Source organism: Aliivibrio salmonicida LFI1238 (assembly GCF_000196495.1).
Classification (GTDB): domain Bacteria; phylum Pseudomonadota; class Gammaproteobacteria; order Enterobacterales; family Vibrionaceae; genus Aliivibrio; species Aliivibrio salmonicida.
Genome location: NC_011313.1, coordinates 1 through 115,343, shown reverse-complemented (window position 1 = coordinate 115,343; position 115,343 = coordinate 1). Strand labels below are relative to the sequence as shown.

Here is a 115,343-nt window from a genome sequence, read left to right as displayed (position 1 = left end):
AGGGTTACTTGTTGTTGTAATTCTTTTACGTCTTCGACATTAGGTACACCAACGCCAACCTGCGATACAGCTAAAGCTGACAGAGCGGTAGCAAACGATAATATTTGAGCACGTTCCCACTGATTAACATGTCCCCAACACAAACCAGCAACCAACGTATCACCCGCACCAACGGTACTAACAACGTTCATTTTCGGTGGTTGAGAGTAGATCCATGACGCATCAGCTTCTTCATTTTTCCCCAGCCACATCACGCCTTTTGAGCCCAGTGACACGACAACATTCTCAATGCCTTTATCAGCAAGATCTTGAGCCGCTTGTTGACACGCTTCGGGTGTATTTAATTCACGCCCAACAAATTCAGACAATTCTTCATCGTTCGGTTTAATCAACCACGGATGAGCATCTAAACCCGCCGCTAATGCAGCACGACTGCTATCAAACATCACTTTCTTGCCCAGTTGATGCAATTTTTCAATCCATGTTGCACACAACTCCGGAGAAACACCTTGTGGTAAACTCCCTGCAAGCACAAAAAACTCATGCGTTTTTGCTAGCTCAAATAAACGTGATTCAAATTCAGCAATCGCTTGTTCTGATACGTTGACACCAGGGAAATTGATGTCACTCACTCGGCCATCTTGCTCGACAAGTTTCACGTTAATGCGCGTTGCACCATCAACACGAACAAATTGATCGTTTGCGTTCATTTCTTCAAATAATTGACAGAACAGCTCTTCATTATCACGCCCAAGAAAACCGGTAACAGTAACTTCAGCACCTAAATCAGACAGCACTTTTGCCACGTTAACGCCTTTCCCTGCTGCATGAAGTGAGCCTTTACTCACTAAACTTACAGAACCGATAGATAACGCATCTACGCTACCCGTTAAATCCAAAGCAGGGTTTAGTGTGATAGTAACCACTTTGTTTGTTTGAATAGACGTCATTAATTAACCCTCGCCCAAACCAGATTCGATGGCAGCACCAATACCCACTAGTGCTTCTTTTGCATCAACGCCATCCGCCGTAAATTGCAGTTCATGGCCGTGCTTCACACCTAACGCAATCACTTTCATTAAGCTTTTTGCATTTGCTGATTTACCATCCCCATTAAGATTTAATACTGTAATTTTTGATTCGTATTTCTTCGCTTCAGATACAAGCATCGCTCCTGGACGAGCATGCAAGCCGTGTGCATTCTTTATTGTAAATACTGCCGTGTTATCCGCGCTTACTTCTGCAACAATTTCTTCAGAAGAGGTTGCGAACATAGCTAATAACTGCTCAGAATTAGCAGATAATAATTGATCTTGTTTCTGTTCAAACACCATTTTACTAATAATCGATAAAAACGATTTGTGTGAGGCATTACAAGACGCAATAGCAATTAACCCTTTCACCGCTAATCCATTAAACTCACACCCATTAGCAGTCGTCACAATCGACATACCAGAGCGTTTAACGCCTTTGTCAGTACTCACTAACCACAAACCATTACCTAAGTGAGTCGGCTCTTTTGTTACTAACTCTGCAACAAATTGATTTTCAGCATTACCGCTGTTTCTTAATAAACCACCGGCAACCGCACTCATTTGAATCATGTCACTTGCCGGAAAAAGCAATTTAATTAATGACGCATCAAAATCGGCTTCAAACTGAACTTCACCATTAAGCAAAGCAATAATATCGGCTTCGCTTTTCGCTTGTTTCAGTTTTTCTTCAACACCATCTGCCGAAAGCACTTTTGTCAGTTGCTTTAAGATTCCTAAATGTTCATCTGATTTAGCAGCAATACCAATCGCGACATAAACCACATTGCCATCGCCCCAATTAACGCCTTGAGGAAAATGGTGAACAGCAACGCCTGTTTTGTTTACTAGTTCACGGGTATCTGTTGTGCCGTGTGGGATGGCAATACCATTACCCAAAAACGTTGAATTTTGTTGTTCACGGTTTAGCATGCCTTCTACATATTTTTCAGCAACTAATCCTTTCTCTGTTAATTGCTTTGCGATTGCCTTGATGGCTGTTGTTTTATCCGCTGCCGCTTGTTGCAACGTAATGTCATTCTTTGTCAGTGTCAGCATGGGTCTTCGCCTCTCGCTTAATGTATCAAATCAATATGGGTTGCTTTATATTTTGCTGAATCGTTTCAGCAAAACATTAAAAAAAAGTTCAGCAAATATTTCCTATTCAAAAATAAGTCATAAGAATAAAAATAGCGCAAATGTCACGCTTTTCAAATTTGCTGAATCCTTTCAGCTTTTATACTGAAACGATTCAGCATATAATTCAACCCATAAAATGATTGGATCTAAATTTATATGATCCGACCCACAGAATTAAGGATCTTCACCATGACATTAGATCAAATAGCCAAACTTGCTGGAGTTTCTAAAACCACTGCAAGCTATGTCATTAATGGTAAAGCGCAAAAATACCGCATCAGTGAGAAGACGCAGCTCAAAGTAATGGCTGTCGTTGATGAACATAATTATCGCCCAGATCATGCCGCTTCTGCTTTACGTGCCGGCAGAAGTCGCTCATTTGGATTAATTATTCCTGATCTTGAAAACACCAGTTACGCAAAATTAGCAAAGCTATTGGAGTTCAATTCTCGTAAAGCTGGCTATCAAATTTTAATTGGCTGTTCAGATGATGACCCTGAAACGGAAATGAACGTCGCACATGCATTAATCAGTCGTCGTATCGATGCTTTATTTGTAGCCAGTTGTTTAGTGGATGGGAGCGACTACTATTTAAAGATACAAGAACGAGGTACTCCGATCATCGCAATTGACCGTTCATTAGATGATGAGCACTTTTGTTGCGTGATCAGTGAAGATTTTGATGCGGCGTATGAATTAACTCAGTCAGTAATTAACGAGAACGTAAAATCAATTGGTTTAATTGGTGCTTTACCTGACCTAAATATTTCTCGCCAACGTCATTCTGGTTTTGATGCCAAAGTAACAGAAAAAGGACTCTCAAGTATCACCGGTTATGGTGAGCACTTTAATAGCGAATCGGGAAAAGCTATTTTTGAACAATGGATAAAAGAAGACACTGTGCCAGATGCAATCATCACGACGTCTTATATCCTACTTGAAAGTATTTTGGATGTACTGATTGAAAAGCCAGAGTTGATGGGAACAGTAAAACTTGGCACCTTTGGTGATAATCGCTTATTAGACTTCTTACCCATTAAGATTAACTCTCTACCACAACAATTCGAACTGATTGCTGATAGTGCCTTAGCGTTAGGGTTGAATGCTTCAGCAAAACGCTATCAAGCAGGGATTGAGTTAATCCCTAGGAAGATTGTTATTCGCTAGTAATGAACTGGCTGTTACGGCCAGTTTTAACTCTTTTGTCATGCCAAAAAATGAACCAAAACACCGAAAATCATGTCTTACAAAAATAGTACCTCATCTAAAATGAACGGATATAAAAGAAAGCACTTAACATAAAACACAACCAGTTTAACCACATAAACAAATCAAAAGTAACTTTTTTATTTCGCCTTCTATGCCTAATAAATGGATACACAATACAAAAATAAGAAAACAAGCCTCCGGCACCAATACTTACCATAGATATACGGTGCTTTTTTTTAAACAACTCAGGATCTTTCGCCAAATCGTTTACTAGTTGACTTATATTTTTTTTATCACCTAGACTATAAACTACAAGATGATAAAAATAGATTAAAATCCAAGTGAAAAATATTAATCCCATTATTGGTTTTAGCTCTAACATCTACTTATCCATTAAAATTTGACTTTATATTAAAATTATTAAATATCGACTTATTTATATAATCTTCAATATCATTTGGAATATCTTTATCAATACTACTTTCTATTTTTTCAAAAAATAGATCTAATTCGAAAAATTCATAGGCTTCTTCTAACATATCTTTACCAGCGCCAGCTCCAAAAATACCAAGACCTAGCGCACTACCACCAACGACAATCGGAGCTGAAGAAGCACCAATGAGTGTAAGAACTTCCCATAATGAATAATTAAATCATGAAATAACCCATTAATATGGAATCACAAATGTCCTAATGACCAAATAAATCAATCCAGTAAAGCTCAAATTTAAGCTTAAAATACATATCGCGTATGTATTACCAAGAAGTATTTTAACCTTTTTCCGCCATGTAATTATTTCAACATTTGATAATGAACATAGAAACATTAATATAGGGTGCATAAACCATATAGAAGGAAACATAGAGCCTATAAGCCAGTTATGTGCAACATTCCTCATTGAATTAATGGTTCTTTCTCTAAATACAAGAGGAGCACAATCTGCCACTTGATTAATTAATTTTTCTTTTATTTTCCTATTTTTAACACTTATATAAACAGTTAAAAATATAGATAAAAACATACATACTGTAAATGTAAAAATAGCACTAATTAAAGTAATAAAATCAATAGTATCAATCAAATAATCTATCGTATAAATCAAAACTCACCTCCTCAACAGCACTTCCAAACTCATTAGATATGTCTCCGCCATAAATCCCCCAAACAAACCCTGCACCACCAACTAATAATACAGAAAGCCCCCCTGTAGCTGGTGATAGAATAAGTCCTATACCATACATTCCATACCAGCATTGAGATCCATCGAACTAACATTTAAGGTAAGGAATTTGAATGTTGCTGAGTTAGCATTGGCCCGTCTAAAAAAGCCAATTTCACCATCGCTGTTTTTTTAAAAGGTATCGAAAATATAATTATCGGGGATTTTATAACTGTTTTAGCCCTATTTCATGAGTTTTAGATACACTTATCCTACAAACCTTATTATGCTGCCCTCAATTCTGACTGAACTATCGCATGGGTGACTAAATCATTGACCGAATTTCCGACTCGGAAATTCGTAAACACCAGACGACTTTCACATAAAATACATTCGTACGGATCTACTTTTACATATCCTTTTAACATTGCGGCATACCCTGGCATTTTCGGCTCAGCTTCTATTGTCATACCTAAAGCTGCATAAACTCTAGGCAGAGCTTCTCCACGACGACGCATTGATAAAAAACCGTAGTATCGGATCATCTTGAAATGTTTATCAGGATAGTGCTCTACTATCCGTCTTATCATCTCTTCTGGTGATAATGTTAGGCTGTCTGTTGTTCCTGTTCGATGGTCTAAATAATTAAACGTTATCATTCCGCCTTTGGCGTAATGACTTAAACGTGACGCTGAAATTGGGGGCCGTTTTAAATACCGACCAAGATAGTTCATCGTCGGTTTTACATTATTTGTCTTTTTAGCAAAATGAAGCTTCCAACGACGATTATATTGACTGCTTAAAAAGCGTGACCAATCCGTTTTATTACGGATATAGGGGCATTCTTCGCTTGATAAATCAAGCTCATAATAAGCCTTACCCAATAAACTGACGATAGCCGCTCTCCAACAAGGCTCTGTCGTTTTCATTTGGAAGTAAATGGGTTTCCATAAACCGGTACGTTCACAAATTCCCCCACGAGTGACCGATAAATGTAAGTGCGTATTCCAATTCAGTTTTCGACCGTAAGTATGAAGAGCACAAAAGATACCGACATCTATTCCTTTATCTTTTGCCCATCCCAGCAGAATGTTTGCAGCACATTTGAATAATTTATTTAACAGCCAACGGTTATGACGAAAGATAGGCCATAGCGTGTTTGGAAGGGTAAAGGTGATGTGTTGATATTCGCATTCAGGGAAGACATGTTGTTGCTTTTGTATCCATCGCTCTGTGGCTTTCATGCCACAGCTACTGCACGCTCGAGATTTACAGGTTTGGTGAATATATTTGATATGGGTACAGTCAGGGTTGCAACAATGATATTCGCGAGAGCCAAAAGCCGCTGTCCCACAGGACAGCATCTTTGTGACATTTTCAATCACGACCGATCTTAGGTTAGCTTTGTTATTATGAAGAAATTTAAGCCAGTTATTTTGACTATTAAATAATTGTTTCAGGGGTTTATATGCGTGCATGGCGATAGGATAAACGATTTATTGGCAACAATGGAAGAGGTTGAGTCCTTTTGATTTGCGCCGTAGGCGCCTATTGTTCATCATGCTAATACTCAAGAGTATATTTCGACTATTCCAGAAATATAGAGATTTTAAATATGTTTACAATTACACAAGACATGGTGATGGACACCCTAAATATGTTCGCTTTCTTAGCGGCAGAATTAACCGTACTGTTCCTATTAATTAGCTACCTTGTTGGCGTCTTACAGGAATACATTCCACCTGCAAAGATCCAACGTATTCTAAGTGGGAAAAATGGCCGAGGCTATATTGTTGCTGGCTTATTAGGAGCGATTACTCCATTCTGCTCATGCTCAACCATTCCTTTCTTGAAAGGTCTATTACGAGCGAAAGCCGGTTTTGGTACAATGATGGTCTTTTTGTTTGCAAGTCCGCTACTAAACCCAATTATTATTGGTCTGTTTGCGGTGACATTCGGACTTAAAGTCACCCTGTTCTACTTTGCGATTGCGATGGGCGTTTCAATCATTGCGGGCTACGCATTAGAAAAACTGGGCTTTGAAAAATACGTAAAAGAAACTGCATACATTACACCAGAGCCAAAAAGTTGCGGTTCAACCTGTGGCAGCGCGAAAAAAGCGCCGCAAAGCAAATGGGTCAAAATTTGGCACAGCACATGGACTGATTTTAAGAAAGTATTGCCTTACTTGATTGGTGGTATCGCACTTGGCTCTATGATCTACGGCTTTATGCCAACGGAATTCGTTGCTCGTATCGCAAGTGAAAATAACCCATTTGCAATCCCAGTCGCGGCAGTCATTGGTATTCCACTTTATATTCGTGCTGAAGCGGTAATTCCACTAAGTGCTGCACTTGCTGCAAAAGGCATGAGTTTAGGCGCAGTAATGGCATTAATCATTGGTAGTGCTGGCGCAAGTTTAACCGAAGTGATTTTACTTAAATCTATCTTCAAAAACCAAATGATTATCGCATTCTTAGTTGTCATTTTAGGTATGGCGGTAAGTGCTGGTTACTTATACCAATTCATATTCTAAACAAAAAATAGCGGCTAAGGTTCGCCCTAGCCGCTATTTTCATTTCTAATAAAACCGATTTACACAATATATCCCGTGCTAGAACAGTAAGCGTGCGGGGAACTACACCTAACAAATAAAATTCATTATGCGTATCTTACGATCTTTCATTTAACGAGAACGTAATTATGCAAAAAGATAAAAAGAGAACACCAGAGCAATGGCACGCTCTATTTGAATCTCAGCAATCTAGCAAGCTTAGTGCCGCTGAATTTTGTCGTAACCATAATATTCTGCCAAAGACATTTAGTGCACGTAAAGCACGATGGAAACAAAAGATTAACGCTTCTACTTTCTTGAAAGTAGAAGCGTTAACATCAACTATCATCGCCACTCCATAATTACCAGATATTCAACTTTCTATCGGAAAATTGCGATTAACATTGCCAGCTAATACTGAACCTCACTGGATAGGACTCTTATTAAAAGGGTATCAATCATGAATGTATTTACTGATGTTTCCACCATTTATCTTCATCGTGATTTTGTCGATTTTCGCAAGGCCATTAATGGCCTTGTCGTGATTGTTGAGCAAGAAATGCAACTATCACCGTTTAGTGATGCTCTATTTATATTTTGCAATAAGCCTCGTGATAAACTCAAAATATTGTATTGGGATAAAACAGGATTCGCTTTATGGTACAAGCGATTAGATGAAGACCGCTTCAAATGGCCACGAAATATAAATAACGATACGTTAGCATTATCAGAGCAGCAACTGACACTGCTATTACAAGGTTTTGATATCTTAGGACATCAACCGGTACATTATCAAACAACCCTTTAAATAGTTGATTCTCAGTCAAGAATAGGAGGCAACCGATTGATTACCTGTATTATCGTTATATAGTCATCTACATGACTGATAAAATAAAACCACTTCCTGATACCATTGACGAGCTGAAAGCACTTGTGCTTCAGCTTGAAAATAAATATAACCGTCTTCTAGAGCAATTTCGGCTGGCTCAACATCAGCGCTTTGGTAAAAGCAGTGAATCTGACTCGACTCAATTTGATTTATTCAATGAAACAGAAGAAGAAATCATCATTGAAAATGATGACACACAAACGATTACCTACACTCGTCAAAAGCCAAAACGCCAACGCTTACCTGAAGACTTACCGCGTACTGTTATTATCCACGACATAAAAGATAAAACTTGTAAGTGTTGCGGTCTAGAGATGCATGCGATGGGTAAAGACATCAGTGAAAAGTTGGAATTTGTACCAGCTAAAGTGGAAGTTATTCAACATGTTCGTCCTAAATATGCTTGCCGAAATTGTGAAAAAAACAATACTTCAGTAGACATTAAACAAGCCCCAATGCCAGCGTCACCAATCCCTAAAGGGATTGCGACCGCAAGTTTACTTGCTCAAATTATTACGGCTAAATTTCAATACAGTCTTCCACTTTATCGTCAAGAAACGTTATTTCAGCAATGGGGTATCATTATTGGACGGCGAACGATGGCGGATTGGTTAATAAAATGCTCGGTACTATTTACCCCTCTTAATAACGAGTTACATCGTATTTTGCTTGAACAACCCACTCTGCATTGTGATGAAACAACGGTAAATGTGTTGGATGTTGAAAAAGCAAAATGTTATATGTGGGTCTACTGCTCTGGCTATGATTCTCCAGGCTCTGGTGTTTTGCCTGGAATTGTACTTTATGATTATCAATCTAGCAGGCATGGCTACCATCCAGTTAACTTTTTAAAAGGTTATAACGGGTATTTACATACCGATGGTTACCAAGGTTATGAACAAACTGAAGCGATTTTAGTTGGCTGTTGGGCACACGCACGTCGACGATTTATTGAGGCTCAACGTGTTCAAGTAAAAGGGAAAACAGGGAGTGCAGATTGGGTATTGAGTAAAATCCAAAAGCTATACCGGATCGAATCGTTATTAAAAGAGGCTTCCCCTGAAGCCAAGTATGTTGCTAGGCAGACAGAAGCCCGCGATTTACTTAAAGAGCTCCGTGATTGGCTTGATAGCGCAGTTAGTCGAGTATCACCTAAAACAAAATTAGGTGAGGCGATTAGCTATACATTAAATCAATGGGATAAATTAGTTCGTTATATTGATGATGGATTGTTATCTATTGATAACAATCGAGCAGAGCGAGCGGTTAAACCGTTTGTTATCGGCCGGAAAAACTGGTTATTTTCGGGTTCAACGGCTGGTGCAGATTCAAGTGCAATGCTTTACAGCATTGTAGAAACAGCAAAGGCAAACGGATTAATCCCTTACGATTATATTAGGTATTGTCTAGATCGTTTATGTGTTGGATCGCCAGATATCGATTCACTTTTACCTTGGAATGTAAAAGACAAGGTGTAGTTCCCCGCACGCTTACCGAGAGTCTCTACGTTGCTAGGTTTCCAGTCATTGATTATGTTTAGAGCTTGAGAAACATCCATAAAAAAATCCAAGTGCATAAAATACACTTGGATTTTGACATCTAAAAAGGATCGGTCAACCGATCATATTTACCTTAAATGATCGGCATTAGATCATAAGATCGGCTTTTTTCATTTTATAACCTGTTGGTTTGGGGATGTTAGTGGCTAATTAAAGCTCGCCAACGGTTGCCCAAACGGCAGCTAATACGTCTTGACCAAAGGCAACGCTTCGCTCTGGAGACCAGCCATACAGCTCATCAGCGTGGCTAATATGATCTTTAAATGGCATTTCAACAGTATAAGAAAGACATTTGAATTGTTCGCCTACCCAGTTAGAGCCAACCGTTAAGTTTGCTGTACCCGGAGCGTCTTTATCGTAGCCAATGTCATCTTGGAATTCTGGCGTGATAACCAGTAATGCTTGCTTGAATGTGGTTTCTAGTTTCGCAATGCGTTCATTGTAAGAAGGAATGCCTTCACCACCGGCAACGAAGTTGTATGGAATCGCTTCATCGCCGTGAATGTCTAAGAACATATCAACGCCCGTCGCTAACATACGTTCGCGAACTAAGAATACTTCAGGTGATCTTTCCATTGACGGCGTTTGCCATTCACGGTTTAAGTTCACGCCAATGCCGTTAGTGCGTAGGTGTCCACGGATACTGCCATCTGGGTTCATGTTAGGAACGATGTGGAATACTGCAGTATCAAGTAGGGCACGGCCAACGGTGTCAGTTTCATCTAATAAACGAGATAATAGACCTTCAATGAACCATTCTGCCATTGTTTCACCAGGGTGTTGACGGCCGGTGATCCAAATGTTCTTTTTGCCTTCTTCTGGTTCACCAATCGTTAGAATACTGATGTCGTTGTTATCCAACGTAACGCCCAGAGTTTCTAATTGGCAGCTGTGGTGCGTTTGTGCACCGTGCAATAAATCTTGGTGACGATCGTACGAGTAAGGTGCAAAGTACGCGAAGTACATTGAACGGTACTCAGGCATCACGTTAAAGCTTAACGTATCACCATCAAATTCTGTTGGAATGCGGAACCACTCTTCACGATCGTAAGAAGCAACCACATCGTAATCTTGCCAACCTTCTGGATAAGCTGATTTTGCTAGACCTAGAATCTTAAATGAATGCTGTTGTTGAGGCTGGCTTTCTAAGCGAAAATGAAACCACTGAGCGATCTCAGTTTGATTATCGGCAGGAATAGTCAGTTGGATATCATCTGGCGTATTCGCCGCTACTACATGGATATTTCCACTTTCAAAATTGCTGAATATTTTCATATTTATACTACTTCACTTATTGAGGTATTTATCAGATTAGCACTAATTCAATGTCTTGTTTAATACTTTAGCCAAGCGAGTTACGGCTTCAACCAATTCTTTTGGTTTTGCATTGGTGAAGTTTAATCGTAATGCCGCAGGACTGTTTTCTGGATTAGGATAAAACACTGGGCTAGGTACAACCGCAACGCCATTGCCAATTAATGTTTTTGCTAACTCAAACGTGTCGCAATCTGGCAGAGATAGCCAAATAAACATGCCGCCATCTACGGGTTTAAGCTCGCAAGATGACGGAAGTTGTTTTTTGAGTTCAGCAAATAGTACGTCATAACGTTCTTTGTATAACGTTTGAATTCTTTCCATGTGCTGTTCAAATTTTTCATGTTTAAGTAAACCAACAAGCAACGCTTGCATAGGCACGCTTGAGTGTAAATCAGCGCCTTGTTTCACTTTAATCAATGGTTCTAAGTAGCTTATCTTGCCTGTAACCGCACCGATGCGTAAACCCGGTGAAGCAATTTTTGAGAATGAACGTAACACGATAGAATCTTGTGGGCAGAAAGTGGACACCATTGGAAGTACTTCACCAGTAAATCGGAGTTCACGGTAAGGGGCATCTTCAATAAATGCAACCTTGTATTGAATACAAAGCTCAGCCACTTTTTTACGTGTTTCTAATGACCAACAAACCCCAGTTGGATTATGGAAATCAGGTACGGCGTAAAACATTTTTGGCGAATCTTGAATAAAACATTGTTCTAGTTCTTCAAGATTTGGGCCAAAATCCGTTTGAGAAACGGTCGCAATATTCGCTTGAACTAAGCCAAACACTTGCATTGCACCAAGGTAACTAGGTGCTTCCATTACAACAGTATCATTTGGATTTACATAAGCACGAGCGATAAGGTCTAAGCCTTGTTGGGAACCCGTACAAATCATAGGCATGTGTGTGTCTGGTAATTGGTAGGTTTCTGTTAGAAGCGCCAACAGAGGTCCATAACCTGCCGTTGCCCCGTATTGAAAGACTTCTGGCATATCAGACAGACTTTCTAATGTTGGTTTCATCAAATCAATTGGGAACGTCTCTTGATCAGGTAATCCACCTGCAAGTGAGATGACATTCTTGTCAGTGGCTGCGGCTAAGATCTCTCGGATGTAAGAAGATTGGATCTGTTGCAGTGAATAAGCGATTTCCATATGTGTTCCCATAATATTCAATTTATTTTTCTCTCTTGATAGTACAAGGCGTTGCTTAACTATGTTTGTCCGTTTATGCTTATAAATATGTCCATTTATGCTATTTTTAATTAATGAGCCGACAACACATATCCAGAATTAATGATGTCTTGTTTTATATTCATCAAGATATCAGCCAAGAACTTGCCGTAAAAGAGCTTGCGGATGTGGCTGCGTATTCAGAACAGCATTTTCATCGCATCTTTAAACAAGTGGTTGGGGAGTCTATTCATCAGTATATTCGTCGAACACGCATGGAATATGCAGCAAATCAGCTAATGTTTGATACCACTTCTACCGTACTTGATATTGCCAATACGTGTGGTTTCAGTTCACTGTCTTCATTCAGTCGTGCATTTAAAGTCACGTTTGATATGTCTCCGGGAGAATGGCGAAAACACGATTTACAGATATCAGATAAGCCGTATTTAAAAGACCCAGAAATTGCAGCAGGGTACTTGGCGGTTGCTGATCGAGATTTACCACCGCCTAAAATTATTGAAGTCCCCGAGTTATTAGCCGCCTATGTTCGACATGACGGTTATAACCGCTCAATCAGAAACGCGTGGTTAATACTTAAAGCGTGGGCGAATTCAGAGAACCGAGACTTCTCGACACAATTTGGTTTGCATCATTCAAACCCTGCGTGGGTCGATTTAAATAAGTGTCGTTATGTTGCTTGTATTGCGATAGATAAACCGCTGAAATACCGAGGTGTTGTAAACCAAATGGTGATCCCCGGTGGTTTGCATGCGGTGTTTCGTTTGCATGGCGTATATGGGCAATTATTGCCACAGATCAGCACGGTATTAGAGAAGTGGTTGCCAGCGTCAGGCTTTAAACTGAGATCGACACCGGCGTTTGTTCGTTATCATCAAAATCATTTTCTTAATGAAAACGAACAATTTGAATTGGATTTTCATCTGCCTATTAGCTTTTATTGATGGCATCTTTCGGTGTTGATTTTCGGGTTTTAATACTTGAAACCATAATCGAGAGGATCACAAGAATAAGCGCGTATTTTTGGCCGTTTGAGATTGGTTCATGATAAATCCATACTGCTAAAGCAAGATGAAACGTCGGCTCAATATACTGTAATAGGCTGATCTTACTTAATGGTGTTTTTAGTAACGACACACTGAGCAATAAAATGGGAATGAGTTGCAAGGGTGCTGTTCCCATTAATGTTCCCCAATCCATCAAAGTAATATCAGATGAATGAGTAGCGATGTACCACAACGCCAGTGGAGCAAAGACGATATGCTCAAAGAAAATCCCACCAAAGGTGTTCAGTTTGATCAATTTCTTGGTGGCAATGTAACTAGCAAAAAAGAGTGAAATTCCCAAACTCAATAGCGGTAATTGTTTATCTAAAAGAACATAAGCCACAATCGCGAGCACCATTAAAACTAACGCCATTTTTTGAGGTAATTTAATCGTCTCTTTGAAGAACATAAATCCCATAAAAAAGACCAATACTGGCGTAATATAAAACGCCAATGAGGCTGCCATAATGTTATTAATGGTAGTGGCATACACAAAACCTACCCACGATAAATTCATGAATACACCGGCGACTGTAGCCAGCGTGATGTTCTTTTTTGTGCATTGGCTGCGATCAAGCAATGTTGGTTTTATAAATAAGATAATCATCAAAATAGCGGCAGACCAAAAGATTCGATTTGCCAATATTAACGCGGGATCAATGTTGCCTATTTGATGAAAATAGATAGGGACTAAACCCCAAATAACAAAAGCTAACGAACCAAAAAATGTATACATAGCCAACCTTTGTATTAATAAATGAACACAAGCTCAACATTGAGAGATGCGATTCTATTCTGTTATGCAGAACTTTGCTATTAGGTAATGCATCCCATATGATGAAATGGTTAAAGGAATAAAAAAATAAGGGAATAAGGATATGTCGACAAACAAAGCAATACTTTACTACGTGTATGATCCAATGTGTTCGTGGTGTTGGGGTTACAAACCAATATGGGAAAAAATTAAGCAAACGATCTCAAAGGATGTTGATATCGTTTATGTGCTAGGTGGATTAGCGCCTGATTCAGATGAACCTATGCCACAAGAGATGCAAACGCAAATTGCGTCGTATTGGCAAAAAATAGAGAACTATTTAGGCACTACGTTTAATCATGAGTTTTGGGCGCAGAATACGCCTCGTCGTTCAACGTACCCTTCTTGTCGAGCCATTCTTGCCGCTCGTTCTCAAGGTGCTGAGCAGGCAATGCTTGAGTCAATTCAACACGCTTATTACTTAAATGCCAAAAATCCAAGTGATAATGAAGTGCTTATTGAGTGCGCTAGAAACATTGGTTTAAACGTTGCACAGTTTGAATCGGCGTTATTTTCTCCTGAAGTTCATCAAATGTTATTAGATGAGATCGCTTTTTCTCGCTCGATTGGTCGACGTGGTTTTCCGTCTTTGTTTTTAAAACAAGGAGAGGAGCTAACGGATCTTCCTATTGATTATGAAAAGTCAGAAGGAACCGTAGCATTATTAAAAAGTTGTCTATCTTAAAATAAGTAGCTTATTTGATCTCTTAAATGGATAAGTATTCATCATATAGATTTCACTTAAGATATTTTTTGAGGGAGGAGGTAAGCTAAGTAATTGTATTAATAGATTATCTATTTAAAAAGAAAGGCGACAGTATTATACTGCCGTCTTTCTTTTATTCGCTATAGTTCGCTTTATGATATTAAGGTCTACGGGTTACATTTCAAATAAGAAGTAGTAACCATAACCAACCACAAAGGCAGGGACTGCTGAGTAGAAGGTCGCGACCATTGCCGCTTTTGGTGCTAATGCAATGGCTGGGAAAAGTGCATCACCATCATTTGAAATTGCATTTGAAAGCTGTGCAGACATCGGCATTGCACCAGATAGGTAGAGACTCGTGACTAATATTTGAGGACCACAGCCCGGTAATAAACCAATCGCTAAACCAATTAAAGGCATCCACATACCGTAACCTAAGAATACGGTGTGTAAATCGACACCTGAGAAATAGGTAGTCAGTTCAAAAATCAAGAAAGCCACAATCACCCAAGCTGAAACAAAATTAGTGTCTTGCGCTGCTTTTTGAATCGGGTGAGAAGTCACACATTTATTGTCTTCAGAAACTGTTGATTGATAATCGCTGATCTCTTTGGTTAATGACCATAACAACATACTACCAATGGCTAACGCGGCTCCAATCCACTCAATCGTGTGCTCAGGAACATGAAGCAATTGGTTAATATCAACTTGGAAAGAGCCTAACACCGCAACGACAGTTGCAGGAACTAATACCCACTTCCAAAATGCACCTTGCAGATTAATCGCTTTAATTTGTAAGCAAGGAATATCACGTTTAGGTTCTACAATTTCTTTCGCTTCTGGGCGTAAAAAGTCGTCTTTATGCAAGGCGTTTACAATCATGCCAGATACGGCACCCACAACCACACCTAACGCCATCACACCAAATCCGACTTTAGGTTGTGCGGCAATCAATAAGAAAGCTGCATCACCCATGGTAGCCGTTAGAACAGCAACGACTGACCCAAAGCCTACTTTGCCACTAATGTATTGAGTGGTAACAACGATGGCGCCGCCACAGCCCGGTAATGCACCAAGTAAAGAAGAGAAAACAACTTGGTTGGTACGAGATTTATTATATAAGGCCGTAATGCGGTTGGTTTTACCCATGATGTTAGATAGGTAATGATAAATGACCAACGTGAAGGCCACATAGGTAGAAACTGCCCAAAATGCATCAGAAAGAGTAGTGACAGTGATGGTGCGTGTTGTTTCCGCCGCAACTAACGCGAGCAATGTAATAGGCAATAATAGACGCTTGTGTTGCAGTGAAAACTGCGAAAACGAGAACGATTGTGAGAATGAATTAGTAGTCATCATAATTATAAAGCCATCAGTAAATGCGAATGATTATTAGTATATGCAAATGAGAATTATTATCAACTATCATTTTGATAGGAAATACCTATGAATATATTAATTTTATTACTGTTCTTTAAGTAGAAGAAAAAGCTGCATAGTTATTTAATTGCAGAGAATAGTTAATTAAAAGCGAGCAAATGTTAAATAAAAGTTGTGATTGTGCGCTTGTTTGATGAGATTAAATGCTACTGAATGAATTAGATTTGCTAGTATCTTGATCAACAAAACTCAATAGAGTGAATTAGGCGATTACTTTTATTATAGGTAAGCCAAGAAAAAACGCAGAACAATTATGAGGGAATATATGAAAGCAGTTGAAGCGAATTTTGATGGCCTTGTTGGGCCAACGCATAACTACAGTGGTTTATCGGTTGGAAATATTGCCTCTAAAAATAATAAAGCTGGTGCTTCAAATCCAAAACAAGCGGTGAAGCAAGGCTTAGAAAAGATGAAAGCGTTGCATGACATGGGGTTTGTTCAAGGGGTATTAGCACCTCAAGAACGCCCTGATATTGCTACGCTACGTCGTTTGGGTTTTTCTGGGTCAGACGCTAATGTATTGCAACAATCACATCAATATTCTCCTCAGTTACTCGCGGCTTGTAGCTCAGCATCAAGTATGTGGACAGCAAACGCAGCGACAGTATCCCCAAGCTCTGATACGGCGGATGGCAAAGTTCATTTTACGCCCGCAAACCTCATTAATAAATTTCATCGCTCAATTGAAGATGAAGTGACTGGTAATATTCTAAAAGCCACATTCGCAGATGAAAAACACTTCTCACATCACGAAGCCTTGCCACACAGTGATTACTTTGGTGATGAAGGCGCAGCGAACCATACGCGTTTTTGTAATGAGTACGGCGAGCAAGGTGTCGAGTTTTTTGTGTTTGGTAAGAGTGCATTTAATGACCGTTACCCTGCACCTAAAAAATACCCTGCGCGACAAACACTAGAAGCCAGTGAAGCGATAGCAAGAACGCACGGTTTGCGTGATAAATTTACGGTCTTTGCACAACAAAACCCTGACGTTATCGACCAAGGGGTTTTCCATAATGATGTTATTGCTGTCGGTAATAAGAATACGTTATTTTGTCATCAACAAGCATTTTTGAATCAAGAGCAAGTGAAGTCTGATTTAAGTGCTTCTTATGGTTCTGGCTTTAATGTTATTGAGGTTCCGACTGATAAAGTCTCTCTTCAAGATGCCGTAGAAACGTATTTGTTCAATAGCCAATTAGTAACAAAGTCGGATGGTAAAACCTTGATCATTCTTCCACAACATTGTCGTGAGAACCCAAGAGTGTGGGCTTATTTAAACGAGCTTGTGGAGCAAAAACGTGGCATTGATGAGTTACATACCTTTGATTTAAAACAGAGTATGCAAAATGGGGGTGGCCCAGCGTGTCTTCGTTTACGTGTCGTATTGAATGAAGCAGAGCAGCAGGCTGTAAACCAACAGACATTAATGAATGATATGTTATTTTCAACGTTGAATGCGTGGGCAGATAAACACTATCGTGATCGCATTGAAGACAAAGATCTTGCGGATCCTCAATTGCTATTAGAATCTCGTGCCGCACTCGATGAGTTAACTCAGATCATGAAGTTAGGTTCGGTATATCCGTTCCAGAGATAACGTTAGCTAAGTCTTTAAAATACGCCAGTGGCTTCGATTTTTTATGAAATCGAAGCCACTTTTATTGATAGTAATAGAAATTACAGCGATATCTATGTCACTAATGGCGATGGAAACTTGCCTCAATGTTATCTTTTTCATCATGTTGATAAAGAGCAAGTAGCCATGATTTTTGTTCGTTAGTGGTTTTTTTACTGACAATAAAAGCAGAATGTAATTTGGTATTACTGATGATTGCGTATCGGTATTCATGGCTTAACTCTGACGTTAATTTACTCTCTTTATTTATGTTATCGAGCAGAGAGGAGAGTTGAATAATAAGTGCCATTGTATTTTGTTCACTGGCAATTCTATATAAGTAGCCATGATTGGCTTTTTCACAGATCCAATACTCAATATTATCCATTTCTATCTTATGAGGCGTGATAAATAACGCTTCACTGTTGTAGTGCCATTGCTTAATGTTTACTGGAGTATGTTTAAATTCGGGCTGACCTGATGTTGGGTCTACGACGTCGTTAATCAACAAACAAGGTTTACTGTTTTTTGCGGTCGCGCTGTTCCAGTGAATGGGAATAAACAGTGAGTTTTCGCTTATCTCTTCGGTAATGTAGACTCGAGCTTGGATTGCGCTGTTTACATTGTAAATCTTAGCTATATGGTTGTAAGCGTGCGGGGAACTACACCTAACAAATAAAATTCATTATGCGTATCTTACGATCTTTCATTTAACGAGAACGTAATTATGCAAAAAGATAAAAAGAGAACACCAGAGCAATGGCACGCTCTATTTGAATCTCAGCAATCTAGCAAGCTTAGTGCCGCTGAATTTTGTCGTAACCATAATATTCTGCCAAAGACATTTAGTGCACGTAAAGCACGATGGAAACAAAAGATTAACATTGCCAGCTAATACTGAACCTCACTGGATAGGACTCTTATTAAAAGGGTATCAATCATGAATGTATTTACTGATGTTTCCACCATTTATCTTCATCGTGATTTTGTCGATTTTCGCAAGGCCATTAATGGCCTTGTCGTGATTGTTGAGCAAGAAATGCAACTATCACCGTTTAGTGATGCTCTATTTATATTTTGCAATAAGCCTCGTGATAAACTCAAAATATTGTATTGGGATAAAACAGGATTCGCTTTATGGTACAAGCGATTAGATGAAGACCGCTTCAAATGGCCACGAAATATAAATAACGATACGTTAGCATTATCAGAGCAGCAACTGACACTGCTATTACAAGGTTTTGATATCTTAGGACATCAACTGGTACATTATCAAACAACCCTTTAAATAGTTGATTCTCAGTCAAGAATAGGAGGCAACCGATTGATTACCTGTATTATCGTTATATAGTCATCTACATGACTGATAAAATAAAACCACTTCCTGATACCATTGACGAGCTGAAAGCACTTGTGCTTCAGCTTGAAAATAAATATAACCGTCTTCTAGAGCAATTTCGACTGGCTCAACATCAGCGCTTTGGTAAAAGCAGTGAATCTGACTCGACTCAATTTGATTTATTCAATGAAACAGAAGAAGAAATCATCATTGAAAATGATGACACACAAACGATTACCTACACTCGTCAAAAGCCAAAACGCCAACGCTTACCTGAAGACTTACCGCGTACTGTTATTATCCACGACATAAAAGATAAAACTTGTAAGTGTTGCGGTCTAGAGATGCATGCGATGGGTAAAGACATCAGTGAAAAGTTGGAATTTGTACCAGCTAAAGTGGAAGTTATTCAACATGTTCGTCCTAAATATGCTTGCCGAAATTGTGAAAAAAACAATACTTCAGTAGACATTAAACAAGCCCCAATGCCAGCGTCACCAATCCCTAAAGGGATTGCGACCGCAAGTTTACTTGCTCAAATTATTACGGCTAAATTTCAATACAGTCTTCCACTTTATCGTCAAGAAACGTTATTTCAGCAATGGGGTATCATTATTGGACGGCGAACGATGGCGGATTGGTTAATAAAATGCTCGGTACTATTTACCCCTCTTAATAACGAGTTACATCGTATTTTGCTTGAACAACCCACTCTGCATTGTGATGAAACAACGGTAAATGTGTTGGATGTTGAAAAAGCAAAATGTTATATGTGGGTCTACTGCTCTGGCTATGATTCTCCAGGCTCTGGTGTTTTGCCTGGAATTGTACTTTATGATTATCAATCTAGCAGGCATGGCAACCATCCAGTTAACTTTTTAAAAGGTTATAACGGGTATTTACATACCGATGGTTACCAAGGTTATGAACAAACTGAAGCGATTTTAGTTGGCTGTTGGGCACACGCACGTCGACGATTTATTGAGGCTCAACGTGTTCAAGTAAAAGGGAAAACAGGGAGTGCAGATTGGGTATTGAGTAAAATCCAAAAGCTATACCGGATCGAATCGTTATTAAAAGAGGCTTCCCCTGAAGCCAAGTATGTTGCTAGGCAGACAGAAGCCCGCGATTTACTTAAAGAGCTCCGTGATTGGCTTGATAGCGCAGTTAGTCGAGTATCACCTAAAACAAAATTAGGTGAGGCGATTAGCTATACATTAAATCAATGGGATAAATTAGTTCGTTATATTGATGATGGATTGTTATCTATTGATAACAATCGAGCAGAGCGAGCGGTTAAACCGTTTGTTATCGGCCGGAAAAACTGGTTATTTTCGGGTTCAACGGCTGGTGCAGATTCAAGTGCAATGCTTTACAGCATTGTAGAAACAGCAAAGGCAAACGGATTAATCCCTTACGATTATATTAGGTATTGTCTAGATCGTTTATGTGTTGGATCGCCAGATATCGATTCACTTTTACCTTGGAATGTAAAAGACAAGGTGTAGTTCCCCGCACGCTTACGTTGTAGGCAATGATGGCCAAGACAGTATCATTGATATGACACAAACCGCGTATCAAGAGATTGAAGGGGTGGTTGTTAATACCTCGAATACCGAGTTAAAAATAGCGCTAGATAAAATATTGGTTAATGACAGCGCAGGAGAGGCTAATGGTCAGTTTGTATGTTCAGGTGTTGAAACCTTAAATATTGATGGATCTCACTGGCAGCTTACGGGTATACCGCGATGATGGACAGTGGCTTAAAAGACACTTACGAAGCAAGTAATATTGATACCAGTAACTTAAATGGCTATACGTTTGCGAACAGTACCGGAGATGAAGTTACGATATGGAGTGATTGTGATGAAGACCAAATCACCATTGCTGATCCTAACGAAATAGCTTAACGGTTATCTTTAATGATTAGACGATAAATTGTTAACACAAAAAATGCCGAATAGAAATATTCGGCATTTTTATTGATGTTTTTATCTTGCTCGGTTAATCATTAATATTTATTTAGTCATACTATAAAGTAAGCATTAATCACCTAAGCACAGTTTACGGTTTTGCGCTGTAATCGAGGTGTCATTGGCAATGACAAAATGATAATAATTCGAATCCATTTGGTTTTTCTGTAAATACGTTCTGATGTGGCTTAAGGTGCTTTTTGCTTCGTTATAACGGTATAGATAGTCTTTATCACATTGGTTTTCAACACTTAAATCAACTTGGTAAGCATCGAATTTTTTCATTAATTCTTCTACTCGCTCTTCGTCAATCGCCTTTTGATCTGCGGCGGTGACTGTTTTTTCTGGTGGTGGGGTATTTTTTAATTTCTCTAGCTCTACACGCTGTTGTTCAAGCTCATTCTCTTGAGATTGTAAGGCTACTCGCTCTTTGTCTAATTGAGTATTTAGTTTTTTCTTTTCGTTAGCTAAACGTGATTTCAGGTTTTTATTGTAGCTTGATTTATAGCGAGCTAATTTACGTCGCTCGGTCGCCAGTTGTTCTTTAAGCTGATTAATGGTTAAGTTTTTCTCAACTAAGGTTTCACTTGTGATACTTAAATCACGGCGAAGGGTGTCATTCTTTGATTGCAGTTCAATAATGACGTTGTCGTAATCTGTTAATGAGCTTGATAGTAATTGTTCAGCAATGAGGTCATCCGTTAGGCGTTGAATTGTTTCGTTCTTATTATTAATCGATGAGCTTAAAGAAAGTAGGGTCATACCACTAATAAAAAGACAGGCAATAAGGAACATAAGGAAAATTTGCAGTTTCTTGGTGTGTTTGATCATATAAATGTTCTCTACAATGTTTTATTTAGTGTCTATTAAGTTAGGGCGTGCAGTACTTTGTTATCACAATTTGGGCAAAAATAAGAATGTTTATGGATAAGTGCTTGGCAATGTGGACAGGCCAATTTAAGGCGATTCTTACTTAATAAAATAAGGCATAAACCGACAGGGCCAAGAACATAACCAAGTAAAATACCGGCAATGAGGTTGCCTTTTCGATACCCAATAAATGCCGTTAAGGCGAAGAAAAAGAAATAAAAACTGAGCCAAAAAATCATGATATATCCTTATTGTTCACGAAATGCTTTGTAGTAAGAGTTAAATAACGGTGCGGTAAAGTAATCCCAGAGCGTCCGATTTTCTAATAAGATTAAAACATCAGTTGGCATCCCAGGATAAAGTTCGACGTTAGTGAGTTTGGTTATCTCTTCTTGAAGCAATTGAACTTTCACCAAATATCCGCTTTCTTTCTCCCCTTTTTTATTTAGTCTATCCGCCGCGACATAAATGACGGTTCCCGTAATTGGGGGTGTTTTACGGACGTTATACGCATTTAGCCTTACTTTTGCGGTTTGTCCTGTTCTTACTACATCAATGTCTTCGGGCTTAATAATGGCTTGAACGATAAGTTGTTCATTGTTTGGTACGATTTCCATAATAATATCGCCAGGATTAACAACTCCCCCAATACTGTGAATGTTTAAACCAACAATAGTGCCAGTATGCTCACTTCTTACTTTGATGCGTGATCGAACATCTAGAGCCGTTATTAAGGCCTGATTAGTGTCTAACCATTCTTTTTCTAACTGATTTGATTGAGAGGAAAGGGACTGTTTTAATTCAATGTCTTTGGCTTCAAAATCTTGTTTGAGTGAGGTTAACTGACGAGTCGAGACATTAATCTTAGTTTGTAGCTCTTCTCGTTGAGATTCAATACTGGCTTGATGGCGTTGTATTTCAAACATTTTAGTTTGGGAAACGTATCCTTTTTTTACTAGCCCTTTCATCATGTTAATTTCTTTACTTACCAATTGAAGCTGACGTTTTATGGATTTTAATTGGGATTTAGAACCACGAATTTGTTCAGTTAGTTGTTCTTTATTTTGAGTGTATTGGTTAGTTCGAAGCTCATTACGTAATAAAAACTGCTGAAATTGAAGTGTCTGATTATTTAAAATGTTCATGACATCAGCACTGTTTGCTTCGTCATGATATTCCTCTGTCCATGATACGATGTTGTTATCGCTTAACTCGGCTTGAAGTCGCTCAATGGTTGCTTTTAAAGAAATAGATCGTAGCATTAGGCGATAGTAATCAGAATCAGCTTTAGTGTTCGCTAGCTCAATTAATAAGTCGCCTTTCTCTACATGTTGGCCTTCAGTGACATGAATTGCTTTTACCCAGCCACCTTGTAGATGTTGAATTTTTTTACGCTGAGACTCGACGATCAATGAACCGTTTGCGATAGATGCAGAGCTTAGTTGCGCTGTTGTTGCCCACCAAACAAACCCACCTATGGTTAATAAAATAAAGGCAGAGCAGAGAGTAATAATACGAGTGGTACTAAATTGAGTCATAAGTTCATCCTTGCTTACGCTGTTTTAGGAACAGTAACAGAGTTAGGGTTATCAATGGCAGACATCTCTTCTAAAAATAGTTTTGATGGCCCCGCCTTCTGAACTTGTCCTTCTTTTAACGAGATCACCCAATCCATTTGGCGTAAAAAACCAGGGCGGTGGCTTATCATAATTACGGTGATTTTGTTTTCTTTACAGTATTGCAGAACAATAGCCAACGCAATTTCACCTTCGGGATCAAGGTTTGAGTTTGGTTCGTCCAACACAAGAATTGAGGGATTGGAAAAAATAGCTCGAGCTAAGGCGATACGTTGTTTTTGTCCACCAGAGAGTTGAGAACTGCCCCCTTCTTCTAAGTAGGTATCGTAGCCCTGAGGAAGAGAAATAATCAGTTTATGAATACAGGTTAAACGAGCGGCTGCGATGATGTCTTCATCTGTAGCTTCGGTAAATCGACAAATATTTTCAGCAATGGTGCCGGATAATAAACCGACTTGTTGCGGTAAATATCCGATGTGTTGACCAAATTGTTTTTCTGGCCAAAGATGAATCGCGGCACCGTCTATTTTTATTGAACCGACACTCGGCGCATGAATCCCCATTAATAACGACGCTAATGTTGATTTACCTGAACCGGAATTGCCTAAAATAGCGAGTGCATTACCATGACCTAATTTGAAATTGATGTTTTGCAAAACGGGTTCTTTTTTATGTGGCAGTTTTAATCCCACGTTTTGAAAGAGAATGTCACCTTTAGGGTTGGGTAGTGTGGTTTTTGCTGCGTACTCTTCAATAAAAGAGAAGTTTTTAAGGCGCTGATACGCTTTAAATGCACTGAACCATGACTTCCAGCCATTAACGGCTTGTTCGAAAGGAGAAAGTACTCGCCCCATAATGATGGAACTTGCGATTATAGCCCCCGTTCCAATCTCTTGTTGTAATGCCAGTATTACCCCAATCGTTAATATAAGCACTTGTAAAATAGTTCTAAAATAGCGGCTGATGGCGAGTAACTGCCCGATACGAGAATTTACTACCCACTGTAAACCAAGCATCTTATGGTTTTGTTTATTCCAATATTTACCAATGCTTTCTGCCATCCCCATGGCTTTTAGTGTTGATGCATTGCGGAGATAGTCGTTTAATTCTAAGGTGGTTTTTGCCGCGACCTTGTTACTTTCAATGGTTGATTCTTTGGCAGAATGCATCATGACAATGGCTAAAATAATGAAAATAACGCAGCCAGATAAGGTGATTAAACCAATCGCAGGATGGAGCATAAATAGAATACCAAGGAAAAGAGGGATCCACGGCATATCAAAAATAGCAGAGCTAGAAGGGGATAATAAGAAACGTCTTATCTCAGACAGATCTTGTAAACCTTGTTTATTAATATTTTTGGATATGGCTGATTGTCGAATACTTTCAGATAACATGATGGAGCTAATAGAAACATCGAGTTTCAAGCCTGAACGCTGTAACAAAGCAATACGGAAATATTCGATAACGGCTTGTGCTGTTAAAAGAAAAACAGCAATAAATAATAAAGCGTATAGGGTGTCTAAGCTAGAGCTACCAAGCACTCGGTCAAAAAGCTGCAAACTGTAAATGGGTAACGTAAGTACGAGAAAGTTGATTGCACAGCTAAAGAGTAAGGCAAACGATACGTCTCTCTTTGTTTCTGACAGTGATTTTTTCAGCTTATCCTTAAACAAAAGTACACCTCAAATAATGTTATTAATCTAGTGTAAGCAGTATAGGAAAAAGAATGCGCTATTCGTAATGAGAAAAGAAGATTTCTTTATATCAGAATATAGAGGGCGTTATTTGACGATTATTTTTATGAAAATGCCTTGAGTTATCCTATGCTTAGGAGATACACACAAAGGAGGTGTGATGGGGCTATCTAGGGTCTGGATAACGCTAATAGGGATTGTTTTATCCTCATTCACTATATCAGTAACAGCAGAGACAGATTCCCCTAGTTTTTATGGGAAGCGCTCTGTTGCGCCTAATGAAACTCTTTCAGAGCAAGCCGCACCTACTTTTCAGCGGCGTTCTATTGTTATGACCCCGCAGATAGTTGAACCTGAACACCTTGATGAGCGTGCAGTGACTGACGAATCAACTGATTTAACGCCTGCATTTATTCAAGAAGACGAAGGCCCACATAATTTCCCTATTCCTTTGGTTTTGGTTGAATTGACCCGTAATGAAAAATTACTAGCAAAAAAAGCGCAATATTATTTTGATCGTAATTGGAATGAAAATACGGGATTTACCGATTCTGTTCAAGGCTATCACCACGTTACGATGTGGGATGTTGCCAGTGATATCAGTGCTCAGTTCTCACTTGAGGGCTTGGGTTTACAATCAAAAGAGTTCACTCATCGTAAATTAAAAAGGTTATTGACGACGTTGCTAGAAGCGCCTTTGTATCAAGGTAAATTACCTAATCGAGAATACAGCACCAAAACTGGAAAGCCATCAGGACGGTACAGCAATACAAAAAGCAATGGCAATGGATGGTCGGCTTTAGACATTGGCCGCCTGCTGATTTGGTTGCATATCATTAAACAAGAAAAAAAAGAATTAGCCCTGTTGGTAGATAATATCGTAAGTAAGTGGTCACTCGCTTCTTCAGTGCACAATAAAACCTTGTATGGCACTAAATTAAGAAAGCAAAGTGAACATTATCGCCAAGAAGGGCGTTTAGGGTATTTACAATATGCAGCTTCTGGTTTTGCTTTGTTTGGTTTTGATGTGAGTGAAAGTTACCAGAAAACAGACATCGATAAAGTGATTATTGGTGGCATTCCTTTTTATATTGATTCGAGAAACATGCCATTTTCAACGCCAGATCCCTATGTGCTCACTCGTTTAGAGTTGGGGGAACCGACAGCGTGGTGGGATCAGCTTGATACTATTTATACCCTGCATAAAGCAAAGGAAAAACAAACTGAAAGACTGTGGGTGTTTGGGGAAGATGCCATGAACCAAACACCATGGTTTGCTTACAATAATATCTTTTTTTACGGTAAAAGTTGGCTAAGTACTTCAGCGGGAGGAAAGCCAATAGAAGTCTTTCAGGTGTTCAGCAATAAAGTCGCCTTTGGGCTCAGTGTTATTTACGATGACGAATACGCTGAACGCTTAGTTGAAAATGTGATAGCCAATAGCCTGTACTCTCGCTCTGTTCCTACGGGAATATACAGCGATGGCTTGACCAATACGGCGCACAACATTAATACCAATTCAATGATTTTGTCTGCTTTGTTGTACAAGAGGAAGAATAATTCGGCGATGTTACATACCAACACTAAACTTAATAATAAGGCGGTAACGGTACTTGCTGATATTAAGGAAAGTGATGAATAAATACGATGCGTTATTAATTGTCGGATTATCTTCTTTTACTGTGGAGGCGTGTGACGTGGATGAGTGCGAAGTGAGTTATTTTTCTGAATCATTGAAAGAGTTAAACAGTGATTTGTTTGAAAGAGCACATCATTGGAGTAACGGTTTTCCATTTTTGAATCGATGGGAGGCCGGTGCAATTGGTTTTTCTGAAAAAGGAATGAATATTGAGTTGAGTGACGAGCCTCAGAGTAATGAGCAATATAAATATCGTTCAGGGGAGTTACGCAGTCGGCATTTTTATGGTTATGGTTGTTTTTCTATTGAGATGAAGCCTATTTCTTCTCCCGGTATTGTGACGTCTTTTTTCCTTTTCTCGGGTAAACACGATAAATACGAAGGGAGTAACGCCAAGCACAACGAAATTGATATTGAATTTTTAGGTAAAAATACGCATGAAATTCAGTTTAATTTTTGGACGAATAACGATGAATACCTTAGTAAAAACTCGGTGTTAATTCCATTAGAGTTCGATGCCTCTAAAGACTTTCATCAATATGCAATGTTATGGCAACGAGATAGCATTCAGTGGTTTGTGGATGGTGAAATGCGTTATGAAGTACAGCAATCTAAAGACAATCCAATTCCAGACATGGCTGATTCTCGCTTAAAAATCATGGCTAATGTGTGGCCTGTAGATGATGAGTTATCGTCGTGGGCAGGTAAAGTTAATGTGTTGAATCAGCCGTTAAATAGCACTTATCGTAATCTGTCTTTCCAGCCTATAAATGCGTGCGGAACAAAGTAATTCTCCCTTTTGTTCCGCATTATTTTCCTTTTTCTATTTAAATCATCAAATTAAGTCAGCATCACGGGTGCAGCCTGTAGGACTTTATCGGGTGCGCCGTAGAACTTTTGAGAGCCATCTTTTTCAAGTAATAAACACTGATCAGAGGTAGCTACCATTGATTTACTTGTGGTGCTAAAGATAACGGTGCTGTTGGCTAAATATTCACTGAATAATGAGGTGAGATATTTACTGTTTTCATGCTCAGATCCGACAAAAGGTTCATCCATGATAACGACTCTTTTTCTGCAATATCCGATGCCAATCGCTAGAGTGAGTTTGCGTTGTATGCCATCTGGCAATGTCGAAAGAAAATCAGCACTTAATAGGGTCTTTTTTCCTTGAGGAAGATAAGGCAATAAGTCTAAAAAGTTAAGCATTTCATCAATGAAAGCGGGTGGAACATAACCATTGTACATTGTGTAATTGGCGTGAACCGTACCGTGGTATAAATGCATATCAAAAGGAACATAACAAATGCTGTTTCTGAACCGGAAATTATTAAATTGGTTTACGTTATAACCATCAAACAATAAGCGACCTTGAAAGCGAGGTTCAATGCCGCTCAAAATATTCATCAATGTTGTTTTGCCACTGCCTGATGGGGCACAGACAGAGACTTTATTGCCTGATTTAATAGCAAAAGAGAGGTTAGTTAATCCTTTATTTATCCCTTGATAGCGATGAGATAAGCCGTTAATGGACAGTTCACCACTGAACTGATGAATCGGGGGGCTTTTTTCTATACGACTCTTATCATCATCTAAAGACATTAATGCGTTGATTTGTGCGGTTGAGGCTTTGATGGTATCAATTTTTGCTAAGGAGTTATAAATCCCCATGATTGGGGTTAAGGTTTTCCAAACCAAGATAATGATGGCAAGCATGGCGCCGGGGTTCGTGTCTCCCGCCATTACTGCGGTTACAGCGATCACAATGGTTGTAGTGCCAATGACTTGAATAAAACTGCTGCCCAATTGCTGTATTTTTGCATTGGTTACTGAAACATGATGAGAATCTTGTAAACGCTGAGTTAATGCTGAATTAAAACGAGATTTAATGACCGACAGTAGCGGCAACTTTTGAATTGAACTGACATTACTCAATACTTCATTCCATTGATAAGACACCATTGCATTTGCTCTAGAGCTTTTTGATGTGGCTTGCATATAAATATAGCGTGCGTAAATGCAAAACAAGATCATGATAACGATACCAATAATAACGGTTATCGCGGCGCTGCCAGACATAATGAAAATAGCAATTAAGAAAATAAAGATAAAAGGCAAATCAAAATAGCTCAGGCTAGATTCTGCGGTGACAAGCTGACGGAATTGGTCGATATCTTTCAAACGAGCAAGTTGAGAAGACGTTGCCGCATTAGACGTTAATGCATACGGCAGCCATAGTAGTTTTGAGATGACTTGATAAGAAATATAACGGGCTAGCTCTTGGCCTGATGTATTTAAAATGGTCATACGTTGTTTTTTAAATAGATATTCCATTCCCGCTATTACGACCGCTCCAGAAGCAAGCCAATAGAGCGTAGAGGTAGATCCAGCGGTTAAGGCAAAGGTATACACTCCCATAATAAAGAAAGGCTGAAGCGTACCTAATAAACTAATTAAAAGGCTTAATAATGCAAGGCTCTTGAATTCATTGTTGTAGTGATAAAAAACGTGTTTTATCCAATTACGTTTATCTTGTGATTCAGGTGGTGGTTCTCTGAATAGACGCGAATATTTAGAAATCGAACACACTTTAGCTGAGATTTTTCCTTTAGCTTCACTTTCTATGGTGATGTCATTTTCATAGTCATAAAGGTAGAGAATATCGTCATCAAAGTTTAATAAAATATAGTTCTGATCTTGCAAAGAGATAAAACTAGGGCAATCCAATTCTAGAAATTGATCGGCATGAGTAATGTCACTTTCAATGCATTGATAGTCAAGGCGAGTCAGCGTTTTATTAAATGAAAGCGCATGCTCACTGTCAGATAAAAACGCATCAGACAGAATGTCAGGCGTACCTTCCCATTCAAGCGTGACTAAAGTGTAAGCGAGTCCAAGCAGTAATGGGTTTTCAGAATATCGGGTCTGTAAATGCCCATTTTTGAAATGATGAAGACGTTCTTGTATCTCATCAAAAGCAATTAATGTATCCATCTAAGCCACCTCATTAATTGGTGTGTGTTGGATCTTAATGTCGGTGTCTTTAATCTTATTGCTGACAATGACAAACAAATAAGACTGAATGCGCGGACGAAGGCAAGAGAGTAAGTTAAGGCTGAAATCGTCATCAAAAACCAAATCAAAATCGTCAATGAGAATGACTTTTTTATTACTTAATAATGCTCGTACAATTAATAATGCAAAATGTACTTTACGAGAAAAAGGCTTGATACCCGTGGTGGTAATGTCGGTATAAAAACCGAGTTTGAGATCATCAATGTCGCTCTTTATCGATAATGCTTCACACAGGGAATACGCCGCTTTGTGTAATTGAGGTCGAAAGCAGGTGATGTTATCAATAATGGTTCCATCCACAAAAGTGCTGTGTTTATCGACCAATACCACGTTGCTAATGGTCTCTGATTGATAATAGTTATCTGCATTTAATCCATTGATGGATAAGCGGTACTCTTGTGCTAATGGCTTATTGGTAAAGGCTTTTACAATGGACGACTTCCCTGAACCAGAAGGGCCAGAGACGATGGATATTTTTTCTGCCGTAAAATGATAGTCTTTACTGCCGTGATAACTCAATACTCTTGGAGTTGGTTGAGGTGCCGTCGTTCTTTGTTGAGATTCTTCCATTGATAAAATGTCATTCAGACGTTGGATATAACTTTTATTTACACGCCACTGACTAATGGTTCTCATTGTTTGCTGGTATGGGGCAAAATAACGGTTAGTTAATAGAATGATTGCCGCCATGACCCCTTGGCTGATATCCAAATTAATCACCGCCATCGCACTGCTTACCACAGTAAAAGTGACGGCTAATTGTTGAATTAAATTTAGAGTTAGATTGAAGCGAGATTCTTGTTTCTCAAATTCAGTGGTGTGATGTTCACGCTCATTAACCATCGTTTCCATTAAGTTTTCTAAGCGGTATTCCATTGAGCGGCTTTTTATATCTAAAGGATAAGAAATAATCTCAATCACTTTTGAATTGGTAATGCCTTCAATGTCTGATTTTTTCTCCATTAATGCGATTTTTGTTTTGGATAAATGTAAAGAGATCAGTAACAAAAACAAGGAAGACAGAGTTAAAATAACCCCTGCACCAGGGTTAATCAGACTGATCACCAGAAGAGTGATTAAGCAGGTAAAGGCATTGATGGCAGATCGAATAAGATCGCCACTGAAAAAGGATTTTAGCCCGGGAATTGTGGTCAGTCGCTCTAGGTACTCTCCAGTTTCTAATCGTGTAAACAAAGAGAGATTAGAGTGACAAATTGCGTGAAATAATTGATTGGTGATTTTCTTTTCAAAGCGATTCCCAATACGAGATACCATGGCTTCTTCTAGGTTTTTTACTTTGTAATCTAAGAAGATCGCGATCAAGATGATGGCAAAAATGAAATAGAGTGAAGAGCTTGAATTATTCGGCAATATGCGGTCAAAAATAATTAAAATGGAAAAGGGTAAGACTAAGCCGAGCAAGGTTGTTGTTAGGCTTGATGCAAACAAAAAGAAAGCATCAAAGAACCCTAATCTCGGTAAATAATGGAGTTTATTCATCATTTAACTCCTTCTGATGTAAAGCGTTCTAAAATCGAGATGTCAAAGGTGTCACTAATGGGTTCCATTCGATTCGATATCTCTTCAATCGATACTAAATCTACCGCTCCAAATAGAGCGTAGAGCTTGGTCATATTAATGATGTAATCGTATTGATTGGTATGATATTCACGGATGTTGTCGTATAAATCCGATTCTGAATTGAGTAAATCCGTGAGTGTTTTTGTGCCTAATTTAAACGCGCTTTGATTACCTTTATAGACAAGGTAATTGGATTTTATAATGGATTTTAAAATAGCTAACGATTCTACATTGGTATTGATATTGTAGATAAGTTCTTCGAAATTAACTCGATTGTCATTTACTGCTTGATCATATTGAGATGAGAATTGATTGATTTTCGTTTTACTTTTTTGATAATCGTAATAATCAGAGCCTCCGTTAACAATAGGGATGTCGACGGTGAGGGCGTAAGTCGCGTCATCGGTTCTTGAGCTATCAAAATTACTGTCGGTGTATTCATAATTAGCGGATGCAGATAGGGTCGGATAGAAATCAGAACGAGATTGAGTGAGAGATCGTTTCGATTTATCTAAGTTGGATTTTGCAATCGCAATATCATAATTACTGCCAATGAGATTTTTCTCAAGAGTGCTTTTTTCATAATAATCAATTTCAGCGTATTGATTATTGAGTTTCACATCATAAGACGGTCGAATAGGCGCTTGAGTGGTAGATTGCAATTGAACTAACGCGAGATTAATACGTTTACGAATGTCGGCCAATTGCTTATAGGTTGATTCTTTCTGAGCTTGGGTTTCGTAGACGTCTGTTTTAGGTAAATTACCCAATTCATTATTACGACTTATTTGCTTTAATCGTGCTTCTGATGAGCGAAATTGTGCATCGGTCGCTTTTTTCTGAGAGTGATATTTCAGATATGAGAAGTAGTTTTCTACCACCTGAATAATGATGTCGTTTACGATTTTATCGTGTTTTAGTTTGTTGATTTGTAAATCAATGCCACTTTCTTGATAAGAGCGAATTTTCGACATATCTAAGATGGTTTGAGATACCGAAACGCGATAGCCGTAGCTGTTGTATTCATTGTTTGATGGAGTACTTGAATCGACTTCTGAATCATTCCATGTCGTATTTGCATTGGCATTAATCGTAGGGAAAAAAAAGGCACCACTGATACTTTGATCAAACTCTGAAGACTCGACTTCGTATTTAGAGTTTAGGATTTGATAGTTATTTTTGAGTGCTTCATTTATCAAGGCAGATAATTCACTGGCGTGACTCATTGGTTGCCATGCCGCAAATAGGCCGACCAGAAAAAAAGCACGAGAGCGGTTTGTTTTTGTCATTAGCCTACTTTCCTTATGGCCATGTACTTCTTAATGACAGCATAGATCTCTTCGTTTTTGTACGGTTTACTGATGACGTAATCCATTCCTGCATCAATACATTGTTTATGTTCTTTATTACTGGTTAATGCGGTAGCACCGATGATTGTGGTTGGTGGTAAATGGTGCTCTTTTTCGTATTGACGAATTAACGATGTTGCTTCCATGCCACCCATCCCCGGCATAATGCAATCCATAAAGATAATATCGAAGTTATTTTCTTTTACTAAAGCTAAGGCTTTCTCTCCGTCATCAACGCCTTCACTTTGGAACTCGAAGCCGGTTAGAATTTTGTTTAAGATGAATTGTTGTACTTTGTCATCTTCGACAATTAAGAATCGGCTGGTGATCTCTTCTGCTTTTCCTGAGTCACTGTCGAGCGTCGTTAGAATATTATCGATGAAATCAACTGGGGTGAATGGGTGATAGAACACGTAATCAACATGATTGTATACATCATCAATGTCAGATGAATTTGAAACCGATAAGAAGAGTTTAATGTTTCGCTTGGTTAATCGTGCTTTTAAGGTCTTACAGAAGGAATCAAGGGTAATGCCTTTAATTCTATCGGTTAAGAAAATGCCATCGTTGGCGATTAATCGTTTCATTGATTTGAAAATATCATTAGCGGTGTGAGCAATAATCACATTCGCCCCTTGATTGGACAAGGTATTGGCAATGACATCGACTTGAATACCGGAAGCACCACAAAGAAGAATCGTTTTATCTGCTAAGCGATTATTGTGCGTTTGATATTCTGAGGTATTGATATCGAAAGAAACATGCAGTTTTTGAGCATAGCCTAAATCTTGTGTCATGGCGGTGTAGTTATTAATGCCATTCAATAGATGAGTAGACAATTCATCGTTAGTCACGTTTTTCTCTGGTGCTTGCTGCCACGCTAACGCATCAATGGTTTTCATGGTGTCGTAATCGTCTAAGTACAAGTACAGAGTCAAATGTATGGTGAGTTTATCGACACGGTCAGAACTGCTACAGGTTGCATTAAATAAGATCTTTGGTTGGTTAGACGCAGAGATCATATTTGAAACTTGCAGTAGTAATAACCAAAATAAACCAGTTTGGTTACCGTACATTTTTAGTGGGATAGCATTATCAACAAAGCACTCGATATTCTTTGATTGTTGCTTGGCTTTGGTTGATGTTAAGACGATTAATTCACTGATTAAATGGTAGAAGTGAATGGTCTTATTATGACTCATGGCATCAATGTTTGAGAGACGATTAAAGTTATCTGCTAGGTTTTCAAGTGTATTTGTTGCTGACATTATTTCTTTTGCTAATAACGCGCCGCTTTCATCGGCGTCTTTAATTAACAGTTTCACACCACCTTGAATTGTATTTGTGATGCCACGAACCTCATAACCTAATAAATTATACAGTCGTTGATATAAATCGGTTTTTGATTTTTGGTCTTCAAGTTGGTCGTAGCTAGAGAGCAGTTTGGCATAGATGTTTTTTTCAATACTACTGGTAGATATATTGGAAATACGCTCTTTTACTTTATCGTGGTCAATGGTTTTTAAATCATTAGAAATGCTTTTAAATGTGCTTGATATGCGATTCTTTTCGGTATGAGCCGCACGTATTAATTTGGTGTTCAACAAGTAATAAAGAGCAAACACTAAGATCAAACTGCCGTTTAGCATGAGTAAGGTATAAAGATGATTATCTTGTTTCTCTTTGCTTAATCTGGCGTGGTTTAGTAATAAGCTGTCTATGATGGAAGTGCTGTTTGTAAAGGCCACTCCCAGCGATTGTTTGAGTTCATTTAAATCAAAAGTACGATTGTATTTTTTTATATAAAGTTGAATTAGGTCAAACCCCAATATGCCACTGGATGAGGCGAGGGATTTTTCATTGGCAATAAGTGCGTGGAAATTATCAATCTCAGAGGAGAGTTCGCTAGTAAATAATTGCACTTGTGCGGTACTGCAACTTGAATCACTTCGGGTACAGACCTCTAGTGTGGCATTTAATCGGCTGATGCCATTGAGTATCTCTCTTGATTTGTTTACCAACAGTACTTGTACTTTACTCTCATTGTTATCGCTAACAGATAATACTTCACGAAGAGAGTAAGCGCCTTGTGCCAATATTATCCCTAGAGTGATAAAAAAAAGGACATGAATAAGAGGAGTGTTCGGTTGAAGAAGTCGTTTCATTACTCATTACCTTTCATCAAAAGATTCATCTAGTGCGGCCATTACGGGTTTCAATGCGTAATCGATAATTTTTCGGTTACCAGTTTTGATGTCAGCCGTGAATTCCATATAAGGGGAGATATGATATTTAATGCCATTACGCTCTAAATAGTTCTGAGTGATGTCTATTTTGGCGAGGTAATATTCTTCTTCTTTTTCTTCATAAGAACTGCGTGAAATAGAAGAAATACTGCCGGTGATCACGCCATATTTAGCGAAATTATAAGCATCAAATTTCAGTTTTACTTCTTGCCCTTTTTCGATAAACCCAACGTCTTTACGAGGGATTTTGACTTCAGCATGAAGTGTGTTTTTTAATGGGGTAATGTCGGCAATACTGTCACCAGGAGAAATGATGGCGGATAAATAGTTATAGTTAACTTTATCAACAGTGCCGTCAACAGGAGAGAAAACCAATAAACGATCAACTTTATCACTGATGGTTGGTAATTGAGTCAGTTTGATTTTGAGTTGTTTGTTCACTTCAGTCAGCTTGGCGTAATACTCTGTGCTACGTGTTTTTTGTGTGTCATCAAGCAATTTTTCAAGGCGAACTAATTGAAACTCTTCGTTTAAAATTCCTTCGCGTAAATTCTCAATTTCTCTCACCATGTTCATGTGCTGAACTTTCATGTTAAGTACATCGACATAAGAGGCCATTTCTTCATCAAACAGTTGTTGCTTAATTTTAAGCTGCTGCTTGATCAGTCCTAATTGAGAGTTTGATGATTTTACACGGCGTTGCATTGATGCAATTAAACTTTGTTTGTGTTTGATGTCATGCAAGATCAATTCATCGCTAGAGCGATTACGATTACTTTCTTCTTCCCACGACAAAGAATGAGTTTCGACCAGCTCTGGAAAATTAATATAAGCGGTAAAATTAGGTGTGCTGTTACTGATTAGGGCATTGTATTTTTGTTGCTCGATTTGCAATCCAGTGATCTCGTATTGCGTTGAACTTAATTCGGATACACGGTCTTTGGAAGTCAATAAGGCGATTTTTTGGCCTTTAAAAACCAAGTCGCCAGGAGAGACATAAACTTCGTTTAAAATCCCGCCTTCAAGATGTTGTACTTTTTCGACATCAGAATCGAGAAGCGCTTCACCCCGTGTTGAGACAGTAATATCAATAGTGGCTTGAGAAGACCAAACCAACAGAAACAGAGTGAATACGACAATAACGATAAAAATCTTATGAGTAGAGACTTTTTTTTCACCATCTTCCGTATTGTTAAATCGCTCGATATGAGTGTTGTTGATGGATCGTTCTATAATTTTATCTAAATTACTCATGGGATAAATCCATCCTTAATTTTTTACCTATGATGTCCTATCAAGTATGCGTACTTACCGAGAAAGATAACTTTCCATTTGTTCTTTGATTTCATTTAGCCCTTCAATCACAGTATTGATTGTTTCTTTGTTCGGCTGATTACTCGTTTTCGTTGCGGCTTCAATTTCTTTAATAGCCGGAAGAATATCCATCTCACATAAGTTCCCTAATGCGCCAGAAAGGGTATGAGTTGTATGGAAAAGTGTTGGTAAGTCATTGGCTTCATATTGTTCTAATATGGTATTGCCCATTGTTGAATTTTCAGAAAGATAGAGTTCAAACAATTGCTGAGTGATCTCTTTATCTCCGCCAAACATTTCTTCTAACATATCTATATTAATCACAGCCACTAACCTATTAATTCAATACATATTGTTAATATAGGACAGAAGTTTTTATTGTCCACAATAAATATGTCTCTTGGTCTCTTGGTCTTTTTGTCTTTCCTTTCCTATGCTCCTTTGTGAATCTCATACTCTTTATTAGTGTGTTTAAGTCAGTACTAGGTGACAAGGAGCAACATATGGCTATTGGTAATAATAATGACAACGAAGATCTAAATGGTGCAGTTGAGCAAGTAGTAACCGAAGATAGCTCATCTTCTTCAAATAGCCCTACGGGTAATCAAAATAATCAACAATCCACAATGGCGAATACAGTTGCAACAGGGACTGATGCCGTTGCTCCATTAATTGCCGATGATGAATCACAACAGAATGACGAAGATGATTCGAGTGGTTCACCAATAGTAGAAAATTCAGAAGAAAGTAACACTGAAGCCGTTAATGATGATGAAAGTAATGAAGCAAATGATGATACTGGTTCAAATGTGGTTGATGGTGAGTTGGATGAGGATGAATCTACTGACTCTAATGCGCCTAAGGCACCATCTAGTGGCGACACTCAAAATGTAGGAGGCGAGTCTTCAGGTTTGGAACCTGCGTCTCCAAATGCTCAAAATTCTGATTCGCCAGCCCCTAACGGCCGCTCGTCTTCTGTCAGTAGTGGTGCCGAAGGTACTGGTTCTGAAGGCGAGGTATTTAGAGATGGAAGCATCGATACTCATACCTTTGGTGTCAATGTAGAGCCTGAACGATCCGTTTATTCAAATGAATTAGAAAACTCAGACGTCACCACTGATACGATGACGTTTGCGGTTAATGTGTCTCCAGTGAACGATGCGCCAACCGCGGTCGATAAACTATTTACGATGCAAGAAGATGGTGTTATCACGTTTACGGCAGAAGAATTGTTAGCAGGATCTGCGGATATTGATAGTGAAACGCTACACATTGATACCGTGACTTATACCGGTATCAATGGGGTACTGTCTGAAAATATGGATGGCAGTTTTTCTTTTGCGCCAAATGAAAATTTTAATGGTCATGTTGATCTGAGCTTTACGGTTTCAGACAGTGAAGCAACGGTTGAGGCCAATATTGGGCTAACGATTGAAGGGGTTAACGATATCCCTGTTGCGGGAGCGACCTCTTACCAAGTAGATGAAGATCATGTGCTTACATTTAATAATCAACAATTACTTGCTAATTCAAGTGATGTTGAAGGTGATGTAGCGGTTCAATCGGTTGTTTATTCTGGTTTTGAAGGCGAATTGGTTGACCATGAAGATGGGACATACTCATTTACACCAAATGAAAATTACTATGGTGAATTAAACTTTGATGTCGTCATTATTGATGATGAAGGAACGATTGCAAGTACAACGGCAAATATTCAAATCGTGTCTATTAATGACCCTGTTATTGCAGTAGATGACTCAGAATTAGGAGCAAGTGAGTCTCTGATTAGACTTGATTCTGCACCAGAACACGGTACGTTAGAATACTTAAATGATGAATTCGAATGGGTTGAAATGGTGGTGGGGGAAGAATACCCAGCTGACACTGAAGTTCAATTTGTCGCTAATGTAGAAGATGTGCAATCTGCCACTTGTGATATTGAAGTTGGAAGTTTTGATAATAATACCGAGACCACTATTTTTGATGGCACAGCAAGAACCTCTGATTGGGGTGAAGTGAGTGGTAACACTGCGGTATTTACCAAGGAAGGTGTCACGATTACAACCGAAACCACCAACGGTGACTTGTTTGCTTGGAATGGTGCTGGTACAGCAATGGGAGCCGGTATTGGTGATACAAGTGACAATGGATTATCTAATGATGATAAGTTAATTGTCACCATTGAGGGCGAAGATGTAAACCAAATCACATTCCAACTTGATGGTCTTGGTAGCTGGTTCGATGAATCTGATTCTCATGCTACTGAAGTGATGATTACGGCTTATGACGCAGAAGGTAATGTTATCGATTCTCAAGGTGATTACCGAGAATCGGGTGATTTTCAAGACGAATATTCATTTACAACAAACCAACCTGTACATCACTTTGAATTAGGAACCTCAGGCGGAGGAGGAACTTACGTTGTTCAAAATATGACGGTATCTCGTACACTGTCAGAAGAACTTCAACTTGTTACTATTCAACCGGATGGTAGTGAAACCAACAGTGAATTCACGCTTGATTTAAACTACAACACTGCAGGTCAGCCCATTGATGTAACCGAAGAGTTGATCAATGTTGATGGCGATATTACCTCAACACCGATTCAAGTGCTAGAAGACGGTCGATTAATATTGAATGTCAGTGATTTATTAGCCAATGATACCGATGCCGATGGTGATCCTCTTACTATCGTTGATGTGCATACCACGGATAATTCTCATGGTGAAGTGACATTAACTGAAGATGGACAAATACTTTATACGCCAGATCCAAACTATTCAGGAGAGGCCGATTTCCATTATGTCGTAACCGATGGTAATGGTTCGTTTGATTCAGCAACCGTTACTGTCGATGTTATCCCTCAGCAAGATGCGCCAATTACAACGGGTAACCTTGAGCTTACTATTGATGAAGATGGGACAATTACCTTAACTCAAGAAGAATTATTAGCGAATGCTGTCGATGTTGATGGTGATGACTTAACGGCATCGAATCTTTCTGTGGGTGAGAATGCTGACATTGTTGAGAATGAGGATGGCTCATTTACGATTACTCCTGATGAGGATTTTAATGGTCAGTTAGACATTCGTTTTGATGTGAGTGACGGCATTGATGTTGTTGCAGCAGGAATTGATTTAACCGTCGATGCAGTAAATGATTTAACGGTGGTTTCTGGTGATGTATCGGCATCAACGGATGAAGATCATTCGATCACGATTACTCAAGCGCAATTATTAGCAAACGCTGCAGATATTGATGGTGATGCTTTATCTGTATTTGATTTGGTTGCTGAAAATGCAGAAATAGTGTCGCATGATGATGGTTCATTCATTATTACGCCGCACCAAGATTTTAATGGGATGATTAATGTTAATTATGGTATTCATGATGGAACCGATACCGTAGCATCGAATCTACAGTTAACGGTTGATCCTGTAAACGATGCCCCTACATTTACAGAAGCCAATTTTGTTGCTAATGAAGACGGCTCGATTTTAATCACGGCTTCTGAGCTACTGCAAAATGCATCAGATATTGATGGTGATACACTTTCTATTTCTGGAATTTCAGTCCCTGAAGATCAGGGCATGGTTGTTCAAGATGAAAATAGAGATTGGCTATATACCCCAAACCCTGATGCGAGTGGAGAGGTGGCATTAACGGTGAGTGTTTCTGATGGAACCGTCGCTGTTGATTTCGCTTCAACGATCAGCATAACCCCAGATGCCGATGCTCCTACCTTAACGCTTTCACTGGGTAATGCTTCGATTACTGATTTCCCCGCAGAAGATGATGGCAACGTTAATGACATCCTTGCACAGTGGAGCACTGATAATACGTCAGGTCTCATTGAAACAAATCAAGAGTCTGTTTATACCGGCGTTGATGATGGGCGAGGCCGAGTTATTGAACTTGAAGCTCACCCTGGTGATGAGTCGAATATCTATCAAGACTTGGATCTTCAAGCGGGAGAAACGATCTCTTTAACATTTGATTACTCAGCACGAGAGGGTTATGTCGGAGAAGGGTCACAAATTGATGTTTATTTTGATGGTCAACTGATCGACAGTATTACTCAACCCACGGTTGGTTGGAGTACTTATAACTATGAATTAACCGCAACAACAGACAATCCGCGTCTGGAGTTTGATGCTCCAGGAAGTGACAGTTTAGGCGGTGTACTTGATAAGATACAAATCGTAGAAGTACCCGTTGAAGACCAAAATATCGGAATTGATATTAGTGCGGCTCTAACGGATATCGATGGATCTGAAAGCATGCAATCGGTGCTTGTCGAGAATATACCTGAAGGCGCAATGTTGAGTGATGGTGTTAATACCTTTACCGCAACAGCAGATGAAAACTCGGTAGATGTAAACGAATGGGCGCAAAATGATGTGCAGTTTTTACCAGCAGAAAATTTCAGTGGTGAAGTGAATCTTCAAGTGTCTGCTACATCAGTAGAGAATTCAAATGGAGATACAGAGACAACAACGTCACCATTAACATTTACTGTTGAAGCGGTGGCTGATGCACCAGAGCTAGTGATTACCGATGGCGATGGGCAAGTGATTGAAGAAGGAGATGAAATTCGAGATGATGCTAATATCATCGAATTGAATTTGGGTGCCGAGTTGGTAGACCAAGATCTTTCTGAAACGTTAAGTGTGACGGTTGGTGGTGCACCAGAAGGCAGTGTGATTCATTATGATGGAAGTACCATTATTAATGATCAAACCAACGGCTTAACCAGTTATGCAGATACCAATATTACCGTGACTTTCGAAGGTGAAGATGCAGGATTCCAAAACTCTGCAGGTTATTACATTGTAGAAGAAGATGGGTCAATTTCGGGTGTTGAGCTGATTTATGATAATGCTTCACAACAAGGTTCCGGTGGGAATTTGATCCCGGGTAGCTCTTCTTTCTCGTTTGGTATTGAAGAAGGACAAAGCTTTAACTTATTTGTTGTGCCAAATGGGTTTAACCATAATAACTTTAACTCGATGCAAAATGGTCAGTTTGTATTTAGAGATGAAGACGGTTCTCAATCAACAATGAGTTCTGTTGACCCACAATTAATATTTATTAATGAGGATGGCATTGAAACTCTGGTTCGGAGCCAAAATGGGGATACGGTTTATCATGGTGGTAACAGCACTAACTTAAATCAAGATGGCGTTGAACATACTCGAACCACGATGAATGAACAAGGTGAACTGGTTTATGGCATTGAGGATCTTTATGGTGGTGGCGATCGAGATTACGATGATTTTACCTTTACCATAGATTTAGGTGAAGTGAATCAATCCATTTATAGCGGTGAAATCCCAGTGATTGGTGATGATCCTATTGTTATCCCTACCGTGATTTTGGACCAAGTATTAACACTTGAATTACCCGAAGGGTTTAATGATGAATTTGATTTAATCATTGAAGCAACATCAACGGAAGAATCGAACCAAGACAGTGCAACAACAACACAAACAATCCATATTGATGCCATTGAGTATGCACCTGAAGTCACGCCAATAAGCGCAGTAATTGATGAAGACAGTTCAATTACACTAACTCAAGATGAGTTGTTAGCAAATGCGACCGACATTAATGGTGATGATTTAATCGCGACGAATCTTGTTGTTACGAATGGGGGGGCAACTGTTGTCTTAAATGAGGATGGTTCATATACCATTACTCCAGATGAAAACGTGAATGGTGCTCTTGAAGTGAGTTTTGATGTGAATGACGGATTGCATACCGTTGCGACAGAACTTCAATTGGCGGTGACTCCAATTAATGATGCGCCTATTGCTCCAACGATAGTGGTAAGTGAAAGTGAAGATGACGTATTACTGATTGACCCTAATTTTATCTTATCTCAAGCAAGCGATATCGATAATGTGGATCTGATCCTTGAAAGTATTAGCATTCGTTCACCAGCACAGGCGTCACTGACTCAGAATCAAGAGGGTTTATATCAAGTTGTTGTGCCTGAACATTTCAACGGGCCAATTGATATTGCTTATGTCGTCAGCGACGGTGAGCTAAGTACCGAAGGAACGGTAAATGTGAATATCATCCCTGTTGATGATGCGCCATTCCAATCGGGGAATGCACATGTAGCGACGGATGAAGATGGTGCAATCACCTTCAATAGCGCGGATCTTATTGACCTATTTGGTGATGTAGATAGTGCATTAACGGTATCAAGGGTGATCACGGCAGAGGGGGAGGAAGCAGAAGGTACCGTCATTGACAATGAGGATGGTACGTGGACATTTACTCCAACAGATGACTTTGCTGGTACAACGGGTCTACAAGTCGTTGTTACCGATGGTTCGACAGAAGTTAGCATGGACATGAATGTGTATATTCGTCCTGTTGCTGATGGCGTTGCTATAACGACCAGTTTTGATGGGCCATTGGTCTTCCCTGAAGATTCAACGGGTCATTTCGGGCTGAACATTGAGCAATTAGATACCTCTGAAATTATGACGAGTGTTGTGATGACAGGGTACCCAGTTGGGTTTGTTGTTAGTGATGGCGAGCATACCGTAACGATAACTGAAGAAGGCCAAGGTGTTGATATTGGTGATTGGAACCTAGATAGCATGACAATGGTACCGCCAGCGGATTTCAACGGTAATTTCTTTGTTACCGTGTCGGTTGTGTCATTGGATGAAGTCGAAGATCCAGCAGATAACCCGATTACCCAAGAATTGGGCAGTAATCATTCGGATGAGTCTCCTTTTGAGCTTGATGATGATGGTTATGCTCTATTATTGAGTGCTGATTTACTGAATTCTCTTGATAATAATAACGCTGAGAATGTCATTTCTGATGTGATATATTCAGGAGACAACGGAACTCTTATTGATAATGATAACGGGACGTGGAGCTTCTGGACAAATCCAGATTATGATGGAGAAGTAAATGTCAATTTCTCAACATCTGACGGTGTAAGTCACCACGTTATTTTGACACAAGACAGCGTAGAGAGTGACTCTGCACCAATAACTCAAACGAATATTGCAGAGCCTCAAGGAGCACAAACTGAACCAGAAACAGAGGCGGATTATACCGTTGCGCCGGGGGATACTCTTAATATAGATATTCCGACGGAAATATCTGAAAATGCAGACGTTGATCATATTCATATTATTGGCCTACCTGATGGTGTGGAGCCAACTCAAGGTTTATCGGATGGAGAGGGTAATTATGTAATCAGTGATACTTCTCAACCGATTACACTTAGTATAGATGAGAGTGTTTCTGGCGATGTCAGAGTTGAGATGATGGGAATGACAGCAATGGATGATCCTATTGATGGTGCGGTTGGTTTCAGCTTGATTGATGTAGATTCAAGTTATGAAATGCAAGGGAGTAGTGCAGATAATGCGGACGCGTCGGTTCAAGGTGGTGATGATTCATCAGGCCAAGATTGGACAACTGCAGACAATACCGACGTTGGTGTCGATGTAATGGATGACAGCTCAAGCTTTGATTCAGCAACTCAAGAAACAACGGCAGACGATGATTTATCGATGCTTAATGATAATTAATTAAGTCATCGTGTCATAAAAAGCCTTGGGATCTCTCTATCATTTTATGATTAAAGAGGTGCCAAGGTTTTTTTTATTATAAGAAAGTATCCTAAACTGTTTTTAACAACATAAAATGTCATAAGGATATGCATGAAACGTTTAGCTTCTTTTTCAATTCAATTGCTATTACAGACCGCTGGGGCAGTAATCACGGCGCTTTTATTATTGTATTTCTATATGAATGTTCAGTTCCATGAGCACGAAGAGCGACTCACTGAGCTGCAACTCGAAATTAAATTAGCTAAAAATGACATGTTAATGTTGCGTCGTAATGAAAAAGATTTTATGAGTAGAAATGAAATCAAATATCACGATCGTCTAGAAGTAGGAATTAAAAGCTTTAAAGGCAAACTCATTAATATTCATCGAGTATTAGTGGTTGAGGGGATAGATATTAACTCTGACAGCTTAGGCTTAATTCAATCAATTGATGAATACGGGCATTCTTTCCATGAGTTAAGTGAGTTATTAGAGGCGCTTAATGGAAAGAACGGAGATAAAGGACTATTTGAAAATCTGAAAGATGAATCTATCCAATTAGAAAGAGATTTATTGGTACTTCATAATGTTGAATTGAATCAAATGATGTTGGTGCTACAAGAGAAGATTTATGATTTTTATTCTGGAATATCAGGAAAAGAAGAAGCGGCTGTTTTGTTTGATCTTGAACAGATTTTTCTATTGCTTAATGTTATGGAAGAAGAAGTGGCCCGTTTTGATAATGAAACGGTAAATGATACTTACCTGATTTTTAAAAATAGCTTTATTAATATTCAAAAACTGCACAGCATTGCTGGTTATAATTATCGTTTAGGGCTGTATGGAGAAATACGAGCGACTATCCATGATGTAGAAGAACGCCTTAATGTACTGTTTGATACAGTATCTGTAAAAGCGACAAATAAAATTGAGCGTTTCTTCTTTTATAGCCAAGTGCTTTCAGTGGTTATTTTCTTACTTATTGTTAGTGTACTTATTGCTGTTGTCGTGATGACTTCTCGTTTAGAAAAGCGAATCTTGCGTTCACAGAATCAAGAGATAAAAGCTAACAAAGCTAAAAGTTCATTTCTTGCCAATATGTCTCATGAGATCCGAACTCCACTTAATGGGATTATTGGGATGACTGAAATATTATCAGTATCCACATTAACGGCCATTCAAAAAGATTACTTAGCGACTATCAATGCTTCATCCCAAACCTTATTAATGCTCATTAATGACGTGCTTGATCTATCTAAAATCGAATCAGGAAATATAGAAGTAAATACACATAGTTGTAAGATTAAAGAAGTTATTTTTGATACTGCGGCATTGATTGCCCCGAAAGCACAGCAAAAAGGGGTTAACATTAAAATTATCATGAGTGAAAATTTTCCCACTTATGTAAAAGCCGATGAGCAAAAAATCAGACAAGTACTCATGAATTTAGCTTCTAATGCGATTAAATTTACAGAGGCTGGCTCTATCTCTTTTGAATTGTCATTAATTGAAGAAACAGACACGTCTTATCGTTATTTCTTTTCTGTAAAAGATACTGGTCTAGGGATTGAAGAGAGTAAACATGAGCAGGTGTTTGAAGAATTTAAGCAAGAAGACGATGATACATCAAAGAACTACGGAGGGACTGGATTAGGTTTGGCTATTTCGTCGAAAATGATCAAAATGATGGGCAATGAAATTAAGTTAAAATCCAGTAAAGGGGTTGGTAGTGAGTTTTATTTTTCACTTGAATTAGATAAAGATCATACTCCAGAGAAGGCATCAAAAAGTAGAAAAAATAAAACCATTATTTATTGTTCAAAATCACCCAAGGAGTTGTTCATTAACGAAGTGAGCGGGTATGGGTATCATGTTGAGAAAGTGTATTCCATTGAAGAGATTAAAGTTCAAGAAACTTCAGATTCTTTGGTTGTGCTAGAAAAAGAAGATTTCCAAGACAAAATTGATGTCGTTAAAGAAAAGTACCCAAGATTGCCTATCATACTTGTTCGGAATAACACCGATAACAATGCAGAAGTAGACAGTGTGAGTGGTTATGTGACGTATCCATTATTAGGTTCTCGTTTAGATAATTTGCTGCATTCTGTTTTTGAGCATTCACATGAAAATGAAACTACAGAGGTTGAAGCAAAAGAAGGGGAAATCGAGCGTGGCAATGGTATGGTTCTTATCGTAGAAGATAACAAGATTAATCAGCAAGTTGTCTCGATTAACCTTAAAATGTTGGGCATAGAATATAAAATTGCGAACAATGGTGCAGAAGCGGTTGAATTATATAAAAGACATCATGAAGAGATTCTCGTGGTATTAATGGATTGCATGATGCCGGTTATGGATGGTTTTGAAGCAACAAAAGCGATTCGACAGCTAGAAAAAAATGAAGATATAACGCTTACGACGATTATTGCGCTTACGGCCTCTATATTGGACGATGACATTCAGAAATGTTTTGATAGTGGTATGGATGATTATTTACCGAAACCATTCAGAAGAGAGATCCTCCAAGAAAAAATAGCGAAACTTCAGTTAATCTATAAAAAACGATGAATTACTGTTAGTTGGATAGACGATAAAGGTGAAGATGTATGTTAAGCGAACAAAAAATAGTAATTGTTGAAGATGATCCAGTCAGTCGTCAGGTATTGCATCATCTATTAAAGCCGTTACCGTCCATTTTAACTCAAAATGGGGCTGAAGCTCTTGATGTTATTTTGAATGAAAGTATTGATTTGGTCTTACTTGATATTCATATGCCAGTGATGGGGGGCTTTGAAGTCATTGAAAGACTAAAAAATGACGATAAAACAAAAGATATCCCTATCATCGTTATTACGGTGAATCATTCAAAAGAAGATGAAATTCGAGCATTAGATTTGGGTGCTGTTGATTTTATTACCAAACCGTTTAATGCGGTTATCTTGCAGAAACGTGTACGTAATCAGTTAGCTTTAAAATTGAAATCCGATTTACTTGAAAAGCACGCGTCATTAGATGGATTAACGAATCTTTTAAACCGCCGCATGTTTGATTTTGATTTAGAAAGTAAGTGGGCAGAAGGACGCAGGTTGAAGACCAACGTTGGGCTTATCATGTTCGATATTGATCACTTCAAACTTTATAATGATAATTATGGTCATTCGGCAGGTGATGATGTACTCGTGCGTGTATCTAGAGCTCTAATGGGAGCTCTACAAAGAAAAACTGACAGAGTGTATCGATATGGCGGTGAAGAGTTTACTTTAATTCAGTTCGATACCGATGTTGAACAATTAAATCAAACCGCAGAATTATTAAGAGAATGTGTTTATAACTTGAACATTACTCATGAGCACTCTTCTTATGGCAAAGTAAGTATTAGTGTTGGGGTGGCCTTAATCGAAAATGATAATGATCAGTCAGAGTATTCATTATTATTGGCTGCAGATGAACAGTTATACAAAGCTAAAGATAGAGGACGTAACTGTATCGCATCAATAACGGTATGATAATTGGAGATTATTTATTCATTTTAAATAAAAAACAATCAGTTAGGTTTACTTTTAATCAAACGGACATTTTTTTTCAAAAAAGACTTGCGCCTGATCTCATTTTCTCTATAATGCGCGACATCACTTGATGAAGCAGACGCTTCAGATAGAGTTCCGTGGAGGGATGGCTGAGTGGTCGAAAGCACCGGTCTTGAAAACCGGCAACCGTTAATAGCGGTTCTAGGGTTCAAATCCCTATCCCTCCACCATATTCCATTGCCAAGCTATTAGCTTGATGATGACAAAAGATAAAGTGTGCCGACTTAGCTCAGTAGGTAGAGCAACTGACTTGTAATCAGTAGGTCACCAGTTCGACTCCGGTAGTCGGCACCATCTTTTTCTCTTTAAGAGAAGTAATACCTGTTCCCTTTTAGTTCAGTTGGTAGAACGCCGGACTGTTAATCCGTATGTCGCTGGTTCAAGTCCAGCAAAGGGAGCCACCTTTAAAAACGCCGCTTGATAGCGATATCAAGCGGCGTTTTTGTATCTGTCATACTGTATTTTTAGTTTGATAGCGTGTTCGTTATGATTGAATTTATTACTCACATGAGTTCAAAAAATCGTCAATTATCTAACATTTAACTATCATAAGCCTTTGGTATTTTTATCCGCAGACTAATGTTATTCAAATAATGCTTTATTTTGACTGGTATGATTCTTTCGTATTAACTAATGCCTCATTCTTTTCTGTGTCTAATTTTTCTTTTAACCACAATCCAGATGTCTTCATAGCGTAAGCAAAGAAAACACCCAGAATAAGAGAAGGGATCACTACTTGCCAATTACCATTGGACGCGAAAGTTGCGCATGAACCAATGAAAGTTCCCGGAATGAAATTTAACCAAGATTTTTTTGCTTGCGCGCACATAAAGAAAGCGACAATCGCGGTTATTACATAGCCAATAATTTCTAAACTCATCATTGATGACAGTTTAATGATTACCATTGCCCAAAATACACCGCTTAGGTTTGTTGCAATACTTAACCCAATGCCTTTTATACCGTTTATAGGTGATGCGAAATAGGTGGTGCAACCAAGAAATCCAGCCCAGCTTAATAAACCTAAACTGACGGCTACCCAACCCCACACACCTGAAAGTATGCCTGTTGTAATAGCTATTGCGATAAGTGCACTCATTATGTAAATCCAGTTCTGATTGTCATTGTAGTTGTATAGTAATGATTTTCTTGTCGATATGAAGTGATTTAGATCGCTTTAATTGTTATAGGTTACATTGCTTTCTTTTTAAATTGAGATGCCAATCGATTGCTATTAATATTTGTAACAATTAGTGAGTGTAAAAGAAAAATTGACTGTTTTAGAAATAAAATGACATAACTTGTTAAACTTTATTTACACTGGAAATAAGCGTTTTAGGTTCAATTAAATGCAAAGTGTTTCTAATAAAAATCAGTCTCTTACGTTATTTGAAATTATTATTGAGAGCTACTTCACGTTTATTTTTTTTGATTGCCAAATTTAAATGAAACTCCATTCTGTTATTTGTTGATGCAAATCCCACTATTTTAATTTATACCGTGAATTATTCAATTTAGTGTGATTTAGACGATGAATTTGAATTTACTTAATTTTTAAAGATAAAAAACTTTTGTATTGTAATTCCAGATTTGAAATTTAATTACTCATAACGGAATTGATCTTATGTTTAAAAAAACGCTTTTATCGACCCTTATCCTTGCAGGCTTAGCGGCATGTTCATCAACAACGCCAGAGCAATCAACAGTTAACCTATTGGCTGAAAATCTAGATGTTAACTACACAGTTATTACTAACCAAGGTGCTGATGACGGCCTTGCTTGTAAAGATCTTCAAGCTGAATTTGCATCATGTAACAAAGTAAACATGACGCTAACCAATACAGGTGCTGCGGTTGATTCAAGTGATTGGACAATCTATTTCCACAGCATTCGTTTAATTCTAGATGTTGAAAATGACCAATTTAAAATTACTCGTGTAACGGGTGACTTACATAAACTTGAACCAACAGATAAATTTGATGGTTTTGCTGCTGGTGAAGAAGTCGTTATTCCACTGGTTGCTGAATATTGGCAGTTATTTGAAACTGACTTCATGCCGGGCGCATTCGTAACAGCACCAGGTGCAGAAGCTCGTAATATTATTTCTTTAGATACTGAAGACACTGGTGAATACGTAGATGAAATTATCGGTGTTCAACTAAAGCGTACACTTGCTGATAATAACGTAACGGCAACAGCTAATACTCGTTTTGAGAAAAACTCAGATGTAGCTGAAGTAGACGCGTCTTCTCATATTATTCCAACACCTTTAAAAACAACGCTAACTAATAAAACCGTTGATTTAGCAAAAGGTATTTCAATTACAGCTAACGGTATTGATGCAGACCAACTTGCAGCATTAAATCAACGTGCTGAACTTCTAGGCCTAGAAACGGCGGGTGAATACCCAGTATCAGTAGCGGTTGATAAGAGCCAATTTAAAGATGGCGTATCTGGCGCATACACACTAGATGTCACTGAAGGTAAAACAACGGTTGTTGCATTTGATGAAGCGGGTGCATTCTACGGCGTTCAATCTTTACTAGCACTAGTAAGCCTAGATAGCTCAGAAATCCCAACACTAAACGTGGAAGATGCTCCTCGTTTTGAATACCGTGGTGTAATGGTTGATGTTGCTCGTAACTTCCACTCAAAAGAAGCGATTCTTGCGACAGTTGACCAAATGGCAGCCTACAAACTTAACAAACTACACCTTCACCTAACAGATGATGAAGGCTGGCGTTTAGAGATCCCTGGTCTTCCTGAACTAACTGACATCGGTAGTAATCGTTGTTTTGATGAGTCAGAAACATCATGTCTACTACCTCAACTAGGTTCAGGTGCTGATTCAGATAACTTTGGTTCTGGTTTCTTCACAACAGAAGATTACCTAGAGATCCTAACGTACGCTAAAAACCGTAACATTGAAGTGATTCCAGAAATCGATATGCCAGCTCACTCACGTGCAGCAGTAATGTCAATGGAAGCGCGTTACACTCGTCTTGCTGCTGAAGGCAAGATGGAAGAAGCAAACGAATATCGTCTGATGGATCCAAAAGACGAATCAAACGTAACAACGGTTCAGTTCTACAACAAACAAAGTTTCATCAACCCATGTTTAGATTCATCGGCAACGTTCGTAGATAAAGTCATCACTGAAGTTGCTGCAATGCACAAAGCGGCTGGTGTTCCTTTATCAACATGGCACTTCGGTGGTGATGAAGCGAAAAACATCAAACTTCACGCTGGTTTCCAAGACATCAATGATGAAGAAAAAATCGGATGGAAAGGTGACTTAGACCTATCTAAACAAGATTTCCCATTTGCTAAATCACCACAATGTCAGTCTTTGATTGCAAGCGGTGAAGTTGCAGATTTCGAACACCTGCCAAGCCATTTTGCTGAGCAAGTATCGAAAATCGCAGCTAAACAAGGCATTCCACACTTCCAAGCATGGCAAGATGGCTTGAAACACTCTGAAGGCGCTGATGCATTTGCAACTGAATCTGTACGTGCAAACTTCTGGGATACTCTGTACTGGGGCGGCGGTGCTTCAGCATACGAATGGGCAGATAAAGGCTATGACGTAGTTGTTTCTAGTCCTGATTATGTTTACATGGATTTCCCATACGAAGTTGATGCGAAAGAGCGTGGCTACTACTGGGCAACTCGTGCAACAGATACTCGTAAGATGTTCGGTTTCGCACCAGAAAACCTACCTCAAAATGCGGAAACATCCGTTGACCGTGACGGTAACGGCTTTGAAAGTGCGGGCACAGTAACACCGAAGAAACCTTTCTACGGTTTGTCTGCGCAACTTTGGTCTGAGACAGTACGTACTGATGAGCAATATGAGTACATGGTATTCCCACGTGTCATTGCAGCAGCAGAGCGTGCATGGCATGAAGCGTCTTGGGAAAATGAATACAAAGCAGGTGTTAAATACTCTCTAGATACAAACCTAGTGAACAAGAAAGCACAGCTTGCTGATTGGACGAACTTTGCAAACACTATGGGTCAACGTGAATTAGCGAAGCTTGAAAGAGCGGGTATTGATTATCGTCTACCAATCCCAGGTGCAGAAATTGCAAACGGCGAGCTAAGCATGAACATTTCATTCCCAGGTGTAACGCTACAATACTCTGTAGATGGCGGTAAAACATGGGCTGCATATGACAATGCGAACAAACCAAAAGTAACTGGTGATGTTCAAATTCGTTCAGCATCATTTACTGGCGAGCGTGTTAGCCGAGTAACTAGCGTTAAATAATTAAGTTAGAAATACATTAGAAACAGTCATTAAATAATCAAACGGCACTTCTTTATAGAGGTGCCGTTTTTTAAGATTATAATGTCAATATCGATTAACTTGTTGTCGTTTTTTGAGTTAATTTTTGTGTTTGCTTCTTAGTTAAGATAAACAAGATACTCAATGTGGCAAGGTAAGTAATTAACTGAGCTAAACTTGGTTTTTCGGTATAACCAAAAATGACATGAACGAAAAGACCGAACCAATTAGTGTGATGATCAAGTAATGCTGTACTGTTCCACAATGGATTTATTATTGGGTTGATTAATCCTGCCGAGGTAAATTTACTTACCGCATTCATTGCCATACCAGCGTAAGCGTGCGGGGAACTACACCTAACAAATAAAATTCATTATGCGTATCTTACGATCTTTCATTTAACGAGAACGTAATTATGCAAAAAGATAAAAAGAGAACACCAGAGCAATGGCACGCTCTATTTGAATCTCAGCAATCTAGCAAGCTTAGTGCCGCTGAATTTTGTCGTAACCATAATATTCTGCCAAAGACATTTAGTGCACGTAAAGCACGATGGAAACAAAAGATTAACGCTTCTACTTTCTTGAAAGTAGAAGCGTTAACATCAACTATCATCGCCACTCCACAATTACCAGATATTCAACTTTCTATCGGAAAATTGCGATTAACATTGCCAGCTAATACTGAACCTCACTGGATAGGACTCTTATTAAAAGGGTATCAATCATGAATGTATTTACTGATGTTTCCACCATTTATCTTCATCGTGATTTTGTCGATTTTCGCAAGGCCATTAATGGCCTTGTCGTGATTGTTGAGCAAGAAATGCAACTATCACCGTTTAGTGATGCTCTATTTATATTTTGCAATAAGCCTCGTGATAAACTCAAAATATTGTATTGGGATAAAACAGGATTCGCTTTATGGTACAAGCGATTAGATGAAGACCGCTTCAAATGGCCACGAAATATAAATAACGATACGTTAGCATTATCAGAGCAGCAACTGACACTGCTATTACAAGGTTTTGATATCTTAGGACATCAACCGGTACATTATCAAACAACCCTTTAAATAGTTGATTCTCAGTCAAGAATAGGAGGCAACCGATTGATTACCTGTATTATCGTTATATAGTCATCTACATGACTGATAAAATAAAACCACTTCCTGATACCATTGACGAGCTGAAAGCACTTGTGCTTCAGCTTGAAAATAAATATAACCGTCTTCTAGAGCAATTTCGGCTGGCTCAACATCAGCGCTTTGGTAAAAGCAGTGAATCTGACTCGACTCAATTTGATTTATTCAATGAAACAGAAGAAGAAATCATCATTGAAAATGATGACACACAAACGATTACCTACACTCGTCAAAAGCCAAAACGCCAACGCTTACCTGAAGACTTACCGCGTACTGTTATTATCCACGACATAAAAGATAAAACTTGTAAGTGTTGCGGTCTAGAGATGCATGCGATGGGTAAAGACATCAGTGAAAAGTTGGAATTTGTACCAGCTAAAGTGGAAGTTATTCAACATGTTCGTCCTAAATATGCTTGCCGAAATTGTGAAAAAAACAATACTTCAGTAGACATTAAACAAGCCCCAATGCCAGCGTCACCAATCCCTAAAGGGATTGCGACCGCAAGTTTACTTGCTCAAATTATTACGGCTAAATTTCAATACAGTCTTCCACTTTATCGTCAAGAAACGTTATTTCAGCAATGGGGTATCATTATTGGACGGCGAACGATGGCGGATTGGTTAATAAAATGCTCGGTACTATTTACCCCTCTTAATAACGAGTTACATCGTATTTTGCTTGAACAACCCACTCTGCATTGTGATGAAACAACGGTAAATGTGTTGGATGTTGAAAAAGCAAAATGTTATATGTGGGTCTACTGCTCTGGCTATGATTCTCCAGGCTCTGGTGTTTTGCCTGGAATTGTACTTTATGATTATCAATCTAGCAGGCATGGCTACCATCCAGTTAACTTTTTAAAAGGTTATAACGGGTATTTACATACCGATGGTTACCAAGGTTATGAACAAACTGAAGCGATTTTAGTTGGCTGTTGGGCACACGCACGTCGACGATTTATTGAGGCTCAACGTGTTCAAGTAAAAGGGAAAACAGGGAGTGCAGATTGGGTATTGAGTAAAATCCAAAAGCTATACCGGATCGAATCGTTATTAAAAGAGGCTTCCCCTGAAGCCAAGTATGTTGCTAGGCAGACAGAAGCCCGCGATTTACTTAAAGAGCTCCGTGATTGGCTTGATAGCGCAGTTAGTCGAGTATCACCTAAAACAAAATTAGGTGAGGCGATTAGCTATACATTAAATCAATGGGATAAATTAGTTCGTTATATTGATGATGGATTGTTATCTATTGATAACAATCGAGCAGAGCGAGCGGTTAAACCGTTTGTTATCGGCCGGAAAAACTGGTTATTTTCGGGTTCAACGGCTGGTGCAGATTCAAGTGCAATGCTTTACAGCATTGTAGAAACAGCAAAGGCAAACGGATTAATCCCTTACGATTATATTAGGTATTGTCTAGATCGTTTATGTGTTGGATCGCCAGATATCGATTCACTTTTACCTTGGAATGTAAAAGACAAGGTGTAGTTCCCCGCACGCTTACGGCAGAGCTTCTCCACGACGACGCATTGATAAAAAACCGTAGTATCGGATCATCTTGAAATGTTTATCAGGATAGTGCTCTACTATCCGTCTTATCATCTCTTCTGGTGATAATGTTAGGCTGTCTGTTGTTCCTGTTCGATGGTCTAAATAATTAAACGTTATCATTCCGCCTTTGGCGTAATGACTTAAACGTGACGCTGAAATCGGGGGCCGTTTTAAATACCGACCAAGATAGTTCATCGTCGGTTTTACATTATTTGTCTTTTTAGCAAAATGAAGCTTCCAACGACGATTATATTGACTGCTTAAAAAGCGTGACCAATCCGTTTTATTACGGATATAGGGGCATTCTTCGCTTGATAAATCAAGCTCATAATAAGCCTTACCCAATAAACTGACGATAGCCGCTCTCCAACAAGGCTCTGTCGTTTTCATTTGGAAGTAAATGGGTTTCCATAAACCGGTACGTTCACAAATTCCCCCACGAGTGACCGATAAATGTAAGTGCGTATTCCAATTCAGTTTTCGACCGTAAGTATGAAGAGCACAAAAGATACCGACATCTATTCCTTTATCTTTTGCCCATCCCAGCAGAATGTTTGCAGCACATTTGAATAATTTATTTAACAGCCAACGGTTATGACGAAAGATAGGCCATAGCGTGTTTGGAAGGGTAAAGGTGATGTGTTGATATTCGCATTCAGGGAAGACATGTTGTTGCTTTTGTATCCATCGCTCTGTGGCTTTCATGCCACAGCTACTGCACGCTCGAGATTTACAGGTTTGGTGAATATATTTGATATGGGTACAGTCAGGGTTGCAACAATGATATTCGCGAGAGCCAAAAGCCGCTGTCCCACAGGACAGCATCTTTGTGACATTTTCAATCACGACCGCTCTTAGGTTAGCTTTGTTATTATGAAGAAATTTAAGCCAGTTATTTTGACTATTAAATAATTGTTTCAGGGGTTTATATGCGTGCATGGCGATAGGATAAACGATTTATTGGCAACAATGGAAGAGGTTGAGTCCTTTTGATTTGCGCCGTAGGCGCCTATTGTTCAGGACGAACATGTTGAATAACTTCCACTTTAGCTGGTACAAATTCCAACTTTTCACTGATGTCTTTACCCATCGCATGCATCTCTAGACCGCAACACTTACAAGTTTTATCTTTTATGTCGTGGATAATAACAGTACGCGGTAAGTCTTCAGGTAAGCGTTGGCGTTTTGGCTTTTGACGAGTGTAGGTAATCGTTTGTGTGTCATCATTTTCAATGATGATTTCTTCTTCTGTTTCATTGAATAAATCAAATTGAGTCGAGTCAGATTCACTGCTTTTACCAAAGCGCTGATGTTGAGCCAGCCGAAATTGCTCTAGAAGACGGTTATATTTATTTTCAAGCTGAAGCACAAGTGCTTTCAGCTCGTCAATGGTATCAGGAAGTGGTTTTATTTTATCAGTCATGTAGATGACTATATAACGATAATACAGGTAATCAATCGGTTGCCTCCTATTCTTGACTGAGAATCAACTATTTAAAGGGTTGTTTGATAATGTACCGGTTGATGTCCTAAGATATCAAAACCTTGTAATAGCAGTGTCAGTTGCTGCTCTGATAATGCTAACGTATCGTTATTTATATTTCGTGGCCATTTGAAGCGGTCTTCATCTAATCGCTTGTACCATAAAGCGAATCCTGTTTTATCCCAATACAATATTTTGAGTTTATCACGAGGCTTATTGCAAAATATAAATAGAGCATCACTAAACGGTGATAGTTGCATTTCTTGCTCAACAATCACGACAAGGCCATTAATGGCCTTGCGAAAATCGACAAAATCACGATGAAGATAAATGGTGGAAACATCAGTAAATACATTCATGATTGATACCCTTTTAATAAGAGTCCTATCCAGTGAGGTTCAGTATTAGCTGGCAATGTTAATCGCAATTTTCCGATAGAAAGTTGAATATCTGGTAATTGTGGAGTGGCGATGATAGTTGATGTTAACGCTTCTACTTTCAAGAAAGTAGAAGCGTTAATCTTTTGTTTCCATCGTGCTTTACGTGCACTAAATGTCTTTGGCAGAATATTATGGTTACGACAAAATTCAGCGGCACTAAACTTGCTAGATTGCTGAGATTCAAATAGAGCGTGCCATTGCTCTGGTGTTCTCTTTTTATCTTTTTGCATAATTAACCTGAATTCTGGATAAGGCTGAACTAATTGCCCACCTAACGATCAGATCTTTCGACCAAGAATTATTTGAACGTATTTTAAAAGGTGGGCAAGATGAATAAATTAGTTGATATATTTTGTGATGTCGATGATTTTTGTTATCAATTCTTATCTCAATGGGAAAAATACCTTGTTGAGGCTAGTGAGAGAAAAAGAAAACGTCAGTCAGTAATGTCTACTAGTGAATGTATGACTATTGTCATCGCTTTTCATCAATCAAATCATAGAGATTTCAAGAACTTCTATATCGGGTTAGTTCATCAATATTGGAAAGGATACTTTCCAAATTTACTTAGCTACACTCGATTTGTGAGCAAAATGCCTAGCCTAATCGCCCCAATGTGTGCCTATTTTCAATCTATCAAAGGTAAGCCGACTGGCATTGCTTTTGTTGACTCCACGAGTCTTAAAGTATGCCATAACATTCGAATTCCTCGCCATAAAGTCTTTGATGGTGTTGCGAAAAGAGGAAAAGGTACCATGGGATGGTTTTTCGGCTTCAAACTTCATTTATTGATTAACCATCTTGGAGAAATTATTTCGCTGAAAATCACAGCTGGCAATGTAAATGATAGGACTCCTGTACCTGATTTATGCAAAGAACTCTCGGGGAAATTGTACGCTGATAAAGGGTACATAGGTAAAAAGTTGAGTGAGAGCTTAAAGAACTCTGATGTCGATTTAGTGACTACCTCGCGAAAAAACATGAAAGCAAAAGAGATAAGTGCTTTTGATAAGGCTATGTTATCAAAGAGATACATTATCGAAACGATAAATGACCAATTGAAGAATATCTCTCAAATTGAACATAGCCGTCATCGTAGCGTGACTGGTTTCATGCTAAATGTAATTTCAGGCGTTGTGGCTTATTGTTTAAAAAAACAAAAGCCACGAATTAAGCTATCAGAATGTGAATTTGAACTAATCCTCGCTTAAAGCATGTTTTATCCAGAATTCAGGTTAATTACGTTCTCGTTAAATGAAAGATCGTAAGATACGCATAATGAATTTTATTTGTTAGGTGTAGTTCCCCGCACGCTTACTTTTAAACGATAGAAAACCGTAGATAATGGCGGTAGGTTTACGACTAAAGACTGCGCTAGCCCTTGAGATTCCACCGACTCTGTCTGTACATTACTAACGACGTCATAACTGCTGCCACCGTAATAATCAGCATCCGTATTTAAAACCAGTTCATACTCACCTGAAACTGGCATTCCTAAACGGAAGTCATTTCTTGGTGCTGGAGTAAAGTTACTGATCACCAATATACGCTCACCGTTATCGCCTAAACGCTCATGAGCTAACACACTTTGCTCAGCGTCATTTTGTAAACGCCATTCAAATCCACAAGGTTCACAGTCATTAATATAAAGTGCTTTTTCATTACGGTATAACTGATTCAAATCTTTAACCAGATGCTGCATACCAGAATGACGCTCGAATTGTGTTAAGAACCATTGTAATTGATCATCATGATCCCATTCTGCACTTTGAGCAATCTCTGCTCCCATAAAGTTCAGCTTCTTACCTGGTTGTCCATACATGTAGCCCATGTACGCACGCATATTCGCTGTTTTCTGCCATTCATCACCTGGCATTTTATCCAGAATAGACCCTTTTCCATACACCACTTCATCATGAGACAACGATAAGATGAAATTCTCACTGAACGCATACACTAATGGAAAAGTAATCGTATCATGATGATAGCGACGATGAATTGGATCTTCTTGAATGTAATTTAAGCTGTCATGCATCCAACCCATATTCCATTTAAATCCAAAGCCTAGACCGCCATCAAACGTTGGTGCTGACACCCCAGGATACGCCGTAGATTCTTCGGCTATCGTCATTGCATTAGGGAAATGAGAATACACTTCTTCATTCATCCATTTAAGCAGAGCAATGGCACCATGATTATGATTACCCCCATCCCAGTTAGGGATCCATTCACCATCTTCACGTGAATAATCAAGATAGAGCATTGATGCAACGGCATCAACACGTAAACCATCGATATGAAAATGCTCAAACCAGTACAAGGCATTAGAGACTAAAAACTCACGAACATGCAATTGGTCATAATTATAAATATAACTCTGCCAATCATTATGCCAACCACGACGCGGATCCGGATCGTTAAACAATGAGGTTCCATCAAAATTAGCTAAACCATGAGAATCCGATGGAAAGTGAGCAGGAACCCAATCCAATACCACACCGACACTGGCTTTATGACATTCATCAACAAAGAATTTAAAATCATCTGGTGAACCAAAGCGGCTTGTTGGTGAGAATAAACCAATCGGTTGATAACCCCATGAACCATAGAATGGATGCTCAGAAACTGGCATTAACTCTATGTGTGTATAGCCCATTTCAACGATGTAGGGAATTAATTCTTCAGCGAGTTCACGATATGTTAGAAATTCACCTTTCTCATTTCGTTTCCACGACCCAATATGCAATTCATAAAAAGATAACGCCTCTTTTTGCTTTGCTGTTACGGGACGGTTCTGCCATTTCGTATCATGCCACTTGTAGCTTGATTGATCATAAACCACAGAAGAAAATGAAGGATATTGTTCGTTATGTGCACCAAAAGGATCCATTTTATGAGGAAGAATTTCCCCATGCGGTCCTTTTAGTTCAAATTTATATTTCGTTCCGACAGCATGCTCAGGAATAAATAGCGCCCAAAGTCCATTATCAATACGCTGCATAGGATGACGACGGCCATCCCATTGGTTAAAGTCACCAATGACACTTGCAGAAGATGAATTTGGTGCAAAGACAATATATCGCACACCTTTAATTAATTTACCATCACGCTCAACAGTAAAAACATGCGCACCTAAATGGTGATACATTTCTTTTGGTGTATGGACATTACTTTCCGTTGGGGCAATAGAATGATACTGGTATGGATCATCTATAACCTGTTCCGTTCCACTCCAATCAACAACAAGTTGATAATGCTTGTCTGTCAAATCAATAGGACTAGAAAGAAAGAAACCACCGGAATTGCGAGAATGAGGTTCAGGGCTTAAAGGGTACTCAAGATCTGCAGAAATTCTTACTTTTACGTTCGTTGCATCAGGCAACCAAACACGTAGAGCGATATCTTGAGATTGGTACTGTGGACCTAAAAAAGAAAATGGATCACAAAATGCAGCTCGGTTGAGCTGCATGTAGACATCCTTTTCTTTACGTTCAACAAGTAAGTTCAACGTAAACACTCCTATTATTTTTTACTAGCTTGGGCACGAATGTCAGTTAACTGCTTAGTTAATTCATTCACTTCGGGACGATTGAAAATATCATCTAAAGTAACTGACAATTTACGACGCCAGTTTGGATATTCATCAACCGTACCCGGTATGTTAACTGGTTTATCCATTTCAAGCCAATCTTCAAGTTGTAAACTGAGAAGTGCGCTCGATCCTGCAGCTAAGTGAAGTTGCAATGCATCACTTAAATATCTGTCCATTGGCACAAACGTAGCATCACGCCCTACACCTTCTGGAAGAAAACCATGAAAATCAACACTATTTAAGATATCTTGTTTTGATTTTGCTCGGCTAAGAAAGAGCTCTTTTAACTGTTCTGCATCAGGATATAAGCCAATTTCTTCGCCCATTTTTAAATCATCACAGTGCCAAAAACCACGTAATGTCGGCATATCATGAGTACATAATGCAGACATAGATTGCTCTTGATAATGCGTTGGTGAGTAATACCCGCCATCTTCTGCCGTTTCAAAGAAGAACACTTTATAAGAATGAATGCCGGCATCTGCAAGTAAATCGATAATCTCATCAGGCACAGTCCCTAGATCTTCACCAATAACTGAGCACGAATTACGATGACTTTCTAAAGCAAGAATAGATAACATGTCTTCTACTGGGTAGTACATGTATGCGCCTTTCGTTGCGTCTTCCCCTTTTGGGATCCACCACAAACGAAGTAAGCCTAAAACATGATCAATTCGCAATGCACCACAAGCACCCATATTCGCACGAAGTAATTCAATATAAGCATCATACGCAGTTGCTTTTAAAACTTGAGGGTTTAATGGCGGTAATCCCCAATTTTGACCAAGTGGACCCAATACATCTGGTGGAGCACCAATGCTGGCATCAAGACATAAGCTGCCATGATCTGCCCACGTTTCAGAGCCACTATCAGCAACACCAACCGCAAGATCTCGGTACAGACCAATGTCCATTCCTTTATCTTCAGCGAATTGTTGAACATCATTAATTTGGGTAAAAGCTAACCACTGTAAGTACATGTACAAATCAACTTGATCGCTATTATCTGCAATAAATTGCTGCACTTGTTTATTATCAAACTGTTGAAGTTCTTGAGGAAAAACAGGCCATCCCCATACATTCTGGTCTTCTGAGTATAGGGTATTATGTAACGCATCAAATGCCGCTTGTTGTAATAAGCTATCGCCACCCTCTTCAACAAACGTTAAAAAAGCCTTCGCACGAGCACTATTCTTATCAAGATGACGTGTTTTAAACTCTGCGAATAAAAAAGGTAATACACCCATTTTAAGTGACGAGACTTCAGTATAATTTACCCAATGAGATTGACGCACCTCATTCAAACGTTGTTGAAATTCAGCACTGCCGACAACTTCTTGAGCTTGATTCGATAATGCAAACTCAGGCACTGAGCACACGTCAATATAAAGAATATTTAACCAACGACGAGACGATGGACTATAAGGACTCGCCCCTTCAGGATTCGCAGGGAACAAAGAATGAATTGGATTTAAACCGACAAAATCTCCACCTTTATTTGCTATCTCACCGACAAGTTGCTTAAGATCGCCAAAATCACCGATTCCCCAATTATGAGCGGTTCTTAGCGTATAAAGTTGAACACTCGGTCCCCATAGCTTTTTACCGTCATTAATTGCGTCTTGTTTGTAACACGCCTGAGGCGTCACAATTAGAGTCATTACATACGGCGCTTTACGACGCTTGCGTATGATTTCTAATGAATGATACCCCCATTTCAATGTAGGTAACGAAAATAATAACGCCCCTCCATCGACACGGTCATCAGAAATAACTTGAGACTGTAAGTACCCTTCAAGTACCTCACCTTCTTCCGTCGTTAATTTCCAACTAAACTCACTAATACGAGCACTTTTTCCAAGATGAAGTTCAACGTGAAGCGGTTCGTTATCACGAACAACCTTAACCGCCTCAAGTACTTCTTTCTTATGTTTTTTTTCAGCCGAACTTAATAACGTTTTATCGTTTTTAGTATCATAACCTAAAGCCGCTAATAAGCGAGTTAGAGTGTCATCACTGACTTTTTCTTCATCACCCCATGCACTGATATAGCTATTTGCTAACCCGGCCATTTCTGCGACTTGATAGAGCGCATTGTTATTATTTGTCATCACTTAATCTCCGAGGGCAGCCTTATACTGCCCTCTGTATTTATAATCTAAATAGGCTTAACGGTTTATCGCTTCCAATTTCCAGATATTATTGACGTAATCACGAATACTACGGTCAGAGCTAAACTTACCGACTAAAGCCGTGTTCAAAATAGCCATTTTTGCCCACTGTTTTTGGTCTCGGTATGCCGCATCAATATCATTCTGAGCACGAACATAATCTGCGAAATCAGCCAATACTAGGTATTGATCGCCATCGTAAAGCAAGTTGTCACGGATGGCCGACAATTGACCAATTTGACCTGGGGTAAATTCATCTCCAGCCAATAAATCTAGTGCCGCTTGTAATAATGGATTGGCCTCATAGTATTTATATGGGTTGTAGCCTGACGCAACAAGCGCTTCAACTTCGTCAACTTCTAAGCCAAAGATAAAGATATTTTCATCACCCACTTCTTCACGGATCTCAACATTTGCCCCATCCATCGTACCAACGGTAATCGCCCCGTTAAGTGCCATTTTCATGTTACCAGTACCCGATGCTTCTTTACCCGCCGTCGAAATTTGCTCAGAAACGTCTGCCGCTGGAATAATAATTTCAGCCATGCTCACACGGTAATCCGGAATAAAGACGACTTTAATGAAATCAGACACTCGAGGGTCATTATTCACTTTGTCTGCCACTTTATTGATAGCAAAAATAATTTCTTTTGCTAAGTGATAACCCGGAGCCGCTTTTGCAGCAAAGAAGAACACACGAGGGTGCATATCAAAACCAGGTTCATTCAATATACGATGGTACAAAGAAAGTATGTTTAACAAATCCAAATGCTGACGCTTATACTCATGCAAACGCTTAATCTGAACATCAAAAATGGCGTCTGTATTTAGCTCAATGTCCATATTCTCTTGGACCCAATCGGCAAGGCGTTGTTTATTTTTCTTTTTAACTGCCATGAATTCTTTTTGGAATGCCGCGTCATCCGCAAATTTTGCGATGTTAGACAATTGGTCTAATTTTGCTGGCCATTCATTGCCAATTTTTTCAGAGATAAGCGCAGATAAATCAGGATTACAGAATTTCAACCAACGACGAGGGGTCACACCATTGGTAACATTTGTTAATTTACCAGGAAAATATTCATTAAACTCTGGGAATAAATCACGTTTAACTAACGCCGAGTGTAATGCTGCCACCCCATTAACCGCATAAGCGGTAACTACACATAAATTCGCCATTCGCACCATACGGTGAGTGCCTTCTTGAATAATAGAAAGCTTACGCAGCTTAGATACATCTCCAGGCCATTTTTGTTTTACACCTTCAAGGAATAAATAGTTAATCTTAAAAATGATTTCCATATGACGAGGAAGTAGGCGTGAAATTAAAGACTCACTCCATGTTTCTAATGCTTCAGGTAATAATGTATGGTTTGTATAAGCAAACGTTTTAGAACAAATTGCCCATGCAGAATCCCAACTTAATCCACGATCATCCATCAATATTCTCATTAACTCAGGAATACCAATTGTTGGGTGTGTATCATTTAATTGAATCGTTTCGTATTTAGGCAGATCTTCAATTTTATGACCCGCTGCATCATGTCTACGTAAAATATCCGCAATTGAACAAGCACAATGAAAGTACTGTTGCATTAAACGCAGTGTTTTTCCTTTCTCATGATTATCATTAGGGTACAAGACTTTCGTTACGTTACCCGCATCAATCAAAGCATGTTGTGCTTCAAAATAATCACCATTATTAAAGCTCGCAAGGCTGAACGGAGCTTTAGCTCGACATTCCCACAAACGCAATGGATAAACGGTATCACTTTGATAACCGACAATCGGTAAATCCCAAGGCATCCCTTCAACAAACATACCAGGAATCCAACAACGTTTCTCTACCCCATTTTCTTCATATACTTCAACTTTGCCGTAAAAACCAACTTGCTGCGCATAATCAGGACGAGCCACTTCCCATGGATAACCTTCAACACCACGCCATGCATCAGGTGCTTCTTGTTGGCGACAATCATCAAATGATTGACGGAACAAACCGTATTCATAGTGCAGACCGTAACCAATCGCAGGAAATTCTTGCGCTGCTAATGAATCCATAAAACACGCAGCTAGACGGCCAAGACCACCATTACCTAATGCGGGATCACGCTCTTCTTCTAGCAAGTCAGTTAAATTATGACCAAGTTCACCCATTGCATCCGTAATATCTTCATATAAACCCATGCTAATAAGGTTATTACCTGTTAAACGACCAATTAAGAACTCAAGAGATAAGTAGTTAACACTTCGTGCATTCTTAATTCTTTCATCGTTTTCAGTATTAACTAAATCAAATGTTGTTAATTCAGCAAGGGCCTTACCCATCGCTAAATACCATACTTTAGACGTCGCTGTTTTTTCATCAGCGGCAAAAGTGGACACTAAGTGTTGTTTTACAGACGCTTGAAACGCGGCTTTATCAAATTTTTTGATGCTATTCGTTTTCATAATAAGAACTCTCACGAAGGTTTATAATCACTGTGTATATCGTGCACGGTTCAAATTAACGTCGCATCCTCCTACCTAGGGGGAGGAGATAAAAAAGCGTTAAGGCGTAGGTATAATTACCAAATCTAAGTGTGACCATAATCATGATTTGTAGGGCTATCTATTATTCTGGCGTGATAATAAACACATTTCTTCAGCATTAAACACGAAATGATAACAAGATCACATTTTTAGACATTCGGTAAATAAAACGATTCCTCTGTATTTTCTAATTTGAATTTATAAATTGATCCAGAAAGAAAAGGAGTAATAGATCACAATTATAGGGCGTAGCTGATTCATTCATTCTCATTATTGAGGATAATAAACTCAGTATTTTTAAGAAGAATGAAAATTATGTTAATACCATCAAAATTACATTTTCCAAGACGTCTACATAATGCCATCTTACGATCTCGTGTTCTTGACTCTCTAGTCGATGCTGCCCACTACAAACTTGTTTTGTTTCGCTCCCCTGCTGGTTACGGTAAAACAACGATGGCTGCACAATGGCTATCAGAAAAAGACGACACAGGTTGGTATAGCCTTGATGACGGAGACAACGATGAATTCAAATTCGCAAAATATTTTGTTCAAGCGATTGCTAATGCAACAAGCCTTGAGCTTTCTCACTCTAAAGCGTTAACCGAAAAACGTCAGTTTGCCTCTTTGTCTAGTTTATTTTCTCAAGTTTTTAGCGAACTGCTCCCTTTTCAAAAAGACGCTTACATTGTATTGGACGATTATCACCTCATTACTAATGAAGCCATTCATTTAGGATTGAAATTTTTCTTAAAGCATTTACCTGATAACCTCACACTCGTGATAACAAGTCGCTCTCAACCTCCCTTGAATACGGCGAATCTACGAGTAAGAGACCTCCTTATTGAGATCGATAATCAAAGCTTAGCATTCGACCAATCAGAGACGTCCCTCTTTTTTAGCCAACGTTTAAATGATGACATTGACCAAGATGCGATTACCCACGTACGTGAGCATGTCGAAGGTTGGCCTTCTGCTCTTCAATTAATTGCATTGCACAGTATTCAGAACAAACAATCGTTAATGAATTCAGCAGAAGCAATGACCAACTTAAATCAAGCGCATTTGTGGGACTACCTTGCTGAAGAAGTGTTTGATCACTTAGACAGCGAAACACAACATTTTTTAATGCGCAGTGCCGTCTTTGAACATTTTGATGCCGCATTGGTCAGTGATTTAACTCAACGAAGTGACTCTCAACTTATCATCGAAAATCTGAACCGTTTTGGTTTATTCATTAATAGCGATGGAGAGCACGGCGAATGGTACAAATATCATAATTTATTTGCAGAGTTTCTTTCTCACCAACGTCAGAACCACCTTGCTCATGAAGAGAGCGAGTTACAATTTAAAGCCGCTCATGCTTGGTTAGCCCACAAGAATATTTATCAAGCCTTACGGCATGCAAAGAAAGCAAAAAATGACACTCTAATTGCTAAAATACTGACAGAACATGGTTGGCATTTATTTAATAATGGAGAGCTCGTGCTATTAGAGTCAACGATTGATCAATTAGACAAAGACACCCTGTTCGCCTCTCCTCGTTTAGCCATTATTCGTGCATGGTTGGCTCAAAGCCAACACAACTATTTACACGTTGACGATTTACTGTCTGAAGCTCAACAAGAGATGTCAGCACGTAATATTATATTAGATCGCCATGTTCAAGGTGAGTTAGATGCATTGAGAGCGCAAGTCGCTATCAACAAAAACGAACCAGAGAATGCATTGCTTCTCGCAGAGAAAGCTCTCGAACAGTTAGAAATGAATAAATACCGTAGTCGTATTGTCGCTACCTCCGTAATTGGTGAATATCATCATGTTTCGGGAAATTTGGCGCAAGCACTCGCGTTAATGCAACAAACTGAAAAAATGGCGATGACCTATGGCATTTATCATCAAGCACTCTGGGCTATTTTGCAACAAAGTGAAATTCTAATGGCACAAGGCTTCATGCAAGCCGCCTTTGATCTGCAAGATAACGGATTCAAGCTGATTGAAGAACAAGATTTATATCAATTACCACTTCATGAATTCTTATTGCGTTCTCGTGCTCAAATCTATTGGTTCTGGTTCCGTTTTGATGAAGCAGAACAATGCACTTGGAAAGGCTTAGACGTACTTTCACCCTTTGATGAAACTAAACATCTACGCGGCTATTCAATGCTTGCTCGTTTAGCCGTTGCCCGTGGAGAGTTTGATAAAGCAGAGCGTTACCTAGAAAAATGCCAACAATTACTTGGACAAGCCGATTATCATATCGATTGGAAAGCCAATGCGTCTTCTGCACAACTTTTCTATTGGCAAGCGAAAGGCAATACTGAATCAATCAATTATTGGCTAGCTCATGCTGATCGCCCAGAAACTCGTTGTAATCACTTTACACAACTTCAATGGCGCAACATAGCAAGGGCATACTTTCACCTTGGTGATATAGATACGGCAATTAATACCTTAAAAGACTCTCAGATCATTGCTCAAAAACATAAATTGATCACGGATATCAATCGTAATGCAATTATGGAAGCCGTTCTTCTTTTTGAAGATAAACAAATCGATGCCGCGATTGAAGCAATGCATCTTGCGATCAAGCAATCGAACCAAACAGGGATAATCGGTAGCTTCTTAATGGCAGGACAAGCAGTACTCAAACCTCTTGCTAAATTACAACAAAAAGGAAATTTAACCGAACTAGAGAAGCATCGAATAGACCAATTACAGAAAGCATTATCAAACAATAAACGATCTCGCTCTGCTCATTTTGATGAAGCTTTTATTGAAAAAGTACTCAATACACCAGAAGTGCCAGAATTAATCCGAGCCAGCCCATTAACTCACAGAGAATGGCAGGTGTTAGGGTTAATTTATTCCGGATTTAGTAATGAACAAATCGCTGCTGAATTTGATGTTGCACCAACAACAATCAAAACTCACATTCGTAATTTATATCAAAAACTTAACCTTCCAAACCGTAAAGCAGCCATTGCAATGGCTGATGAGTTAGTAAGCATGATGAAATAATCACTCCTAGAGTCATTCTTACGACATTTTTTATACTTAACTTATGTATAATCATCCAACATAGATGCATTATGCATAAGTTTTCTTCTTTATATACAGAGCTAAAATGAACTACTTAACGACATTTTTTAAAGGTATGGCAATGGGCGCAGCAGACGTTGTTCCTGGGGTATCTGGCGGTACGATTGCTTTTATCACTGGTATTTACGATACGCTTTTAGAAAGTATCCGACGTATAAACCCTTCAATATTTGGTTTATGGAAACGCGACGGATTTAAAGCAGCATTTAATCACATTAACGGCTTCTTTCTTATTTCACTGTTTGGTGGCATTTTAACCAGCATTCTTTCGTTAGCAAAATTAATCACCTGGATGCTTCACACACATCCGATTCCATTGTGGTCTTTCTTCTTTGGCTTAATTATCATTTCGATTGTTCATATTTCAAAACAAATTGAAGAATGGTCAATTAGCCGAATTATCATGCTAGTGGCCGGGGCCGTGTTTGCTTATACCATTACAGTCCTTAATCCTGTTGCATTAACACCATCAACGTTCACGTTTATCTTGGCTGGCTCTATTGCTATTTGTGCCATGATTTTACCGGGGATCTCTGGTAGCTTTATTTTATTGCTACTTGGTATGTACAGCCCAATCCTTGACGCCGTTAAATCTCTTGATTTGGTCACCATGGCGTTGTTTTCTACAGGCTGTCTAATTGGTTTATTGAGTTTCTCTCATGTTTTATCTTTTCTTTTAAAACGTTTTCGCGATTTAACTTTAATTTTCTTAACAGGATTAATGGCGGGTACATTAGGCAAGATTTGGCCTTGGAAAGAAGTCATTGAATGGCGTATTAATTCAAAAGGAGAGCAAGTGCCTCTCATTGAACATAACCTATCCCCATTTAACTACGAGCACGTGACTCAACAACCCGCATTAATTGGCTTCGCTGTTGTCGGTGTTCTTTTAGGAATTGGCTTAGTGCTTGGTCTTGAAGCTTACGCAAAGAAAACAGGAAAATAATACCCTGCTCTAATTCTATTATTAAATGAAAGACGGTGGTCAGTGTAAACTAACTGCCGTTTTTATTTCAGATTAGAATGTTTACGTTAATCCATACGACTGAATAAAAACAGACGTTACTGTATCGACTTTACTCTTCATGTCTTCATCCGTTAGTTCGCTCGCTAAATTCATTACTTGAGGCCAAAGAAATAAACCTTGGAATAAACTCACATATATATCAGTCATCAATCGTGGATCTGCGTTTTTTAACCTTCCTGCTGTAATCGCTTCACTAAACCAGTGTGTAATCGCTCGAATACTATAAATATTTTTAATTACATGATTTGCCATATCAGGCTGACGCAGAAATTCCATCACAATGGTTCGTGCTAGTGGTATTCCATATGTATTATAAAGGACATCAATTTCTTTATAAGCGATTTCAGTCAGTTGTGCTTCTGTGCTTTTATTTTTATCAAATTGATAAGAGACACTCTTACTTACAGAATCATTAATAACGGTCAATACCGATTCAAACAACATTTCTTTACTTTCAAAATGACGGTAAATCGTACGTTTAGATACTTCGGCAGATGATGTGATTCTGTCCATATTTGCCGCTAAAAAACCATATTCAATAAATTCGTTTTTAGCCGCATGAATGATATCAAGATGTTTTTGCTGCGATAATGTCAATTTTTTCTGCATATTCCCCCCAGAGATTAAGTATAGCTTATCCATTTATAATCAATAAGTACACGCAAGAGTTTACTTATTACTTTTTAAGTATAAAATAAACTAACGAGTTTACTTTATACCTTTCATGTCTTTTACTCGTAACCATTTCATGTTCGATTTTTAACTCTTTTCATAGGAATGAGTAAATGAATACATCTACATTAATGCTGTTAAAAAGAACCACTCTCACAGTGAACCTTATAATAGGTACGATTTTTCTCTCTGGATGCGATACGAATGAAACCATTCAAAACTCAAGTCCTCCTGTCGTTATCAGGCCTGCACTTATTGAAATCATTACGCACAGTGTAGATGCTAAATCACGTTTTAATGGCGTGGTTCGTTCCGCTCAACGGGCCGATCTTGCATTTCGAATGAATGGACGTGTCATTGATATATTCGTCGAAGAAGGGCAGCAGGTAAAAAAAGATCAATTATTGGCTCAGCTAGACCCAAGAGATGCAAAAAATGCGTTAGCCTCAGCACGCCTTGAGTACACAAACAGTAAAGCTGAATACACTCGTGGAAAAGCGATTTACGAAAAAAGCCAAGCCATTGCAAAAAGTGATCTAGATACATTAAGTACTCGATATAATCTAGCAAAAAATCGATTAGAAGATGCAAAACGTCAATTAGAATATACCCAATTAATTTCGCCGTTTGACGGTGTCATTGGGCAGAAAATGATTGATAATCATGTTCAAATTCAAGCTAACACCCCCGTGCTAACAGTGCATAACGTTAATAAATTGGAAGTACTGATTAATATTCCAGACCGTGTCATGCTTGGGGAGTTAAAGGGATCACAAGCGTTAGCTCAAATTAGTGCACTCCGTAATGAAAACTTTCCTCTCTTGTTAAGTACCTATGGCACTCAAGCAGACCCAATCACACAGACTTACCCTGTCGTGCTAACGTTTGAAGATCTTCGTGGATTTAATGTTCTACCCGGAATGACTGTAAAAGTAGTGCCCGTTTATCCAAAAACTCAATCATCAGCATCGACACTCGTTACCATTCCACTCACAGCGGTGGTACCAAATAATCAAGGCGATCAATTTGTATGGATTGTTGATCAACAAAATAAAATACAATCACGTCCAATCAAGGCTGGTGCACTCTTCTCAAATCGAATTGTAGTTAATGAAGGATTATACGCCGGAGAACGCATCGTTATTGCAGGCGTTTCAAGTTTGACTTCAGGAATGGAAGTAAAACCTTACACCGATATACTTGTAATACGTAGCGGGGAATAACATATGGACATCGCTCGTTATACTATTGCTAAACGTACCTCTGTTTGGGTACTTATCTCATTAATCCTTTTTGGTGGGTATTTAAGTTACCTTAAACTTGGTCGTTTTGAAGATCCCGAATTTGTTATCCGTCAGGCCGTTATTAATACGCCCTATTCTGGTGCCACAGCACAAGAAGTATCAGACGAAGTTACCGATATTATTGAAGGTGCAGTCCAATCACTTCAAGAAGTAAAAGAGGTAAAATCAGTTTCAAAACAAGGCATGTCTGAAGTTACCGTTGAAATCAAACTTGAATTTGCTAACAACCAAGCCGCATTACAGCAAGTCTGGGACAAATTACGTCGTAAAATTGGGGATGCTCAACGCCAACTTCCCCCAGGGGCTGGAGCATCCATTGTTAATGATGATTTCTCAGATGTATATGCACTATTCTTTGCTGTTACTGGCGAGGGATTTAGTGATAAACAATTACAAGACTATGTAGATGAACTGCGTCGTGAGTTAGTCCTCGTTCCTGGAGTAGCAAAAACAGCAACACTCGGTGAACGTCAAGAAACCATTTTTGTCGAGATATCTAGCGAACGTATGGCTAAATTTGGCGTCTCCGTAGAAAAAGTTTATCAAGTGCTACAAAAGCAAAATCTCGTGACAGTTGCAGGCAGTATTGAAACCGACTCTATGCGTATTCCTGTAATTCCAAGTTCTAACATTAATACATTTAATGATTTGGCTAACTTACAAATCAATCTTGGAGATAACAATACCGTACAAGGTAAGGAATTTGAATGTTGCTGAGTTAGCATTGGCCCGTCTAAAAAAGCCAATTTCACCATCGCTGTTTTTTTAAAAGGTATCGAAAATATAATTATCGGGGATTTTATAACTGTTTTAGCCCTATTTCATGAGTTTTAGATACACTTATCCTACAAACCTTATTATGCTGCCCTCAATTCTGACTGAACTATCGCATGGGTGACTAAATCATTGACCGAATTTCCGACTCGGAAATTCGTAAACACCAGACGACTTTCACATAAAATACATTCGTACGGATCTACTTTTACATATCCTTTTAACATTGCGGCATACCCTGGCATTTTCGGCTCAGCTTCTATTTTCATACCTAAAGCTGCATAAACTCTAGGCAGAGCGTAAGCGTGCGGGGAACTACACCTAACAAATAAAATTCATTATGCGTATCTTACGATCTTTCATTTAACGAGAACGTAATTATGCAAAAAGATAAAAAGAGAACACCAGAGCAATGGCACGCTCTATTTGAATCTCAGCAATCTAGCAAGCTTAGTGCCGCTGAATTTTGTCGTAACCATAATATTCTGCCAAAGACATTTAGTGCACGTAAAGCACGATGGAAACAAAAGATTAACGCTTCTACTTTCTTGAAAGTAGAAGCGTTAACATCAACTATCATCGCCACTCCACAATTACCAGATATTCAACTTTCTATCGGAAAATTGCGATTAACATTGCCAGCTAATACTGAACCTCACTGGATAGGACTCTTATTAAAAGGGTATCAATCATGAATGTATTTACTGATGTTTCCACCATTTATCTTCATCGTGATTTTGTCGATTTTCGCAAGGCCATTAATGGCCTTGTCGTGATTGTTGAGCAAGAAATGCAACTATCACCGTTTAGTGATGCTCTATTTATATTTTGCAATAAGCCTCGTGATAAACTCAAAATATTGTATTGGGATAAAACAGGATTCGCTTTATGGTACAAGCGATTAGATGAAGACCGCTTCAAATGGCCACGAAATATAAATAACGATACGTTAGCATTATCAGAGCAGCAACTGACACTGCTATTACAAGGTTTTGATATCTTAGGACATCAACCGGTACATTATCAAACAACCCTTTAAATAGTTGATTCTCAGTCAAGAATAGGAGGCAACCGATTGATTACCTGTATTATCGTTATATAGTCATCTACATGACTGATAAAATAAAACCACTTCCTGATACCATTGACGAGCTGAAAGCACTTGTGCTTCAGCTTGAAAATAAATATAACCGTCTTCTAGAGCAATTTCGGCTGGCTCAACATCAGCGCTTTGGTAAAAGCAGTGAATCTGACTCGACTCAATTTGATTTATTCAATGAAACAGAAGAAGAAATCATCATTGAAAATGATGACACACAAACGATTACCTACACTCGTCAAAAGCCAAAACGCCAACGCTTACCTGAAGACTTACCGCGTACTGTTATTATCCACGACATAAAAGATAAAACTTGTAAGTGTTGCGGTCTAGAGATGCATGCGATGGGTAAAGACATCAGTGAAAAGTTGGAATTTGTACCAGCTAAAGTGGAAGTTATTCAACATGTTCGTCCTAAATATGCTTGCCGAAATTGTGAAAAAAACAATACTTCAGTAGACATTAAACAAGCCCCAATGCCAGCGTCACCAATCCCTAAAGGGATTGCGACCGCAAGTTTACTTGCTCAAATTATTACGGCTAAATTTCAATACAGTCTTCCACTTTATCGTCAAGAAACGTTATTTCAGCAATGGGGTATCATTATTGGACGGCGAACGATGGCGGATTGGTTAATAAAATGCTCGGTACTATTTACCCCTCTTAATAACGAGTTACATCGTATTTTGCTTGAACAACCCACTCTGCATTGTGATGAAACAACGGTAAATGTGTTGGATGTTGAAAAAGCAAAATGTTATATGTGGGTCTACTGCTCTGGCTATGATTCTCCAGGCTCTGGTGTTTTGCCTGGAATTGTACTTTATGATTATCAATCTAGCAGGCATGGCTACCATCCAGTTAACTTTTTAAAAGGTTATAACGGGTATTTACATACCGATGGTTACCAAGGTTATGAACAAACTGAAGCGATTTTAGTTGGCTGTTGGGCACACGCACGTCGACGATTTATTGAGGCTCAACGTGTTCAAGTAAAAGGGAAAACAGGGAGTGCAGATTGGGTATTGAGTAAAATCCAAAAGCTATACCGGATCGAATCGTTATTAAAAGAGGCTTCCCCTGAAGCCAAGTATGTTGCTAGGCAGACAGAAGCCCGCGATTTACTTAAAGAGCTCCGTGATTGGCTTGATAGCGCAGTTAGTCGAGTATCACCTAAAACAAAATTAGGTGAGGCGATTAGCTATACATTAAATCAATGGGATAAATTAGTTCGTTATATTGATGATGGATTGTTATCTATTGATAACAATCGAGCAGAGCGAGCGGTTAAACCGTTTGTTATCGGCCGGAAAAACTGGTTATTTTCGGGTTCAACGGCTGGTGCAGATTCAAGTGCAATGCTTTACAGCATTGTAGAAACAGCAAAGGCAAACGGATTAATCCCTTACGATTATATTAGGTATTGTCTAGATCGTTTATGTGTTGGATCGCCAGATATCGATTCACTTTTACCTTGGAATGTAAAAGACAAGGTGTAGTTCCCCGCACGCTTACGGCAGAGCTTCTCCACGACGACGCATTGATAAAAAACCGTAGTATCGGATCATCTTGAAATGTTTATCAGGATAGTGCTCTACTATCCGTCTTATCATCTCTTCTGGTGATAATGTTAGGCTGTCTGTTGTTCCTGTTCGATGGTCTAAATAATTAAACGTTATCATTCCGCCTTTGGCGTAATGACTTAAACGTGACGCTGAAATCGGGGGCCGTTTTAAATACCGACCAAGATAGTTCATCGTCGGTTTTACATTATTTGTCTTTTTAGCAAAATGAAGCTTCCAACGACGATTATATTGACTGCTTAAAAAGCGTGACCAATCCGTTTTATTACGGATATAGGGGCATTCTTCGCTTGATAAATCAAGCTCATAATAAGCCTTACCCAATAAACTGACGATAGCCGCTCTCCAACAAGGCTCTGTCGTTTTCATTTGGAAGTAAATGGGTTTCCATAAACCGGTACGTTCACAAATTCCCCCACGAGTGACCGATAAATGTAAGTGCGTATTCCAATTCAGTTTTCGACCGTAAGTATGAAGAGCACAAAAGATACCGACATCTATTCCTTTATCTTTTGCCCATCCCAGCAGAATGTTTGCAGCACATTTGAATAATTTATTTAACAGCCAACGGTTATGACGAAAGATAGGCCATAGCGTGTTTGGAAGGGTAAAGGTGATGTGTTGATATTCGCATTCAGGGAAGACATGTTGTTGCTTTTGTATCCATCGCTCTGTGGCTTTCATGCCACAGCTACTGCACGCTCGAGATTTACAGGTTTGGTGAATATATTTGATATGGGTACAGTCAGGGTTGCAACAATGATATTCGCGAGAGCCAAAAGCCGCTGTCCCACAGGACAGCATCTTTGTGACATTTTCAATCACGACCGCTCTTAGGTTAGCTTTGTTATTATGAAGAAATTTAAGCCAGTTATTTTGACTATTAAATAATTGTTTCAGGGGTTTATATGCGTGCATGGCGATAGGATAAACGATTTATTGGCAACAATGGAAGAGGTTGAGTCCTTTTGATTTGCGCCGTAGGCGCCTATTGTTCTTCGCTTAGGCGATATTGCAACCGTCACCCGGGGCTATCAAGAACCAGCCTCTATGATAGTTCGCTATAACGGACAACGAGCCATTGGTTTTGGGATTTCCAATGTCACTGGTGGCAATGTAGTGAATATGGGAGACGCTGTAAAAGCTCGAATTTCAGAGCTTGAAAGTCAACGTCCATTAGGTATTGACTTAAATATAATCTCAATGCAATCAGACTCTGTTCGAGCTTCGGTGGCCAATTTTATTGATAACTTAATCGCTGCCGTTGTCATTGTATTTATCGTATTACTTATGTTTATGGGGCTACGATCTGGCGTTATTATTGGCTTTGTCTTGCTTCTTACCGTTGCAGGCACCTTATGCATCATGTTAATTGAAGATATTGCAATGCAACGGATATCTCTTGGGGCATTGATCATTGCTCTTGGCATGTTAGTCGATAATGCCATTGTAGTTACAGATGGTATTCTAGTTCGACTTCAAACAACCCCTGACGACAATCGAGAAGAGATCGTTTCTGATGTTGTCAATGCAACAAAATGGCCTTTACTTGGTGGTACCGTCGTTGGTATTTGTGCTTTTAGTGCCATTGGCCTATCCCCTTCTGATATGGGCGAATACGCCGGATCTTTATTTTGGGTAATTTTATACTCAATGTTATTAAGCTGGGTATTCGCTGTAACCATCACTCCAATGCTATGTTATGACTTTCTGAAAGTAAAACCTCTCGACAAAAATGCCCCTATTAGTCGCATTAGTCAAATGTACCGCCACCTACTCGCTTGGGTATTAAACTATCGTTGGGCCACTTTAAGTATATTAATCATTATTTTGTTCAGCGCTATTTACGGGGTACGTTACATTCCACCCGGATTTATGCCGGAATCACAACGTGCTCAATTTGTAATTGATGTCTATTTACCACAAGGCTCAGACATAAAACGCACTGAACAAACAATTGAACAGATAGAGCAAGATGTTAAACAGAAAGAAGGCATTACTAATGTAACCAGTTTCGTAGGTGGTGGTGGTTTACGCTTTATGCTGACCTATTCACCTGAAGCGAGAAATCCAAGTTATGGACAACTATTAATAGACATTGATGATTATCAAAACATTGCTCCATTACTTATTGAATTACAGACTGAACTCGATGATAAATACACAGATGCATCGATTAAAGTATGGAAATTCATGCTCGGTCGTGGGGGCGGTAAAAAAATTGAAGCCGGATTTAAAGGCCCAGACAGTCATGTGCTTCGTCAATTAGCAGAACAAGCAAAAGCAATCATGTTAAATGATCCGCAATTGATTGCAGTTCAAGACGATTGGCGTCAACAAATTCCAGTATTACGCCCTCGCTATTCTGCAGAAAAAGCACAGCAGTTTGGGTTAACAACACAAGAGATAAACCAAGCCATCGCACAGACTTTATCAGGACGAAATGTTGGGGTTTATCGCGAAGGAAATGATCTTATTCCAATCGTCGCACGTTCACCAGACGTCGAACGAGATCATCAACGTGCGATTGAAAATACAGAAGTATACAGTCATACTGCCAATAGTTTTATCTCTATTAATCAATTAATTGAGTCATCAAATGTGGTATGGCAAGATGCTATTCTACGTCGTATTGATAGAGTTCCAACTATATTAGTTCAAGCCGATCCCGCTCCTGGCGTATTAACCACCGATGCCTTTAATCAAGTACAAGAAAAAATTGAAGCAATAGAGTTACCATCGGGCTATCAACTTATTTGGTATGGTGAGTATAAAGCGTCAAAAGATGCTAACGAAGGCTTATTAATTTCTGCACCTTATGGGTTTGCAGCGATGATTTTAGCGGTCATATTTATGTTTAACGGGCTTCGTCAGCCATTGGTCATTTGGTTAACGGCACCATTAGCGATCATCGGAGTTACCGTTGGGCTCGTTGCGTTCCAAACACCATTTGAATTTATGGCAATATTAGGCTTTTTAAGTTTGATTGGTATGATGGTAAAAAATGCCATTGTTTTGGTTGATCAAGCCGATCTTGAAGTCAAAAATGGAAAAACGCCTTACTATGCGATTATTGATGCCTCATTAAGTCGTGCAAGGCCTGTATTACTTGGCGCACTAACAACAATTTTAGGTGTAGCGCCTTTACTTGTAGATCCATTCTTCAAAAGTATGGCAGTTACTATTATGTTTGGTTTGTTATTCGCCACCATTCTCACCCTTATCGTAATACCTCTATTCTATGGTATGTTATTTAGAATAAAAGTGACTCAATAGAAATGACAGTAAGCATAAGATTACTGAGTTAAAAATAATAGAAAGGAGCGAATAATCGCTCCTTTCTATATTTTCTGTTCATATTTTCCACACCAACAAAGATTAAAACTTAGCACTGCCATCCATCTTTGTTTGGCTAAAATTGACAGCATCAGGTTTCTTATCTTTTTCTATCTCAGCCGTTGTTGTACTTGGTTTTGAAACGATACCTTTCTCGTTAGCATCCAATTTAGGCTCATCATCGACCATAAATTCATTTTCATCAGGAAAGTAACTTTGTCTTTGATACAGTTTATCTAAAGACTTAATAACCGCGTGCTTTCTCAACTTTCCTCGTTTCATTTTATCATGAAGAGGTTTCGCCATTCCTTGTAAACCTATCACAGCATCCACACCGACTAAGTGTCCAACATGATCTCGTCGACTTGCTGCCGCTTCAATGCCATTTGCAGCCGCTAACCAAAACCAAATATACGCAACAGAATTGCCTTTTTCAGTCGTGTCTGCGCCCATTTCACCCGCAAAATATTGCGCTTTAGGATCACCACTTTCTGCTGCAAGTTCTAACCAATATGTCGCTTTTTTAGGATCGACGGCAACGCCTTTACCTTCGGCATATTGTTTACCAATACGTATTTGAGCTTCGGTATTATCTAACATCGCTGCTCGTAAATTCCATTCCGCCGCCAATTTCGCATTAGGCTGAGGGTTTGCTTCTGCCACATACCAATCTGCAATAAATAGTTGAGCAGGAATATGTTCCATTTCTGCCGCTTCATCAATTAATGCAATGCCTTTTTCAATATTAGCATCAACGCCATTACCTTGTATAAAGGCGATACCTAACGCTAATTTTTTTTCGGCCCCACCTTCTTCTGCAGCCAGGACTTGCCCCCAAAATTTAGATTTACTTTTTAACTCAGAATCTTCACGACGACTATCACATAAGCGGATGACAGAACGGATGGCAATAGCGTTGTCGTGATTTGCAGCCATTTCATACCAATGCAATGCTTCTTCAAAATTATTCATTTCCGCTTCTTTGGCTAAAAAAAGCTGTGTCGAAATATGCCCTGTTTGTGCTTTATATACTCGTTCTTGCCTTTCTGCTGCTCGAGCTTCCGAAAGCGCCCTACGGTAAGAGATCGCCTCTCTCTCTTTTCTTTCGTCGACCTTTCTTTGCTTACTGTTCGCAAAAAAGAAATTAATACACACCATTACTAATAAAACAACCAGTCCAGTGACTGCTACTTGTATCCAATCCATGCTACACCATTACTCTATATTTTTGATATCACTCTTATTATCGGCTTTTATAAGCAAAACATTAACAATAATTTAGTGATATAGATTCAATATTCACACTGATAAGTCATTATTTTATTAAATATTTTTCATTCATTGATATTTTGTTTGAATTATTTAGAAAGTAGGACTACTATCCGAGTCTTGGGGAGTAGTCACAAGGTTTAATACTTAATCTTGTTCAGATATCGTCATCCCGAAGTTTCGACTTCCGGTATCTGTAAGTGGGCAATGAATGCCAATCACTTTGACAAGACCAATACCATAACGTTAATTATTATTGTTAATGGTAGAAGGTCTGTGCTCTCAATTTTAGTGCCATAGTCCTTTTACCTATTTTAAGGAATTACTATGTCACCGTTAACTTGGGAACTATTTGGTTTCGTTGTTCTCGCTCTATTTGCTCTAGATCTATTTCAAACAAGAAAAAACACACCTAGCTTAAAACAAGCATTAGTATGGTCATTTTTTTGGTTTGTTCTTGCCTTTATTTTCTGTGCAATTATTTACCTATACTGGCCGTTAATGGCGCCAGAAAGTACTTATTCGCCTTCAGATGCAAGCATGGCCTTCATTACTGGTTATCTATTAGAAAAAATGCTGAGTGTCGATAATTTATTCGTCTTCGCGTTGATCTTTAGTCAGTTTATTGTGCCTGAACAAAGCCGTCCAAGGATCTTATTGTGGGGTATCATCGGTGCGCTTGTTTTACGTGGCATCATGATCTTTGTTGGCGCAGAGTTATTGACTCAATACCATTGGATCCTCTACATCTTCGCCGTATTCTTGATTATCACAGGTATTAAATTGTGGTTTACGGATACTGAAGCAGAAAGTGATTTTTCATCATCAAAATTTGTCGTTTTCTTGAAAAAACACATCCCATTTGATGATAAGTATTACGGCCATCAATTGATTGCCAAAGTAAATGGTAAAATGATAGCAACCCCACTGTTACTTGTGGTTATTGTTATTATGTTTACCGATATCATGTTTGCATTAGATTCCATTCCTGCCATCTTTGCGATTACTCAAGAACCATTCTTAGTGTTCTCAGCAAACGTATTCGCTTTACTTGGTTTGCGCTCTTTATACTTTGTATTGCAAGGCATGCTAAGCAAGTTCTGTTATTTACAACCTGCATTAGCATTCATCCTTGGTTTCATCGGGATTAAAATGTTCCTTGTTGATACGGCTTATGAAGTCCCGACTGCTTTCTCGTTATTAACGATTGTCGGTATTATCACTTTAGCGATTGTAGGCTCTATCTACAAAAATAAATCACAAGACGCATAACTAACCTTAAGCGGCCATCAACTCTGATGGCTGCTTCTTAAATCCTATTATCTCATTCCATTAAATAGAGTCTATTCTTACTATTACATTATTCTCATCTTTATAAGGTTTTCATGAAAAAATTACTGTTATCTTTCAGCTTGTTGCTTCTTTCATTTTCTAGTTTTGCTCACGAAGAATGCTCAAATAAAGAAATTGTTGGTCAAATTGAAACGATTCACATTAAAGAGCTCGACTCAAATTATAAAGCTCGGATAGATACAGGGGCTGCCACCACATCTATTCATGCAACAGACATCAAAATCCTGAATAAAGAAGGTGAAAGTAAAAACATGCGTGATCACCTCGGTGATACCATTGAATTCACAACCTACAATGAAAAAAATGAAGCATCAAAGCACACCGGTCGTATCATCCGTGTCAGTAAGATTCGTAATGCTCAAGGGGTTGAACGTCGTTATGCTGTTCGTATGCATTTAGAATTCAATGGAAAAGAAAAGAAAGTCGCGATTAATTTACGTGACCGAAGCAAACTGGATTATAAATTATTGATAGGTCGTAACTGGCTTGAAGGTGATTATTTAGTCGATGTTGAAAGAAACGTCGAATAACGTTTATTTTTTAATCACTTAAACTGAATTATAGAAAAAACGCTTTACAAGAAAATCATCTCCCCTTATTATACGCGGCATTGGAGGGATGGCTGAGTGGTCGAAAGCACCGGTCTTGAAAACCGGCAACCGTTAATAGCGGTTCTAGGGTTCAAATCCCTATCCCTCCACCACATTCTAAAGCCTTAGCAGAAATGCTAGGGCTTTTTTGTATCTATCGTATTAGAAATAACGAACCTAAGAATAAAGCAAGACAAACGTAAGCGTGCGGGGAACTACACCTAACAAATAAAATTCATTATGCGTATCTTACGATCTTTCATTTAACGAGAACGTAATTATGCAAAAAGATAAAAAGAGAACACCAGAGCAATGGCACGCTCTATTTGAATCTCAGCAATCTAGCAAGCTTAGTGCCGCTGAATTTTGTCGTAACCATAATATTCTGCCAAAGACATTTAGTGCACGTAAAGCACGATGGAAACAAAAGATTAACATTGCCAGCTAATACTGAACCTCACTGGATAGGACTCTTATTAAAAGGGTATCAATCATGAATGTATTTACTGATGTTTCCACCATTTATCTTCATCGTGATTTTGTCGATTTTCGCAAGGCCATTAATGGCCTTGTCGTGATTGTTGAGCAAGAAATGCAACTATCACCGTTTAGTGATGCTCTATTTATATTTTGCAATAAGCCTCGTGATAAACTCAAAATATTGTATTGGGATAAAACAGGATTCGCTTTATGGTACAAGCGATTAGATGAAGACCGCTTCAAATGGCCACGAAATATAAATAACGATACGTTAGCATTATCAGAGCAGCAACTGACACTGCTATTACAAGGTTTTGATATCTTAGGACATCAACCGGTACATTATCAAACAACCCTTTAAATAGTTGATTCTCAGTCAAGAATAGGAGGCAACCGATTGATTACCTGTATTATCGTTATATAGTCATCTACATGACTGATAAAATAAAACCACTTCCTGATACCATTGACGAGCTGAAAGCACTTGTGCTTCAGCTTGAAAATAAATATAACCGTCTTCTAGAGCAATTTCGGCTGGCTCAACATCAGCGCTTTGGTAAAAGCAGTGAATCTGACTCGACTCAATTTGATTTATTCAATGAAACAGAAGAAGAAATCATCATTGAAAATGATGACACACAAACGATTACCTACACTCGTCAAAAGCCAAAACGCCAACGCTTACCTGAAGACTTACCGCGTACTGTTATTATCCACGACATAAAAGATAAAACTTGTAAGTGTTGCGGTCTAGAGATGCATGCGATGGGTAAAGACATCAGTGAAAAGTTGGAATTTGTACCAGCTAAAGTGGAAGTTATTCAACATGTTCGTCCTAAATATGCTTGCCGAAATTGTGAAAAAAACAATACTTCAGTAGACATTAAACAAGCCCCAATGCCAGCGTCACCAATCCCTAAAGGGATTGCGACCGCAAGTTTACTTGCTCAAATTATTACGGCTAAATTTCAATACAGTCTTCCACTTTATCGTCAAGAAACGTTATTTCAGCAATGGGGTATCATTATTGGACGGCGAACGATGGCGGATTGGTTAATAAAATGCTCGGTACTATTTACCCCTCTTAATAACGAGTTACATCGTATTTTGCTTGAACAACCCACTCTGCATTGTGATGAAACAACGGTAAATGTGTTGGATGTTGAAAAAGCAAAATGTTATATGTGGGTCTACTGCTCTGGCTATGATTCTCCAGGCTCTGGTGTTTTGCCTGGAATTGTACTTTATGATTATCAATCTAGCAGGCATGGCTACCATCCAGTTAACTTTTTAAAAGGTTATAACGGGTATTTACATACCGATGGTTACCAAGGTTATGAACAAACTGAAGCGATGTTAGTTGGCTGTTGGGCACACGCACGTCGACGATTTATTGAGGCTCAACGTGTTCAAGTAAAAGGGAAAACAGGGAGTGCAGATTGGGTATTGAGTAAAATCCAAAAGCTATACCGGATCGAATCGTTATTAAAAGAGGCTTCCCCTGAAGCCAAGTATGTTGCTAGGCAGACAGAAGCCCGCGATTTACTTAAAGAGCTCCGTGATTGGCTTGATAGCGCAGTTAGTCGAGTATCACCTAAAACAAAATTAGGTGAGGCGATTAGCTATACATTAAATCAATGGGATAAATTAGTTCGTTATATTGATGATGGATTGTTATCTATTGATAACAATCGAGCAGAGCGAGCGGTTAAACCGTTTGTTATCGGCCGGAAAAACTGGTTATTTTCGGGTTCAACGGCTGGTGCAGATTCAAGTGCAATGCTTTACAGCATTGTAGAAACAGCAAAGGCAAACGGATTAATCCCTTACGATTATATTAGGTATTGTCTAGATCGTTTATGTGTTGGATCGCCAGATATCGATTCACTTTTACCTTGGAATGTAAAAGACAAGGTGTAGTTCCCCGCACGCTTACCGTGCACTAAATGTCTTTGGCAGAATATTATGGTTACGACAAAATTCAGCGGCACTAAGCTTGCTAGATTGCTGAGATTCAAATAGAGCGTGCCATTGCTCTGGTGTTCTCTTTTTATCTTTTTGCATAATTACGTTCTCGTTAAATGAAAGATCGTAAGATACGCATAATGAATTTTATTTGTTAGGTGTAGTTCCCCGCACGCTTACCTTTATTCTGATGTCTACCGACACAAAAAATGCAGAAGATCGTATGATCCTCTGCATTTGTTGTTAATTACGTAAATCTATATCACATTGAGTCAAGATCATGGCGCTAATCGATCGATCACCCACTTATCTTGATCTTTGCTGTATAGAAAGCGGTCATGCAGACGGCTATCACCGCCTTGCCAAAATTCAATAGAATCAATCTTGACTCTAAACCCGCCCCAGAATTTAGGTACAGGGATCTCACCTTTCGAAAATTGTTGCTTCAGTTCTAGATATTTTCCTTCTAGCGCCGCTCTCGCGGTCAAGCGACTGCTTTGCTTACTTGCCCACGCCGCAATCTGACTTTCTTTCGGTCTTGACGTGAAATACTTCATGTTTTCTAGCGCCGTCAGTTTTTCAGCCGTACCTGTAATATGCACTTGGCGCTCAAGAGGATGCCAAGGAAAATGCAATGAAATTTTGCTGTTATCTTCGAGGTGTTGTGCTTTTCGAGAAGCAAGATTGGTATAAAAAACGAATCCAGTGCTATCAAAATGCTTTAGTAAAACAATACGCTGAAATGGTTGCCCCTTCTTATCAACGGTTGCCACTGTCATAGCAGTTGGATCCGTCAGTTTTGCTTCTACCGCTTGTTTTAACCATAGTTCAAACAACTCAATAGGCGCTTGTGGTAAGTCAGCTCTACGCAAACCACCAAGACTATAATCACGACGAATATCTTCTAATTCCATTGATGTTTATCTCCAACTGCTTTTTTTAAAATTGTGCTCTTTTGAAATCACTTAAACAAGAGGCAAGAACAAAAAAGGACCATAATTGGTCCTTAATTTATCAGATATAAGATGACTTAAGGCACATCATCTAGCTTAAACAATTGATCATGAAGCAATTTGGTCAGTATTTCAGATTGATTTGAGAAATTCGCATCCTCTAGTCCAAATGAATTTACGCCCCCTTCAACAATAATCGTATGATCATTTCCAATGTCATCTTTAATCGCTAAGGCGAGGTCATCACCGTCTTCCGATATCGTAATATGGGCGAGTAAATCAGTGAGATCATTTTGATGAACATCATCGCTCAAGAGCTCTGTAAGATCGATTAAATCTTCGCCTTTAGAAAAATCTTTAATCGTATCTGTACCACTGGAAACACCTTGATCTATCCATTTGAAAATGTCTTCACCGGCACCACCAGTTAGAATATCATCGCCTAAACCACCAATAAGAACATCATCGCCTTCATGGCCAAGAATAATATCATCATTCTCAGTTCCAACAATAACATCATCCCCTGTTGACCCATTAAAGCTTGACGTTACAACGGCGTTAACTTCGCCATTAGGACTCACATTTAAGGTCACCAATTGTTCACTTTCCGCTCCGGCATCATCTTCTACTGTATAGAGAATCTCAAAACCAATCGATTTTCCTGTTTCTATTTCAGGAGCTGATGCTGATGGTTGAAAGTAATAAGAGCCATCTTGTGCAATACGTAAGTCACCATACTCGGTATCAATAACTAATTGATTGTTATCTTCACTCGCAATCAAGTGGCTATTAGACACGTTTCCGTTTTGATCAATCTGCTGCAAGATGTCTATTTTATCGACATCAATAACGACGGCGGCGGCATCTAATCCAATAATTGCCGTTAGAAGAGTGCCTACCTGACCAATTGTAGGGCGCAGTCTTGGCAGCTCTGTAATTAACTGCCCATCCGTAAGGTAAATCACTTTACTTGAGATATTGCTCAACCCATTTAAGGTGGTATTTGGATCTCTCACAATACCAATAGCAGTAACGTCTTTCCCTATAATGAACTCTTCCCACTCATCTTTAGGCCCACTATTACCCCCGTGCCAACCACCGTTATTATCTCCATCACTAAGGAAGTAAACGACATCGTTCGTTTCTCCGGTAATATTGGTAATTTGAGTGTCTTGATAACCAGACATTACAGCGTAGATACCTTCCTCGTAATCAGTGCCGCCTTTAGGATAAAAATGCTCATCCTTATCTTTTTCGGCAATATCAACAAGTGCTGCATTTAATGCATCAATTGCACTTTGAACGGTGAACCAGCCAAGCGACTCTACGTCTTTATCCTGACTACTGTGTTTTTGATCATCAAAATCAACTAATTGAACTTTAACCTCTTCAGAACCTTCTTGAACCTTCACATTATCAAGCATGGCAATAGATGCTTCTAAAACTAGCTCCATCCTTGTTTTATCTTGATCTGGATTTGAGTTATCAGATTTAAACGGTTTATGATCCATACTGCCCGATGAATCAAGAACTAAAGAAATCAATGTTGTCGGCGTTTCCCCACCTTGATCTGCATATATATCTTGGCTAGGTGACGCATTAACAGTGGTTGTCGCTTCTGAATTATTTGAAGATTCTTTTGCAACCGCTGAAACATCAATATCAAGAGTTTCTGTCGATGGATAACGCACGACTAAATTATCGTAATTAATCGTTTGAGTGCTTTGCCCTGTAATATCAATTACCCAAACCTGCTCACCATTAATTGTTTTAAATTCACCTAAAGGTTCATTTGAGTTCTTATCAATAATTTGAGCACCATCAGGTAGCCCTGAAATCTTAATTTCATCTAAATATTCACTGCCATCTATGTCTGTCACCGAAGCCGATAAATCAAGTGACGTTTCAGTTTCTTGAATTATGATATAGCTACCATCAGGATTTAACTCAACAATCGCATCAGCGAAAACTAAACGTTCAATTTGATACAGTTGGTCTCCATTATCTTCTGGCGCGGTATGATCGTATCCCGTGTCTCTACCTAATGTATCAGTGATAACCCAATGATCAACGCCTCCACCATGGGCCCCTCCTTGATTTGTAATTAGATACTCATCAATGTTTCCACTGTATATAACGGCATCAATGCCAAAATCAAGAGGTCCTGTTCCACCATATATTGAGTCATTATAAACTCCCCCGACAAAAACATCATTTCCGGTCCCCTGAACAGAATCACCAACTAAATTATTAACACCACCAGATCCAATAATTAGATTATTACCATCATCACCAACCACAATTTGACCGTTATAAATTACATTTCCGATATCAGGAAGTGTCCCACCATTGGCAAAGAAGTCTTTAATAGACTCGATATTACTAGTATCAAAACCAGGGCCACTTATTGTTGATTCACCGAACACGACAGATAAAATTGGCTCGTCAGCAACCGCATTAACAATTAATTTCGCTGTTCCTGTCGATTCTTCGTACCCATCAGTTACCGTAACTTGAAATTCAACAGGGGCATTGCTATCAAAGTGCTTATTCTCAGCAGGCGTAAATGTAGCGCCGACGACTTCGTCACCATCAAAGAGTAGTTCTAATGACCCAGAAGCGGGATCCACCGTAATATTGAGTAAAGTAACATCGTCACCGTCACTGTCTGATATCAATAAATCATTCAAATTTAGTTGTATCACGGTATCTTCCGTTCCTTCACTTCTAAAGAAGATATCATCGACAACTGGTGCGTTATTCATTGCACGATCTGTACTCTCTGTCGATACGGTAATAACTCCAGAATCGATGCCTTTATCACTGTCTGTCACTTCATAAGGAATAGATTCACTCACCATAGCATCAACAACTTCAACACCTTGCAATGTCACATTCGAATTTGACGCAGTGGAACCCTCTCCATGAACGGTATAAACCCGAATTTGGTCAAAGCCGCTATCAAGCTGGAGATTAGCGGTAAACTCACCGCTACCATCATAAACATTATGAGTTTCATCATCGAAGATATAAGGGCTTTCTCCAACAAGAACCCCATCTTTAAATAATAAGATATGAATTTCAGCATTCGCATTACTATTTTCTGAATAATTACCAAAGACACTACCAAAATCAATATTAACTTCTCTAATATCAACATCGGTTGTATTGGCATTACCAACATCAGTGAAATCCACTTCAATATAGTCTTTTGAATTTACATCTATTTCACTATTGCCAACACCAAGCCCTGTCTCGTTTGTTGCTGAATCGTAGTAAAGTTCATCCGCTGTTAATGTACTTGTAGTATCCGGTCTTGTTCCAGAATAAGTACCACCAGAAACAATAACACCGCTAGCTAGCGTGAAAGATGTCACCGTCCCATTATTATAATTAGGTGCAAAATCATCCGTTGCATTAAAACTCAAATCATCATTAATCGTACTATTCAAAACATATTCAATTTGGGAATCTTCAGTTAACACCGTAGATTCTGTAATTTCAGTTCGAGTATTTCCATCAACAAGGTAAAGCGAGCCTAATTCCGGAAGATCCATGATCTCAATAGTTGTCGCTTTCCCATCATTTTGATTAACGTCATCTTCAGTGTCACTGACATGCGGTTCAAAACTAAATTGAATGCTTGAATCATTGATTAGATTAAGTTCAAAATCTGTCGCGATAGGATCAATATTTATATCAAGTGCGTCAGTATCTTTGAACTCACTGCCTTGTGGTTGATTTGGATACACAATTTCAGCCGAAACATCCAATGAACCATCAGTAACATCAACAATATTGAGATCTCGATTTATAACACCAGAATCAAGATGTGATTGATCTAACGTTATCGTTTCAATTAAATTACCTTCGACAATAATAGATAATATTGCGCCAATGACAGCACCTGCGGGTAGTTTTATTTCATAGGTAATTTGTTCACGATCACTATTAATAATGTCATCTTCATCTCGAGCAATTGTCACTTCAGGAGAGAACAATTCATCAGCCGATTTATTACCATCTGTGAATTCAAACTCTTCAAATTCAATGAATGTATTTACGTCCCCATTCATTTCCGTAATCGTGATTGAACCATCATCATTTAACATAATATTGGCGGTAGCAAGAGCGAAATTAAGTATCGCGGTATCTGTTCCCGCCCCACCATCAGAAACCAAGTAGTCATTATTGTCATCACTACCAACGGTAAGATAATCATCACCAGAGCCTAGCAATACATAATCATCTGAACTTTCAGTAATAGGAGTAACTAAATCGCCATGATAATAATGTACCACCTCTGACGGGTCACTTATGTTGCCAGCTGCGTCCATTTGTTTCACTGTGAATATTTCATTTTCGTTATGATCGATACCCGAAACATTCGATATATCAAAACTCCAACTGCCATCATTAGATACCAATATTTGAGTTGTATTTAATTGAACCCCACTGTCATCAAATAACATAATACTCGCACCGGGTTCTCCTGTACCATTCATCGTTACTTTAGAATAATCACTAGCGATGGAATCATCCGTTATGTTCGTGATAATTGGTGCATCAGGGGCAATTTCATCAAAATCAGACACATTAATGGTAAAAGTTTCAGTGCTCATTGACCCATCGGTTGATATGGCAATTATCTCGATTTGATGTTGTTCTTCGGTTTCAAAATCCAGATTACCAATGACTGTCACCACACCCGTGGTGGCATCAATAGCAAATAGACCGGCCGCAATGTCTGCCGGAGATAAACTGTAGCTCACTGCATCGCCGTCGGGATCTGTTGCCAAACCAATAATATTTACCACATCGCCTATTGCTGCATTTTCTGAAATTGTATTATCTGATGCATTTGAATCGGTTACCGGACCCACCGGATTATCCGTATCGCCGCCACCCGGCAACGTACCATCCGCATCCGTCACGTTTATCGTAAATGAATCGGTACTGGTTGAGCCATCGGTAGAAGTAGCAATAATCTCAATCGAGTGAGTCTCATTAAGCTCATGATCCAGATTACCAATCACCGTCACCACGCCCGTGGTGGCGTCAATCGCAAATAAATCGGCCGCAATGTCCGCCGGAGATAAGGTGTAGCTCACCGCATCTCCATCCGGATCCGTCGCCAAACCGGTGATGTTAACCACATCCCCTATTGCTGCATTTTCTGAAATCGTATTATCTGATGCATTTGAATCGGTTACCGGACCCACCGGATTATCCGTATCGCCGCCGCCCGGCAGCGTACCCTCTGCATCCGTCACGTTTATCGTAAATGAATCGGTACTGGTTGAGCCATCGGTTGAGGTCGCAATGATATCAATCGAGTGAGACGGCGTCGTGTCATGATCCAAATTGCCAATCACCGTCACCACGCCCGTGGTGGCATCGATAGCAAATAAGCCTGCATCAATATCATCTTGAGATAGGGTGTAAGTCACCACATCCCCATCCGGATCCGTTGCTAAACCGGTGATGTTAACCACATCTCCTATTGCCGCATTCTCTGAAATTGTATTATCTGACGCATTTGAATCGGTTACCGGACCCACCGGATTATCCGTATCGCCGCCACCCGGTTGCGTACCATCCGCATCCGTCACGTTTATCGTAAATGAACCGGTACTGGTTGATCCATCGGTGGAGGTCGCAATAATATCAATTGAGTGAGACGGCGCCGTGTCATGATCTAAATTGCCAATCACCGTCACCACGCCCGTGGTGGCATCGATAGCAAATAAGCCTGCATCAATATCATCTTGAGATAGGGTGTACGTCACCGTATCTCCATCGGGATCCGTCGCCAAACCGGTGATGTTAACCACATCCCCTATTGCCGCATTCTCTGAAATTGTATTATCTGACGCATTTGAATCGGTAACCGGACCCACCGGATTATCCGTATCGCCGCCACCCGGTTGCGTACCATCCGCATCCGTCACGTTTATCGTAAATGAACCGGTACTGGTTGAGCCATCGGTGGAGGTCGCAATAATATCAATTGAGTGAGACGGCGCCGTGTCATGATCTAAATTGCCAATCACCGTCACCACACCCGTGGTGGCGTCAATCGCAAATAGACCGGCCGCAATGTCCGCCGCAGATAAACTGTAGCTCACCGCATCTCCATCCGGATCCGTTGCCAAACCGGTGATGTTAACCACATCCCCTATCTCGGCATTTTCTGAAATCGTATTATCTGATGCATTTGAATCGGTAACCGGACCCACCGGATTATCCGTATCGCCGCCACCCGGCAACGTACCATCCGCATCCGTTACCGTGATGTCAAAACTGCCCGTATTGGTTGAACCATCGGTGGAGGTAGCAATAATCTCAATCGAGTGAGTATCATTAAGCTCATGATCCAGATTACCAATCACTGTCACCACACCCGTAGTCGCATCAATCGCAAATAAACCGGCCGCAATGTCCGCCGCAGATAAACTGTAGCTCACTGCATCGCCATCGGGATCTGTTGCCAAACCAATAATATTTACCACATCCCCTATTGCTGCATTTTCTGAAATCGTATTATCTGAATCATTTGAATCGGTTACCGGACCCACCGGATTATCCGTATCACCGCCACCCGGCAGCGTACCATCCGCATCCGTCACGTTTATCGTAAATGAATCGGTACTGGTTGAGCCATCGGTAGAAGTAGCAATAATCTCAATAGAGTGAGACGGCGCCGTCTCATGATCCAAATTGCCAATCACCGTCACCACGCCCGTGGTGGCGTCAATCGCAAATAAACCCGCATCAATATCATCTTGAGATAGGGTGTAAGTCACCGTATCTCCATCGGGATCCGTCGCCAAACCGGTGATGTTAACCACATCGCCTATTGCCGCATTTTCTGAAATCGTATTATCTGATGCATTTGAATCGGTAACCGGACCCACCGGATTATCCGTATCACCGCCACCCGGCAGCGTACCATCCGCATCCGTCACGTTTATCGTAAATGAATCGGTACTGGTTGAGCCATCGGTAGAAGTAGCAATAATCTCAATCGAGTGAGTCTCATTAAGCTCATGATCCAGATTACCAATCACTGTCACCACACCCGTGGTGGCGTCAATCGCAAATAAACCCGCATCAATATCATCTTGAGACAGGGTGTAAGTCACCGTATCTCCATCGGGATCCGTCGCCAAACCGGTGATGTTAACCACATCGCCTATTGCCGCATTTTCTGAAATCGTATTATCTGATGCATTTGAATCGGTAACCGGACCCACCGGATTATCCGTATCACCGCCACCCGGCAGCGTACCATCCGCATCCGTCACGTTTATCGTAAATGAATCGGTACTGGTTGAGCCATCGGTAGAAGTAGCAATAATCTCAATAGAGTGAGTCTCATTAAGCTCATGATCCAGATTACCAATCACCGTCACCACGCCCGTGGTGGCATCGATAGCAAATAAGCCTGCATCAATATCATCTTGAGATAGGGTGTAAGTCACCATATCCCCATCCGGATCCGTTGCTAAACCGGTGATGTTAACCACATCCCCTATCGCTGCATTTTCTGAAATCGTATTATCTGATGCATTTGAATCGGTAACCGGACCCACCGGATTATCCGTATCGCCGCCCCCCGGCAACGTACCATCCGCATCCGTCACGTTTATCGTAAATGAATCGGTACTGGTTGAGCCATCGGTAGAAGTAGCAATAATCTCAATCGAGTGAGTATCATTAAGCTCATGATCCAGATTACCAATCACTGTCACCACACCCGTAGTCGCATCAATCGCAAATAAACCGGCCGCAATGTCCGCCGCAGATAAGGTGTAGCTCACCGCATCTCCATCCGGATCCGTTGCCAAACCGGAGATGTTAACCACATCCCCTATTGCTGCATTTTCTGAAATCGTATTATCTGATGCATTTGAATCGGTTACCGGACCCACCGGATTATCCGTATCGCCGCCGCCCGCCAGCGTACCATCCGCATCCGTTACCGTGATGTCAAAACTGCCCGTGCTGGTTGAGCCATCGGTGGAAGTCGCAATAATATCAATCGAGTGAGACGGTGCCGTGTCATGATCCAGATTACCAATCACTGTCACCACACCCGTGGTGGCGTCAATCGCAAATAAACCCGCATCAATATCATCTTGAGACAGGGTGTAGCTCACCACATCTCCATCCGGATCCGTAGCTAAACCGGTGATGTTAACCACATCCCCTATTGCCGCATTTTCTGAAATCGTATTATCTGAAAGGTTTGAATCAACAACAAAACCAACTTTTTGGTTAATTATATTCCCAATATTTATTGGATTATCAAAACTTCCGGTCTCTTTGTAGAACTTATATTGATCTAACAATGTTAAGCTTTGGGTTTTAGATAAACCTAAAGCTTCTAAAGATGACGTATCAAAATCGGTTTCAGCAATCGTGCTTTTTCCTACCCGTTCAATTTCAGTAGAAGTCGTTAAACTTGAACCACTTTCTTCACCTGCAGCAGGAGAATCAGAAACTAAACTAGGGTCTTTACCATCAACAATAGCATCCAAGATATCTTTAATTTCATTATTATTATCTTTTGGTAAATCATCACGATTGACAAATACCTCGCCAGAATCCTTTTCAAGAACGACGTCACCAGGTAAAACTGTTTCACCAGAAGTCATTAACTTCAGGTTACCGTTTTTATCAATCACAATAATTTGTTTGTCATTTGTTGATGTTTTAATCGCCATAACGTTATTTCCCAAATCCATTTATTCACAACACATACAATTAACCAATAAATACGCCGCACTTATATACATAATTTAGCATACAGTTAACATTGTGACCACATTCATAAAGCGCGTAAAATAAACAAAAAAGGCGAATCTAATTTGTCTAAATAATATTATTTCCCTATTATTTTAAGTGAGTCACAAAATGTGAGGTTAATTCCAATTAGTAATTTATAAAAATAGTTCTAAAAAATATTTGCCACTATATTCTCGAATTCAAGACTTATTTTTACTATGTTTTTATTGTCATTTTCAAAACGGCATCAAGTTATTCGTTTTTTGTTTGTGAGAGACTATTTATCGATTGATTTTCAATAGGTTAATTTTTGCTTTTTTATAAGAGATAACGTAGCATTTCAGTCATATATAAAAAACGAAATAGACACATACCATTTACCTATGTGTATCACTATTAAGTTAACTAGAATTTATTAAAAATATCGTGCTCATTAAAGTTGTTCAAAAGATACGATAATTAGGAGAAACACTTTGAAATGGATCAAACTTGCGACGTGCAGTAGCTTGCTAGTTTTGAGCGTATCAACTCAGGCCCAGACCTTAGAGCAAGCAATATCACAAACTCTAACGACAAACCCTGAGGTTAAGAAAGCATATAACGCTTATATGAGTTACGTTGAAGACAGCAATAGTGTTTCTGGTAATTACTTACCTTCTATTGACTTAGATGCGGGGATTGGACTTGAAAACATTAATCCTGCACCTAATAATGGTGATGACACAAGCTTAACGAGAAAAGATGCAACATTGTCTTTAACTCAGCTAATTTGGGATGGTTCAAGTACGATTAATGATATGGATCGTACCCAAGCTGAAGCCGAATCGGCTCGGTTACAACTCATCTCTCTTGGTGAAAATAAAGCATTAGATGTATCCCAAGTCTACCTAGATGCGGTTAAAGCAACCGAAATCCTCGCTCTTTCTGAAAGCAACTTAGCAATTCATAAAAAAATATATAAAGACATAAAGAAAAGAGCAGAATCAGGAATAGGTTCAACAGCCGATGTATCTCAAGTAGAAGCTCGTATTGCACGTGCCCACGGTAATTTACTTGCAGCACAAAATAATTTATTTGATACGCATACCGTCTTTACTCAAATAGTCGGCTCTCCACCTCAAGCACTCATATATCCTAGAGCTGATGCAAATACGCTGCCTTTAAGCCTACAAGAAGGCGTAGAGCGAGCTTACGAACACCATCCAGTCATCCTTATTGCACAGTCCGACATTCAAGCTGCAAAATATCAATACGCACAATCTAAAGGCACCAATTACCCGACGCTCTCTTTTGAAGCAGCTCAAACTTGGCGTGATGATGCTGGTGGTATAGAAGGAAGCAGTGACGAATTTTCAGCAATGGTTCGCATGCGTTACAACTTATATAACGGCGGAAGTGATAATGCACAATCAGAAAAAAGTGCTTATCAATTAAATATGGCAAAAGATCTGCGAGATAGTGCTTATCGAAACGTTGAAGAAGGATTTCGTCTATCATGGAGTGCGCTAGATTTAACATTACAACAGAAAGAATTCTTAGCCGATCATGTTGATGCAGCCTCCGATACAGTTATTGCTTATGAAAAACAATATCGTATTGGGAAGCGAACTCTTTTGGATCTATTAAACACAGAAAACGAATTATTTGAAGCCAGAAAATCTTACCTAGATGCCCATTACGCTGAACAGTTTGCAAAATTTAGAGTATTGCATGCAACAGGTACATTGATTCCATCATTACTTATTGATACCCCTAAAGAATGGAATTCACAAAAATCTAAAGAAGAGGAGAAATAAGAATGAAAAAATTAATTTACCCAACCCTTATTACGAGTCTTTTTTTGACGGCATGTGTCTCTGGCGACAAGGATTATATTGAAACACCCGCTCCCTCTCAGATCGCAGACCTACGAGATAATGATAACGATGGCGTTATTAACGCTCGAGATATCTGCCCAGGAACACCAAGAGGCGCTCAAATTGATAATGATGGTTGTGCCGAATACGTAGAGCAATCAGATAAAAAAGATTTAAAGATTCTTTTTGCTAACAATTCATCAGAAATATCACCTATTTTCAAAAGTGAAATAAGAACAATGGCTGAATTTCTGGCTGAATATCCAGAAACTTCAATTCAACTTCAAGGTTTTGCAAGTCAACAAGGTAATGCAGAATACAACATTCGCTTATCTGAACTTAGAGCATCTGCAGTACGTGTTGCTTTGATTAATTATGGTGTTAATCCGGACAAAATTGAAACGATAGGTTTTGGTGATACCTTATTAACAGCTAAAGGGGATTCAGCAGTTAGTCACGCTTTAAATCGTCGAGTGGTTGCAACGGTTGTTGGTTTCAAAGGTGATGTAGTCGACGAATGGAATATATTTACACGTAAAAAGAAATAACAATTTCACAATGAATAAAAAATGGGCGATAAACGCCCATTTTTTTATAGCGAGAACAATAGGCGCCTACGGCGCAAATCAAAAGGACTCAACCTCTTCCATTGTTGCCAATAAATCGTTTATCCTATCGCCATGCACGCATATAAACCCCTGAAACAATTATTTAATAGTCAAAATAACGGGCTTAAATTTCTTCATAATAACAAAGCTAACCTAAGAGCGGTCGTGATTGAAAATGTCACAAAGATGCTGTCCTGTGGGACAGCGGCTTTTGGCTCTCGCGAATATCATTGTTGCAACCCTGACTGTACCCATATCAAATATATTCACCAAACCTGTAAATCTCGAGCGTGCAGTAGCTGTGGCATGAAAGCCACAGAGCGATGGATACAAAAGCAACAACATGTCTTCCCTGAATGCGAATATCAACACATCACCTTTACCCTTCCAAACACGCTATGGCCTATCTTTCGTCATAACCGTTTGTTAAATAAATTATTCAAATGTGCTGCAAACATTCTGCTGGGATGGGCAAAAGATAAAGGAATAGATGTCGGTATCTTTTGTGCTCTTCATACTTACGGTCGAAAACTGAATTGGAATACGCACTTACATTTATCGGTCACTCGTGGGGGAATTTGTGAACGTACCGGTTTATGGAAACCCATTTACTTCCAAATGAAAACGACAGAGCCTTGTTGGAGAGCGGCTATCGTCAGTTTATTGGGTAAGGCTTATTATGAGCTTGATTTATCAAGCGAAGAATGCCCCTATATCCGTAATAAAACGGATTGGTCACGCTTTTTAAGCAGTCAATATAATCGTCGTTGGAAGCTTCATTTTGCTAAAAAGACAAATAATGTAAAACCGACGATGAACTATCTTGGTCGGTATTTAAAACGGCCCCCGATTTCAGCGTCACGTTTAAGTCATTACGCCAAAGGCGGAATGATAACGTTTAATTATTTAGACCATCGAACAGGAACAACAGACAGCCTAACATTATCACCAGAAGAGATGATAAGACGGATAGTAGAGCACTATCCTGATAAACATTTCAAGATGATCCGATACTACGGTTTTTTATCAATGCGTCGTCGTGGAGAAGCTCTGCCTAGAGTTTATGCAGCTTTAGGTATGACAATAGAAGCTGAGCCGAAAATGCCAGGGTATGCCGCAATGTTAAAAGGATATGTAAAAGTAGATCCGTACGAATGTATTTTATGTGAAAGTCGTCTGGTGTTTACGAATTTCCGAGTCGGAAATTCGGTCAATGATTTAGTCACCCATGCGATAGTTCAGTCAGAATTGAGGGCAGCATAATAAGGTTTGTAGGATAAGTGTATCTAAAACTCATGAAATAGGGCTAAAACAGTTATAAAATCCCCGATAATTATATTTTCGATACCTTTTAAAAAAACAGCGATGGTGAAATTGGCTTTTTTAGACGGGCCAATGCTAACTCAGCAACATTCAAATTCCTTACCTTCTAGCATAAGGTGCAGCACCAATTTTACCCGCAGCAACTTGTACGTTTTGCTCAGCTAAAGCAGCTTGAACATCAGAGGTTGTTAGGCCTAAGTTAGTCATTTTGTCAGGGTCTAGCCAAACACGCATTGCGTATTCACCCCCACCAATAACACCAACTTCACTTATCCCCGTAACCCGCGCTAACTGATCTTTGATGTTCAAGTTTACGTAGTTAACCAAGAACTGATCATCGTATTTTCCATCAGGAGAATAGAAGTTCAATACCATCAATAAATCAGGCGAGCGCTTTTTAACGGTCACACCGACCATTCGTACTTCTTGTGGCAATTTAGATTCGATTTGCGCCACACGGTTCTGAACGTTGACCTGAGCCATGTCTGGATCAGTACCCACATCAAAGGTGACATTCAGGGAGTACGACCCATCATTGGCACTTTTAGAGGACATGTAAATCATGTTCTCAACGCCGTTGACCGAGGTTTCTATTGGATCCGCAATGGCTTGTTCTACTACCTCTGCGCTTGCTCCTGTATAATACGCATTCACGCTCACTGAAGGCGGGCTGATTTTAGGGTATTCCGCCACAGGAAGAATGGCGAGGGCGATGGCTCCGGCAAGAGTGAGTATGATAGAAATAACCAGAGCGAATTTAGGGCGCTGTATAAAAAATCGACTTAACATATTAAGACTCCACGTTCTCTAGACGAACCTGAACTCCGTTTCTTACACGCTGTAATCCTTTGACAAGTACTTGCTCATTAGCTTCTAAGCCAGAACTGATAATCACGCCTTCTGGTAATTGTTTACCCAAAGTAACGTTGCGTCTTTCTGCCACATTACCTTCAGTTAATACCATGACAAAACTGCCTTCTAAATCACTTTGCACTGCACGTCTTGGAGTCACCACAACGTCAGTTGGTATTTTTTCACGTAGGTTTACATTGATATGCTGGCCAGGTAAAAGAGTGTAATCAGGGTTATCAACCAATGCTCTAAGCGTTAATGTGCCCGTAGTTTGATCAATTCGGTTACTAATGTAATCAATCTTACCTAGGTGTTTATACTCTTCACCATTTTCAAGATTAAGCACAACTTCAACTTGGTTAGACGCGCCAGAACCATCGCCTTTTACTTGATCAATACCCATCAATAAACGCTCACGCTCACTGATAGTAAATCGAGTTTGAATCGGGTCTAAGCTAACCAAAGTAGTCAGTTCACCCGATGCAGAAGACACCAAATCACCAAGACTTACTTTGCTGTCACTAATACGGCCAGAGAAAGGGGCGAGGATTGTCGTATAAGAAAGATTCACTTCTGCAAGTTTCAATTGCGCTTGAGCCGATTCAACCTGAGCTTCACCACTCAATAATTGCGCCGTTAAACCATCAAATTCAGCTTGGCTAATATTGCCTTTAGGGAGAAGATTTTTACCACGTTGGAAATCAAGCTGTGCTTTTTTCAATTCAGCATTAGCTTGGGTAATACCTGCTTTTGCATTGGCGACTTGGGCTTCAAAAGAAGAAGGATCAATTTGGAAAAGTACATCGCCTTTAGTGACCATTTGGCCTTCTTTAAATGAGCGAGACTGAATATAGCCAGAAACATGAGCCACAATAGAGGCATCTTCCATTGCTTCAATACGACCAATATAGGTTTTGCCTTGTTGATATTGAATTGACTCAACGGTATGAGCAACAACAAGAGGGGCTTGGGGAGGGGTATTTTTCACCGTGTCATCACTGCAGCCAACGAGTAAAGCTGCACTCACCAAAGACGCAAGAAGTGTTTTAGATTTCATAAAATAACCATTTAACTGTCGAATTATGCTTATTCTGACAGTTAAATGATTGAAATTATTAGCTTTAAATTACCGACTTTGTTACTGAATATGTCAGTAATGTATTTTTAGTTACTTTTAGAATGCAATAAAATGTAACCAGATGATATTAAACAACTATAGTGACAATATAAAAGCTTATAAATTTACATTTGCTTGAAAAGTCCAAGCAACAAAACGACTGATTTTATGACCTTGTGCCATATCAATCGTCTTAATTGTTTTTACACCAAGTCGTGTTAATTCTTGGTAAAGCGTATCAACGTTTTCTTTCTTAGAAATTAACGTAGTAAACCATTGAACTTGCAATGCAAACTCACAACTTTCTTGTGCCATTTTAGTGATAAACGCGATCTCGCCGCCTTCATACCAAAGCTCAGCATTCTGGCCACCGAAGTTTAATTTTTTCACGCCTTTTAATTCATTATACGCGTGACCTTTCTTCGATTTGCTCGTTGCTAAGTTCTGCTGTTTACGCTCTGATCCTGCCGTTGCTTCTTCTTCTGATGCATGGAATGGAGGGTTACACATCGTAAACGCAAATTCATCTTGTGGCTTGATTATACCTTTAAAGATATGTTCATCATTCGCCTGTAAACGACACTCAATGCTTTTCTTCAAGCTTGGGTTATTGTTCGCAATAAATGACGCCATTTTAAGCGCTTGTGGATCAGTATCAGAACCAACAAAGTTCCATTTGTATTCACTGTGCCCAAGAATTGGGTATACACAGTTGGCACCAACGCCAATGTCTAAGCCTTTAACGCTCTTACCTGTTGGGATTTCGCCATCATTCGTGATAGCAAGTAAATCGGCAATATTATGGATGTAATCAGCACGACCAGGGATCGGTGGGCATAAGTATCCTTCAGGGATATCCCAAAATGGCACATCATAAAAATGAGCTAATAATGCTTTGTTCAATGCTTTAACAGCAAGAGGATCTGAAAAGTTGATTGATTCATTACCATATTGATTCGTTTCAACAAATGCTTTCAGTTCAGGGAACGTCGCAATCAGCGCAGGAAAATCATAACTTGCATTATGTTTATTGCGAGGATGCATAGATTTTTTAATCGGAGCTTCGTTATTACTCTTAGATGCCGATTGATTTTTTGAAAAATGAGAATGAGACATGGGAACTCAATGGTAATAAATAATGGCGGCTATAATAGCTTATCTTAACTCTGATTACTTTAAATAACGTCGATAAGAATAAAGGAAAGCCCTCATATTACGCGCATAAAAAAAGCACCCAATGTATTTCTACACCTGATGCTTTTTTATAAAGAATAAACTTATTAATTAGAATGCTTCAGGAGCAAAACCAGTCATTTCTTTAAGACCAAGTTCTCTGCCCAAAGCCGTCATTGGATGCACAACAACTAGACCGCGAACTGCTTTTTTCAGTTTGCCCATATCCGCTTGCTCTGCTTTAGTAATCGCTCGTTTGAAATCAAGGTTACGAACTTCAGTTCCTTTATTCCCTGTTTCAAATTGCTTTTTACCGTTTAATTTTGCAACTTTCTTTTCTAGCGTTTGGATTTCATGCAAAAACTGTTTAACAATAGGCTGATCGTCGCGCTTTTGTGCAGCCTCTAAACGGTGCTTACAACGATCTAGTCGATGATGAATTTTTTGCAGTTCTTCTTTTACACTCATGAAATTACCTTTGTATTGAAAATGGTGCGTATTGACGCTACCTGATAGTATACCCTCTAATAGAAGAACGATCATAGGTTTATTACATGCTAACCATTTCAAATTATGTTCAGTTAGCCAGCTGGGAAATAGAACTCACCGCAATTAGAGCGCAAGGTGCGGGTGGTCAAAATGTTAATAAAGTCTCTAGTGCAATCCATTTACGCTTTGATATTAATAGTTCAACACTTCCTCCTTTCTATAAAGAGCGATTGCTCAAGATGAAAGACAGTCGCATCACGAAGGAAGGGGTCATTGTTATTAAGGCTCAACAATTTAGAACACAAGAGAAAAACAGAGAAGACGCACTTGAGCGTTTAAAAGTATTGATTCAATCCGCGGCTGAAACTCAAAAAGCACGCAGAGAAACAAAACCAACACGTAACTCTCAACGTAGACGTGTAGACAATAAGACCCAACACGGTCAAACAAAGAACATGAGAAAGAAGGTAGATTACTAATGACATATCAGCAGACGTTAAAAGATGTATTTGGTTTTGATTCTTTAAGAGGTGGTCAACAACAAGTTATTGAAAAAGTACTTAATGGTCATTCGTCTGCTGCCATCTTCCCGACAGGATCGGGGAAATCCTTATGCTACCAATTACCTGCGCTTTTATTACCAAACCTAACTTTGGTTATTTCTCCTTTACTTGCTTTGATGAAAGATCAAATTACTTTTTTAAAAAGCAAAGGCATTGCAGCAGCATCCATTGATTCAACCCAAACTCGTGAAGAGACTCAAGCCATATTACAAGGGGTAAGAAACGGCGACATCAAAATTTTGATGATTTCCGTTGAGCGCTTGAAGAATGAGCGTTTCCGTCAATTTATTGCACAGATCAACATTTCATTATTGGTCGTCGATGAAGCGCACTGTATCTCAGAATGGGGGCATAATTTTAGACCCGATTACCTCAAGCTCCCTCAAGACAGAGAAGCCTTAAATATTCCTCATGTATTATTACTTACCGCAACAGCGACGCCAGCGGTTATTGAAGACATGAGTAAAAAATTCAAAATAGAAAAAGACGATATTGTTATCACTGGCTTCTACCGTTCTAATTTGGATATTTCAATTATTCCTGTCGAAGAAGAACAAAAACGTTCGACTTTATTTGCGACACTACAACAGAAACCAAACCAACCAAATATTGTTTATGTCACGCTACAGCAAACGGCTGAGAACGTAGCTCAATGGTTACAAAGCAATGGCATTCAAGCCAAAGCCTATCATGCAGGTTTGAAGCACGATATTAGAGAAGACATTCAACATAAATTCATGAATGGTGAGCTTAATTGTATTGTGGCTACCATAGCATTCGGTATGGGTGTCGATAAATCAGATGTTCGTCAAGTCATTCATTTTGATTTACCAAAATCCATTGAAAATTATTCACAAGAAATTGGCCGCGCAGGTCGTGATGGTGCCCCTTCTTTTTGTACGGTTCTTGCTAATACCTCAGGGCTTAATGTCTTAGAAAACTTTGTTTACGGTGACACGCCTGATAGAGAAGCCATCCAATATGTATTAGACGATATCTACAAATCCTCAGATACATGGGAAATTCAACTATTACGTTTATCTAAAGACAGCAATGTACGTCAACTCCCATTAAAAACATTGTTAGTGTATTTGGAGCTAAAACAAATCATTCAAGCAAAATACAGCTATTACGCCGATTACCGATTCAAAACCTTAATTCCAGTCAGTGAGATCGTTGGTAAGTTCCAAACAGAAAGACAACACTTTGTGTCTATTATTTTTCAATGCTCACCAAAAGCAAAAACATGGCACACCGTCGATTTTGATGCGCTTTGGATGGGTTACCAAGGTGAGCGTAAACGTGTTATTTCAGCCCTGGATTATTTTCATGAGCAAGGTTGGATCGAGCTTGAAAGCAAGTTAATGACCGAGGTTTATCAAGTACTAAACAAAGTAGAAAGCACTCACGTCCTTTCTCAAGAGCAGCATCAATTATTTAAGAATAAAGAAGAAAGCGAGATTAAACGAATTCATACCATGCTTGATTTCTTTGAAACCAAAACCTGTTTAAGTCACTCATTAGCGCATTATTTTGCAGATTATAACGCGCCAGAACAGTGTGGTCATTGCTCGGCGTGTCGCTCTGAAGGAGCACATCTTCCAAGGAACAGTGTGTCATTTTTAGCGGACGACGAACAAGTAAGAAGCTGGTGCCAAGAATTACAAAACAACAGCAAAGCCCCTCTCGCCAATGCGGTTTTTGCACGATTTTTATGCGGTATTTCAACACCGTTAACAACGAAAATTAAAGCCAACAAAATGCAGGGATACGCAAAGTTTGAGTCTCAGCCTTTCTTTGAAGTGCTTGAATTAGTCGGAAAACTAAACGGCTGATTTATAAACTGTGAGCGTGTTGGCACTTATTTACACATTATGTGAATCCCATACGTTATAAATGATAATATTCTCTCCTATGCTGCGGAAACAGCACGTCTTGGGAGAGAATATGATTGAGCACTTTTTGGCATTTTCAGAAAATGAATCTGTTGTACATTTTACTATTCCTGAAAACACCACGTTAACTCAACCGATTGAAGCGGCAGATATTCATCATGCTTTGCATACGATGGGGGCCAATGAGTATTATTTGTTTGAAAATAAATTAGAAGACATTCTATCTGCATTCAATAAAGGTGATTTCACCGCCATAACAAATACATTAATTGCTCAACGTTTAGATGCACAACTCTCTATCCACCTTCAAGAAGATGAAATGATCGCTTCTATGACCGTCACTGGTGCGTATGGAGGTCACTCTGTACGTGGTCCCGCTATTGTTGCAGCCCTAACAGAAAATTATATTTTAAAAGGCATCAAAAAAGAAAATCTTAAAACCTTATTATTAAAAAGCAAAGCGCTCACTCCTGGAGAAACGTATTCAGACATCATTGCTGTAGGTCGAGAAGCCATACAGGGTGAAGACACTGTCTTTATCGCCTCAGTTCCTAATATTCGCGAACGTATTTTGCAGCCACAAAAAACGACTGATGGTCATGTGGATATGCGTAATTTAGGCGAAGTCATTAGTGTAAAGAAAAATACGCCCTTAATGACACGAATCCCCGCAACTCAAGGTGTCGATGGGAAAACAGTGACAGGAAAACGGATCGCCGCAGTCCCAGGTAATGAACACTTCTTTCATCTTTATCCTGGCTCATCAATTTCTCTCGTTGATCCTAATTTACTTATTTCTGATATTGATGGTACCCCATTAATTCATGGTTCTGGTGTTGCTATCGATAATTTACTAACACTAAAAACAGTCAATGCGACCACTGGACATGTGTCATTTGAAGGCAGTATTTTTATTCAGGAAGACATTGAATCAGGAATGAAAGTCACTGCAACAGGAGGGATTACTGTTGGTGGCTTTATAGAAAATGCTGAAGTCATTGCAAAACACGACATCACAGTAATGAATGGCATCATTGGCCGCCCAATGCCAGAAGGTGAAGCTCTAACTTGCTTGGTAAATACCGAAGGGTCAATAACGACTAAGTTAGCTCAAAATGCGCATTTAATCGCACACGATGATATTCACATTACATTGCATGCAAATCATTGCTTAGTCGAGTCTTTAGGCTCTATTTTTGTTATTGATAAAGCAGAAAGAAATGGCACAATCAGTGGCGGAAGTGCGACGGCAAATGGCTCAATCAAAACCGCAAATTTAGGGATTGAAGGCGGGGCTTACACTAAGGTTCATGCTTTTCATAACTTCACGGATCAAAAAGAAACGCTTCATTCATTGCAAAAACGTTTTGATGACGTAAGTGCTCAAATCATCAAAATGTCACAAATAAACATTGCCCGTCAATCTCCTGAGCTCGCAGAAAAAATTCTGAGATCCAAAGAGCAATCCAATCAAGATCTCCTTATTTTAAAATCTGAATTAGCAAAAGAGCAAATTACCTTTAATAAAGGGTTGAAAGAAAATCATGTCTTTGTAACGAATAAAATTTTTCCTCGTGTAGACGTTCAATTCAATACTGAACATTTAGTAACGAAGAGAGAATACAGTCCAAGCAAGATATCTTACTCTGGCTACGACATCGATATTGAGCCAGTAATGATCAAGAAAAAATATTAACCCAAACCTGATATTCTCGAGTAGAAATAGTCAGACAAAAAAATAGCATTGGCGATTACGCTCAATGCTATTTTTTATCCTGCTCACTTATTACAAAGAATTCTCATCTAAAATAAGTATTACTGTTTTGCTAATATCATCTCTGTAAGCGTGCGGGGAACTACACCTTGTCTTTTACATTCCAAGGTAAAAGTGAATCGATATCTGGCGATCCAACACATAAACGATCTAGACAATACCTAATATAATCGTAAGGGATTAATCCGTTTGCCTTTGCTGTTTCTACAATGCTGTAAAGCATTGCACTTGAATCTGCACCAGCCGTTGAACCCGAAAATAACCAGTTTTTCCGGCCGATAACAAACGGTTTAACCGCTCGCTCTGCTCGATTGTTATCAATAGATAACAATCCATCATCAATATAACGAACTAATTTATCCCATTGATTTAATGTATAGCTAATCGCCTCACCTAATTTTGTTTTAGGTGATACTCGACTAACTGCGCTATCAAGCCAATCACGGAGCTCTTTAAGTAAATCGCGGGCTTCTGTCTACCTAGCAACATACTTGGCTTCAGGGGAAGCCTCTTTTAATAACGATTCGATCCGGTATAGCTTTTGGATTTTACTCAATACCCAATCTGCACTCCCTGTTTTCCCTTTTACTTGAACACGTTGAGCCTCAATAAATCGTCGACGTGCGTGTGCCCAACAGCCAACTAAAATCGCTTCAGTTTGTTCATAACCTTGGTAACCATCGGTATGTAAATACCCGTTATAACCTTTTAAAAAGTTAACTGGATGGTAGCCATGCCTGCTAGATTGATAATCATAAAGTACAATTCCAGGCAAAACACCAGAGCCTGGAGAATCATAGCCAGAGCAGTAGACCCACATATAACATTTTGCTTTTTCAACATCCAACACATTTACCGTTGTTTCATCACAATGCAGAGTGGGTTGTTCAAGCAAAATACGATGTAACTCGTTATTAAGAGGGGTAAATAGTACCGAGCATTTTATTAACCAATCCGCCATCGTTCGCCGTCCAATAATGATACCCCATTGCTGAAATAACGTTTCTTGACGATAAAGTGGAAGACTGTATTGAAATTTAGCCGTAATAATTTGAGCAAGTAAACTTGCGGTCGCAATCCCTTTAGGGATTGGTGACGCTGGCATTGGGGCTTGTTTAATGTCTACTGAAGTATTGTTTTTTTCACAATTTCGGCAAGCATATTTAGGACGAACATGTTGAATAACTTCCACTTTAGCTGGTACAAATTCCAACTTTTCACTGATGTCTTTACCCATCGCATGCATCTCTAGACCGCAACACTTACAAGTTTTATCTTTTATGTCGTGGATAATAACAGTACGCGGTAAGTCTTCAGGTAAGCGTTGGCGTTTTGGCTTTTGACGAGTGTAGGTAATCGTTTGTGTGTCATCATTTTCAATGATGATTTCTTCTTCTGTTTCATTGAATAAATCAAATTGAGTCGAGTCAGATTCACTGCTTTTACCAAAGCGCTGATGTTGAGCCAGCCGAAATTGCTCTAGAAGACGGTTATATTTATTTTCAAGCTGAAGCACAAGTGCTTTCAGCTCGTCAATGGTATCAGGAAGTGGTTTTATTTTATCAGTCATGTAGATGACTATATAACGATAATACAGGTAATCAATCGGTTGCCTCCTATTCTTGACTGAGAATCAACTATTTAAAGGGTTGTTTGATAATGTACCGGTTGATGTCCTAAGATATCAAAACCTTGTAATAGCAGTGTCAGTTGCTGCTCTGATAATGCTAACGTATCGTTATTTATATTTCGTGGCCATTTGAAGCGGTCTTCATCTAATCGCTTGTACCATAAAGCGAATCCTGTTTTATCCCAATACAATATTTTGAGTTTATCACGAGGCTTATTGCAAAATATAAATAGAGCATCACTAAACGGTGATAGTTGCATTTCTTGCTCAACAATCACGACAAGGCCATTAATGGCCTTGCGAAAATCGACAAAATCACGATGAAGATAAATGGTGGAAACATCAGTAAATAACCTGAATTCTGGATAAAACATGCTTTAAGCGAGGATTAGTTCAAATTCACATTCTGATAGCTTAATTCGTGGCTTTTGTTTTTTTAAACAATAAGCCACAACGCCTGAAATTACATTTAGCATGAAACCAGTCACGCTACGATGACGGCTATGTTCAATTTGAGAGATATTCTTCAATTGGTCATTTATCGTTTCGATAATGTATCTCTTTGATAACATAGCCTTATCAAAAGCACTTATCTCTTTTGCTTTCATGTTTTTTCGCGAGGTAGTCACTAAATCGACATCAGAGTTCTTTAAGCTCTCACTCAACTTTTTACCTATGTACCCTTTATCAGCGTACAATTTCCCCGAGAGTTCTTTGCATAAATCAGGTACAGGAGTCCTATCATTTACATTGCCAGCTGTGATTTTCAGCGAAATAATTTCTCCAAGATGGTTAATCAATAAATGAAGTTTGAAGCCGAAAAACCATCCCATGGTACCTTTTCCTCTTTTCGCAACACCATCAAAGACTTTATGGCGAGGAATTCGAATGTTATGGCATACTTTAAGACTCGTGGAGTCAACAAAAGCAATGCCAGTCGGCTTACCTTTGATAGATTGAAAATAGGCACACATTGGGGCGATTAGGCTAGGCATTTTGCTCACAAATCGAGTGTAGCTAAGTAAATTTGGAAAGTATCCTTTCCAATATTGATGAACTAACCCGATATAGAAGTTCTTGAAATCTCTATGATTTGATTGATGAAAAGCGATGACAATAGTCATACATTCACTAGTAGACATTACTGACTGACGTTTTCTTTTTCTCTCACTAGCCTCAACAAGGTATTTTTCCCATTGAGATAAGAATTGATAACAAAAATCATCGACATCACAAAATATATCAACTAATTTATTCATCTTGCCCACCTTTTAAAATACGTTCAAATAATTCTTGGTCGAAAGATCTGATCGTTAGGTGGGCAATTAGTTCAGCCTTATCCAGAATTCAGGTTAAATACATTCATGATTGATACCCTTTTAATAAGAGTCCTATCCAGTGAGGTTCAGTATTAGCTGGCAATGTTAATCGCAATTTTCCGATAGAAAGTTGAATATCTGGTAATTGTGGAGTGGCGATGATAGTTGATGTTAACGCTTCTACTTTCAAGAAAGTAGAAGCGTTAATCTTTTGTTTCCATCGTGCTTTACGTGCACTAAATGTCTTTGGCAGAATATTATGGTTACGACAAAATTCAGCGGCACTAAGCTTGCTAGATTGCTGAGATTCAAATAGAGCGTGCCATTGCTCTGGTGTTCTCTTTTTATCTTTTTGCATAATTACGTTCTCGTTAAATGAAAGATCGTAAGATACGCATAATGAATTTTATTTGTTAGGTGTAGTTCCCCGCACGCTTACTTTATAACGATGCTGATTCGTCTTATTTTACGAAAATATAATGAAGCTCCAGCGATTACTCCTACGCCACCTCAATGGCAGTTACGGTTATCGACTCTCGTCCATAAATTGATGTATGCCAGCTTCATTCTACTACCAATACTAGGCATCATCGTGCTTACTGTTGCAGGTAAACAATGGGCGTTATTTGGTGTCCATATTCCAGAGATAATGGTACCTGACAAAGTCACTGCTAAATCGATTAAAGAAATACATGAAACAATTGCAAATATTGGGTACTTCCTCATTGTATTGCATGCAGGGGCAGCAATTTACCACCACCATATTGTAAAAGATGACACACTCAAACGTATGTTGCCTTAATCAATAAACGACACACCTCACTTTAAAAAATAGCGCCATATTCTCATGGGATACGACGCTATTTTTGTGGTGGAATAAACATGACTCAATAAAAATCATACTTATAAATCCCCCTAATTAATGGACTGTAATCATTGAGATCGAATACCAATTATTAGTCTGTTGCATATCAATAGCTAACTTAATTTTTGCATCACCATTATCATTAATCAAAGCAACTTGCAGATCATAAACTCCTGCTTTATCTGGCACGGTAATATCATCTTTAATATCAATCACTGATGCCGTTCCTTTTCTTGTTTCTGCTGGCAACCAATCTAAGACATTTCTAGAGGTATCTTGCTGCCTCTCTAAAGTTCCTGATGAATCAACAAAACGATACGCTAATTGATAAGGATAATATGAAGGAGCTACCCCTGTATTTTTCCATTCCGCGTGAATTTGAATAACGTCACCAACACGCGCTTCTTTAGGGTGAGTGAATGAATTCAATTCAAATCGATAACCTAATTTTTTAAGGGCTTCTTGTACTGCTGGTTGATACTCATCAGGAATCGCGTGTGATTTAGCATTAATTAATGAGGCATGATGATCGAGAGCATAATCAAAGACATCGGTAACATCCGTAGAAGTGTATGAATGCTGAGTTTGCCAAACCGTCATATCATCACAAGTTTCAAATTGAACAGGTGCTCGTTTCCAAATACCTCGAACTTGAGAACCATTTCTTTCCGCGTTATCTAATGCTTCTGGATACCCCTCATCCATGTGACTTCATGAATCAGAGAAATAGCCGTACTTATCGCCTAAACAGTCTGCTCGCCAACCTGAAGGGTTTGCACTATTCGTTGCTTGAGCTAAAAATGTCTCGTTTACATTGGATGAACCAATCAACATGACAGTAGGTACTTTTGTAAACGCCGTTTGAAACATAGAGGCATACTTCGAAAATTGAGAGAAATCGCAAAACAAACCTTCTTCATTTTGTGCATATACCCCTAATGTCCCATCGCCTAGGTAAGTATCTTCAAGGTTCCATTCACCCCAAGAGCCAACCATTCCAATATCGATACTGGTAATGACATTAGGATCATCAAACTTACTGCCTAATTCTGTAATCAACTTCTCAGCGGCCATTAAGAACACGGATTCAGTATAATCAGGAACTAAAGGACCATTTGGAGAAGTAACAACCGATATTTTAGACAGTAACCAATCAGGTAATTTGCTTGCGTCTGCTCCATATCCTGTGTTTTCCATAGCCACAATACGTAAGGCTAGTTTTTTATTAGCCGCAGTCGCTTTATCAACAACACTCTGAATTGCCGTGAAATCAAACGAATCGGCATCTGTTGGCTGAATATCAGACCAATCCCACCGATAATAAACAGTGCTGGTTTCGGGATAAGAAGGCACCGGTTTCCACTGATTGTCTTTAATCGATATTGAATGAAAATCAGTAAAGCCAATGTCTGGATTAACTAAAATAGCATTACTTATTTTAGGATAAATGGTAATTGTTTCAGAAGAACTTGAGTCATCAGAATCAGAGCCACAACCAACCAATAAAAAAGACAACATAAAAGGAGAATACTTTAAAAAAAACATTGAAAATCCAAATAAATAAACCGCAACGAGTGTAAGGAAATAAAGTAAATGGCTGTTAGGAGAATGTCAGAGGAAATGCAATTCTTACTTGTGAAATGATGTTAAGTGAGTAGATAACCCCTTGTAGAAAGAGATAATCAGAAGCATGATCAAGGTATCATGCTTCTGGATCATCAAACTGACTGTTTATTGAATTGCTTTAATATCCTTAGCAATAGTGATCAACGTTGATAAGATTGTTTCACCGTCCACTCGCAGACCATTATGTTCATACTCGCTTGTCATCCATGCTTTGGCATTTGGCATCAATTGTAAGGTTTCACGAGAAAAATCAAATTCAACAAACATGTCATTCACATAAGCTGCTGCCGCTACCGGTACTGTATTTTTAGCTAACTGCTCAGGATCATACAATGTAGGCCAATCAGATTTACTTGCTAAAAGCTCTGCAGCCTCTTTTAAAGGTTTTAATGTCTCAAGTTGATCAAACATCCATGGATAGACCATCTCACCAGTAAAACGTAATGGAGAGCCTTCTTGATAGTTAAATTGAGGGTAGCTTGCTCTCACACGGTGTGCAGACCAATTGGATGCAAAATTCTGACAATAAATAGATTCATGCAAAATGGCATAAAGTGGATTCGTTAAATAATTTTGCTGTGCTAACACATAATTTAAGAACCCATAACTCAACTCAGGTTTACCATTAATATCAACAAATGCACTTTCTAATTGAAAATACAGATCTTCTGCTCCACCAGACACACCAAAACAGATCCCCATTTGTTGGAATTGCTCTACAGTGAAGATCTGGTTATTTGGTAAACGTACCTGATTATTCAATAAATAATGTGCTATTTGATCACATTTACATTGAGCTTGTGGAAAACGGGCAAAAAATTCATTATTTTTATCTTGAGTTCGTTTGTATGTTGCATGATAAACATCATCAACCGGACGAGAAATAGACGGGATCCCTCCTGTAATATATGAGCATAATAAGCTATCAGGAAACAGAGACAGGTAAGTCAGAGAGCAAAACCCACCAAAACTTTGACCGATGATTGCCCATTTATCAATATTAAAATGCTGACGAATCGCTTCTGCATCACGGACAATATTATCAGCCCTAAAATGGCTTAAATATTCCGCCTGTTGTGATGACGTTAAATGTTCAATTGTTTGAATCGTGATCGGCGAGCTTAATCCGGTCCCTCGTTGATCCAATAAGATCACTCGATATTCTTCTAATGCTCTTTTCAACCACCCCGAATGACTCGTTGGCCTCATGGCTGGAAATCCTGGACCACCTTGAAAATACACCAAATAAGGAAGATCCCGATCAACGTTATCTATATCTTACTAATTCACGAGCAAATACGGAAAGATGATCAAGTGTATTCCGTTGATCGTTATAATCGACAGGCAATGAAAAATAATGGGATTGGTGTTTAACACCATCAAGAAAAAAAGGAATTTCAGAATGTGTAAGCATGACATATCCTTATATCAATACTTACCTAACATATTGTTAAGTAAGTATAATTTTTATTTATTTTTCAGCCGCAACCACTGAGATTTCAACTAATAATGCATCACGAGCCATACTCGCTTCTACGCAAGCACGCGCTGGAGCATAACCTTCAGGAACCCATGCATCCCAAACAGCATTCATTTTAGCAAAATCTGCCATATTTTTAATGTAGATCGTAGCTGAGAGCATGTGTTCGCGAGAGCTGCCAGCTTGGGTCAGCAATAGATCAACTTTATCAAGCATCGTTTGTGTTTGCTCTGCAATACCTTGCGTCGCATCAGCACATACCTGACCACAAAGGTAAATGGTTCCGTTATGTTTCACAATACGACTCATGCGTTGCTTTGTTTCTTGGCGTTCAATCATATTTTACTCTATTTTGGTAAATTTATAGGGTGTTAACACAGAGATACAGTGTAATAAAAATTAAGAAAAAAGACGAGTACATAATCTAAATGATTGATTTTATAATGGAAGAATGATCATGGTTCGGCAGGATACGGGCGATGTGAAAAGGATTTTACGACAGATAAAAAAACGGCGAGCACTAAGCTCGCCAATACCGTTATTAAAGCAATAACCGTAAGATGTGTAACAATATGAGCCAATCTTTCGATTGGTTAAAGGACAAAGGTTGTCTATTCGAGAGATATGTTACCTTTTGCCCTTTTTACTTTGTCATCGTTGTGTCAGCGAATAACATAGAACTGTCAAAGTTTTGGCTACCCTACCATTTCATCCAATGCACGTAATACATCTTGATCATAGTTCTGAGAAAACACCAATTTACAGATCTTACGCCTAACCGCTAAACCCGCAATTAAGTTCTCAATCGAAAGATGTCTTCCATGATCTTGCTTATTATAAAACTCAATGGTTTTACTGAGTGTTTCATAAGGCAAGATCTCACCGCTAACTTTAATATAATCAAGCTTCTCTTGAAGCTCCTTACATTCTTCAGAAATAGATGCAGCACTGTGTCCAGTCATAGCAGACAAAGCCGTTATACTGCGTTCTAGCGCTTCTTCTGACGTATATTTTGTCAACGTTATCGTTAATTCATCTGCATTAATTTCAGCAGAGTGCTTACGTAATTTAACACGGCGGCCTAATCGACCAGATTTATTCGGGGTATTTCGTTTAATAGGTTCAAACTCGCCATCAATGATCGTGGAAAGCTGATCAAGGGCTTGTTTTGGCATGATCTCGTTACGTAATGGGTTTGGCATTGTTGGCGCCATGTTACGTTTTCCTGCATTTGTCGTTCGAGCACGGGAAAAACGGATCACTTCTTCAGGATCACATCGAATATCAACTTGGTAATCAGGCAATTTATCTGAAGGATCCAGCATAGTGATCGTCAAATGATAGCCCCATAAATTAACAATAAATAACTCATCCGTTACTTTATCTTTTGCTAATTTTTTTAATTCACGAATAAGATCTAACGAGAAACGTCTCCAATCGACGTTACGAGCGAGTTTTTGGTTTATCTCACTCAGGAGTAGGTTGTCTGTCATTCTACGTGCCAGACGGCTTCTGAAGAAGCTATAGAGCTGAAAGACCAACGTATGTTGCTTTAGAATCTCTGGTGGAAACAAAAAGAAGTAATCTTTCGTTAATAATTCATCATAAAATGACGGTTCCCATACCAAGATATATAAATTAGGTTTGATCTTAATCTCACCGTCTTTACCTTCTTTTGGCGCTTCATCTGAGGCTGTAATTGTTCTCGCTAAAAATCTAAAACGATCACTTTTAAAGCCTTTTGGCATATTTTCACTTAACCAACGTCCTGTTAATTCATGAAGTTGGAAATCAGTAAATTCAATTCGATCAATACTTTCACGAATAGAGTCACGTGCTGGTCCTGAGTCCTTCTTACCACGTAATGTTAAAATATCAGTGATGTAGATTGGGGTTTTATTTCCCATCGTTTTCGTTTGAATATGGTAATCATCTTGATGATGATCATGATACTGAACGGTCAATGTAAATAACGCAAATAAAGTCATTAGATCATCAACAGTCATTATGTTTTTCGATGATCTTGTTTCAATGATCGCTTTCGTACCAGAGATAGCAACCATCGCTTTTTGATAATTTTTACGTGTTCTAGGTGGTGCTAATGCTTGATCTATTATCCCAGCCCAGTTTGTTGGAGAAACCACAAACTGATCGGCTTCATCACGCATACTTGGAGGTACACCTAATCCATGTTCTGTTAAGAATTGACGATTAACTTGAGTTTGAGCTAGGGCTTTAGAACGTTTTTGCTTTTCTTGTTCTTGGCTTTGTTCTGATCTTAAGCTGGTAATACCAAGTATAGAAATTAATTGAGAAGGATTAATAAATCGGTGCAGCATTGTTTTTCCAGCAAGTCCTACTTCAAAACGTACTGGTGATTGTTCAAATAAACCGATACTAACTGCTGTTCTTAGTCGTTGTTGAATTGCAGCTCTGGTTAAGTGACCATCTGTTGTTTGAATAATTTCAGTTGTTGAAACTAAACCATCAGGCGAAGAAAAACCTTTTAGAGAAATGAGATTCATTAATTCTAAAATACTTTTGGTTACCCCTTTAAAATGTTGATATTGGGTAATCCAATCTACAAGATTTGCAGGGATCTCAAATAAATGGCCACCTTTGTGATCTCTAGGCAGAGGTATGTAGATCTTTTCTTTTTCAGAGGTTTTTATATGATTCATTTTCAACTGACATTCATTGTATTTTCATCATTGTTTCGTATAGGTTAATGGAATTGGATCTTTAAAGAAAGAAAAAAATTATTATTCTTTTAAACTGATCTTTATGATTAATACTGATCTATATGATTAAAATGATCTATGATCTGGTTGTGATATTGCTTGTAACCAACTGAAATTAATGGGTTATTTTTTTTGATTTTGGAAAGCATGATCAAGGTTTTTTAGAAAGCATGATCATTACAGCATCGGATCTATGATCATTAATAGAATGAAAACATGATCATAAGCATTATGAAAGTATGATCATTGCTTGTATAGAAGAATGATCATGGTTAATACACAAGTTATCCACAGAACGGGGAGGTTTGCCCTTACTGTGGGGACTGATTATTTTTATTTTTCTATTGTTGAATACTAAATCGTCTGTTTTTTGAAAAAGCGTGCTGATTACGTATCTTTATGGAGAGTAAATTGAGATTTTGAAACCCTTCAACGATCCTTGAACAATGATCAAGTGCGTTAATTGTTTGATCAACCGTAAATGAATATCTACGATCTTCGCTCAAGCCTTATTGTATCTACACTCTCCGTATTTTATCCTTTGCTTATCATGCTTCCGATGATTTGTTTTTCTTGATCATGCTTCCTTAATCTGTTGTTCGATTTACACCGTTTACTCGACTTTTATTATAAGTATTAACCCTTGATCATGTTTCGTATTTCTTCTTCGAATACCAATCTGGTTATCTTTGATTTTTGATTCGGTATTAACTTATTTTAATTTAAATTTCGATTAAAAATAATTTTTTATCAAAAAACAAATCAAAAGTACACCTTCCGTAGTTTGAGTGACTATTATCACGCTTCCGTAAATTTACAGTGTAAATCTATACTTAAGTGACACTGTAACACTTTCGGTGTTGTGTTCTTTCCATGTAGATTATGCACTTTAAATTACGTTGTTATTCTCTCTATTTTACAGCTTTACTAGATATTATCTGTTTTTAACTAATATCACACTATTCAATCTTTGTTCAGCAATTTATTGATAAATATACTTTATGCTGTACAATTCTTGGTAGT

General features: G+C 39.0%; 84 protein-coding genes, 4 tRNA genes and 9 pseudogenes (1 of these 97 running past the window's edge). 47 read left to right on the top strand and 50 right to left on the bottom strand.

Annotated features, from left to right (window positions below; genetic code table 11):
* Both pfkB and fruB read right to left on the bottom strand, forming a co-directional pair.
* On the bottom strand, positions 1-950 hold the 5' portion of the coding sequence (gene pfkB / locus VSAL_RS16590) for a 1-phosphofructokinase (RefSeq protein WP_012551513.1). The gene continues 28 nt to the left of window position 1, outside the view; the window shows 950 of its 978 coding nt (coding positions 1-950); the start codon lies at positions 948-950; the stop codon falls past the left edge of the window.
* A 3-nt stretch (positions 951-953) separates the two neighbouring features.
* Complete coding sequence (gene fruB / locus VSAL_RS16585) at positions 954-2,090, bottom strand: fused PTS fructose transporter subunit IIA/HPr protein (protein ID WP_012551512.1); 1,137 nt, start codon at positions 2,088-2,090, stop codon at positions 954-956.
* Between the two features lie 270 nt (positions 2,091-2,360).
* On the opposite strand from fruB, the gene cra reads away from it, so the two are divergent.
* On the top strand, positions 2,361-3,338 hold the full coding sequence (gene cra, locus VSAL_RS16580; RefSeq protein WP_012551511.1) for a catabolite repressor/activator: 978 nt from the start codon (positions 2,361-2,363) through the stop codon (positions 3,336-3,338).
* Between the two features lie 97 nt (positions 3,339-3,435).
* Here cra and VSAL_RS16575 read toward each other — a convergent pair whose 3' ends face one another.
* The 4 genes from VSAL_RS16575 to VSAL_RS16565 form a co-directional block, all read right to left on the bottom strand.
* Positions 3,436-3,762 (bottom strand): hypothetical protein, encoded by a 327-nt coding sequence (locus VSAL_RS16575; protein ID WP_012551510.1) that lies wholly within the window; start codon positions 3,760-3,762, stop codon positions 3,436-3,438.
* 4 nt (positions 3,763-3,766) lie between these two features.
* Positions 3,767-3,919 (bottom strand): hypothetical protein, encoded by a 153-nt coding sequence (locus VSAL_RS23550; RefSeq protein WP_012551509.1) that lies wholly within the window; start codon positions 3,917-3,919, stop codon positions 3,767-3,769.
* A 535-nt stretch (positions 3,920-4,454) separates the two neighbouring features.
* Positions 4,455-4,622, bottom strand: a complete 168-nt coding sequence (locus VSAL_RS23545) for a hypothetical protein (RefSeq protein WP_012551507.1) — start codon at positions 4,620-4,622, stop codon at positions 4,455-4,457.
* Positions 4,623-4,824: 202 nt separating this feature from the next.
* Positions 4,825-6,018, bottom strand: coding sequence for an IS91-like element ISVsa9 family transposase (locus VSAL_RS16565; protein ID WP_012551506.1), 1,194 nt, complete (start codon positions 6,016-6,018; stop codon positions 4,825-4,827).
* 137 nt (positions 6,019-6,155) lie between these two features.
* On the opposite strand from VSAL_RS16565, the gene VSAL_RS16560 reads away from it, so the two are divergent.
* The 4 genes from VSAL_RS16560 (at position 6,156) to VSAL_RS16545 (ending at position 9,461) form a co-directional block, all read left to right on the top strand.
* Positions 6,156-7,076 (top strand): permease, encoded by a 921-nt coding sequence (locus VSAL_RS16560; RefSeq protein ID WP_012551505.1) that lies wholly within the window; start codon positions 6,156-6,158, stop codon positions 7,074-7,076.
* A gap of 167 nt (positions 7,077-7,243) precedes the next feature.
* Positions 7,244-7,456, top strand: a complete 213-nt coding sequence (gene tnpA / locus VSAL_RS16555) for an IS66 family insertion sequence element accessory protein TnpA (RefSeq protein WP_044583525.1) — start codon at positions 7,244-7,246, stop codon at positions 7,454-7,456.
* A 98-nt stretch (positions 7,457-7,554) separates the two neighbouring features.
* Positions 7,555-7,902 (top strand): IS66 family insertion sequence element accessory protein TnpB, encoded by a 348-nt coding sequence (gene tnpB / locus VSAL_RS16550; protein ID WP_012548924.1) that lies wholly within the window; start codon positions 7,555-7,557, stop codon positions 7,900-7,902.
* Between the two features lie 71 nt (positions 7,903-7,973).
* Positions 7,974-9,461 (top strand): IS66-like element ISVsa2 family transposase, encoded by a 1,488-nt coding sequence (locus tag VSAL_RS16545; protein ID WP_012549008.1) that lies wholly within the window; start codon positions 7,974-7,976, stop codon positions 9,459-9,461.
* Between the two features lie 231 nt (positions 9,462-9,692).
* On the opposite strand, the gene VSAL_RS16540 is transcribed toward VSAL_RS16545, so the two are convergent.
* Positions 9,693-10,817: a M14 family metallopeptidase gene (locus VSAL_RS16540; RefSeq protein ID WP_012551504.1), complete on the bottom strand. Its 1,125-nt coding sequence runs from the start codon at positions 10,815-10,817 to the stop codon at positions 9,693-9,695.
* A gap of 42 nt (positions 10,818-10,859) precedes the next feature.
* Positions 10,860-12,014, bottom strand: coding sequence for an aminotransferase-like domain-containing protein (locus VSAL_RS16535; RefSeq protein ID WP_012551503.1), 1,155 nt, complete (start codon positions 12,012-12,014; stop codon positions 10,860-10,862).
* Between the two features lie 113 nt (positions 12,015-12,127).
* Between VSAL_RS16535 and VSAL_RS16530 the strand changes: the two genes are divergently transcribed.
* Positions 12,128-12,997, top strand: coding sequence for an AraC family transcriptional regulator (locus VSAL_RS16530; protein WP_012551502.1), 870 nt, complete (start codon positions 12,128-12,130; stop codon positions 12,995-12,997).
* On the opposite strand, the gene VSAL_RS16525 is transcribed toward VSAL_RS16530, so the two are convergent.
* On the bottom strand, positions 12,984-13,835 hold the full coding sequence (locus VSAL_RS16525) for an EamA family transporter (RefSeq protein WP_012551501.1): 852 nt from the start codon (positions 13,833-13,835) through the stop codon (positions 12,984-12,986). The two genes, VSAL_RS16530 and VSAL_RS16525, sit on opposite strands and share 14 nt — an antisense overlap.
* Positions 13,836-13,977: 142 nt before the next feature.
* Between VSAL_RS16525 and VSAL_RS16520 the strand changes: the two genes are divergently transcribed.
* Positions 13,978-14,598: a DsbA family protein gene (locus VSAL_RS16520; protein ID WP_012551500.1), complete on the top strand. Its 621-nt coding sequence runs from the start codon at positions 13,978-13,980 to the stop codon at positions 14,596-14,598.
* Positions 14,599-14,793: 195 nt separating this feature from the next.
* On the opposite strand, the gene VSAL_RS16515 is transcribed toward VSAL_RS16520, so the two are convergent.
* Positions 14,794-15,978, bottom strand: a complete 1,185-nt coding sequence (locus tag VSAL_RS16515) for a putative manganese transporter (RefSeq protein ID WP_012551499.1) — start codon at positions 15,976-15,978, stop codon at positions 14,794-14,796.
* Between the two features lie 346 nt (positions 15,979-16,324).
* On the opposite strand from VSAL_RS16515, the gene astB reads away from it, so the two are divergent.
* A complete protein-coding gene (gene astB / locus VSAL_RS16510; protein WP_012551498.1) occupies positions 16,325-17,659 on the top strand; it encodes an N-succinylarginine dihydrolase in 1,335 nt (444 codons plus the stop codon).
* Positions 17,660-17,759: 100 nt separating this feature from the next.
* On the opposite strand, the gene VSAL_RS16505 is transcribed toward astB, so the two are convergent.
* Positions 17,760-18,308 (bottom strand): molybdopterin dinucleotide binding domain-containing protein, encoded by a 549-nt coding sequence (locus VSAL_RS16505; protein WP_269447629.1) that lies wholly within the window; start codon positions 18,306-18,308, stop codon positions 17,760-17,762.
* Positions 18,309-18,404: 96 nt separating this feature from the next.
* Between VSAL_RS16505 and tnpA (VSAL_RS22935) the strand changes: the two genes are divergently transcribed.
* The 5 genes from tnpA (VSAL_RS22935) to VSAL_RS23540 all read left to right on the top strand — a co-directional run bounded on the left by tnpA (VSAL_RS22935) (position 18,405) and on the right by VSAL_RS23540 (position 20,926).
* Positions 18,405-18,572 (top strand): IS66 family insertion sequence element accessory protein TnpA, encoded by a 168-nt coding sequence (tnpA, locus tag VSAL_RS22935; RefSeq protein ID WP_231850883.1) that lies wholly within the window; start codon positions 18,405-18,407, stop codon positions 18,570-18,572.
* A 45-nt stretch (positions 18,573-18,617) separates the two neighbouring features.
* Positions 18,618-18,965: an IS66 family insertion sequence element accessory protein TnpB gene (gene tnpB, locus VSAL_RS16500; RefSeq protein ID WP_012551497.1), complete on the top strand. Its 348-nt coding sequence runs from the start codon at positions 18,618-18,620 to the stop codon at positions 18,963-18,965.
* A 71-nt stretch (positions 18,966-19,036) separates the two neighbouring features.
* Complete coding sequence (locus VSAL_RS16495; protein ID WP_012551496.1) at positions 19,037-20,524, top strand: IS66-like element ISVsa2 family transposase; 1,488 nt, start codon at positions 19,037-19,039, stop codon at positions 20,522-20,524.
* A gap of 52 nt (positions 20,525-20,576) precedes the next feature.
* On the top strand, positions 20,577-20,768 hold the full coding sequence (locus VSAL_RS16490) for a hypothetical protein (RefSeq protein ID WP_012551495.1): 192 nt from the start codon (positions 20,577-20,579) through the stop codon (positions 20,766-20,768).
* On the top strand, positions 20,765-20,926 hold the full coding sequence (locus VSAL_RS23540) for a hypothetical protein (RefSeq protein WP_012551494.1): 162 nt from the start codon (positions 20,765-20,767) through the stop codon (positions 20,924-20,926). The genes VSAL_RS16490 and VSAL_RS23540 overlap by 4 nt, the downstream gene beginning before the upstream one ends.
* Before the next feature lie 135 nt (positions 20,927-21,061).
* Here the strand turns inward: VSAL_RS23540 and VSAL_RS16485 are convergent, their stop codons facing one another.
* From VSAL_RS16485 to VSAL_RS16470, 4 genes are read right to left on the bottom strand one after another with little or no spacing between them, the layout of a single operon-like run.
* A complete protein-coding gene (locus VSAL_RS16485; RefSeq protein WP_012551493.1) occupies positions 21,062-21,820 on the bottom strand; it encodes a GumC domain-containing protein in 759 nt (252 codons plus the stop codon).
* Between the two features lie 35 nt (positions 21,821-21,855).
* A complete protein-coding gene (locus VSAL_RS16480) occupies positions 21,856-22,098 on the bottom strand; it encodes a hypothetical protein (RefSeq protein ID WP_012551492.1) in 243 nt (80 codons plus the stop codon).
* 9 nt (positions 22,099-22,107) lie between these two features.
* Entirely contained in the window at positions 22,108-23,397 is a 1,290-nt protein-coding gene (locus VSAL_RS16475) for an HlyD family type I secretion periplasmic adaptor subunit (RefSeq protein WP_012551491.1), read from the bottom strand.
* A gap of 14 nt (positions 23,398-23,411) precedes the next feature.
* On the bottom strand, positions 23,412-25,112 hold the full coding sequence (locus VSAL_RS16470) for a type I secretion system permease/ATPase (RefSeq protein WP_012551490.1): 1,701 nt from the start codon (positions 25,110-25,112) through the stop codon (positions 23,412-23,414).
* A gap of 352 nt (positions 25,113-25,464) precedes the next feature.
* On the opposite strand from VSAL_RS16470, the gene VSAL_RS16465 reads away from it, so the two are divergent.
* Entirely contained in the window at positions 25,465-26,775 is a 1,311-nt protein-coding gene (locus tag VSAL_RS16465; protein WP_231850954.1) for a DUF3131 domain-containing protein, read from the top strand.
* Positions 26,768-27,562: a glycoside hydrolase family 16 protein gene (locus VSAL_RS16460; protein ID WP_012551488.1), complete on the top strand. Its 795-nt coding sequence runs from the start codon at positions 26,768-26,770 to the stop codon at positions 27,560-27,562. The genes VSAL_RS16465 and VSAL_RS16460 overlap by 8 nt, the downstream gene beginning before the upstream one ends.
* Before the next feature lie 50 nt (positions 27,563-27,612).
* Here VSAL_RS16460 and VSAL_RS16455 read toward each other — a convergent pair whose 3' ends face one another.
* The 6 genes from VSAL_RS16455 to VSAL_RS16430 are packed head-to-tail and all read right to left on the bottom strand — an operon-like array spanning position 27,613 to position 36,661.
* Positions 27,613-29,766, bottom strand: a complete 2,154-nt coding sequence (locus VSAL_RS16455; RefSeq protein ID WP_012551487.1) for an ATP-binding cassette domain-containing protein — start codon at positions 29,764-29,766, stop codon at positions 27,613-27,615.
* On the bottom strand, positions 29,767-31,350 hold the full coding sequence (locus VSAL_RS16450; protein ID WP_012551486.1) for an ABC transporter transmembrane domain-containing protein: 1,584 nt from the start codon (positions 31,348-31,350) through the stop codon (positions 29,767-29,769).
* A complete protein-coding gene (locus tag VSAL_RS16445; RefSeq protein ID WP_012551485.1) occupies positions 31,347-32,717 on the bottom strand; it encodes a TolC family protein in 1,371 nt (456 codons plus the stop codon). The genes VSAL_RS16450 and VSAL_RS16445 overlap by 4 nt, the downstream gene beginning before the upstream one ends.
* Positions 32,717-34,942 (bottom strand): response regulator, encoded by a 2,226-nt coding sequence (locus VSAL_RS16440; protein WP_012551484.1) that lies wholly within the window; start codon positions 34,940-34,942, stop codon positions 32,717-32,719. The genes VSAL_RS16445 and VSAL_RS16440 overlap by 1 nt, the downstream gene beginning before the upstream one ends.
* A 6-nt stretch (positions 34,943-34,948) precedes the next feature.
* Positions 34,949-36,277: an HlyD family type I secretion periplasmic adaptor subunit gene (locus VSAL_RS16435; RefSeq protein WP_012551483.1), complete on the bottom strand. Its 1,329-nt coding sequence runs from the start codon at positions 36,275-36,277 to the stop codon at positions 34,949-34,951.
* Between the two features lie 54 nt (positions 36,278-36,331).
* Positions 36,332-36,661 (bottom strand): Hpt domain-containing protein, encoded by a 330-nt coding sequence (locus tag VSAL_RS16430; protein WP_044583522.1) that lies wholly within the window; start codon positions 36,659-36,661, stop codon positions 36,332-36,334.
* Between the two features lie 179 nt (positions 36,662-36,840).
* On the opposite strand from VSAL_RS16430, the gene VSAL_RS16425 reads away from it, so the two are divergent.
* The 6 genes from VSAL_RS16425 (at position 36,841) to VSAL_RS16400 (ending at position 47,911) form a co-directional block, all read left to right on the top strand.
* Positions 36,841-43,902, top strand: coding sequence for a tandem-95 repeat protein (locus VSAL_RS16425; RefSeq protein ID WP_012551481.1), 7,062 nt, complete (start codon positions 36,841-36,843; stop codon positions 43,900-43,902).
* Positions 43,903-44,034: 132 nt separating this feature from the next.
* Complete coding sequence (locus VSAL_RS16420) at positions 44,035-46,491, top strand: hybrid sensor histidine kinase/response regulator (RefSeq protein WP_012551480.1); 2,457 nt, start codon at positions 44,035-44,037, stop codon at positions 46,489-46,491.
* A gap of 38 nt (positions 46,492-46,529) precedes the next feature.
* Complete coding sequence (locus tag VSAL_RS16415) at positions 46,530-47,429, top strand: GGDEF domain-containing response regulator (protein WP_012551479.1); 900 nt, start codon at positions 46,530-46,532, stop codon at positions 47,427-47,429.
* Between the two features lie 160 nt (positions 47,430-47,589).
* Positions 47,590-47,680: transfer RNA gene (locus VSAL_RS16410), tRNA-Ser, on the top strand.
* Between the two features lie 48 nt (positions 47,681-47,728).
* Positions 47,729-47,804: transfer RNA gene (locus tag VSAL_RS16405), tRNA-Thr, on the top strand.
* Between the two features lie 31 nt (positions 47,805-47,835).
* Positions 47,836-47,911 (top strand) — tRNA-Asn (locus VSAL_RS16400).
* Between the two features lie 197 nt (positions 47,912-48,108).
* Here the strand turns inward: VSAL_RS16400 and VSAL_RS16395 are convergent.
* Positions 48,109-48,609 (bottom strand): DUF1097 domain-containing protein, encoded by a 501-nt coding sequence (locus VSAL_RS16395; protein WP_012551478.1) that lies wholly within the window; start codon positions 48,607-48,609, stop codon positions 48,109-48,111.
* Between the two features lie 525 nt (positions 48,610-49,134).
* Here VSAL_RS16395 and VSAL_RS16390 point away from each other — a divergent pair.
* Entirely contained in the window at positions 49,135-51,780 is a 2,646-nt protein-coding gene (locus tag VSAL_RS16390) for a beta-N-acetylhexosaminidase (protein WP_012551477.1), read from the top strand.
* Between the two features lie 94 nt (positions 51,781-51,874).
* Here VSAL_RS16390 and VSAL_RS16385 read toward each other — a convergent pair whose 3' ends face one another.
* Positions 51,875-52,120, bottom strand: coding sequence for a hypothetical protein (locus VSAL_RS16385; protein ID WP_231850953.1), 246 nt, complete (start codon positions 52,118-52,120; stop codon positions 51,875-51,877).
* A 93-nt stretch (positions 52,121-52,213) separates the two neighbouring features.
* Here VSAL_RS16385 and tnpA (VSAL_RS16380) point away from each other — a divergent pair, with 93 nt between their 5' ends.
* The 3 genes from tnpA (VSAL_RS16380) (at position 52,214) to VSAL_RS16370 (ending at position 54,431) form a co-directional block, all read left to right on the top strand.
* The gene (gene tnpA, locus VSAL_RS16380; RefSeq protein ID WP_012548925.1) at positions 52,214-52,528 is read left to right on the top strand and encodes an IS66 family insertion sequence element accessory protein TnpA; all 315 of its coding nucleotides are present in this window, start codon (positions 52,214-52,216) and stop codon (positions 52,526-52,528) included.
* Complete coding sequence (tnpB, locus tag VSAL_RS16375; RefSeq protein ID WP_012548924.1) at positions 52,525-52,872, top strand: IS66 family insertion sequence element accessory protein TnpB; 348 nt, start codon at positions 52,525-52,527, stop codon at positions 52,870-52,872. Before tnpA (VSAL_RS16380) ends, tnpB (VSAL_RS16375) begins: the two co-directional genes overlap by 4 nt.
* A gap of 71 nt (positions 52,873-52,943) precedes the next feature.
* Entirely contained in the window at positions 52,944-54,431 is a 1,488-nt protein-coding gene (locus VSAL_RS16370) for an IS66-like element ISVsa2 family transposase (protein ID WP_012549008.1), read from the top strand.
* A gap of 15 nt (positions 54,432-54,446) precedes the next feature.
* On the opposite strand, the pseudogene VSAL_RS16365 reads toward VSAL_RS16370, so the two are convergent.
* From VSAL_RS16365 to tnpA (VSAL_RS16350), 4 genes and pseudogenes are all read right to left on the bottom strand, one after another.
* Positions 54,447-55,433 (bottom strand): annotated as a pseudogene (locus VSAL_RS16365) (IS91-like element ISVsa9 family transposase); the annotation flags it as partial.
* 76 nt (positions 55,434-55,509) lie between these two features.
* A pseudogene (locus VSAL_RS16360) lies at positions 55,510-55,917 on the bottom strand (IS66 family transposase); the annotation flags it as partial.
* Between the two features lie 71 nt (positions 55,918-55,988).
* Entirely contained in the window at positions 55,989-56,336 is a 348-nt protein-coding gene (tnpB, locus tag VSAL_RS16355) for an IS66 family insertion sequence element accessory protein TnpB (protein ID WP_012548924.1), read from the bottom strand.
* Entirely contained in the window at positions 56,333-56,647 is a 315-nt protein-coding gene (gene tnpA, locus VSAL_RS16350) for an IS66 family insertion sequence element accessory protein TnpA (protein ID WP_012551476.1), read from the bottom strand. The genes tnpB (VSAL_RS16355) and tnpA (VSAL_RS16350) overlap by 4 nt, the downstream gene beginning before the upstream one ends.
* A gap of 99 nt (positions 56,648-56,746) precedes the next feature.
* Between tnpA (VSAL_RS16350) and VSAL_RS16345 the strand changes: the two genes are divergently transcribed.
* Entirely contained in the window at positions 56,747-57,628 is an 882-nt protein-coding gene (locus VSAL_RS16345) for an IS982-like element ISVsa6 family transposase (protein ID WP_012548944.1), read from the top strand.
* 74 nt (positions 57,629-57,702) lie between these two features.
* On the opposite strand, the gene glgB is transcribed toward VSAL_RS16345, so the two are convergent.
* Genes glgB through VSAL_RS16330 form a run of 3 tightly spaced genes read right to left on the bottom strand, consistent with a single transcriptional unit; the run spans position 57,703 to position 64,631 of the window.
* Complete coding sequence (gene glgB, locus VSAL_RS16340) at positions 57,703-59,925, bottom strand: 1,4-alpha-glucan branching protein GlgB (protein WP_407921297.1); 2,223 nt, start codon at positions 59,923-59,925, stop codon at positions 57,703-57,705.
* Between the two features lie 14 nt (positions 59,926-59,939).
* Positions 59,940-62,120, bottom strand: a complete 2,181-nt coding sequence (malQ, locus tag VSAL_RS16335) for a 4-alpha-glucanotransferase (protein WP_012551475.1) — start codon at positions 62,118-62,120, stop codon at positions 59,940-59,942.
* Between the two features lie 57 nt (positions 62,121-62,177).
* A complete protein-coding gene (locus VSAL_RS16330; RefSeq protein ID WP_012551474.1) occupies positions 62,178-64,631 on the bottom strand; it encodes a glycogen/starch/alpha-glucan phosphorylase in 2,454 nt (817 codons plus the stop codon).
* Positions 64,632-65,027: 396 nt separating this feature from the next.
* Between VSAL_RS16330 and malT the strand changes: the two genes are divergently transcribed.
* Positions 65,028-67,733, top strand: a complete 2,706-nt coding sequence (gene malT, locus VSAL_RS16325; protein ID WP_012551473.1) for an HTH-type transcriptional regulator MalT — start codon at positions 65,028-65,030, stop codon at positions 67,731-67,733.
* Positions 67,734-67,839: 106 nt separating this feature from the next.
* A complete protein-coding gene (locus VSAL_RS16320; protein WP_012551472.1) occupies positions 67,840-68,760 on the top strand; it encodes a DUF368 domain-containing protein in 921 nt (306 codons plus the stop codon).
* Positions 68,761-68,841: 81 nt separating this feature from the next.
* Here the strand turns inward: VSAL_RS16320 and VSAL_RS16315 are convergent, their stop codons facing one another.
* On the bottom strand, positions 68,842-69,450 hold the full coding sequence (locus VSAL_RS16315) for a TetR/AcrR family transcriptional regulator (protein ID WP_012551471.1): 609 nt from the start codon (positions 69,448-69,450) through the stop codon (positions 68,842-68,844).
* A 176-nt stretch (positions 69,451-69,626) separates the two neighbouring features.
* Here VSAL_RS16315 and VSAL_RS16310 point away from each other — a divergent pair, with 176 nt between their 5' ends.
* Positions 69,627-70,736, top strand: coding sequence for an efflux RND transporter periplasmic adaptor subunit (locus tag VSAL_RS16310; protein WP_012551470.1), 1,110 nt, complete (start codon positions 69,627-69,629; stop codon positions 70,734-70,736).
* Between the two features lie 3 nt (positions 70,737-70,739).
* Positions 70,740-71,507: pseudogene (locus tag VSAL_RS16305) on the top strand (efflux RND transporter permease subunit); the annotation flags it as partial.
* A gap of 167 nt (positions 71,508-71,674) precedes the next feature.
* Here VSAL_RS16305 and VSAL_RS23420 read toward each other — a convergent pair.
* Positions 71,675-71,890 (bottom strand): annotated as a pseudogene (locus VSAL_RS23420) (IS91 family transposase); the annotation flags it as partial.
* Between the two features lie 81 nt (positions 71,891-71,971).
* On the opposite strand from VSAL_RS23420, the gene tnpA (VSAL_RS16300) reads away from it, so the two are divergent.
* From tnpA (VSAL_RS16300) to VSAL_RS16290, 3 genes are all read left to right on the top strand, one after another.
* Positions 71,972-72,286, top strand: coding sequence for an IS66 family insertion sequence element accessory protein TnpA (gene tnpA / locus VSAL_RS16300; protein WP_012548925.1), 315 nt, complete (start codon positions 71,972-71,974; stop codon positions 72,284-72,286).
* Positions 72,283-72,630: an IS66 family insertion sequence element accessory protein TnpB gene (tnpB, locus tag VSAL_RS16295; RefSeq protein ID WP_012548924.1), complete on the top strand. Its 348-nt coding sequence runs from the start codon at positions 72,283-72,285 to the stop codon at positions 72,628-72,630. The genes tnpA (VSAL_RS16300) and tnpB (VSAL_RS16295) overlap by 4 nt, the downstream gene beginning before the upstream one ends.
* Positions 72,631-72,701: 71 nt before the next feature.
* The gene (locus VSAL_RS16290; RefSeq protein ID WP_012549008.1) at positions 72,702-74,189 is read left to right on the top strand and encodes an IS66-like element ISVsa2 family transposase; all 1,488 of its coding nucleotides are present in this window, start codon (positions 72,702-72,704) and stop codon (positions 74,187-74,189) included.
* A 15-nt stretch (positions 74,190-74,204) separates the two neighbouring features.
* Here the strand turns inward: VSAL_RS16290 and VSAL_RS16285 are convergent.
* Positions 74,205-75,191: pseudogene (locus VSAL_RS16285) on the bottom strand (IS91-like element ISVsa9 family transposase); the annotation flags it as partial.
* A 75-nt stretch (positions 75,192-75,266) separates the two neighbouring features.
* On the opposite strand from VSAL_RS16285, the pseudogene VSAL_RS16280 reads away from it, so the two are divergent.
* A pseudogene (locus VSAL_RS16280) lies at positions 75,267-77,549 on the top strand (efflux RND transporter permease subunit); the annotation flags it as partial.
* 102 nt (positions 77,550-77,651) lie between these two features.
* Here VSAL_RS16280 and VSAL_RS16275 read toward each other — a convergent pair.
* Positions 77,652-78,815: a tetratricopeptide repeat protein gene (locus VSAL_RS16275; protein WP_012551469.1), complete on the bottom strand. Its 1,164-nt coding sequence runs from the start codon at positions 78,813-78,815 to the stop codon at positions 77,652-77,654.
* Between the two features lie 390 nt (positions 78,816-79,205).
* On the opposite strand from VSAL_RS16275, the gene VSAL_RS16270 reads away from it, so the two are divergent.
* The 6 genes from VSAL_RS16270 (at position 79,206) to VSAL_RS16250 (ending at position 83,221) form a co-directional block, all read left to right on the top strand.
* Positions 79,206-80,150, top strand: coding sequence for a TerC/Alx family metal homeostasis membrane protein (locus VSAL_RS16270; RefSeq protein WP_012551468.1), 945 nt, complete (start codon positions 79,206-79,208; stop codon positions 80,148-80,150).
* A 113-nt stretch (positions 80,151-80,263) separates the two neighbouring features.
* Entirely contained in the window at positions 80,264-80,761 is a 498-nt protein-coding gene (locus VSAL_RS16265) for an ATP-dependent zinc protease family protein (RefSeq protein ID WP_012551467.1), read from the top strand.
* Positions 80,762-80,843: 82 nt separating this feature from the next.
* A tRNA-Ser gene (locus VSAL_RS16260) sits at positions 80,844-80,934 on the top strand.
* A 167-nt stretch (positions 80,935-81,101) separates the two neighbouring features.
* Positions 81,102-81,269: an IS66 family insertion sequence element accessory protein TnpA gene (gene tnpA / locus VSAL_RS22930; RefSeq protein ID WP_231850883.1), complete on the top strand. Its 168-nt coding sequence runs from the start codon at positions 81,102-81,104 to the stop codon at positions 81,267-81,269.
* 45 nt (positions 81,270-81,314) lie between these two features.
* Positions 81,315-81,662, top strand: coding sequence for an IS66 family insertion sequence element accessory protein TnpB (gene tnpB, locus VSAL_RS16255; RefSeq protein WP_012548924.1), 348 nt, complete (start codon positions 81,315-81,317; stop codon positions 81,660-81,662).
* Positions 81,663-81,733: 71 nt separating this feature from the next.
* Entirely contained in the window at positions 81,734-83,221 is a 1,488-nt protein-coding gene (locus VSAL_RS16250) for an IS66-like element ISVsa2 family transposase (RefSeq protein WP_012549088.1), read from the top strand.
* A 12-nt stretch (positions 83,222-83,233) separates the two neighbouring features.
* On the opposite strand, the gene tnpA (VSAL_RS24130) is transcribed toward VSAL_RS16250, so the two are convergent.
* The 3 genes from tnpA (VSAL_RS24130) to VSAL_RS16240 form a co-directional block, all read right to left on the bottom strand.
* Entirely contained in the window at positions 83,234-83,365 is a 132-nt protein-coding gene (gene tnpA / locus VSAL_RS24130; RefSeq protein WP_269447625.1) for an IS66 family insertion sequence element accessory protein TnpA, read from the bottom strand.
* Positions 83,366-83,544: 179 nt separating this feature from the next.
* Positions 83,545-84,180, bottom strand: coding sequence for a pyridoxamine 5'-phosphate oxidase (gene pdxH / locus VSAL_RS16245; RefSeq protein ID WP_012551466.1), 636 nt, complete (start codon positions 84,178-84,180; stop codon positions 83,545-83,547).
* Positions 84,181-84,296: 116 nt separating this feature from the next.
* Entirely contained in the window at positions 84,297-92,948 is an 8,652-nt protein-coding gene (locus VSAL_RS16240; RefSeq protein WP_044583617.1) for a cadherin domain-containing protein, read from the bottom strand.
* 534 nt (positions 92,949-93,482) lie between these two features.
* On the opposite strand from VSAL_RS16240, the gene VSAL_RS16235 reads away from it, so the two are divergent.
* The 3 genes from VSAL_RS16235 to VSAL_RS16225 all read left to right on the top strand — a co-directional run bounded on the left by VSAL_RS16235 (position 93,483) and on the right by VSAL_RS16225 (position 96,736).
* The gene (locus VSAL_RS16235; protein WP_012551464.1) at positions 93,483-94,805 is read left to right on the top strand and encodes a TolC family outer membrane protein; all 1,323 of its coding nucleotides are present in this window, start codon (positions 93,483-93,485) and stop codon (positions 94,803-94,805) included.
* 2 nt (positions 94,806-94,807) lie between these two features.
* Positions 94,808-95,413 carry an OmpA family protein gene (locus tag VSAL_RS16230; protein ID WP_012551463.1) on the top strand — a complete coding sequence of 202 codons (606 nt, stop codon included), beginning with the start codon at positions 94,808-94,810 and terminating at the stop codon, positions 95,411-95,413.
* A 132-nt stretch (positions 95,414-95,545) separates the two neighbouring features.
* Positions 95,546-96,736, top strand: a complete 1,191-nt coding sequence (locus VSAL_RS16225) for an IS91-like element ISVsa9 family transposase (protein WP_012551462.1) — start codon at positions 95,546-95,548, stop codon at positions 96,734-96,736.
* A gap of 171 nt (positions 96,737-96,907) precedes the next feature.
* Here the strand turns inward: VSAL_RS16225 and VSAL_RS16220 are convergent.
* The 4 genes and pseudogenes from VSAL_RS16220 to VSAL_RS16205 form a co-directional block, all read right to left on the bottom strand.
* Positions 96,908-97,585, bottom strand: a pseudogene (locus VSAL_RS16220) (efflux RND transporter permease subunit); the annotation flags it as partial.
* Position 97,586: 1 nt separating this feature from the next.
* Positions 97,587-98,705, bottom strand: a complete 1,119-nt coding sequence (locus tag VSAL_RS16215) for an efflux RND transporter periplasmic adaptor subunit (protein WP_012551461.1) — start codon at positions 98,703-98,705, stop codon at positions 97,587-97,589.
* A gap of 177 nt (positions 98,706-98,882) precedes the next feature.
* On the bottom strand, positions 98,883-99,809 hold the full coding sequence (rlmF, locus tag VSAL_RS16210; protein ID WP_173362147.1) for a 23S rRNA (adenine(1618)-N(6))-methyltransferase RlmF: 927 nt from the start codon (positions 99,807-99,809) through the stop codon (positions 98,883-98,885).
* Between the two features lie 240 nt (positions 99,810-100,049).
* Complete coding sequence (locus VSAL_RS16205) at positions 100,050-100,406, bottom strand: YibL family ribosome-associated protein (RefSeq protein WP_012551459.1); 357 nt, start codon at positions 100,404-100,406, stop codon at positions 100,050-100,052.
* Between the two features lie 86 nt (positions 100,407-100,492).
* On the opposite strand from VSAL_RS16205, the gene arfB reads away from it, so the two are divergent.
* From arfB to VSAL_RS16190, 3 genes are all read left to right on the top strand, one after another.
* On the top strand, positions 100,493-100,906 hold the full coding sequence (arfB, locus tag VSAL_RS16200; protein WP_012551458.1) for an alternative ribosome rescue aminoacyl-tRNA hydrolase ArfB: 414 nt from the start codon (positions 100,493-100,495) through the stop codon (positions 100,904-100,906).
* Entirely contained in the window at positions 100,906-102,825 is a 1,920-nt protein-coding gene (locus tag VSAL_RS16195) for a RecQ family ATP-dependent DNA helicase (protein ID WP_012551457.1), read from the top strand. Before arfB ends, VSAL_RS16195 begins: the two co-directional genes overlap by 1 nt.
* Positions 102,826-102,937: 112 nt before the next feature.
* Positions 102,938-104,581, top strand: coding sequence for a DUF342 domain-containing protein (locus tag VSAL_RS16190; protein WP_012551456.1), 1,644 nt, complete (start codon positions 102,938-102,940; stop codon positions 104,579-104,581).
* 160 nt (positions 104,582-104,741) lie between these two features.
* Here VSAL_RS16190 and VSAL_RS16185 read toward each other — a convergent pair.
* The 4 genes and pseudogenes from VSAL_RS16185 to tnpA (VSAL_RS16170) all read right to left on the bottom strand — a co-directional run bounded on the left by VSAL_RS16185 (position 104,742) and on the right by tnpA (VSAL_RS16170) (position 107,966).
* Positions 104,742-106,229, bottom strand: a pseudogene (locus VSAL_RS16185) (IS66-like element ISVsa2 family transposase).
* Between the two features lie 71 nt (positions 106,230-106,300).
* Complete coding sequence (gene tnpB / locus VSAL_RS16180) at positions 106,301-106,663, bottom strand: IS66 family insertion sequence element accessory protein TnpB (protein ID WP_044583515.1); 363 nt, start codon at positions 106,661-106,663, stop codon at positions 106,301-106,303.
* Positions 106,664-106,666: 3 nt separating this feature from the next.
* A complete protein-coding gene (locus VSAL_RS16175; protein WP_012548944.1) occupies positions 106,667-107,548 on the bottom strand; it encodes an IS982-like element ISVsa6 family transposase in 882 nt (293 codons plus the stop codon).
* Between the two features lie 103 nt (positions 107,549-107,651).
* Positions 107,652-107,966, bottom strand: coding sequence for an IS66 family insertion sequence element accessory protein TnpA (gene tnpA / locus VSAL_RS16170; protein WP_012548925.1), 315 nt, complete (start codon positions 107,964-107,966; stop codon positions 107,652-107,654).
* Between the two features lie 90 nt (positions 107,967-108,056).
* Between tnpA (VSAL_RS16170) and VSAL_RS16165 the strand changes: the two genes are divergently transcribed.
* Positions 108,057-108,410, top strand: coding sequence for a cytochrome b (locus tag VSAL_RS16165; protein ID WP_044583514.1), 354 nt, complete (start codon positions 108,057-108,059; stop codon positions 108,408-108,410).
* 117 nt (positions 108,411-108,527) lie between these two features.
* Here the strand turns inward: VSAL_RS16165 and VSAL_RS23950 are convergent, their stop codons facing one another.
* The 5 genes and pseudogenes from VSAL_RS23950 to VSAL_RS16145 all read right to left on the bottom strand — a co-directional run bounded on the left by VSAL_RS23950 (position 108,528) and on the right by VSAL_RS16145 (position 114,260).
* Positions 108,528-109,178 (bottom strand): DUF4832 domain-containing protein, encoded by a 651-nt coding sequence (locus VSAL_RS23950; RefSeq protein WP_231850952.1) that lies wholly within the window; start codon positions 109,176-109,178, stop codon positions 108,528-108,530.
* 6 nt (positions 109,179-109,184) lie between these two features.
* Positions 109,185-110,018, bottom strand: coding sequence for a hypothetical protein (locus VSAL_RS23945; RefSeq protein ID WP_231850951.1), 834 nt, complete (start codon positions 110,016-110,018; stop codon positions 109,185-109,187).
* A gap of 186 nt (positions 110,019-110,204) precedes the next feature.
* A pseudogene (locus tag VSAL_RS16155) lies at positions 110,205-111,513 on the bottom strand (alpha/beta fold hydrolase).
* Positions 111,514-111,570: 57 nt separating this feature from the next.
* Positions 111,571-111,918 carry a RidA family protein gene (locus tag VSAL_RS16150; protein ID WP_012551455.1) on the bottom strand — a complete coding sequence of 116 codons (348 nt, stop codon included), beginning with the start codon at positions 111,916-111,918 and terminating at the stop codon, positions 111,571-111,573.
* 356 nt (positions 111,919-112,274) lie between these two features.
* On the bottom strand, positions 112,275-114,260 hold the full coding sequence (locus VSAL_RS16145; protein WP_012551454.1) for a replication initiator protein RctB domain-containing protein: 1,986 nt from the start codon (positions 114,258-114,260) through the stop codon (positions 112,275-112,277).
* Between the last annotated feature and the right edge of the window lie 1,083 nt (positions 114,261-115,343).

Excerpts from the sequence above, each read along its gene's own strand:
- fruB (WP_012551512.1), bottom strand. The coding sequence starts at position 2,090 with ATGCTGACACTGACAAAGAATGACATTACGTTGCAACAAGCGGCAGCG.
- cra (WP_012551511.1), top strand. The coding sequence starts at position 2,361 with ATGACATTAGATCAAATAGCCAAACTTGCTGGAGTTTCTAAAACCACT.
- VSAL_RS16575 (WP_012551510.1), bottom strand. The coding sequence starts at position 3,762 with ATGTTAGAGCTAAAACCAATAATGGGATTAATATTTTTCACTTGGATT.
- VSAL_RS23550 (WP_012551509.1), bottom strand. The coding sequence starts at position 3,919 with ATGTTAGAAGAAGCCTATGAATTTTTCGAATTAGATCTATTTTTTGAA.
- VSAL_RS23545 (WP_012551507.1), bottom strand. The coding sequence starts at position 4,622 with ATGTATGGTATAGGACTTATTCTATCACCAGCTACAGGGGGGCTTTCT.
- VSAL_RS16565 (WP_012551506.1), bottom strand. The coding sequence starts at position 6,018 with ATGCACGCATATAAACCCCTGAAACAATTATTTAATAGTCAAAATAAC.
- VSAL_RS16560 (WP_012551505.1), top strand. The coding sequence starts at position 6,156 with ATGTTTACAATTACACAAGACATGGTGATGGACACCCTAAATATGTTC.
- tnpA (WP_044583525.1), top strand. The coding sequence starts at position 7,244 with ATGCAAAAAGATAAAAAGAGAACACCAGAGCAATGGCACGCTCTATTT.
- tnpB (WP_012548924.1), top strand. The coding sequence starts at position 7,555 with ATGAATGTATTTACTGATGTTTCCACCATTTATCTTCATCGTGATTTT.
- VSAL_RS16545 (WP_012549008.1), top strand. The coding sequence starts at position 7,974 with ATGACTGATAAAATAAAACCACTTCCTGATACCATTGACGAGCTGAAA.
- VSAL_RS16540 (WP_012551504.1), bottom strand. The coding sequence starts at position 10,817 with ATGAAAATATTCAGCAATTTTGAAAGTGGAAATATCCATGTAGTAGCG.
- VSAL_RS16535 (WP_012551503.1), bottom strand. The coding sequence starts at position 12,014 with ATGGAAATCGCTTATTCACTGCAACAGATCCAATCTTCTTACATCCGA.
- VSAL_RS16530 (WP_012551502.1), top strand. The coding sequence starts at position 12,128 with ATGAGCCGACAACACATATCCAGAATTAATGATGTCTTGTTTTATATT.
- VSAL_RS16525 (WP_012551501.1), bottom strand. The coding sequence starts at position 13,835 with ATGTATACATTTTTTGGTTCGTTAGCTTTTGTTATTTGGGGTTTAGTC.
- VSAL_RS16520 (WP_012551500.1), top strand. The coding sequence starts at position 13,978 with ATGTCGACAAACAAAGCAATACTTTACTACGTGTATGATCCAATGTGT.
- VSAL_RS16515 (WP_012551499.1), bottom strand. The coding sequence starts at position 15,978 with ATGATGACTACTAATTCATTCTCACAATCGTTCTCGTTTTCGCAGTTT.
- astB (WP_012551498.1), top strand. The coding sequence starts at position 16,325 with ATGAAAGCAGTTGAAGCGAATTTTGATGGCCTTGTTGGGCCAACGCAT.
- tnpA (WP_231850883.1), top strand. The coding sequence starts at position 18,405 with ATGCAAAAAGATAAAAAGAGAACACCAGAGCAATGGCACGCTCTATTT.
- tnpB (WP_012551497.1), top strand. The coding sequence starts at position 18,618 with ATGAATGTATTTACTGATGTTTCCACCATTTATCTTCATCGTGATTTT.
- VSAL_RS16495 (WP_012551496.1), top strand. The coding sequence starts at position 19,037 with ATGACTGATAAAATAAAACCACTTCCTGATACCATTGACGAGCTGAAA.
- VSAL_RS16490 (WP_012551495.1), top strand. The coding sequence starts at position 20,577 with ATGACACAAACCGCGTATCAAGAGATTGAAGGGGTGGTTGTTAATACC.
- VSAL_RS23540 (WP_012551494.1), top strand. The coding sequence starts at position 20,765 with ATGATGGACAGTGGCTTAAAAGACACTTACGAAGCAAGTAATATTGAT.
- VSAL_RS16485 (WP_012551493.1), bottom strand. The coding sequence starts at position 21,820 with ATGATCAAACACACCAAGAAACTGCAAATTTTCCTTATGTTCCTTATT.
- VSAL_RS16480 (WP_012551492.1), bottom strand. The coding sequence starts at position 22,098 with ATGATTTTTTGGCTCAGTTTTTATTTCTTTTTCTTCGCCTTAACGGCA.
- VSAL_RS16475 (WP_012551491.1), bottom strand. The coding sequence starts at position 23,397 with ATGACTCAATTTAGTACCACTCGTATTATTACTCTCTGCTCTGCCTTT.
- VSAL_RS16465 (WP_231850954.1), top strand. The coding sequence starts at position 25,465 with ATGACCCCGCAGATAGTTGAACCTGAACACCTTGATGAGCGTGCAGTG.
- VSAL_RS16460 (WP_012551488.1), top strand. The coding sequence starts at position 26,768 with ATGAATAAATACGATGCGTTATTAATTGTCGGATTATCTTCTTTTACT.
- VSAL_RS16455 (WP_012551487.1), bottom strand. The coding sequence starts at position 29,766 with ATGGATACATTAATTGCTTTTGATGAGATACAAGAACGTCTTCATCAT.
- VSAL_RS16450 (WP_012551486.1), bottom strand. The coding sequence starts at position 31,350 with ATGATGAATAAACTCCATTATTTACCGAGATTAGGGTTCTTTGATGCT.
- VSAL_RS16445 (WP_012551485.1), bottom strand. The coding sequence starts at position 32,717 with ATGACAAAAACAAACCGCTCTCGTGCTTTTTTTCTGGTCGGCCTATTT.
- VSAL_RS16440 (WP_012551484.1), bottom strand. The coding sequence starts at position 34,942 with ATGAAACGACTTCTTCAACCGAACACTCCTCTTATTCATGTCCTTTTT.
- VSAL_RS16435 (WP_012551483.1), bottom strand. The coding sequence starts at position 36,277 with ATGAGTAATTTAGATAAAATTATAGAACGATCCATCAACAACACTCAT.
- VSAL_RS16425 (WP_012551481.1), top strand. The coding sequence starts at position 36,841 with ATGGCTATTGGTAATAATAATGACAACGAAGATCTAAATGGTGCAGTT.
- VSAL_RS16420 (WP_012551480.1), top strand. The coding sequence starts at position 44,035 with ATGAAACGTTTAGCTTCTTTTTCAATTCAATTGCTATTACAGACCGCT.
- VSAL_RS16415 (WP_012551479.1), top strand. The coding sequence starts at position 46,530 with ATGTTAAGCGAACAAAAAATAGTAATTGTTGAAGATGATCCAGTCAGT.
- VSAL_RS16395 (WP_012551478.1), bottom strand. The coding sequence starts at position 48,609 with ATGAGTGCACTTATCGCAATAGCTATTACAACAGGCATACTTTCAGGT.
- VSAL_RS16390 (WP_012551477.1), top strand. The coding sequence starts at position 49,135 with ATGTTTAAAAAAACGCTTTTATCGACCCTTATCCTTGCAGGCTTAGCG.
- VSAL_RS16385 (WP_231850953.1), bottom strand. The coding sequence starts at position 52,120 with ATGAATGCGGTAAGTAAATTTACCTCGGCAGGATTAATCAACCCAATA.
- tnpA (WP_012548925.1), top strand. The coding sequence starts at position 52,214 with ATGCAAAAAGATAAAAAGAGAACACCAGAGCAATGGCACGCTCTATTT.
- tnpB (WP_012548924.1), top strand. The coding sequence starts at position 52,525 with ATGAATGTATTTACTGATGTTTCCACCATTTATCTTCATCGTGATTTT.
- VSAL_RS16370 (WP_012549008.1), top strand. The coding sequence starts at position 52,944 with ATGACTGATAAAATAAAACCACTTCCTGATACCATTGACGAGCTGAAA.
- tnpB (WP_012548924.1), bottom strand. The coding sequence starts at position 56,336 with ATGAATGTATTTACTGATGTTTCCACCATTTATCTTCATCGTGATTTT.
- tnpA (WP_012551476.1), bottom strand. The coding sequence starts at position 56,647 with ATGCAAAAAGATAAAAAGAGAACACCAGAGCAATGGCACGCTCTATTT.
- VSAL_RS16345 (WP_012548944.1), top strand. The coding sequence starts at position 56,747 with ATGAATAAATTAGTTGATATATTTTGTGATGTCGATGATTTTTGTTAT.
- malQ (WP_012551475.1), bottom strand. The coding sequence starts at position 62,120 with ATGACAAATAATAACAATGCGCTCTATCAAGTCGCAGAAATGGCCGGG.
- VSAL_RS16330 (WP_012551474.1), bottom strand. The coding sequence starts at position 64,631 with ATGAAAACGAATAGCATCAAAAAATTTGATAAAGCCGCGTTTCAAGCG.
- malT (WP_012551473.1), top strand. The coding sequence starts at position 65,028 with ATGTTAATACCATCAAAATTACATTTTCCAAGACGTCTACATAATGCC.
- VSAL_RS16320 (WP_012551472.1), top strand. The coding sequence starts at position 67,840 with ATGAACTACTTAACGACATTTTTTAAAGGTATGGCAATGGGCGCAGCA.
- VSAL_RS16315 (WP_012551471.1), bottom strand. The coding sequence starts at position 69,450 with ATGCAGAAAAAATTGACATTATCGCAGCAAAAACATCTTGATATCATT.
- VSAL_RS16310 (WP_012551470.1), top strand. The coding sequence starts at position 69,627 with ATGAATACATCTACATTAATGCTGTTAAAAAGAACCACTCTCACAGTG.
- tnpA (WP_012548925.1), top strand. The coding sequence starts at position 71,972 with ATGCAAAAAGATAAAAAGAGAACACCAGAGCAATGGCACGCTCTATTT.
- tnpB (WP_012548924.1), top strand. The coding sequence starts at position 72,283 with ATGAATGTATTTACTGATGTTTCCACCATTTATCTTCATCGTGATTTT.
- VSAL_RS16290 (WP_012549008.1), top strand. The coding sequence starts at position 72,702 with ATGACTGATAAAATAAAACCACTTCCTGATACCATTGACGAGCTGAAA.
- VSAL_RS16275 (WP_012551469.1), bottom strand. The coding sequence starts at position 78,815 with ATGGATTGGATACAAGTAGCAGTCACTGGACTGGTTGTTTTATTAGTA.
- VSAL_RS16270 (WP_012551468.1), top strand. The coding sequence starts at position 79,206 with ATGTCACCGTTAACTTGGGAACTATTTGGTTTCGTTGTTCTCGCTCTA.
- VSAL_RS16265 (WP_012551467.1), top strand. The coding sequence starts at position 80,264 with ATGAAAAAATTACTGTTATCTTTCAGCTTGTTGCTTCTTTCATTTTCT.
- tnpA (WP_231850883.1), top strand. The coding sequence starts at position 81,102 with ATGCAAAAAGATAAAAAGAGAACACCAGAGCAATGGCACGCTCTATTT.
- tnpB (WP_012548924.1), top strand. The coding sequence starts at position 81,315 with ATGAATGTATTTACTGATGTTTCCACCATTTATCTTCATCGTGATTTT.
- VSAL_RS16250 (WP_012549088.1), top strand. The coding sequence starts at position 81,734 with ATGACTGATAAAATAAAACCACTTCCTGATACCATTGACGAGCTGAAA.
- tnpA (WP_269447625.1), bottom strand. The coding sequence starts at position 83,365 with ATGCAAAAAGATAAAAAGAGAACACCAGAGCAATGGCACGCTCTATTT.
- pdxH (WP_012551466.1), bottom strand. The coding sequence starts at position 84,180 with ATGGAATTAGAAGATATTCGTCGTGATTATAGTCTTGGTGGTTTGCGT.
- VSAL_RS16240 (WP_044583617.1), bottom strand. The coding sequence starts at position 92,948 with ATGGCGATTAAAACATCAACAAATGACAAACAAATTATTGTGATTGAT.
- VSAL_RS16230 (WP_012551463.1), top strand. The coding sequence starts at position 94,808 with ATGAAAAAATTAATTTACCCAACCCTTATTACGAGTCTTTTTTTGACG.
- VSAL_RS16225 (WP_012551462.1), top strand. The coding sequence starts at position 95,546 with ATGCACGCATATAAACCCCTGAAACAATTATTTAATAGTCAAAATAAC.
- VSAL_RS16215 (WP_012551461.1), bottom strand. The coding sequence starts at position 98,705 with ATGAAATCTAAAACACTTCTTGCGTCTTTGGTGAGTGCAGCTTTACTC.
- rlmF (WP_173362147.1), bottom strand. The coding sequence starts at position 99,809 with ATGCATCCTCGCAATAAACATAATGCAAGTTATGATTTTCCTGCGCTG.
- VSAL_RS16205 (WP_012551459.1), bottom strand. The coding sequence starts at position 100,406 with ATGAGTGTAAAAGAAGAACTGCAAAAAATTCATCATCGACTAGATCGT.
- arfB (WP_012551458.1), top strand. The coding sequence starts at position 100,493 with ATGCTAACCATTTCAAATTATGTTCAGTTAGCCAGCTGGGAAATAGAA.
- VSAL_RS16195 (WP_012551457.1), top strand. The coding sequence starts at position 100,906 with ATGACATATCAGCAGACGTTAAAAGATGTATTTGGTTTTGATTCTTTA.
- VSAL_RS16190 (WP_012551456.1), top strand. The coding sequence starts at position 102,938 with ATGATTGAGCACTTTTTGGCATTTTCAGAAAATGAATCTGTTGTACAT.
- tnpB (WP_044583515.1), bottom strand. The coding sequence starts at position 106,663 with ATGTTTTATCCAGAATTCAGGTTATTTACTGATGTTTCCACCATTTAT.
- VSAL_RS16175 (WP_012548944.1), bottom strand. The coding sequence starts at position 107,548 with ATGAATAAATTAGTTGATATATTTTGTGATGTCGATGATTTTTGTTAT.
- tnpA (WP_012548925.1), bottom strand. The coding sequence starts at position 107,966 with ATGCAAAAAGATAAAAAGAGAACACCAGAGCAATGGCACGCTCTATTT.
- VSAL_RS16165 (WP_044583514.1), top strand. The coding sequence starts at position 108,057 with ATGCTGATTCGTCTTATTTTACGAAAATATAATGAAGCTCCAGCGATT.
- VSAL_RS23950 (WP_231850952.1), bottom strand. The coding sequence starts at position 109,178 with ATGGATGAGGGGTATCCAGAAGCATTAGATAACGCGGAAAGAAATGGT.
- VSAL_RS23945 (WP_231850951.1), bottom strand. The coding sequence starts at position 110,018 with ATGTTTTTTTTAAAGTATTCTCCTTTTATGTTGTCTTTTTTATTGGTT.
- VSAL_RS16150 (WP_012551455.1), bottom strand. The coding sequence starts at position 111,918 with ATGATTGAACGCCAAGAAACAAAGCAACGCATGAGTCGTATTGTGAAA.
- VSAL_RS16145 (WP_012551454.1), bottom strand. The coding sequence starts at position 114,260 with ATGAATCATATAAAAACCTCTGAAAAAGAAAAGATCTACATACCTCTG.